The sequence below is a fragment of the Tatumella sp. JGM91 genome (assembly GCF_018257575.1).
GTDB classification, from domain to species: domain Bacteria; phylum Pseudomonadota; class Gammaproteobacteria; order Enterobacterales; family Enterobacteriaceae; genus Tatumella; species Tatumella punctata.
In genome coordinates this window covers 1-115343 of record NZ_JAERJP010000005.1, presented here as the reverse complement: position 1 = coordinate 115343, position 115343 = coordinate 1, and the positions used below count along the sequence as shown (strand labels likewise).

The window sequence follows — 115343 nt, the reverse complement described above, 5'->3', positions numbered from 1 at the left end:
TGCTGGACTACCAGGACTACCCGATCCCCGCAGCACAACGCGGGGCCATGGGACGCCGTACCCTGGGGATAGGTGTGATCAACTTTGCTTACTACCTGGCGAAACACGGTAAACGTTATTCCGATGGCAGTGCAAATAACCTGACGCATAAAACCTTTGAAGCGATTCAGTACTACCTGCTGAAAGCCTCAAATGAACTGGCTAAAGAACAGGGTGCGTGCCCGTGGTTTAATGAAACCACCTATGCCGCCGGAGTACTGCCGATCGACACTTATAAGGCTGACCTGAATGCGATCTGTGATGAGCCTCTGCATCTGGACTGGGAGTCCCTGCGCGAGTCGATCAAAACTCACGGTCTGCGTAACTCAACCCTGTCCGCGCTGATGCCGTCAGAAACCTCTTCGCAGATTTCTAACGCCACGAATGGTATTGAACCTCCGCGCGGTCATGTCAGTATTAAAGCGTCGAAAGACGGTATTCTGCGCCAGGTCGTACCGGACTATGAAACCCTGAAAGACAACTATGAACTGCTGTGGGAAATGCCATCTAATGACGGATATCTGCAGCTGGTCGGTGTGATGCAGAAATTTGTCGATCAGTCGATTTCTGCCAATACCAACTACGACCCTTCCCGTTTCGCTAACGGCAAGGTGCCGATGAAGCAGTTACTGAAAGATCTGCTGACCGCCTATAAATTTGGTGTAAAAACGCTTTACTACCAGAACACCCGTGACGGTGCCGAAGATGCTCAGGATGACCTGGCCCCGGCGGACGACGGCTGTGAAGGCGGCGCCTGCAAGATTTAACCCTTTCCGTCAGGAGCCGCCGCGGCGGCCCCTGACTTTAGCTTTTTAACCGCTGAAACGTCAGCCAGTATTTATCGGATGTTTCCTGATGGCCTACACTACATTCTCGCAAAACAAAAACGATCAGTTAAAAGAACCGATGTTCTTCGGACAGTCCGTCAACGTTGCCCGTTACGACCAGCAAAAATATGATATTTTTGAAAAGCTGATCGAAAAACAGCTCTCTTTTTTCTGGCGTCCGGAAGAAGTTGATGTTGCCCGTGACAGAATTGACTATCAGTCACTGCCTGAACACGAAAAACATATCTTTATCAGCAACCTGAAATATCAGACTCTGCTGGACTCTATCCAGGGCCGCAGTCCTAACGTTGCGTTGCTGCCGTTAGTCTCCATCCCTGAACTGGAAACCTGGATTGAAACCTGGGCATTTTCCGAAACGATCCACTCACGTTCTTACACCCATATTATCCGTAACATTGTCACAGACCCGGCACTGGTGTTTGATGATATCGTGACTAATGAACAAATCCTTAAGCGTGCTGAAGATATTACCGGCTATTATGACGATTTAATCGAAATGAGCAGCTACTGGCACTTACTGGGAGAAGGTACTCACCAGGTCGCCGGTAAAGAGGTCGTTGTCAGCCTGCGTAACCTGAAGAAACAGCTTTATCTGTGTCTGATGAGCGTAAATGCGCTCGAAGCTATCCGTTTTTATGTCAGCTTCGCCTGCTCTTTTGCTTTCGCCGAACGGGAACTGATGGAAGGTAATGCTAAAATTATCCGCCTGATTGCCCGCGATGAAGCCCTGCACCTGACAGGTACCCAGCATATGCTGAACCTGATGCGCAGCGGGGAAGATGACCCGGAAATGAAAGAGATCGCCGCGGAATGTCAGCAACAGTGTTATGAGCTGTTCAAAAAAGCCGCCATTCAGGAAAAAGAATGGGCAGAATATCTGTTCCGTGACGGTTCAATGATTGGTCTGAACAAAGATATCCTGTGCCAGTATATTGAATATATTACCAATATCCGTATGCAGGCTGTCGGGCTGGATCTGCCATTCCAGACCCGCTCCAACCCGATCCCATGGATTAACTCCTGGCTGGTATCAGATAACGTTCAGGTCGCTCCGCAGGAAGTGGAAGTCAGTTCTTATTTAGTCGGCCAAATCGACTCAGAAGTCGGTGCTGATGATTTTAACGACTTCCAGCTGTAACCATGCCGGATAAACCAGAGGTCATTACGCTCAGCCGTTCGGGGCGGCAGCTCGAATGTGCTAAGAATACCTACCCTGATTTGCTCACTGCCCTTGAGGCCCATCAGCTTCCGGTCGAGTATCAGTGTCGCGAAGGTTACTGTGGTTCCTGCAGGGTCAGACTGCGTAAGGGCCAGGTGTGCTACCGCAGTAAACCTCTGGCATTTGTCGGACAGGGTGAAATACTGCCCTGCTGCTGCCGTCCGGTCGGTGATATAGAGCTGGATCTGTAACCCGCGACGCTCCACAGCCAGTGACGCAGGCAAAGCTGCGAAGAAAATAGTCAGCAAAGACTCAGAGGCCCGCCGCACACGGCAGGCCTCTTTCAGCACAATCGCCCGCCGGCCTGCCCGGAAAATATCGTCACCGGTTCAGTACCTCAGTCACTTCCAGCCAGCTATAGCTTCCATGACTGTTTTTCCCCTGTAACCAGCGCAACAGCATATGCATGGCAACGGTACTGATCAGCTCCTGCCGGGCGGCCTGCGAATGACGCAGGGTAGTAAATGTCAGGGCCTGCGCCCGTATTTCCTGTGGTGTCACCAGACAGATGCCTAATGACTGGTCACTGAGTTCACTCACCCCGAGTGCCAGCGGCACCTGTTGAGACTCAGCCAGCAGTTGCAGCCGGTCTGCCAGCTGTCCTAAGCTTTCCCGGCCTGGCCGCGGAAGATCGCCGCCGCTGAGGGGAACATCCGCCGCCGCCAGCGACCAGTGCAGTAATCCGGCCGTAAAAACCTCACTTACAGCCAGCCGCAGATCACGACCCATAAGCTCACGGGCCAGTAATGCCGGCAACCCTTCAGTTCCTTCAAACAGCGTCCAGTCAGCCAGTTTCTGCCGGATAAGCTGCCAGCAGCTCTCCATCTGCTGACGTTCACTGGCGGGCCCCGTCAGCTTAATTTCGACAATCGGCATCGCGGCACGGTAGCCCAGGCTGACGCCCTCGGGCAACGGCAGGTGGTCAAACTCTTCGGCCAGTTCACTCTCTCCGCGACCGAACGTTGTCAGCCGCAGACAAACCGGGGCGGCAGGCAGGCTGTACTGCGCCGCCAGACGCGGCAGAATCTGCTCATTCACCATCACCTTAAACTCAGCAGGAACCCCCGGAGTAAAAAAAATACGACATTTATTCAGTGTTACTGCAAAACCACAGGCGGTACCGACCCGGTTATCAATAACCTCTGCATGACGGGGAATTTCTGCCTGTTTACGGTTAGACGCCGCCATCGGCCTGCCCCGTTGACGAAAAAAGGCTTCTATCTGTTGCAGCCACTGCTGATTCAGTTCAAGTTCAACCCCGCAGGCCATGGCTGCCGCCAGCGCACTTAAATCATCACTGGTCGGTCCCAGCCCGCCATTAACAATCAGAATATCCGCATACTGACTGCGCTGTTGCAATTCTTCCACCAGCGGCCCCAGTTGATCACCGACGGTCGAACGGTGGGTCATCACCAGTCCGTGCGTAAATAACCGGTCAGCCAGCCAGGCGGCATTGGTATCAATAATCTGTCCGTACAGTACTTCATCACCGGTCGACAACATTTCAATATTCAACGTGCAACTCCTGCGCATACAGCGGAAACAGGCCCGGACAGCCAGACACACTGACCGGAAAAGTAAACATAAATTCAGTCAGTTATTAAAGTCCTCTCCGCACGCTATTACAAGAACGATATTCAGTGACTGCCTTTCCGCCGATAAAATAACTGCCGCAACCCTGCGGAAAATGCATCGTTTCTCTGATTATTCTGATAAATTTCTGATTAATGAATTTTACCCGTGGCGATCTGTCGTAGTGAATGAACAACGTTTACTGGCATAATCTGCTGTGACAGGGTTACCGCAGCCACCATACACCTGAACAACCAAGGATAACGTTTTCGGTATGAATCGCAGAATGTTTATGAAAGGCTCGCTGGCGGTTTCCGCCCTCGGGACAATGACAGGGTTATCTTCACTGCTGGCAAATTCAGCCTGGGCTGCCGACGGTATCGCCGACGGAAATGCCAGAAAATTCGATTTCGCAAAACTTAAGCAGCAGGCCGCCGCACTGGCAAAACAGCCCTGGGCCGGGGCGCCGGGGCCGCTGCCTGAAACACTGGCAAACCTGACGCCACAGGACTATAACGCCATTCAGTATGATGCTAATCATTCACTGTGGAACAACATCCCTGACCGTCAGCTGGATGTGCAGTTTTTCCACACCGGTATGGGGTTTAAGCGACGGATCAGAATGTTCTCGGTTGACCCTGATAACCGTGAGGCACGGGAAGTCCATTTCCGGCCTGAATTGTTCAACTACAACGATGCCCATGTCGATGTAAAACAGCTGGCAGGTAAAACAGATCTCGGTTTTGCCGGATTCCGTGTCTTCAAAAAACCGGAACTGGCCCGCCGTGATATCGTTGCATTCCTCGGTGCCAGTTATTTCCGTGCGGTAGATGATACCTATCAGTACGGTTTGTCGGCCCGTGGTGTGGCGATTAATACTTTTACCAGCCATGAAGAGTTTCCGGATTTCACAGCATTCTGGTTCGAAACACCGAAGCCGGAAGATACCCGTTTTGTGGTATACGCCCTGCTGGATGGTGCCAGCATCACTGGTGCGTTTAAATTCACTATCGACTGTGAAGAAAAACGGGTGGTCATGACGGTCGAAAACAGTTTGTATACCCGTAAAGCGATAGAGCAATTAGGTATTGCGCCGATGACCAGCATGTTCAGTTGCGGCACTAATGACCGCCGGATGTGCAACACCTATCATCCGCAAATCCATGATTCGGATCGCCTCTCTATGTGGACCGGTAACGGTGAATGGATTGCGCGGCCGCTGAATAATCCTCAGCGCCTGACATTTAACAGTTTTACCGATGAAAACCCACGTGGCTTCGGACTGTTGCAGCTGGATCATGATTTTAACGATTATCAGGATGTTATTGGCTGGTATGACAAACGTCCGAGTCTGTGGGTTGAGCCCATCGGTAAATGGGGAAAAGGCGCCATCAATCTGATGGAAATCCCCACGACCGGGGAAACGCTGGATAATATCGTCTGCTTCTGGAGGCCGGAGGCCGCGGTCGATGCAGGCAGCGAACTCAGCTTTGAGTATAAATTATACTGGAGCGGACTGCCGCCGGTCGAAAGCTCACTGGCCCGGGTCGGGGCCACCCGCACCGGTATCGGCGGATTTCCTGAAGGCTGGGCCCCCGGGGAACATTTTCCTGAGTCCTGGTGTCGCCGTTTCGCTATCGACTTTGTCGGCGGTGACCTGAAAACTGCCGCCCCTAAAGGTATTGAGCCGGTAATCACTGTTTCTTCCGGTACCTTTAAACAGGTTGAGATCCTGTATGTAGAGCCGCTGAACGCCTACCGGATCCTGTTTGACTGGTATCCGGACAGTGATTCGACCGATCCGGTCAATATGCGTCTGTTCCTCAGAAGTCAGGGACAGACCCTCAGTGAAACCTGGATGTATCAGTATGTGCCGCCGGCACCAGACCAGCGTAAATATGTAGATGACCGGCAGATGACAGCCGGATAACCTCAGGGCGGCGGAGCGCTGCTTCGCCGCTACAGAGTATCTCCCGCCTGAAGCAGCATACCGATATGGTCAATCCCGTCTTCCTGATAAACCTCAGTGCAGGCGGCAAAACCCTGTGCCCTGTAAAACGACTGCAGATGGGCCTGGGCCGATAACCGGATTGTCCGTCGGGGATAATACTTCTGACAACTTTCCAGTACTTTCTCCAGTAAATGGTGGCCCAGCTTTCGTCCGCGGGCATACGGCGCCACAATCACCCGGCCGATGCTCAGCGGTTGCCGGTTGTCTGCCGGTACCAGCACCCGGGCACAGGCTGCCAGCTTATCGCCGTCAAATCCCAGTAAGTGGCGGTTATCTCCCTGCACATCTTCCCCGTCAATATCCTGATAGGGGCAGCATTGTTCGACAATAAACACCTGATTACGCAGCGCCAGTAGCTGATAAAGCGTCGCGACTGTCAGTTCACTGTGGTGCAGATCTTTCCAGATAATTTCAGACATAACGTTTCCCATCATCCCGCGCTGCCGGTCTTCACCGGCAGTTCTGATTAACAGTAAAAAAAAGACCATGCGATGCATGGCCTTTGTGGTTATTCCCTGCGGCTAAACAAGTCACTCACATCAGCGGCTGTGCCAGTTTTACCAGCGAAATCAGCGGCTGCGGGAAAATACCCAGTAACATCACCAGTATCCCGGACACCAGAATCACTACCCCGCCGGCAGTATAGCCCCAGCCATCAGTAGTATCCCGGTGATGTAACCCCGGAGCGCTCAGGAACAGACTGACAGTAACCCGCAGGTAGTAATACAGCCCGATAGCACTCCCCGCAACAACGGCTCCCGCCAGCCACCATAACTGGCCGTGTATCGCCGATGCCAGCACATAGAATTTACCAATAAAGCCAAGGGTCGACGGGATCCCTGCCAGAGACAGCATCATTACTGCCATCACGGCAGACAATGCCGGCCGGTGCCAGAATAACCCGCGATAAGAATACAGAGAGTCCGTATCTGTCTCCTGACCGGCTGCTGACATCAGGCTGACGACCCCGAAAGCGCCAAGGCTGCTGAACAGATACCCTGCCAGATAAACGCCGGTGGTTTCCAGAGATAATTGCTGTGATCCTGCGGCAATTAAGGCCACCAGCAAATATCCCAGATGTGCAATCGAAGAATACCCCAGCAGGCGTTTAATATTGCTCTGAGCAATAGCCATCAGGTTACCGAACAGAATAGACGCAAAGGCAATGAATCCCAGTGCCGTCCGCATACCTTCACTATGGGTTAATGGCGTTTCAAGGAACAAACGCATTATCACCGCAAAGATAGCAATTTTACTGCCGGTCGCCAGGAACGCAGAGACCGGAGCAGGGGCGCCCTGATAAACATCCGGCGTCCAGAGATGGAAAGGCACCAGTGACAGTTTGAAACCAATACCGATAACGATCATCCCGAATCCGGTCAGCATCAGAGGTGAATTCAGACCAGCCGCCAGCAGGTGACTTCCCAGCCCGGAAAAAGTTAAATCACCACTGCCGGCATACACCAGCGCAATACCGAATAGCAGAAAGGACGAAGCCGCTGCCGACAGAATCGTATATTTCAGTGCCGCTTCCAGTGACCGTTTATGACGGAAGGCATACCCCACCAGCCCGAACAACGGCAGGGAGAGCAACTCCACTCCGATAAACATTGACGCCAGATGATCTGCACTGGCCAGTACTATCCCGCCCAGAACCGCGATGCTCAGCAGCAGATAGAACTCATCGCTATTATCCCGGAAAGATTTCAGCCATGGAAACGCAAAGGTACAGGTGGCTAAGCCCGCCATCAGTACCAATGCGCTGTAGAACACCGAATAACCATCCACCCGTAACAGGGAGGTCACGTCCGTTGCTCCGTTATGGCCAACAAACCACAGAGATAACAACGCAAGGTTAAGACCAATGACTGTCAGTGTGGCGTTCACAACCGGGTTGCGTCGCCATGCAATGGACAGCATCACCACCACCACAGTTAATCCGGTGATTAACAGGGGGAGAAGCGCAATCAATTGTTCAGTAGTTATTGTCATGGCTAATCATGGCCTTGTTATTAAAGTTGAAGCGGTAAACCAGTGTTGAATATTACTCATGGCCGCACTTGAGGTATCGAGAATCGGTTGCGGATAAACCCCCAGCAGCACCAGCAATACCACCAGTACCAGAATCATCAGAAACTCACGGGCAGACATGCCCCGCAGCGGCGTCAGAGATTTGGGTGCACCGTAGTATGCCCGCTGCATCATAATTAATGAGTATACGGAAGCGAATACCAGACCAAAGGTGGCGATAATAATCACCACCGGCACTACCCGGAAACTGCCAGTCAGGATCATAAATTCACCGACAAAGTTACCGGTGCCCGGCATCCCGAGGTTAGCCGCCGCAAAAAACAACGACAGCCCCGGTAACCATTTAATTCTTGACCACAGTCCCCCCATCAGACGCATATCACGGGTATGTAACCGTTCATACAACTGACCACACAGAATAAACAGGGCTGCAGAAGATAACCCGTGAGCGATCATTTGTACCACGGCGCCCTGGAAAGCCAGCATACTGCCCGTATAAATCGCTATCAGCACAAACCCCATATGAGAAACAGAGCTGTAAGCAATCAGACGCTTAATATCCGTCTGGGCAAATGCCATCCAGGCACCGTAGAAAATCCCCAGTAAACCCAGCCCCATCGCGATGGGGGCAAATTCAGCTGATGCCTGAGGAAACAGCGGCAGACTGAAACGTAATAAGCCATAAGCGGCTGTTTTCAGCAGAATACCCGCCAGATCGACTGAGCCTGCTGTCGGGGCCTGGCTATGGGCATCCGGTAACCAGCCATGCAGCGGTACCACCGGCATTTTTACCGCAAATGCGATAAAGAAACCCAGCATCAGCAAATATTGCACAGGGTAAGACATCGGTGTGTTCAGTAGTTGTTCATAGCTGAACGTCAGCACTCCGGTTGCATCGAAATGTACGAACACTAAGCCAAGGATGGCAATCAGCATCACTAAACCCGACGCCTGGGTATAAATGAAAAATTTTGTGGCGGCTGAGATACGCGTTTTACCATCTGAGGCTTTATGTCCCCACAAAGCAATCAGGAAATACATCGGTACCAGCATCAGTTCCCAGAAGAAGAAGAACAGGAACATATCCATCGACAGGAAGACACCGACCACACCGCCCAGGATCCACATCAGATTCAGGTAAAAGAAACCCTGATATTTCTGAATTTCATTCCAGGAACAGAGCACTGCCATTGTCCCGAGTAACCCGGTCAGCACCACCATCAGCAGCGATAATCCGTCAATCGCCAGATGGAAACTGATACCCAGTGCCGGGATCCAGGGCACCGAAAATTCAGACTGCCACTGCGGGATACCCGCAGCCTGAGTTAATGAATACCCTCCCTGCGACCAGAGCAGCAGGGAAAGTGCCAGTGTTAACCCCATTGTTAACAGTGCTATCCAGCGTGGTGCTTTAACACCAAAACGTTCAGCCAGCCAGCAAAGGAAGCCGCCAACGAAGGGGATTATAATTAGCCAAGGTAGTAACACGGCGTTTGGTTCCCTTTTAGTGATCCGCGGGTGTCTGCGACCCGCGAAAATTTATCAAGCATGGAAGGAATGACATAATGTCCCTGCCAGCTCACCTCAAACCACCAGCATTAACGCCAGCACCACAACTGCACCGATGCCCATTGAAGCGACATACCAGCGCAGATAACCATTTTCGCTCACTACCAGACCTTTACTGGCCAGCCGCGAACCGCCTGCCAGCAAGCCAATCAGCGTATTTAACGGGTCCGATTTCAGTAACCAGGCAATGGCGCGATAAGGTCTGACAAATAACAGGTCATATAACCAGTCGAAACCCCAGGCAGCGAACCACCAGCGAGAGAGAATGCGTCCCGGTGCACTGGCTGCCACCGCTGACACCAGCCGGCGTTTACCCAGCCACAACAACCCGGCAATCACAAGACCGGCAACGGCAACAATCCCTGACGCGATTTCCAGGGCCATTTTCCCGCCATCAGCACCGTTACCCTGCGGCAGAACGTTAGCCAGCGGTGGTGTGATTAATGCGCCGACAAAAGTCGAAAGCACCAGTAATACCAGCAGCGGTAAACTGTGAGTGATCCCTTTTCCTGCATGAGCCTTAATTTTCTCTTCACCGTGGAACACAATAAAGATCATCCGGAAGGTGTACAGGGAGGTAAGGAAAGCCCCGGCCAGACCGGCTGCCAGTAAAGCATTGTGGCCGCTGCTCATTGCACCGTAGAGAATTTCATCTTTACTGTAGAAACCTGCGGTGATCACCGGTAACGCAGACAACGCGGCACCGCCTACCAGGAAACAGGCATAGACCAGCGGCAGGCTCTTACGTAATCCCCCCATCTTGAAAATGTTCTGTTCATGATGACAGGCAAGGATCACCGAACCGGAGGACAGGAACAACAGAGCCTTAAAGAACGCATGGGTCATCAGATGGAAAATGGCAGCATCCCAGGCCTGGACCCCCAGCGCCACGAACATATAACCAATCTGGCTCATGGTCGAATAGGCCAGTACCCGTTTGATATCGGTTTGTACCAGTGCCGCAAAGCCTGCCAGCACCAGGGTTATTGCGCCGATAATCCCCACCAGATGTAAAACGTCCGGTGTCAGCAGGAACAGGCCATGGGTGCGGGCAATCAGATAGACTCCGGCGGTGACCATAGTCGCCGCATGGATCAGTGCAGATACCGGCGTCGGTCCGGCCATTGCATCAGCCAGCCAGGTTTGTAACGGTAACTGGGCCGATTTCCCGACAGCCCCCCCCAGCAACATCAGGGTGGCGAATTGCAGCATATGATTATCCGCCGCAAAGTGCGCAGGTGCCAGTTCGACCATTTCACGGAAATTCAGCGTACCCAGCTCGTTGTAAAGAATAAACAACGCAATGGCGAGAAACACATCCCCGATACGGGTAATGATAAATGCTTTCATCGCGGCTTTGCCGTTATCCGGATTGGTATAATAGAAACCAATTAACAGATAAGAGCACAGCCCTACTCCTTCCCAGCCGAGGTACATCAGCATCAGGTTATCGGCAAGTACCAGCACCACCATACTGGCGATAAACAGGTTGGTATAAGCAAAAAACCGTGAATACCCTTCTTCACCGCGCATATACCATGAGGCAAACATATGGATCAGGAAACCCACACCGGTCACCACCGACAACATAGTCAGGGACAGGCCATCCAGCGTCAGGTTCACCTGAATATTAAATTGCCCGACCTGCATCCAGGTCCAGAGGGCCTGCTGATAGACAGCCTCGCCCCGGGCGAAGAAATCCATTCCGGCATACAGCGTAACCAGCGCAGCCAGCCCCACCGAGCCAATTCCCACGGTGGCGGAGACATTCTCCGACCAACGGCCACGGGAAAATGCCAGTAACAGAAAGCCGATCAGCGGCAATAAAATAGTTAAATAGAGAAGGTTCATCCGCGCATCTCGCTCACTGAATCAATATTCAGAGTCTGACGACGACGATGCAATTGCAGAAGTAAAGCCAGCCCGATACTGGCTTCTGCAGCCGCCAGACTGATCGCCAGAATATACATAACCTGACCATCCGCCTGCCCCCAGTAACTGCCGGCAACCACCAGTGCCAGTGCGGCCGCATTAATCATAATTTCCAGACCAATCAGCATAAACAGTAAATTACGGCGCAGCATCAGTGAGGTCAGCCCCATCACAAACAGAATTGCCGCAAGAATAAGTCCGTGTTGCAGAGGGATCATATCTGTTCCTCCTTGTTACCTTTGATTGTGTCGTCGGGCCGGTTACTGAGCACCTCACCCCGTCTGTCTTCACGGCCAATATGGTAAGCCACCACAACCCCCGCCAGCAGCAGCATCGACGCCAGTTCCACCGCCAGCACATAGGGGCCAAACAGGCTGATCCCTACGGCTTTAGCGCCCATCACCGTACCGTCGATCCCCTGATCGTTAATGCCGGAAATGGCATGAACCAGAGCAATCAGTAACAGTAATGAGATAGTCCCGGGTCCGAACCATAAACCCGGCTTCAGCCATTCACGTTCCTGTTGCTGCTGAACTTTGCCGAGATTCAGCATCATCACCACAAACACAAACAGCACCATAATTGCACCGGCATAGACGATAATTTCCAGTGCGCCGGCAAAATAGGCGCCGAGGGAGAAAAACACGCCTGCCACTGCCAGCAACGAAACAATCAGATACAGCAGGGCATGTACCGGGCTGGTGTGAGTAATCACCCTGAAGGTGGTTAACACCGCAATTGCCCCACAAAAATAAAATGCGAACTCCATTGCCGACTCCTTAGGGTAATAAGCCTTTAACGTCGATAGGTTTGGCTTCGTTTTCGGCAGAACCTTTATCCTTACCGTCGATAGCCATACCGGCCATACGGTAAAAATTATATTCCGGATATTTGCCGGGGCCTGAAATCAGCAGATCACCTTTTTCATACACCAAGTCCTGACGTTTAAATTCACCCAGTTCAAAATCAGGTGTCAGCTGAATCGCAGTAGTCGGGCAGGCTTCTTCACATAATCCGCAGAAAATACAACGCGAAAAATTGATGCGAAAAAACTCCGGATACCAGCGTCCGTCACTCATTTCCGCTTTTTGTAAAGAGATACACCCGACCGGACAGGCTACAGCACAGAGGTTACAGGCCACACAACGTTCCTGGCCGTCAGGGTCGCGGGTCAGCACAATCCGCCCGCGATAGCGCGGCGGCAGATAGACCGGCTCTTCCGGATACATCTGGGTTTCGCGCTTAGCAAAGGCGTGCATTCCGATCATCCAGATACTGCGCACCTGTGTCGCAAATCCCACCACAATATCTTTTAATGTCATGGTGTAGCTCCTTATTGCGCGTTGTACAGAATCACTGCTGCGGTAGCCAGCAGGTTCAACAGCGTCAACGGCAAACATACTTTCCAGCCGAACGACATCACCTGGTCATAACGCGGACGCGGCAGCGCAGCGCGGATCAGAATAAACATCATCATAAAAAATGCCGTTTTGAGGGCAAACCAGATAAATGGCGGTAACCAGGGACCTAACCAGCCGCCAAAGAACAGTGTGACAATCAGTGCCGATACTGTGGTAATAGCCACATATTCACCGACAAAGAACAGACCGAATTTCATCCCCGCATATTCAATGTGATAACCATCCGCCAGCTCCTGCTCAGCCTCTGGCTGGTCAAACGGATGACGGTGACAGACCGCAACGCCGGCAATACAGAAGGTCAAAAAGCCAAAGAATTGCGGAATGATATTCCACAGATGAGTCTGACTGACGATAATATCGGTCATATTGAACGAGCCCGCCTGCGCCACGACCCCCATCAGGGATAGCCCGAGGAAGACTTCATAACTGAGCGTCTGGGCCGAAGCACGCATCGCCCCCAGCAGTGAGTATTTGTTATTACTCGACCAGCCAGCAAACAACACCGCATACACCGCCAGCCCTGCCATCATCAGGAAAAACAACAATCCGATATTCAGATCGCTGACCATCCAGTCCGGAGAGACCGGGACAATGGCAAACGCCAGCAGTAAGGCGACAAAGGCAATGACCGGTGCAAGGGTAAAAATAGCCCGATCAGTAAAAGGCGGAACCCAGTCCTCTTTAAAGAACATTTTGATCATATCTGCAGCCAGCTGCAGTGAGCCCCCCCAGCCGACACGGTTTGGCCCGTAACGGTTCTGGAATAACCCCAGCAGGCGGCGTTCGGCAAAACTCATCAAGGCGCCACAGGCCACAACCACCAGCAGGATAACTATTGCCTTCACTATTTGGATCAGTACCGCGATGACTTCAGGAGTAAACCAACTCATTGTGCTGCCTCCTGCAGTTTTTCAATAGTGGCACCGGACAGGAACAGAGGAACCCCCGGCATTCCCAGCGGCAAGCCTGCCTGACCGGCAGGTAACGTCGCTGAAAAACGGACCGGCAGGCGGAGGGTTTCACCGGCGCATTGCAGTTCCAGCCATGTGCCGCGGGTGATACCCAGCTTTTCCGCCTCCCCCTGATTCAGAACCACACAGGCTTCAGTCATACGTTCACGGAACACCGCCGAGCGCTGTGACAGCTCTTCACTGCCAAATAAGCGATACAGAGGGGCTACCTGCCATTGACCACGGATCACCGGGGCTGGCAGCGGCGGCATAAACCACTCCAGTTGTCCGGCAGAAGGTTCGATTAACCGGACCCCGGGGTCGCCATGACGTAAATGCCCGCCGACCTCATCCTGGAATTTATTCCACGCCTGAGGTGAATTCCAGCCGGGTGCCCAGGCGAACGGCACCTGAGAACGCGGTGCGGAAGGCTGGTTATTCCCTTCCATGGAGAAGGCGAACATCGTATCAATATCCTGCGGCTGCCGCGGTTCATGCACACTGATATTGGCGCGCATGGCCGTACGCCCGCTATAACGATGAGGTGAGCGGGCCAGTTTCTGCCCGCGGATACGAAAGGCTGCGTCCGGAGCGGCATCTTTAATCGCCGCCAGCTGAGGCTGTGCAGCAATCACTGAGTCAATAACATGATCCAGCTGTGACCAGTCAATTTTCCGGCTTTCCAGCGCCACATGCAGCGAATGCAGCCAGCGCCAGCTTTCGGTAATTTGTACCGAATTATCGTAGAATGCAGGGTCAAATACCTGGAAGAAACGTTGTGCACGCCCTTCCTGGCTGACAACGGTCCCGTCAGCTTCGGCAAAAGTTGCCGCAGGCAGTACGAAACTGGCTTTATCCAGGGTTCTGGTCTGCTGGTGATCCGCCACTATGACCTGCTGGCAACGTGCCAGCGCCGCATCCACCAGTGATGCCGGAGCATGGCGATAGAGGTCATTCTCAAGGACTACAACCGTATCAGCGTCCCCCTGGTGCAGCCTATCCAGTACCGGCTCAAGCGGCTGACCACCGAGCATCGCCAGCCCGAGGCTGTTAGCCTGAGGCAACAGGAGAGTGATACCCACATCTGATCCGCGGTTTTTCAGTGCTCTGGCCACATTGGCCGCGGCATCGATTATTGCCTGGCTGCCGGAGTGAGTGCCGGAAATAATCAGCGGTTTCTTCGCACCACTCAGTGCCTGCACAATCACATCCAGTTTGCCCTCCAGAGAGGCGTCCATCTCTCCGGCCGCCGGTGCCGAGCTGTCGATGGCATGGGCAATCGCAAAGCCAAGCCGGGCCTGATCTTCCACCGCTGCCCGATAGCTCCAGGCAGCAATATCATCCAGCCGGGTTTCCTCGGTATGGGTTAAAAATAGCGGATGTTTCGCATGCTGGCCGATATTGAGGATCGCCGCAATCTGCCAGTCAGCCACTTTCTGGGCCGCTGCCATTTCACGCGCTTTTCCTTTCAGGGCCTGACGTACGGATAAGGCTACCCGCGCCCCTACCTGGGTCAGGTCTTCTCCCAGTACCAGTACGGCATCATAAGATTCGATATCCCGTAAGGACGGCGTGTTGATACCGCCATCACGCAGCACCTGCAGAACCCGCATCACATTATTATGTTCACTGCTGGCCATTCCGGTCGAAAAGTTTTCTGCTCCGACCAGTTGCTGTAACGCAAAGTTACTTTCTATACTGGCGCGTCCGGAGCCGATACCAATGACCTTTTTCCCCTGACGTATTATATCGGCAGCCGCATTAATCACCTGTTCTGAACTCAGGGTAACCCAGTCACTGCCGTGCCGCTGGCGAGGATGACGGGGACGGTCATCACGGTTTACATACCCGTAGCCAAACCGGCCACGGTCACACAGGAAATAGTGGTTAACACTGCCGTTAAAACGGTTTTCGATACGTCGCAATTCACCATAACGCTCACCGGGGCTGATATTACAGCCGACGCTGCACTGCTGACAGATGCTGGGAGCGAACTGCATATCCCATTTACGGTTGTAGCGTTCGGAATGAGTTTTGTCGGTAAACACGCCGGTCGGGCAGACTTCTGTCAGGTTACCTGAAAATTCGCTTTCGAGGGTGCCATCCTGCGGCCGGCCAAAGTAGACATTGTCGTGGGCACCATAGACCCCGAGGTCGGTACCACCCGCATAATCTTTGTAATAACGGACGCAACGATAGCAGGCAATACAGCGGTTCATCTCATGAGAGATAAAAGGCCCGAGATCCTGGTTACGATGGGTGCGTTTGGTGAAACGATAACGCCGGAAACTGTGTCCGGTCATCACCGTCATGTCCTGCAGATGACAATTCCCCCCTTCTTCACAGACAGGACAATCATGGGGATGATTGGTCATCAGCCATTCAACCACACTTTCACGAAACTCTTTCGCTTCGGCATCTTCCACCGAAATAAAAGTGCCGTCAGAGGCCGGGGTCATACAGGACATCACCAGACGTCCACGGGTATCTTCGGCATTCTGGTATTGCTTTACCGCACACTGACGGCAGGCACCTACACTGCCCAGCGCCGGATGCCAGCAAAAATAAGGAATATCCAGCCCGAGAGAAAGACAAGCCTGTAACAGATTGTCAGCCCCGTTTACTTCATATTCTTTACCGTCTACATGAATAGTAGCCATAGTGAACATGCTTCCGTAAGGCTCGTGCCGGCACGAGCGTTAAACATAATACTTATAATTTATCGTGGTGAATCAGGCGCCAGGCTCCCCTGACCGCGGGGAGGCTACCTGACTTACCATCGTGATTTCAGCAGGTTAGGCTGAATACCCTTCACAGGACGGATATTGCCGAATACCTGGGGTGCAATACCCGCTTCAAACTCATCACGGAAATATTTAATCGCACTCTGCAATGGCTCTACGGCACCAGGCGCATGGGCGCAGAACGTTTTGCCCGGGCCTAGCTGGCGACAGAGTTGTTGCAGCGTTTCAATATCCCCCGGCTGCCCTTTTCCCTGTTCCAGAGCGCGAAGAATTTTGACACTCCACGGCAGGCCATCACGGCACGGGGTACACCAGCCACAGGACTCGCGGGCAAAAAACTCTTCAAGATTACGGACCAGGGAAACCATATTAATTTCATGATCAACCGCCATCGCCAGCGCGGTCCCCAAACGGCTGCCGGCTTTACCAATACTGGCAAACTCCATCGGTAAATCGAGATGCGCATCAGTCAGAAAGTCGGTGCCTGCACCGCCGGGTTGCCAGGCTTTAAACTGCAGCCCGTCACGCATTCCTCCGGCATAGTCCTCAAGAATTTCACGGGCAGTAATCCCGAAAGGCAGTTCCCAGACACCGGGGTTTTTCACCCGTCCGGAAAACCCCATCATTTTGGTCCCGGCATCATCACTGCCGGAAATCCCTTTGTACCAGTCCACCCCGTTGGCAATAATGGCCGGCACATTTGACAGGGTTTCAACATTATTCACACAGGTCGGTTTACCCCACACACCAGCGGATGCCGGGAACGGTGGTTTGGAGCGCGGGTTAGCCCGGCGGCCTTCCAGTGAGTTAATCAGAGCGGTTTCTTCACCACAGATATAGCGCCCGGCGCCCGTATGAACGATCAATTCAAAGTTAAAACCGGTCCCAAGGATATTTTTTCCCAGCAGGCCCGCCGCGGTCGCTTCATCTATTGCCCGTCGCAGGTGCGCGGCCGCTTCAATATACTCACCGCGCAGGAAGATATAGCCGCGGTAGGCTTTCAGAGCAAATGCCCCAATCAGCATCCCTTCCACCAGCTGGTGTGGCATCTGTTCCATTAGCAGGCGGTCTTTATAGGTGCCGGGCTCCATCTCATCCGCATTGCATAACAGATAACGGATATTCATGGATTCATCTTTAGGCATCAGGCTCCATTTCAGGCCGGTGGAGAAACCAGCCCCGCCACGGCCTTTCAGCCCGGAGTCCTTGATTTGTGCCACAATGTCATCCGGCGACAAACTCTGAAGTGCTTTTACAGCACCGGCATAGCCATTTTTACTGCGGTACTCTTCCAGCCACACGGGTTGCTTATCATCCCGCATCCGCCAGGTCAGAGGATGGGTTTCCGCAGTACGAATGATTGTTTTAACGGTCATTGATACTGCTCCAGTAAAGTGGCAATTGCTTCCGGTGTCAGATGGACATGCGTCTGCTCGTTGACCATCATGACCGGCCCCTTATCACAGTTTCCCAGACAACAGGTAGGTAACAGCGTGAAGCGCCCGTCGGCGGTGGTCTGTCCCGGTTTAATATTCAGGGTGTGTTCCAGTGCCGTCTGTATCCCCTGGTAGCCGGTAATATGACAGACCACGCTGTCACAGTAGCGGATCACATACCGGCCGACCGGCTGGCGATAAATCTGGCTGTAAAAGGTGGCGACCCCTTCGACATCACTGGCCGGAATACCGAGCACACCGGCAATCGCATCAATCGCCCCGTCGGGAACCCAGCCGCGATGTTTCTGGACAATTTTCAGAGCTTCTATCGACGCGGCGCGGGCATCTTCGTAATGATGCTTTTCGTGTTCAATGGCCTGATGTTCTTCTGCGCTCAGCACAAAAGTTTCTGCAGGGTCTATCGTTTTAACGGCTATTTGCTGGTTATTCATCATTAGCGGTCCACGTCAGACATAACAAAATCAATACTGCCAAGATAGACAATCAGGTCTGATACCAGGCTGCCACGGATCACCGAAGGGATCTGCTGTAAATGCGGAAAGCTCGGCGTTCTGACCCTGGTCCGGTAACTCATGGTGCTGCCATCACTTGTCAGGTAATAACTGTTGATACCTTTGGTCGCTTCAATCATCTGGAACGATTCATTAGCAGGCATCACAGGACCCCAGGAAACCTGCAGGAAGTGGGTAATCAGCGTTTCGATATGCTGCAATGTGCGCTCTTTCGGCGGTGGTGTTGTCAGAGGATGATCCGCTTTAAACGGACCCGCCGGCATATTTTTCAGACATTGTTCAAGAATACGCAGTGACTGCCACATCTCTTCCATCTTCAGCATCACGCGGCTGTAAGCATCGCTGACGCCCCCGCCGACCGGAATGTCAAACTCAAAGTTTTCATAACCGGAATACGGGCGCCATTTACGGACATCAAAATCCAGCCCGGTGGCACGTAATGCGGCCCCGGTAGTTCCCCAGGCCAGGGCTTCCTGCTGGTTATAGGCGGCGACTCCCCGCGAGCGGCCAACCAGCACACTATTACGCAATGCGGCTTTGTCATATTCTTTGAGCCGTTTTGGCATCCAGTCGAGAAAGTCACGCAGTAACCGTTCCCAGCCGTTAGGAAGATCATGAGCAACGCCACCAATACGGAACCAGGCAGGATGCATCCGGAATCCGGTGATCGCTTCCACCACATCATAAATTTTTTGCCGGTCAGTGAAGGCAAAGAATACCGGGGTCATCGCCCCCACATCCTGAATAAACGTCGAGATATAAAGCAGATGGCTGTTGATACGGAACAGCTCAGAAAGCATCACACGGATCACATTGACCCGATCGGGAACAGTGATCCCCGCCAGCTTTTCGACAGCCAGTACATAAGGCATTTCATTAACACAGCCGCCGAGATACTCAATCCGGTCCGTGTAGGGAATATAGCTATGCCATGACTGGCGCTCTGCCATTTTTTCAGCACCACGATGGTGGTAACCAATGTCCGGCACACAATCGACAATTTCTTCACCATCCAGCTGCAGAATGATCCGGAAGGCACCATGGGCTGACGGATGGTTAGGGCCGAGGTTGAGGAACATAAAATCTTCACTGGCCGTACCGCGCTTCATGCCCCAGGCATCGGGATTAAATGCCAGAGCCTCCATTTCCAAATCTTCTTTCGCTTTGGTCAGGGAAAAAGGATCAAACTCCGTGGCACGGGCCGGATAGTCTTTACGTAACGGATGACCACTCCAGGTATCAGGCATCATGATACGGGTCAGGTGCGGGTGTCCGCGGAACGTAATGCCAAACATTTCCCAGGTTTCCCGTTCATACCAGTTGGCATTGGGAAAAATTGTGGTCAGAGTCGGCAAATACAGATCGCTTTCCGCTAACGCTACCTTGATCACAATATCGCGGTTACGATCAATCGATAACAGATGATAGAAAACAGAAAAGTCAGCAGCAGGCAGCCCCTGACGGTGGGTACGCAGCCGTTCATCTGTTCCATGCAAATCGTAAAGCATGACATAGGGTTTAGGCAGTGCGCGTAAGAAGGTGATTACTTCCGGTAACTGTTCACGCGGAACCCAGACCACCGGATGCCCGGTACGGGTTGGCTGAACAGTAAAGGCCTCAGGGCCAAAACGATTACGCAGTTCACCGATAACAGGATCATCAAGATGATCTCTGGTTTGCCAGGCGGGCAGAACGGAGTCTTGCGTGTTCAAATCAGTCATACGATATTCACCATTCCGGCCTGTATTCAGGCACTTATAAGATGACGTCAGGATGGCGGCCGGCGGGATGATGGTTCAGATGACGCCGGGATACACTCATCCCTGAATAACCGGCTTAGATTTCATCCGGGGTGCGTAAAGTTGTCACAGCAATACGTTCGCCACGTTTTCGTTCACGCTCTGAAGGCATATTGGCCCGGTAGACCCCCTGATCCCCGACCACCCAGGAGAGTGGCCGGCGTTCTTTACCGATCGATTCCTGCAACAACAACAGGGCCTGCATATAGGCTTCAGGACGAGGCGGGCAGCCGGGGATGTACACATCCACCGGCAGGAACTTATCAACGCCCTGCACAACAGAATAGATATCGTACATACCGCCAGAGTTGGCACAGGCTCCCATTGAGATAACCCATTTTGGCTCGAGCATCTGGTCATAGAGACGCTGTATTACCGGGGCCATTTTGGTAAACGGTGTCCCGGCAATCACCATAAAATCAGCCTGACGGGGAGAGGCACGCATCACTTCGGCGCCAAAACGTGCTACATCATGGACAGCAGTAAAAGAAGTGGTCATTTCAACATAGCAGCAGGAAAGACCGAAATTATAAGGCCATAGAGAGTTTTTTCTGCCCCAGTTAACCATGTCATGCAGCGCATGCTCCAGCTTGCCCATATACACACTGCGGTGTACATGCTGTTCCAGCGGATCGCTCACAATCTCCTGTTTTTGCAGGGGATAACGATCATTATTCCCGCTGCCTTCAGGGTCTATGCGGGTCAGCGTATAGTCCATTCTAATGCCTCACTGTTACTGCTTTTGAGAAGGGATATCACTACGTCCGGAATCTGTGGTGACGCGACGACGGGCAGGTGCCCAGTCCAGCGCACCGATACGTGCCAGATACACCAGACCCGCCAGTAATACCAAAATAAAGATCGCCGCTTCGGCAAAGCCTATCCAGCCGCTTTCGCGCACAGAAACTGACCATGCGTAAAGAAACAGCGCTTCAACATCGAAAATGACGAAGAACATCGCCACCAGGTAGAATTTTGCAGACAAGCGCAGCTGGGTATTACCGACCGCGTCGATACCCGACTCGAAAGGTGTATTTTTGTATCTTGCTTTTGCCCTGCCCCCGAGTAACCAGCCCCCGGTTAACATGAAAGCACAGAGCCCGAAAGCAATAATGACAAATACAACGAAAGCCCAATGATGTGCGATTACTTCAGTGGTTGTTGACATACTCATGCTTACTCATCAAACGTAGATCCGGAAGCCAGCTGACGCTTAACGCCCGTCACCACAATCATTCAAAGGAAGGGTTAACCTTATAAAAATCTGCTGCACCTATGGTACCCACAGTATAATTATGGTTTATCTACCCTCTACAGTAACCTTTTGTCAACACTGACAATTATAATTAAAGACTAATTCACAAAACACACATATTATTAACAAACAGTGCGACTTCGTCCAGCTAAATCGCTTCAGTCATGGTTGCTCATAGGGCGAACTGTTTAATTTAGCAACGATGTCCTTATAGTCTGGCAGGTCTTTTTCAATTTACCCCGGAAAGGATGAATTATTTTTTGATCGAGAGCAGAATTCAGAGAAGGATGAATAAAAAACAGCCAGATTGCGGGTTTTTATTCAAGTTTTTGCGGGTGACGGCAATAAAAAACCCGCCACAGAGATGACGGGTTTTAATAATCAGTAACGCTAACGGCTGTTCCGCTAGTGATCTTCACTATTTCCCGGGATGACATCCGTCAGATCTTCATCCTCTTCTGGCAGAGTCTCGTTATCTTCAGATAACGGATGTGACGGATCAGCCAGCGGCTGTAATACGGTAAAGACCGACCGCAACAGTTCGTTATCATTATCTTGCTGACGACACACCAGATACTGGGTATCCGGCAGAGCAGGCAGTCCTTCCGCATTGCCCAGCACTCTGACTTCCGGGCCGATCATTTCGGCCGGACGTGCTGTTGCTCCCAGGCCTGATTTTACCGCGACTTTCACCGCAGACAGAGAGGTCGCCACGTAGGAAATACGCCATGGCGTTCCATTACGATTAAGATTTTCGATGGCCATTTCACGATAAGGGTTAGACTCATCCTGTAAAACCAACGGCAAGGCTTCACCGTGCCGGAAAGCATAATCTGCGGCACAAAACCACAATGTCGGAGAAGTACGCAGTACCTGGCTGATAACGCCATCACCGGCTGAAGTGCTCAGCACGATATCAACCTCTTTTCTCTCCAGCAGCTCAAACACAGTGGCCGACGGGGTAATACGGATATCAATCGTCAGTTTCGGATATAACGTGGTAATACGGTTAAGCACATAAGGAAGCAAGGTCTCGGCCGTGTCCTCAGTCACACCGATAGTCAATACTCCCTGCACATTGCTGTACATCAGCGATGCACAGGCTTCATCGTTAAAACGTAAAATTTTACGGGCATAGCCAAGTAACTGAATACCGTGCTCTGTCAGTAATTTATTACGCCCGTGTCGTGCAAACAGTTCTTTTCCGACCAGTTGCTCAAGCCGCTGCATTTGCTGGCTGACAGCTGACTGAGTACGGCACACAGCCGCGGCGGCGGCGGCAAACGTATTCAGATCCGCTACTGCGACAAATGTTCTTAGCAGGTCGAGATCCAGATTCATAATTGGAGGATTAGTATTTGTCATATTTTTTAGTCACTTATAAGATTTTTATTACTTACTGCCCTGGTATTACTTCAAAACCTGCCTGCCGGCAGGATACAAATCGGGGTGAGTATTTCCAAAAAAGGGTCCATCGGCAATAAGCGCAGACAGAAAAGCGGCCCTGTTTCAGAAAGTTCTCATTAACACAATTATTTCTATGTTGCGTGAAAGAAGACATTTTCTCCGGAAATGTTTCACGCTTCTGCTGAATATTTATCCTGACCAGAAAATGGCAGGTCGTAAAATTTATTGCAGATTTTAATCGCATTAAATTTATTAATAATACTTAATCATTTTTAACCGGGAATTGGAATTTTTTTTATATAAAAGTACATAATTTTTGACCTGCTTCATATTCAGAGAGCGGTATTTACCACTGACATCATCCCGGCGAGAAAGATAACCGAAAATAGTTGAGCAAAAAACCCTATCCTGCTGTTTTTTATATGTAATATAACATCATCAATATAAATAAAATCAGGACAATCATTAAAATTTAACAGAATTATCTTAATTAACTATTGATTTGAAATGCTGTTTGCTAATTTTCTTATCTATACAATAAAAATGGAACCGATTACATAAATAAACAATTAATCTGTCCTTACTAATAATTTACAGTTTTATCTTTACCTTCGGTTAACTGTTCATCTTTTACACGGTAAATTTCAATCAGATAGCCTGAAAGCAACAACCAGAATAAAATTCTATGTTTATAGAGATTGCTGGTTAATTAATCTGGTTTTATTATATTTTACATTATATGATAATATTAAAATTACTGATGAGCTGAACAAATCCCCAAAAGATGCCTTTACCCTTCTTTTAGCACCATCAGAAGAGTACATTTATAGTGTTGACTCACAGGGCAGACACATGGACTCTGCCATCCAAGGCGATTGTAATGACTTATAAAATTGAAAAATCTGCGAAGCTTGAGAACGTTTGTTACGACATACGCGGCCCGGTACTGAAAGAGGCTAAACGCCTTGAGGAAGAAGGTAATAAAGTACTCAAACTCAACATCGGCAATCCGGCACCGTTCGGGTTTGAAGCGCCGGATGAAATTCTGGTGGATGTGATTAAACATCTGCCGACCTCCCAGGGATACTGTGATTCAAAAGGACTCTACTCCGCCCGCAAAGCCATTATGCAGCACTATCAGAAACGGGGTATGCGTGATGTCACTGTTGAAGATATCTATATCGGTAACGGTGTTTCAGAGCTGATCGTGCAATCTATGCAGGCGTTACTGAACACCGGTGACGAAATGCTGGTACCGGCACCTGACTACCCGCTATGGACAGCGTCGGTCTCCTTATCCAGCGGTAAAGCGGTACATTATCTCTGTGACGAATCTGCTGGCTGGTTCCCTGACCTGGACGACATTCGGGCCAGGATCACTCCGCGGACCCGCGGGATTGTTATTATTAACCCGAATAACCCGACAGGTGCGGTGTACAGCAAAGAACTATTGCTGGAAATTGTGGCTATCGCCCGTGAACATAACCTGATTATCTTTGCCGACGAGATTTACGATAAAATTCTTTATGATGAAGCCCGGCACCAGTCTATTGCCGCTCTGGCTCCGGACTTACTGACTGTCACCTTTAACGGATTGTCCAAAACTTACCGTGTGGCCGGTTTCAGACAAGGCTGGATGGTGCTGAATGGCCCGAAAAAACATGCCAAAGGCTATATCGAAGGCCTTGAAATGCTGGCCTCTATGCGTCTGTGTGCCAACGTACCGGCGCAACATGCGATCCAGACCGCATTAGGGGGTTATCAGAGTATCAGCGAGTTTATTACTCCCGGCGGGCGTCTTTACCAGCAACGGGACCGTGCCTGGGAACTGATTAACGAAATTCCCGGTGTCAGCTGTGTAAAACCACAGGGCGCATTATATATGTTCCCGCGTATCGACCCGAAAAAATTCAATCTGCACGATGACCAGAAAATGGTACTGGATTTTCTGTTACAGGAAAAAGTCCTGCTGGTTCAGGGCAGCGCGTTTAACTGGCCATGGCCTGACCATGTCAGGATTGTCACACTGCCACGTGTTGATGACCTCGAAATGGCTATCGGTAAATTCGGCCGGTTCCTGGAACACTACCACCAGTAATCAGCGGCATCCGACCTGCCCGGATCAGCAGATTCCGGGCATTTTTATTCTCCTGAATTCCGTATTTCACCCGCTCCGGTTTCCCGCCTGTCATTATCCGCTGCTATTATTGATGCCACTCACGACGAGAACGGCAGGTAAGGAGTTTGTGTATGAAGTTACAAAGTACGTTTATGGCATGGATCACCCGCATGCCACTGATCAAACGCTGGGCATTAATGCATTGTTTTCAGGAAGAGAATGTCGCTGAGCATAGTCATCAGGTAGCTGTGATTGCCCATTTACTGACTGTCATCGGTAATACCCGTTATGGAAATACTCTCAATCCTGATCGTGCTGCAGTCATCGCCTTATATCATGAAGTCTCCGAAACCAAGCTTCAGGATATCAACTCCAAGACCAAGTACCATAACCCCCGTTTCACGGAGGCATTTAAACAGCTGGAAACTCTGGCCGAGCAGGAGTGTATTGAGACCTTACCCGAAGACTTGCGGGCAAGTTTCTCGGGGCTGATCATTCAGAATGATGTCGATCCGCAATACAAAGCTATCGTCAAAGCGGCAGATATTTTATCCGCTTATATCAAAGCATTAAACGAGTTACGCTTTCATAACGATGAGTTTCAGCATGTCAAAGAAGGACTGGAAGAACGTATCGGCCAACTACGCCATGAGATGCCGGAAGTGAACGATTTTATGGCAGTATTCTGTGCCAGCTGTACCACTACCCTCGATAAAATCTCGGAGCACTATCGCTAGCCGATACCCCGGATATCATTTTGTCCCGCAGGGTTATTGCCTGCGGGCAGAGAGGAACAGGGTATCAGTCAGAGTTCATCAAGAAAGGTTTTATCCAGCTGGTTAAAAGCCCGCTTAAGCACATCCGCCAGAGACTGGTACGTCGGAGAACCTTCCGGCATAGCCGTTGCCTGGCCCGCATGGGCCAGTTTTTCCCGTAACGAATGATACCACTGTAATAATGACGGCGGCAGAGGCTTAACCGAGCGTTTGCCCATCCACCATAATCCCTGCAACGGCAGACTGCAGGCAAATAGCGCGCTGGCTACCGCAGGACCTAATTGTGCATGTAACGCAATTTGCCAGCACAGGGTGAATATCGCCAGCGGTGGCATAAACCGGATACCAAACCGTATCGCCTTACCGATGCGGTGTTCAGGGAATACCGGCCTCAGACGCTTATCATCAGGCCAGGTTTTCATATAGTGCTGACCGCGTTGTAATATACCAAACCAGCTTACATTGCCTGAATTACTCATCACGGAACCTCAACTATATCAATAAAACATCAAAAAAATTTTAAAACAGTCACTAATCAGGTGAAATTTAACATCGCTTTAAATACCATAGGCTTTTTTACAGCAGATCATCCCCGGTGCCGCTCGCAAAAAATCATCGCTGCACATTCAAAAAAAAATGCAGAAATTACAGTTTTTTTTGAGTATGGACAATATTTTGCTCCGGCCGGGTATTTATTCTAACCCCGTCAGCATTCATGGGTTACATTAACGTCTGATGGCGCTGTTCATCGCCACTTTAAACAAATAGGTGCTTCCATGTCGAGTAAGTTAGTCCTGGTCCTCAACTGCGGCAGTTCTTCCCTGAAGTTTGCTATCATAAACCCTGAAAACGGTGATGAATATCTTTCCGGACTGGCAGAATGCTTTAATTTGCCGGAAGCACGGATAAAATGGACTCAGGAAAGCGGTAAACAGGAAGCATCTCTTGGCGCTTATGCAGCCCACAGTCAGGCACTTGATTTTATCGTCAGTAATATCCTTCGCCAGCAACCGCTGCTGTCAGAACAGATTGTTGCTATCGGGCACCGGGTAGTACATGGTGGTGAGCGCCTGACCCAGTCAGTGATTATTGATCAACACGTGATTGCAGAAATCCGTAATGCGTCCGGCTTTGCGCCATTGCATAATCCGGCACATCTGATTGGCATCGAAGAAGCATTAAAAAACTTCCCGCATCTGTCGGACAAAAATGTCGCGGTATTTGATACAGCATTCCACCAGACTATGCCCGAAGAAGCTTATCTTTATGCCCTGCCTTACCCGTTATATACCCAACATGGGATACGTCGCTATGGTGCCCATGGCACCAGTCACTATTATGTATCACGTGAAGCCGCAAAGATCCTGGAAATCCCGGCAGAGTCGCTGAATGTTATTACCTGCCACCTGGGGAACGGGGCTTCAGTGGCGGCAATCCGTAATGGTGAATGCGTTGATACGTCCATGGGGTTAACGCCGCTGGAAGGACTGGTCATGGGAACCCGTAGTGGTGATCTTGACCCGGCAATTATCTTCTTCCTGCATGATAATCTGGGGATGACAACCGACCAGATTAACCACATGCTGACCAAAGAATCCGGGCTGCTGGGGCTGACGGAAGCCACTAATGATTTCCGTTATGTGGAAGAAAATTACCTGACGGAAGACAATGCGCGCCGGGCAATGGATGTGTTCTGTCATCGTCTGGCAAAATATATCGCCTCCTACACTTCATTAATGGATGGCCGGTTAGATGCCGTCGTCTTTACCGGAGGAATTGGTGAAAATGCCGCCAGAGTGCGTGAACTGACCCTGAAAAGACTGGCATTACTGAATCTGGATGTTGATCATGACAGCAACCTTGCTGCCCGTTTCGGACAATCCGGATTTATCAATAAACCCGGCACCCGGCCGGTGCTGGTGATCCCGACAAATGAAGAACTGGTGATTGCCCGGGATGCCGCAAGGCTCACCGCCTGAATTTATTATCTCACCGTCAGCTCAGGCTGACGGTGTTGTTTTTAAGACCCGACAAAATGAAGAGAGGTCGATAGTGTCCCGCACAATTATGCTTATCCCCACCGGCACCAGTGTCGGTCTGACCAGTGTCAGCCTTGGCGTACTTCGCGCTATGGAACGTAAAGGGATGCGCCTCAGCATCTTTAAACCTATCGCACAGCCCCGTTCAAATAGCGATGCGGAAGACCATACCACCGCAATTATCCGCCATAATTCAACCATCCCTGCCGCCGAACCGTTCCGCATGTCTTACGTGGAAAACCTGCTGGGCTCAAACCAGCAGGATGTGCTGATGGAAGAGATTATCGCCCGCTATCATGAGAACGCCGGTGATGCAGAGGTGGTACTGGTGGAAGGGCTGGTTCCGACCCGCAAGCACGAATTTGCCAATGCACTGAATTACGAAATTGCCCGTACTCTGAATGCTGAGATTATTTTCGTCATGTCACCCGGTAACGATTCAGCTGCGCAATTTAAAGAACGGATTGAGATCGTTCAGGGCAGTTTCGGCGGGAAAAAAAATAAAAATATTTCAGGCATCATTATCAATAAGCTGAATGCACCGATCGATGATCAGGGCCGGACACGTCCTGATCTGTCAGAAATTTTCGAAGATTCAACCGAAGCCGGCGTTGCCAGCCTGGAAGGCGAACAGTTTCGTGAAATCAGTCCGTTGCCGGTCTTAGGCTGTATTCCCTGGAGTTTTGACCTGATAGCGACCCGGGCTATCGATATGTGCCGTCATCTGAATGCGCGGATCGTCAATCAGGGTGACATCCGCACCCGGCGGATAAAATCAGTGACCTTCTGTGCCCGCAGTCTTCCGCATATGCTGGAACTGTTCCGGCCGGGATCTCTGCTGGTCACCTCAGCTGACCGGCCGGACGTACTGGTATCAGCATGTCTGGCTGCGATGAACGGTGTGGAAATTGGTGCCATTCTGCTGACCGGGGGATATGATATTGACCCGCCGATCCTCGATCTCTGTTCGCGGGCGATGCAAACCGGTCTGCCTGTGTTTACGGTCAACACCAACACCTGGCAGACATCGCTCAACCTGCAAAGTTTTAACCTGGAAGTGCCGGTGGATGATACCCAGCGTATCGAAAAAATACAGGAATATGTGGCCAGCCATATCAGCAGTCACTGGGTTGATTCACTGGGCGAAACATCGGTACGAAACCGCCTGCTCTCACCTCCTGCCTTCCGTTATCAGTTAACTGAACTGGCTCGTCAGGCGGCTAAACGTATTGTGCTGCCTGAGGGGGATGAGCCCAGAACGGTGAAGGCTGCTGCCATCTGTGCTGCCAGGGGTATCGCGACCTGTGTGCTGCTCGGTAATCCGGATGAAATACACCGTGTCGCCGCAGCCCAGGGCGTCAGCCTCGGTCAGGGTATCGAAGTGATCGATCCGCTACAGGTACGGGAAAAATATGTGCCGAGGCTGGTTGAGTTGCGCAGGAATAAAGGGATGACCGAAATTGTCGCCCGCGAGCAACTGGAAGATAATGTGGTCCTCGGAACCCTGATGCTGGAACAGAACGAAGTCGACGGGCTGGTTTCGGGGGCTGTTCATACCACCGCTAACACTATCCGTCCGCCATTACAGCTGATTAAAACAGCGCCTAACAGTTCACTGGTATCATCGGTGTTCTTTATGTTGCTACCGGAACAGGTACTGGTTTACGGTGACTGTGCGATTAACCCGGACCCGACGGCAGAGCAACTGGCAGAAATTGCGATTCAGTCAGCAGACTCAGCCCGTGCCTTTGGTATTGATCCGAAAGTCGCCATGATCTCTTACTCCACCGGAAATTCCGGGGCCGGCAGTGATGTGGAAAAAGTCAGGGAAGCTACTCGTCTGGCCAGAGAAAAACGGCCTGATTTAATTATCGACGGTCCTTTGCAATATGATGCCGCCATTATGGAAGATGTGGCGAAGTCCAAAGCCCCGGATTCCGTGGTCGCAGGCCGGGCAACGGTGTTTGTCTTCCCGGACCTGAATACAGGTAACACCACCTATAAAGCAGTACAGCGCTCTGCAAATCTGATCTCTATCGGGCCGATGTTACAAGGCATGCGTAAACCGGTGAATGACCTGTCACGCGGAGCACTGGTCGACGATATTGTCTACACCATTGCGTTAACCGCGATTCAGTCAAAACAGGCTGAAAATAATCACTAATCTCCGGACACAGACAGGCGGGCATTGATGCCCGCCTGTCTGTTATTTATGCCGGCTAAATACCATAAAGATTATGGCTGCAGCTCGTTAGAAGCGCGACGGCCTTCGTTATTACGGCTCATCCATAAAGATAACGCCTTCAGAGAATCATCGGTGAATTCGTCACAACGAACGGTAATTTCTTCAGGTGTCATCCAGAAAATTTCAGCCACTTCTGTTTCCTGCATGGCAAAAGGCCCGCGGCAAACACAACTGAATAATGATCCCCAGACACGGCAATGCTCATCTTCAAAGTAGAATTTACCGTGTTCGGCAAAAGGAACCGCCGCAATTCCCAGTTCTTCTTCAGCCTCGCGGCGCGCTGATGCCAGCACATCTTCTCCGGACTGAACGACACCACCGGCAGTCGCATCCAGCTTACCTGGCATAAAGTCTTTAATTTCGGTCCGGCGCTGAACCAGTATCCGCCCCATTCCGTCATGCACCACGATATAGGTTGCCCGGTGACGGAGACACTCGGCACGCATTTGCACGCGACTGGTTGTTGTGACAACGTTATCGTCTTCACTCACGATATCAACCTGCTCAATACCGTTTTCAGAAATTTGCTCCACCATCCGTAACCCTTTTATCCAGCTGATACTCACTGTACTAATATTATCAGACAATTATTACAATGAACCAAAAGTCAGTATGAAATATTACTCTGTCACGGCACGCTGGCTGATTTTTCCGCAACCTCACCGGAAAAACCGCACGTTCAGCCCCCTTTGCCGGTTGCCAGATACCCCGCCTCAGCCCGCAGGCCAGGCGGGACAGGATTATTTTAATGCACCGGAAAGGAATTGTTGCAGGCGCGGGCTTTTCGGCTGACTGAATACCGTCTGCGGATCACCCTGCTCTTCGATTTTCCCCTGATGCAGGAAAATAACATGATTTGAAACGTGACGGGCAAACTCCATTTCGTGGGTAACGACCACCATGGTTTTTCCCTCTTCCGCCAGCTGCTGCATAATACGCAGTACCTCACCCACCAGCTCCGGGTCCAGTGCTGATGTGGGTTCATCAAACAGTAACACTTCCGGTTCCATCGCCAGGGCTCTGGCAATCGATACCCGCTGTTGCTGTCCTCCCGACAGATGTACCGGGTATTTGGCACGGGCCCGTTCATCAATACCCACTTTATCCAGGTATTTAATCGCCCGTGCACGGGCCTCCTGTTTACTGACCCCCAGTACCTGCACCGGGGCTTCCATCACATTATCCAGCACCGTCATATGGCTCCACAGATTAAAGTGCTGAAACACCATCGTCAGCCGGGTACGTAATTTGCGCAGCTGTTCTTTATCAGCCACTTTCAGTTGCCCGTCGTTATCCCGTACCAGATGGATATTTTCATTATTCAGGGAAATAGAGCCTTCACTGGGTTTTTCAAGAAAATTGATACAACGTAAAAAGGTACTCTTACCGGAACCGGAAGATCCGATAATACTAATCACATCACCAGCCGCAGCCTGTAATGAAACGCCTTTGAGAACCTCATGCTCGCCATAACGTTTGTGGAGTTCTGTCACACTTAATTTTATATCAGCCATAATTTTACTCTGCGAAATCAGGAGGTAACGTGGGGCAGCCAGCGACGCTCAGCCATACGGAACAACGTAATCAGACAATAAGAAATAATCAGATAAATAACGGCAGCAATACCAAACGCAGTAAATGGCTGATAAGTAGCCGCATTAATATCTCTGGCTATTTTCAATACATCCGGTACGGTCGCGGTAAATGCCAGTGAGGTGGAGTGCAGCATCAGTATCACCTCATTGCTATAAGCTGGCAGCGCGATACGCAAAGCGGCAGGTAAGATGATACAGCGGTACATTTTAAAACGAGAGAACCCATAAGCCCTCGCTGCTTCAATCTCACCATAGGGCACCGAACGGATAGCCCCTGCAAATACCTCTGTCGTATAGGCACAGGTATTCAGCGTAAACGCCAGGATGGCACAATTCATGCCGCTACGGAAAAAAGCATTCAGCAGTTCGTTACCTTTCACTATTTCCAGGGTATACATCCCGGAATAAAATACCAGTAACTGAACATATAACGGCGTCCCGCGGAAAATATAGGTAAACAGCCAGACAGGGGTACTGATAAACCGGTTAGAAGAGACTCTGGCAATCGCCAGAAAAATGGCCATCACGCCACCAATAACCACAGAAATGATCAATAACCACAGCGTGATAGCAACCCCGGTAAAGCGATAGCCATCAGTCCATAACAATGACTTCCAATAGTCGTGAAGAATATCAATCATAATTCAGCCTTTTTCACCCCAACTGAATAACGGCGTTCCAGCAACCACAGCACCCCGTTAGACACCGTAGTAAAGAACAAATAAATTACCCCGGCAACGATGGCAAAATAGAACGGCTGCCAGGTACTCTTACCGGCCAGTTGCGTAGCTTTGATCACATCTTCCAGGCCGAGCAATGACACTAACGCAGTAGCTTTCAGGATCACCTGCCAGTTATTGCCAATAGCAGGTAATGCAAACCGCATCATCAGCGGAAAGGTGACTCGGCGGAAAATCTGAGCCCCTGACATACCATAGGCCGTCGCCGCTTCAATTTGTCCTTTAGGTACCGAGAGGAACGCTCCGCGAAATGTTTCGGTAAAATAAGCACCGTAGATAAAACCAATGGTAATGATACCGGCAACCATCGGGTCAATATCAATTTGATCCCAGCTCAGTGCGTCAGTCAGCTGATTGAGGACAATCTGTAAACCATAATAAATCAACAGCATCAGAACCAGGTCAGGAATACCGCGGATAATAGTGGTATACAGGCCGAAAATAGTCGATAAAAGGCGGCTTTTAGATAACTTCGCCGCGGCACCTGTCAGGCCCAGAATCACCGCCAGAACCACAGAGCTGATTGCCAGTTCAATTGTTACCAGCGCACCTTTCATAATGACGTCGGTATATCCATAGAGCATCAAAAAATTCCTGCAACAAAAGAAACAACAACTGCCCGCACACTAAAGCGGGCAGCTCGCGACGCACTAATCGCCGTAAATATTAAAGTCGAAATACTGTTTCGCCAGTTTTTGGTAAGTACCATCCTGCCGCATTGACTCGAAGGCTTTATCTATTGCGGTTTTCAGCTCATTATCACCTTTGCGCAGCCCCATTCCGGTACCGACACCAAAAATCTTATCATCTTTAACTGCCGGGCCAGAGAAGGCATAGGCTTTACCCACCGGACTTTTCAGGAAGCCTTCTTCGGCCTGTACTTCATCCTGGAAAGCCGCATCGATACGCCCGGCATTCAAATCCTGATACACCTGATCCTGTCCGGCATAAGAGACCACATTCACGCCTTTCGGACGCCAGTATTGGTTAGCATAAGTCTCCTGGGTCGTCCCCTGTTCAACACCGATGGATTTACCTTTCAGTGAAGCGATTGTTGGCTGTAAGACTGAACCTTTCTTCGCCACCAGCCGGGAGTTAGCCGCATACAGTTTCTCCGAGAACGCGATCTCACGTTCACGTTTTTCGGTAATCGACAATGAAGAGATAATTGCGTCTATTTTTTCCGCCTTCAGTGACGGAATCAGCCCGTCAAAATCACTTTCCACATAAGTACATTTGGTATGAATACGGGCACAAATTTCATTGGTTAAATCGATATCAAACCCCACCAGCTGGCCGTTGGCATTTTTTGATTCAAAGGGCGGATAGGTCGGATCAGTTCCGATACGAAGCGTTTTCGGGACTGCTGCAAAAACACTGCCGGCACTGGAGAATGCCAGCATCAGAGAAAGAGCTAATACTCGCTTTTTCATGGACTGCCCTCAGGTTAATTTTTATAGTGTTGAGTAATAAATGTTGTGTGCTCACTGATTCTTTAGCACATTTCATGCCAGGCAGTTATCTTCCCGCCAGCCCCTTCGTCCGGCACCGGATGTTATGTATGGCGCAGCCTGCCCCCCCGGCGTCGCACTGCCGGATGGCTTGCTATTTACACTCAGGCACCCTAATGGTGCAAAAAAGGCACTCTGATAGTGCCCCGGTATGTAATTGCTCTGTTTTGGTGCCCTGAGGGATCAGCTTTTGCCCTGCCAGCGGGCAAATAAATCTTTCGGTAATTCAATATCAAACTGATCAATAACACGGTTCACTGTCTGATCAACGATATCCATGACGTTCTGCGGGCGGTGATAAAATGCGGGGACCGGAGGCATAATAATGGCCCCCATTTCTGCGGCAGTGGTCATCATTCTTAAATGACCAAGGTGTAAAGGCGTTTCCCGTACCCCAAGCACCAGCCGACGCCGCTCTTTGAGTACCACATCGGCAGCGCGGATCAGTAAGTTATCACTGTAGCTGTGCACAATGCCGGACAGGGTTTTCATTGAGCAGGGTAATAAGGCCATTCCATCCGTTTTGTAGGAGCCGGAGGAAATACTGGCACCAATATCACGAATATCATGAACAACATCCGCCAGTTGCTGCACATCACGTACAGAGAAGTCACTTTCCAAAGCAAGTGTCTGACGCGCTGACTGACTCATGACCAGGTGAGTTTCAACCTGCGGTACCTCTTTCAGTACCTGTAAAAGACGAATACCGTAAATAACGCCGCTGGCACCTGACACCCCGACAATGAGTCTTTTCATAACCTGCTCCGGATAACACATTAAAGTGTGCATAATAACGTGTCACAGGCCATTGAGGCGAATAGATTTCCTGTAACACAACAGGGCGGAAATCCGCCCTGTTGTGTTTCCTGAGAATATCAAAGGGCTTACCCTTCGTTATGTAATTCCAGGTTTTCGACTTCCGTTTGTCTGGCAACAGCCTGCGCATCGTCATTACGCAAAGCCTGTAAATAATCCAGATATCCCTGATCCACGTCTTTGGTGACATAAATACCGTCAAACACAGAACAATCGAACTCGCTGATGTCCGGGTTTTCTTCGCGCACGGCAGCGATAAGGTCGCTCAGATCCTGGAAAATCAGGGCATCGGCTTTAATTAGCTGGCAAATTTCGTCAACTTCACGACCATGAGCAATCAACTCGGTGACGCTCGGCATATCAATACCATACACATTAGGGAAACGTACTTCCGGGGCCGCAGAGGCAAGATACACTTTCTTTGCCCCGGCTTCACGGGCCATCTCAATAATCTGCTCTGAGGTGGTACCACGTACAATCGAGTCATCCACCAGTAATACGTTTTTATCCCGGAATTCAGCACGGTTTGCGTTCAGTTTACGTCGTACAGCACTGCGACGCATTTGCTGGCCCGGCATAATAAAGGTACGCCCGACATAGCGGTTTTTCACAAATCCCTGCCGGTAAGGTTTATCCAGAATACGGGCAATCTCCAGAGCCACATCCGTCGATGTTTCCGGAATAGGGATAACCACATCAATATCCAGATCTTCCCACTCACGGGCAATTTTTTCACCCAGTTTAGTGCCCATCCGTACCCTCGCGCTGTAGACCGAAATCTTATCGAGGAATGAATCCGGGCGGGCGAAATAGACATACTCAAACAGACAGGGATGCGTTTTAGGGTTTTCGGCACACTGTCGGGTCGACAGTTCGCCTTTCTCGGTGATATAAACCGCTTCGCCCGGTGCCACATCACGGATAAATTCAAAACCTAATGTATCCAGTGCCACACTCTCAGAGGCGACCATATATTCTGTGCGCTGATCAGGTAATACCCGTTTACCCAGAACCAGAGGACGAATACCGTTAGGATCACGGAAAGCAACCATGCCATGGCCGATGATCATGGAGACGACGGCATAAGCACCACGTACCTGTTTATGCAGTGACTCTACCGCTGCAAAAATATTGTCTGCCGATAACGGATAGTCCTGGAAACGGTCCAGTTCCTGGGCAAAGACATTCAGTAAGACTTCAGAGTCTGAGGTGGTATTCACATGGCGGCGCCCGTGTTCAAACAACCGGGAACGCAATTCATGGGCGTTAGTCAGATTTCCGTTATGGGCCAGGGTGATGCCATAAGGAGAGTTTACGTAAAAAGGCTGGGCTTCCGAGGCACTAGAGCTTCCTGCTGTCGGGTAACGAACATGGCCAATCCCCATATTCCCCTGTAGGCGCTGCATATGACGTGCTTCAAACACATCGCTCACCAGTCCGTTTGCTTTTCGCAGGCGAAAGCAATTCATTGCATCAATGGTACAGATACCGGCAGCATCCTGACCGCGGTGCTGTAATACAGTTAATGCATCATAGATAGACTGGTTGACCGGCAGAAATCCGGTGATACCGACAATACCGCACATGTTGTCATTTCCTCATTAAGCCACATCCCCCCGCTGTTATGGCCGGGGTAAAAAACTCGACGTGCTCTGTAAATAGTCAAAAAACCATCTGATGATGTAGCTAAACTGCGGAACCAGCTGCGATTGTGTCCAGTCAGTACTTTTGGAAAAACCCGTGAATGTATCGAGGAAAAAAAGAATTGCCGATACAATCAGCACCCCTCTTAACGCGCCAAAACAGACACCCAGTACCCTGTCCGTGCCGGACAATCCGGTCTTTTCGACCAGAGATCCAATCACGTAATTCACTATAGCTCCGACAATCAGCGTCGCGATAAATAACGCGGCAATTGCTACACCATTACGAACCATGGGCTCTTCAAACCCGGTAAACCAGACCGCAAGATAGGAAAAATAATGGCTGGCAACAAAAAAAGCACATCCCCAGGTGACTAAAGATAAGGCTTCACGCACAAATCCTCTGATCAGGCTAACTAACGCTGAAAATCCGACTATCCCGATAATGACGTAATCAATCCAGTTCATGAGCTCTTCCGCTGCAACATTTATCCTTTCTGTAATCGGTTCGGGGCGCATTTTAACAGAAAAAGAAAACGTTTGCGTAGCGTTTTCCCCCGACGGCAGAGAAAAAGGGCAATGAAAATTTCGTTTCATTGCCCTGACAATAACAACTAACTAACCATATGTTTTATATGGAGATATACAAAAAACTGCCCATTTTACTGATCAGATACTGTCTGTCAGCGGGCAGAATAAGGCCTGACAACACCACTCAGACCGGTTTTGCTCTTCAGCGCTGCCAGCTGCGACTGCAGACGGCTTTTCGAACTGTCCGGCCCGACCAGAATACGGTTTAACTGGCCCTGTACCGGGGTCGCCGGCAGAGAGTAAGCGCGGAATCCGGCACTGCGCAGTTCGCTGACTATTTCACTGGTTCTGGCAGCATTTTTTAAGGCGCCCAGCTGAATAACATACGCCTGTCCTGCCGGCGTTTCTGCTGTATTACTGGTTCCGCTAACCGGTGCGGGTGCGGAAGACTGATCATTCAATGCCTGAAGTGCACGCTGGCGTTCCTGTTCAGCCCGCAGCTGCCGTGCTTTTTCTGCGGCATCACTGGCCTGACGCTGTGCCCTGGCCTGAGCCTTAGCTTCACTGGCTTCACGCTCTGCCTGCTGACGCACTAAACGATCCTGCTTCTGGCGTGCGGCCTCCTGCTGTTGCAGGGCAGCACTGGCAGCCTGCGAGCTTTGTATCTGAGCCGGGGCGGCAGGTACCGGAGCTGTAACCTGAGGCTGTGCTGCCACTGGCTGAGTGCCGGTTCCGCTGGCAGCAGTATTGCCGGACACCGGTGCCGGGGCCGGCTGTCCACTCAGAGGCTGAGTGACCGGAGGCACCAGATCATTGTCCTGCTGATCACCGGGCTTAGGCACCAGCGGAATTGAAGCAAATTCCTCTTTATAGTGCTTTTTCTTACCATCCAGCAGGCCCGGCAGGACTATCACTCCGACAGCCACCAGAATAATGGTGCCGACTAAACGATTCTGAAATTTACTCGCCACGTCCTCCCTCCCCTGAGACAGATATCACCTGTGCTACGGTGTGGAAAGAACCACAAACCAGAATAATATCTTCAGCCGCTGCCCGATCGCGGGCGGCATACCAGGCTTCCGCCACCGAAGAGAAGCTGGCTGCCTGAGGCAAATGCGAGACTAACTCTTCAGCACTGGCTCCACGCGGCCCTTCAAGAGGCGCACAATACCAGTAATCGACTTGCGGCGTCAGTTGTGCCAGTGTTCCGGCAATATCTTTATCATGCAGCATCCCGGCCACCGCATGCACCTTACCGGTAGCTCCTAAGGCGGCTAACCGCGATGCCAGGTACGCTGCCGCATGGGGATTGTGGGCTACATCCAGGATCACTCGCGGTGACTCGCTGATTGTCTGAAAACGTCCGGTTAACTCTGCGCTGGCGAGGTGCTCACGGATACAGGCTTCACTGACCTGTAACCCGGAAACCCGCAACGCCGCCAGCGCGGTAGCCGCATTCGGCAGAGGAACCCGCGGCAGCGGTAACTGGCGCAGCTCTCCCTGAATATCACGAAAATCCCAGCTGCCCTGCTGTTCGGTATAAGACCACTGCCGGTCACGTTGCAGTAAGATAGCTCCTTTATCCGCCGCGACGGTACCAATAGTGGCGGGCATATCCGGTTCACCCACCACTGCCGGTTTGCCGGTGCGGAAAATGCCGGCTTTTTCACGGCCGATACTCTCACGATCCGCGCCCAGCCAGTCCGTATGGTCGAGGGCAATACTGGTGACAACCGCCACATCGGCATCAACAATATTTGTCGCATCCATTCTGCCACCTAACCCGACTTCAAGGATCACCACATCCAGATCAGCCTGCCGGAACAGATACAGGGCCGACAACGTGCTGTACTCAAAATAGGTCAGGGAGGTGTCCCCTCTGCCCTGCTCGATCGCCGCAAAGCTTGCCGTATGCTCAGCCTCACTGAGTTCCTGAGACTGAATACGCACCCGTTCTGTATAACGGACCAGATGAGGAGAACTGTATACGCCAACCCGATATCCCGCCGCAATCAGCAAGGTTTCGAGGGTACGGCAGGTCGTGCCTTTGCCATTAGTGCCTGCCACAGTAAACACAAAAGGGGCAGGTTTTAGCAGGTTAAGCTGAGAGGCAACCAGACGCACACGCTCAAGACCTAAGTCAATCGCCTGGCTGTGCAGGTTTTCCAGATAAGTCAGCCACGTAGCAAGAGGAGACGTGGCCTGAGGTCGGTGAAGATTTTCCATGTGTCCCGTTGATGTTGTTGCGGTACATAAATAAAAGACGCTGTAAAAGCGTCTTTATCATTACTGTCAGGCCTCGTTATGGTCCGGTGTGGTCTCAACGTCAGATTCAACACCATCATGCAAAGGAGCTGGCAGGTTCATCATTTTCGCCAGCAGACTGGCCAGTTTGTAGCGCATTTCCGGCCGGCGGATGATCATATCGATCGCCCCTTTCTCGATCAGAAACTCACTGCGCTGGAAGCCCGGCGGCAGTTTTTCACGTACTGTTTGCTCAATAACCCGCGGACCGGCAAAACCAATCAGGGCTTTTGGCTCGGCAACGTTCAGATCACCCAGCATAGCAAAGCTGGCTGACACACCACCCATGGTCGGATCTGTCAGTACCGAAATATACGGCAGTCCGCGCTCACGCATTTTTGCCAGTGCAGCACTGGTTTTAGCCATCTGCATCAGTGACATTAATGCTTCCTGCATACGCGCGCCGCCACTGGCCGAGAAACAGATCAGCGGACAGTTATCTTCCAGCGCCTGTTCTGCAGCACGGATAAAACGGGCACCGACCACTGACCCCATTGACCCCCCCATAAAGGAGAATTCAAACGCGACAGCCACCACCGGGATACCGTGCAGTTCACCTTTCATCACCACCAGCGCGTCTTTCTCACCGGTACTTTTCTGTGCTGCCAGCAAACGGTCTTTGTATTTTTTCGAGTCACGGAACTTCAGAATATCTTTCGGTTCCAGCTCGCTGCCCAGTTCAACCATCGTGCCCTGGTCCATAAATGACGTCAGGCGGTCACGGGCATGCATCCGCATATGGTGATCACATTTCGGACAGACTTCGAGATTTCTTTCTAACTCCGCGCGATAGAGCACCTGGCCGCAGCTATCACATTTCGTCCAAACCCCTTCAGGAATACTCGCTTTACGCGCAGGGGTGACATTACTTTTATTAAGAATGCGTTCAATCCAGCTCATTGATGACCTTTCTGTTTGAACCTGGGTTATCCAGTTGTTTTATTTCTGCTGAATTTTTATCCAACAGCCGGTAAATGACGCCCATTAAACCACAACCTGTCCACGCTGTGGATAAAAATCTGGTTTAACGGTCAGGGGCCTGCGGGAAAAACTACGTTTTCCGGGTGGCCTGTCTGCGATGCCGCCAGACCTCGATAATGCCGGGCAATATCGAAATCACAATAATAGCAACAATCAGCAAATTGAGATTTTTCTGTACCACAGGTAAATCGCCAAACAGATACCCGGCATAGCTAAACAGCAATACCCAGGTAACTCCGCCGGCAATATTAAACAGCCCGAACTGACGGTAAGACATTTTACCCATTCCGGCGATAAACGGCGCAAAAGTACGAATTATCGGGATAAAACGGGCAAACACAATGGTTTTCCCGCCATGTTTTTCATAAAACTGATGGGTTTTTTCCAGATAACTGCGACGAAATATTTTTGAGTCCGGACGACTGAACAGTTTTTCACCGAATAAGCGTCCAATAGTATAATTGACTGCGTCACCGGCAATGGCGGCAATGACAATACAGAGTACCAGCAGATGAATATTCAGATCATTTCCCGGCAGCGCAGCCAGGGCACCGCCGACAAACAACAGGGAATCCCCCGGTAAAAAAGGCGTTACCACCAGCCCGGTTTCGCAAAAAACGATCAGGAACAGAATCGCGTAAATCCATACCCCGTAATCGGCAACCAGCCGCGCGAGGTGCACATCAATGTGCAGGATAAAATCAATAATGAAATGGACGTACTCCATGAATTTCTATCCTTTATTCTGTGAAAAAAAATCACTGACCAAAAATAACGGGCCCGGCTCCGGCTCCGGCAAACCAAAAACGGCCGGATAGTCGACAGCGACCAGATACAGCCCTTCAGCACGGGCCGTCGCTGATGCCAGCTTGCGATCTTTCGCAGCCAGCAGTTCCCCTATCCAGGACTCCGGCTGGTTACCGCATCCCACGTCCATAAGACTGCCGACAATATTACGTACCATATGGTGAACAAAAGCATTGGCTTTAATATCAACGATGACAAACGCCCCTTGCCGCCAGACATGGATATGACTGATATTCCGCCACGGCGTTTTAGACTGGCAATGTACAGCCCGGAAAGAGGTAAAATCGTTTTCCCCCAGCAGACTCTGGGCGGCCCGATGCATTGCGGCTTCATCCAGCGGGTGATAGAAATGGGTGATCCCCTGCCCTAAAATCGCCGGACGCAACCGCTGGTTGTAAATAATGTAACGGTAACGCCGGGCAGTCGCACTGAACCGCGCATGAAAATCGTCAGAGACCTCAGTGACCCAGCGGACCGCGATATCTTTTGGCAAGTTAGCATTCACACCCAGCGTCCAGGCACTGTCGGCCCGCTGCACCGTCGTTTCAAAGTGCACCACCTGACCTGTCCCATGCACTCCGGCATCCGTCCGGCCAGCACAAAACACACTGACTTCATGGTTCGCGACCTGCGACAGGGCTTTTTCCAGACAGCCCTGCACACTGCGCACTTCCGGCTGACGCTGCCAGCCGTAATAACGGCTGCCATCATATTCAATTCCCAGTGCCAGCTTGCGCGTCTTTACATCAGACATGTTTACAGATACTCCTGCACCAGCTGCTCGGCGACTTTAACCGCCATCAGTGCCCCGCCAAAGCGGATATTATCAGCCACTGACCAGAATTGCAGTTGCTCAGGAATACCATAGTCACTGTGTAACGAACCGATACACAATTGCCCGCTGCCAGTCGCATCACTGACCGGTGTCGGGAATTCACCTTCATCGCTCAGCAGAATATCACCCGACATCGCCAGGTCATTACGTGCTTCCCCGGCAGAATAAGGGCGCAGACACTCCAGTTGTACGCTCTGGGCATTACCGTAGAAGACCGGTGCCTGTACAGAACTGACGGAAACCGGCAGCCCTTCGTCCTGCAGAATTTTACGCACCTGATCCACCATCCGGCGGTTGGCCGCCACACTGCCCTGCTCATCAGGCAGTAAAGGCAACAGGTTAAATGCCAGCTGCCGGCCGAAATGATACTCTTCAACCGGCATACCGTTCAGCAAACGGGCACTTTCTCCGGCTAACCCGTCCACTGCGGATTTTCCATGGCTGGAGACCGACATCAGATTCGTCACCTGCAAACGTCCCAGCCCGGCATTATCTGCCAGCGGTTTCACTGCACACAGCAGCTGACTGACCAGACTGTCGGCGACACTGACAATATTGCGGTTACGGTAATCGGCTAACACTTGTGGGTTAACATCAGCGATAACCAGAGGCACGTCCGGCGACAACGCAAATAAAGGACTACTGTCAATCACCAGGCAACCGGCATTGGCCGCCTGCTCTGCGTAGCGGGCTGACGCTTCGGTCCCTGCCACAAAAAAGGCCAGCTGCGCCTGCGACCAGTCAAAGTCTTCAGCATTCAGCACCTGATGATTTTTACCCTCGACACGTACCGTTTCACCGGCACTGCTTTCACTGGCCAGTAAAAATAAATCACCAACCGGGAACTGACGCTCCGTCAATAACTCCAGTACAGCACTTCCCACTGCGCCAGTTGCCCCTAAAAGGGCGATATTCCAGCCGTCAGACATGTTGGTTTACTCCAGAAAAACAAAAAATAAAGCGGTGAGAGACACCGCCTGAACAGGATATGGTGATTGCCGACAGACTCAGCAATCACCGCTAAATTTTGCATCAAAACCCAGTTGCCGCAGTTTATCTGCTGTTGCCGCGTTATCACAATCAACCTGCAGCGAAGACCACTCACGTCGCTCCTGATATTGCTTACGCAGACGATCAAACTCACCCGGTTGTGACGCGACGGCACGTAACAGGGCATCATCGCGGCGCACATCATACACCAGATGTGCCAGACGTTTTAGCATTGCCTGATCACATTCCCCGTGCAGGGTAATCTGGCGGATATCCGGCACCGGCAGTAACTCGCTTAAAGCCACCTGACAAGGCTGCCCGACAAACGCCGACCAGGCTTCAAACACCTGGGTGGTGCCGCGGGCCTTACCCTCGAGGGTATAACCGGCGATATGCGCGGTAGCGATAGCCGTTTTTTCCAGTAACGGTAATGACAGTTCCGGTTCCGGCTCCCAGACATCCAGTACCACAGACAAATCACTGCGCTTTTCCAGCACCGCCAGTAATGCCTGGTTATCAACCACCGGACCGCGGCAGGCATTAATCAGGATGGCGCCGGGGACAAGTTTCTCCAGCAATGACTGGTCAGCAAGATGTAACGTCTTATAAGGGCCGTCTTTAAATAATGGCGTATGAAAGGTAATAATATCGGCTTTACGGACCAGAGTCTCCAGCGGATGGAATTCACCCTCATCCCCGCGGTCGGCCCGCGGTGGATCGCAAATCAGGGTTTTAATCCCTGCGGCTGCCAGCCGTTTCTGTAACCGGCCTCCGACATTACCGGCACCGACAATCCCGACGGTACGATCGGTCAGCAGAAAACCGTCGCGTTCAGCCAGTGCCAGTAACGCCGAAAACACATATTCCACGACGGCTATCGCATTGCAGCCCGGTGCAGCCGAAAACGCGATGCCGTCCGCCTGTAACTCGTCACTATTGACATGATCCTGACCGGCGGTGGCAGTACCGACAAAACGGACACGGCTGCCTGCCAGAAGCTGACGATTCACCCTGGTGACTGACCTGACCATCAGCCCGTCGGCACTGGCTAATTCCCCGGATGACAAGGTCCGCCCCGGTGCTGCCACAACCTCAGCCAGACGGCTGAATAACTCACGTGCATACGGCATATTTTCATCGACAACAATTTTCACTGGATTTGTCCTGTTGAACCGGAAATATCATAATATTCTGTCATAAAGCGGGGTAGAAAACATCCGGCGATTGCCGGCTGAATAGCTTGCCTTTGCCCCGTTTGTGCTTCATCTTATCAGCCGTTTATTATTGGTTCCTGAACCGCTAAAACCACAGAGAATACGCTGATATGATATGGAAGAACGGGCGATGAACTTTTTGTTTCCTCTGGGGGCTGTCCTGATTTGGGCGGTGAACTCGATTGTCAGTAAACTGTCGGTCGGGGTGATCACACCGGAAGCCATCTCTTTTTACCGCTGGATGCTCGCTCTGTTGGTGCTGACGCCTTTTGTATTACCGGGGGTGATCCGTCACCGCACAGCCCTGTCCCGGGAGTGGCTGAAACTACTGATACTTGGCGCATTGGGTATGGTGCTATACCAGAGCCTGGCCTATTATGCCGCCCGGACCGTCAGTGCATTATTTATCGGTATCCTGATCGCCAGCATTCCGCTACTGACGGTTATTTTTAGCCTGTTTATTCTGCGCCTGACACCGACACTCGGAATTGTACTCGGTGCTGTTATCTCTTTTGCCGGACTGGCATGGCTTATCAGTGACGGTCATCCGCAACAATTACTGTCACAGGGACTTGGCAGTGGTGAGCTGATGATGATAGTAGCAGCAGCGGCCTATGCCTTATACGGTGTGCTCACTAAACGCTGGTCAATGGATCTGCCGCGGTGGCAAAGCCTGTATATCCAAATCCTGTTTGCCGTTTTAATGTTGTTGCCCGGATTTTTAATCACCCCGTCAGTGGCCCTGACCGCTAAAAATATCCCGCTGGTACTCTATGCGGCAATTGCGGCTTCCATTATTGCGCCTTATTTATGGATCCAGGGGGTGATGCGGCTCGGAGCCAATACCGCCAGTATCTTTCTCAATCTTGCCCCGGTATTTACCGCAGTGATCGCAATCACCTGTCTGCATGAGAAAATGCATAGCTGGCACTGGATTGGCGGATCACTGACACTGGCTGGCGTCATTCTGGCGCAACGGTTGCGCATTCCTGTTGGCCGGCGTACAGGAAATAAGCCCCGCTAGGGATTATATGCACCGGCGCTGAACAATTCTTTCTGTATAGCTCTTTGGATTTTACAGGGAGGTTGTTATCATACCCGCCGTTACTCCGGCTTACCCCGGGCTGAATTCTCTCTACTAGCTGGAATGTTTGTCATGCAACCACTCCGCGGCCCTTCTGAGGTCACCGGTGACAGAACACCCTCTGCTCATCCAAAAGATACACATCCTGCAGTGTCGTCTGTTGCCCTGACCAGCGCGCAACGCACCACACTGGAACGAATTATTGTCAAAATTATGGCAATCAGCTCTCTGAAATCTGCGGAGCTATGGGCAGGGATCCGTCATCAGTCCGGGGTTAAGAGTGATAATGAGCTGTTATCCAGCCATTTCCCTGCTGCTGAAAAATGGCTGACTGATCGTCTGCTTCAGGAGCAAAATGCCCGTTCCGCACGAATTTTACTGCAGCAACTGACTGATCTGCTGCCGGTCGGTAATAACCGGCAGGCCGTCAGTAGCTTTATTCGCCAGAATTTCGGCCAGACCGTGCTCAGCTCCCTGACTCAGCAACAACTGCAGCAGGTACTGACTATGCTGAAAAACGGACAAATGGATATTCCGTCGCCACAGCAAATCCGTACCACGGATCGGACACTGTTGCCTGCCGAACATCAGAGTTTACAGCAGCAGGTTCTTAAACTGACAATTTCCGGCGGAGAGTCACCGTCCAGCGTATGGCAGAGTTTATTCAGCCTGCTATCGTTAAAAAATGGTGATCCGATCCCGTCGCGCTTCTACCCGCTGCTGACACAGTACCTGCAGGCGAAAATAACACTGCATACCCGGACACAGCCGGTGACGCTGGCGGAATTATTAAAATCGCTGAAACACCCGGCCTCTGACAGCGAAACCCGGCAACTGATCGGCTATTGTGAACAACAATTTCCGTCAGTTCAGGGGCAGCAACTGACCGACATTCAGGCACAGGATTTACTGCATAAACTGTTTCGTTTACGTGCAGAACAACTTATCCGTGCAAACAGAAAACAAATGGCTGTGCCTCCTCAGCCACTCACTACTCAGCTTCCGCCAGCAGCTGTCGTGCCGGGTAACACCGGTTTATCGCGGCTATGGCTGCTGGTGATTCCGTTGTTGATAATCATCGTGGTACTGTGGCTATTTTAACGGTCACAGTTATGGTGAAACAACGCAGCATTTCCGGTTAATTTTACCGCCGGTATCAGCGATTATAACCGGCGATAAAGCGCAGAGAGGGAATCTGGTCCTGCAATCGGCCGAAACCCGGGCGGCCTGTCAGCTACTGCGCCGTTTACCTGACTGAATAAGCAGCCTGAGAGTGATCACCAGCCCGCCAAACGCAGCACAGGCCCCGGCCAGATAAACCGAGCCATAACCAAAACCACTCGCCAGCAGGCCGGCAACCGGTCCGCTGACGCCGTAAGCAATATCCTGAAAAGCCGAGAAACAGCCTAACGCGGTTCCCCGGACTTTTGCTTCGACACTGCGTACCACCTCAACGCCCATCGCCGGAAAGACCAGTGAACATCCGCAGCCGGTCAGTGCCGCACCGGCAAATGCCATCCATTCCTGAGTGCCGGTGCACAATAACAGCAACCCCGCGGTTTCCACGCCCAGTGAAATCATTGCCACACGGATCCCGCCCATTTTGTCCGGCAATCCGCCAAAGAAAATACGCACCACAACATAAAAAAGCCCGAATGCAGTCAGGGTATAACCGGCATTTCCCCAATGCCGGTCAGCAAAATACAGTGATGTGAATGCGCCAATCACCGCAAAACCCACTCCCTGCAATGCCAGTACTGTGCCCGGGGTCAGGATCTGCCGGACAACGCTGAATAATGGCGGCCGCTTACCGGAGCTGACAGCGACCGGACGGATCCGAAAACAACAGGCCAGTGCCAGTAGCGGACACAGGGTTGCCACCGCGCTCACTCCGACAAAGCCATAATGGTTGTTGATCAACAAACCAAGTGGTGCACCCGCCGCCAGAGCCCCGTAGATAGCCATACCATTCCACGACATCACAATACCGGATCGTTTTGCGCCTATCAGTCCCAGTCCCCAGGTCAGATTGCCGGTAAACAACAGACTTTCGCCGAATCCGAGCAATAACCGGCCAAGAATTAACAGACCAAATTGTACCGCCAGCGATCCGCGGAAGAGTGCTGATCCAAGACAGGCAACACCGACAAAAATAATGACCATCATCCCCTGTAAGGTGGTCAGTCTGGCCCCCTTCTGGTCAGCCCGTTTACCGGCAAAGCCGCGTGTCATCAGGGTGGCAAAAAACTGAATACCGACAGCCAGACCGACCATCACATCGTTCATTCCCAGTTGCTGATGAACATATAGCGGGATCACCGGCAGCGCCAGGCCTGCTGTCAGGTAGGTAAGAAACACCGAAAAAGAAGTCACAGCCACCGGCAGAGATGATGCACTCTCTTGCTGAGGATCCTGCGGGGAAGTATCAGCCATAAACGAGAACGTCCTTATAAGGCTTGCAGGGGTGACGTCTTCAACAGAAAGTCCGCCGGAAGCCCCTGCAAAAGTAATAAGCAAACTAATAATAACCAGGATTTTGACAGAACTGTACCGGTTGTCAATTTATCGCCGTAACCCCGTCGTCTTTGCCCAATCTGCCTCCCTGTCCGATAAAGGTCAGTTCATAGAAGTGGATCGCATTCGCTTCCATTTCTGCCAGCAATATCCACTGATCCCGGGGCAGGTATTCATCGCGAACACGCAAACCGGGCCCCGTATGCCGGTTAAGATAATCAATAACTTCCTGAACCCGCCCATACTCAGTCTGAAATAGCTGAAACAGACTATATAAATCACCGTGTTGCTGGTCAAAAATCGCGCGGGTCAGCTGATACTGCCCGGCTTCTATTCCATTAATCACTATTTTTTTCTTCTTCCGTAAATTACGGATCACCGACTCCTGTACCGAAAGACGGGGATCAAAAATCGCAGCATTGGTCACAACCATCTGATAGCCGGTGGCTGTCTTTGTTAATATATAATCACCGTCCTGCGCAAGGATAATGCCGTGCATTCTTCTTATAAAACCAAGCACATAAAATACCGGCCGTTTCAGGCAACCGGTATAAAAAACCGCTATCCCCCGGGTATCAATACGTGACGGTAAGGTTTCTTTCAGAATTTCGGTATTTAACGCCAGCGAGACTCCGCAAACACTGGCCGGCAATTGTTGCAGAAAATTAAAGATAATTGCTGCGCGAAAAAAACTACCGTTGATATGACGAGTGTCCCCGGTCAGTGTGTTCCAGCGCATCAGAATAAGTGGTGCAAACAGCAACTCTTCCTGTAGCAACCGTGTCAGTTGCCGGACAAGCTCTCCGATATCCGTTGTATGCTGCTGCAGAGACCTGTTCCCCGCCCCGCTGTTTTGGCCGTTATCATTCTCAATATCACAACCAATAAACTCAATAAACGTCGACAGTGGCATTGCCCGCAGGTAAGAATACTCTGTCAGCCTGCCGTCACGAAAAAAACACATTCCGCCGGTTTTTACCCCATGACACAGGGACTTAATCGCCGAAAACAGGTCACAGAAAAACGGATTCCCTTCTGCCTGAAGCGTCTCATCTTCTGCCGGCACCGCAACGAAATGCCAGCGTGAAACGTATGTCCGGCCATATAACCGCAGACAATGCTGTAAGAAACCCATCATCTGGTGGATAAAAAGTTCTGACAGCGGCTCTGTTGCCGGCTGACGGAGCCTGATAAACAAAGGGATATTCAGCCGGTAAAGAAATGAAATCGCCGCATCGTGATCCGCATAGGCTGAATAGGTGTTTACCGGCTCGTCAGTGTGAAACCCGGGCCCTGTCGCTGTCACTGAAATCCCTGGTGACAGATCAACAAAATCGATAATACCTGCCTGTGATAGCAGACTAATTTGCTGTTGTACTTGCGTTTTTAACAGTTCGCTAAACTCACCGACGGTGATAATAATTGCTCTTTTCGCGGGCGTCAGTATCGCCGGCTGGCGGCTAATATCGACAGACGACTCTTCAATACCGGAAAACGCCTCATGATGCCCCTCACCCTGTGTCTGATTCAGCATATGGCTTAACAATGAAAGTACTCTTGCACTGCTGACCGGCTGGCAAAATTTATTTACTACACCAATACTCTCACGTATCTGCGGGGATGATCTGCTGCTATCGATCTGATAAGCGTTATCACGACGGAACTGGGACGGTGTTTTCTGATAATTTTTTCTGAACAAAGAAACAAACTGCCTGCTGTCAGAAAAACCATGATCCCGGGCAATCTGATAATTAGGTTTGTTACTGTTAAGCAGATCGATGATCGCCGATTCAAAACGCCGGTTATGTAAATAATCCCGGTAACTGACCCCTACTTCCTGTTTAAACAGCCGCGACAGATAACTTAATGACATCCCCTGTTTTTCTGCAATACGCTGTAAAGAGACGGGTGATGTATAATTATTATTTATATATTTTACGATTTCCTCGACCCTCCTGCTACGTCCTGATGTTTTTTTCACGCCGCCTTCTTTTCTCACCCTGAAATAAGCGATTAAAACCATCATGATCTTTGACAGGATACTGTTCGATTCCAAAAGAAAAATTTCATCATTACCTTTCAGAGGACAGATAAATAATCTGAATATTAAATCCCTCAGGTTATCTATATACCCCTCACGGTAACGCCCGTCTTCTCCGGGTAATACTACATAATTTTCAGAATAATATTTACGATAATAGCGAGATATAAAATGTCCGGATATTTCCAGAAGCAGAACAACATTATCCTGGTCACTGATAATACTGTAATCCTGTGACTGGTTAATCGTCATGATATCATTTTCGTCCAGCACAACCTGCCGGTTATCACTGATTACCCGTACACTTCCACTGATAACATAAATAAAGGTAATGCCGTTATATCCATAATTCTTACAATAACTTATAAAATAAGCCTGTAATCCATAATCAGGCGGTGGTTTTGCCAGCATATACAATCCCCCGAAGTAAAATAACTCATAGGGATTATTTTACCTGTTTACAAATAAGGGGATGATAATAGTCAAATAAACCCCCTTTTTAGTGCAAATACTTCTCTGTTTCTGTCCGGCATATCGTTCTAGTATTTATATACCCGTTATCTGCAAGAGGTCTTTATGAAAAATATTATTGATAGTATTACCAAAAGCGCTGATGAGTTTATCGCGATTCGCCGTCAGCTGCATCAGCATCCGGAAATCGGTTTTGAAGAACAGAGCACCAGTGATTTCATCGCGCAGTACCTGGAAAAACTGGGGTACAGTATTCACCGTGGCATGGCCACCACCGGTGTGGTTGCCACGTTACAACAAGGCGACGGGCCACAGCGCCTCGGTATCCGTGCTGATATAGATGCATTACCGATTCATGAAAAAAGCGGTAAAACCTGGAGCAGCCATAACGAAGGGAAGTTCCACGGCTGCGGTCATGACGGACATACGGCAATACTGCTATGTGCCGCTAAATACCTGGCAGAAACCCGTCATTTTAATGGTACGTTGCATCTTATTTTTCAGCCTGCAGAAGAGTTACTGTACGGCGGAAAAGTGATGCTTGATGACGGGCTTTTCGAAAAATTCCCCTGTGACAGTATTTTTGCCCTGCACAATATGCCGGGCATGAAAACCGGTGAGTTTTATTTTCGCCAGGGGGCACTGATGGCCTCATCAGATACCCTGCATATAGAAATTAACGGCATCGGTGCCCATGGTGCGATGCCGGAGAAAGGTGTGGATGCTACCCTGATCGCCTGCCAGATAGGCTGTGCGTTACAAAGTATTGTCTCCCGTAATATCGCGCCGGCTGAAGCCGCAGTGATCACCGTCGGCTGCATCCAGTCCGGAGACGCACCCAATGTGGTGAATGACTATGCACTGATGAAATTAACCGTCCGTGCCCTTAATCCCGTGGTCCGTGAACAACTGCTCCGGCGGATTAATGAACTGGTCACCGCCCAGGCACAGAGTTTTTCCGCTATCGCAAAAATTACGCACGTCAATGGCAGTCCGGTACTGGTAAATGATGCTCAGCAAACAGCATTTGCGGCGCAGGTCGCTACCGACCTCTTCGGCGCGCAGAAAGTCCATACCGGCACTCCCCCGCTGATGGGCAGTGAAGATTTCGCCTTTATGCTGGAGGCAAATCCGTGCGGCAGCTATTTTCTGATTGGTAATGGCGACCAGCCGGGATTCTGTAATGTTCATAACCCGGGATACGATTTTAACGATGATTTAATTATTCCGGCAGCCTCATGCTGGGCAGCGCTGGTTGAATCCCGGTTAAAATAACCACCGGATAAACCTGATATTGCCCGTCACCGGAAAATAAACATAGCCAAAGAAGGAAGTATTGATTCAGGAACTATTTATTAAAAAGGGAATTTATATGTCAAGTGATGAGAGTAAACGAGTCTCCACGGCAAATGATCCTGTATTGCCAGACCCGGTGCAACCGCCCGGCGACAGGTTTATTATAGGTATTGTCTTCGGAGTACTGACTTTCTGGCTATTCGCGCAGTCGATGTTTAATATCGCACCGGATATCCAAAAAGATATTAATATCAGTAATGAGTCCCTGAATCTGGCAATCAGCGCTACGGCGCTTTTTTCCGGCTGTTTTATTGTGGTTGCCGGGGGACTGGCTGATAAATTTGGCCTGATGCGGTTTACCTATCTTGGCTTTATCCTGAGTATTATCGGTTCTTTGCTGCTGATTATTGCCGACGGCAGTGCCATGCTGATCACCGGACGTATTATTCAGGGGCTTTCCGGGGCCTGTATTATGCCTGCCACCCTGGCGTTACTAAAAGTCTACTACCGCGGTGCACAGCGTCAGCGGGCTCTCAGTTTCTGGTCTATCGGATCCTGGGGCGGTTCAGGATTCTGTTCTCTGATGGGCGGCGCAATTGCTACCTGGTTTGGATGGCAATGGATATTTATTATTTCCATTATATTTTCCATCGCCGGGATGCTGCTGATGCGCGGTGTACCGGAGAAAAAAGCCCCGCGCACTACCGGTGAAACCCGTTTTGATAATCTGGGTGTGTTACTGTTTGTTATCTTCCTGCTCTGTCTGAACCTGGTTATCACCAAAGGCGCGGCATGGGGCTGGAGTGACATCATTACCCTGGGATTACTGGTGTTATGTGTCATTAGCGGGATTTTATTCTACCTCACTGAATCTGTGAAAAAATCGGCGGCATTTATCGACTTTTCACTGTTCAGAAATGCCCCTTACAGTGGCGCAACTTTCTCTAATTTTATGCTGAATGCCGTTGCCGGGACATTACTGGTTACCAATACCTATGTTCAGGAAGGACGCGGGTTCAGCCCCTTCCAGACGGGAATGCTGTCTATCGGTTACCTGATTGCTGTACTGGTGATGATCCGTGTCGGAGAAAAAATACTGCAATGGATTGGGGCAAAAAAACCGATGATTTTCGGTGCACTGATGACCGGTGCGGGTGTGGCGCTGATGTCTCTGACATTTCTGACTGACGGGGTATATATCAGTTCTGTGATGGCCGGATTTGTGCTATTTGGTTTAGGTCTGGGGTTTTATGCCACTCCGTCAACAGATACCGCCATATCTAATGCCCCGTCGGATAAAATAGGCACGGCTTCCGGCGTGTATAAAATGGCAAGTTCTCTCGGTGGTGCATTCGGGGTTGCTATTTCAGCCTCTATATATTCAGCCATGAAAGCATCGGGCATTTCGGTAGATATTTCTGCAATGACCGCCCTGCTGGTTAATGTCGGTTTCTGTATCCTGTCGGTACTGGCCGTCTGGGGTATGGTGCCTGCCAGTGCCGGTAAAACCGAACATTCACAGTAGTACAAATACCTGCCCGCACTGTCAGCGAAAAGGTATAAAAAAACCCGGCAATACACACTGCCGGGTTTTTCTTCGCCGTGACGATTATGCCTGATATTTACGCATCGTCAGTGTGGCGTTAGTACCACCGAAACCAAAGCTGTTAGACATAACTGTCGTCAGTTTTTTATCAGTAGCTTTGGTCACGATATTCAGACCATTTGCCGCTTCGTCCGGATCTTCAATATTGATACTTGGTGCAATAAACTCATGCTCCAGCATCAGCAGACTGTAAATCGCTTCCTGAACACCGGCAGCACCTAAGGAGTGACCAGTCATGGCTTTGGTTGCCGAAAGCGCCGGTGAGTTATCACCAAACACTTCACGGATAGCACCCAGTTCTTTTAAATCACCGACCGGCGTTGAAGTACCGTGGGTATTCAGATAATCAACCGGCGTGTCAACACCCTGCAATGCCATCTTCATACAACGTACTGCACCTTCACCAGACGGTGCAACCATGTCAGCACCATCAGATGTCGCACCATAACCCACGATTTCTGCATAAATGTGAGCACCACGGGCCAGTGCATGTTCCAGCTCTTCGACCACTACCATGCCACCGCCACCGGCAATAACGAAACCATCACGGTTTGCATCATAAGTACGTGATGCTTTTTCCGGGGTATCGTTGTATTTGGTTGACAGTGCGCCCATCGCATCAAACTCACAGGCCATTTCCCAGCTCAGTTCTTCTCCGCCGCCGGCAAATACCACGTCCTGTTTACCTAACTGAATCTGTTCCACCGCATTACCGATGCAGTGCGCAGAGGTTGCACAGGCAGAACTGATTGAGTAGTTAACACCGTGAATTTTGAATGGTGTTGCCAGGCAGGCAGAAACCCCGGAAGCCATTGCTTTGGTCACAACATAAGGGCCAACGGCTTTCAGGCCACGCGGGCTGCGCATTGCATCAGCACCAAAGACCTGAAAACGCGGAGAACCACCGCCGGAACCGGCAATCAGACCGACACGCGGGTTATTCTGGTACTGCTCAACGCTCAGGCCGGAATCTTTAACCGCCTGTTCCATTGACAGGTAAGCATAAATAGAGGCGTCGCTCATAAAACGCACAACTTTGCGATCAATAAGGCCGGTGGTATCAAGTTTTACGTTACCCCAGACATGGCTGCGCATGCCCGCTTCTTTCATTTCCTCTGAAAAGGTGATACCCGAACGACCTTCCCGCAGGGACGCCAGAACTTCCTGCTGATTATTACCAATGCTGGAAACAATCCCCAGGCCAGTGATCACTGCACGTTTCATTCAAAATTCCTCTTTCACATCTCTTCGGTTTACGGTGCACTTTAGCGTACACTTGTAAGCCGAACAAGTCCGATCAGCAAATTCCCGTGTAAATTTGCGTCACCGTAATGATATCGATAAAATTAGTCTATTGCCTGACCAATGAGCCTTACGCCGTGAAACCCTGCCGAATAGAACATGCCACCCTCCGCTGGAACGAACAGGGTACACCTGTTTCTGATTTTTTTGATGACGTCTATTTTTCTAACGATAATGGTCTCAACGAAACCCGTTACGTTTTTCTCGGCGGGAACCAGCTTCCGCAACGTTTTTCCAGCCATCAGTCCGGACTTTTTATTGCCGCAGAGACCGGATTTGGTACCGGGCTCAACTTTCTCACCCTTTGGCAGGCATTCGATCAGGCGGTACGGGAAAACCCGGACGGAAAACTCCGGCGTCTGCACTTTATCAGCTGTGAAAAATTTCTGCTGACACGCGACGATATTATTGCCGCCCACCGGCACTGGCCGGAACTGGCCGGGTATGCACAACAGTTACAACAACAATGGCCGGATGCCGTCGCAGGCTGCCAGCGGATGATATTTAACCAGGGGCAGATAACGCTTGATCTGTGGCTCGGGGATATTAATCAGTTGATTGATAGTTTCGACGACAGCCTTAACCATCAGGTTGATGCCTGGTTTCTGGACGGTTTTGCGCCGTCAAAAAACCCTGACATGTGGAACGAGCGTCTGTTCAGTGCCATGGTCCGGTTGTCACGTGCCGGAGGCACCTTTGCAACCTTTACTGCCGCAGGGTTTGTTCGCCGTGGACTTCAGCAGGCAGGGTTCAGTGTCGAAAGACGTAAAGGTTTCGCCCATAAACGGGAAATGCTGTGTGGTTATTTGCCACAGACAGAGGCTCTGCCCTGCCGCCGTCCGTGGTTCCGGCGGCCGGCGGCCCGTGGAAAAGATATCGCCATTACCGGCGGGGGGATCGCCAGCGCCTGCCTGGCGCTGGCATTACTGCGCCGGGGATACCAGGTCAGTTTATATTGTGCCGATAGCGTCCCCGCCGGTAACGCCTCAGGTAACCGTCAGGGCGCACTTTATCCGTTACTGAACAGCCATGACCCGGCACTGGCAACCTTTTTCCCTGCCGCCTTCGGCTTTGCACGGCGCTTTTATGACAGCCTGCCGTGTGAATTTGAACATCAATGGAGCGGAGTATTACAACTGGGCTGGGACGATAAAAGCCGGCATAAAATCCGGCAAATGCTGGACATGGCCCTGCCGGAGACCCTGGCAACCGGCGTCGATGCGTCACAGGCCAGCGATCTGGCGGGGCTGCCGCTGGCCTGCGGCGGCATTTGTTACCCGCAGGGTGGCTGGCTGAACCCTGGCCAATTAACCCGCGATATGTTCCGCCTTGCGCAACAGCAAGGCTTGCGCTGTTACTGGCAGCATGAACTGCAGCAGGCAGAACCACAGAACGATGGCTGGCAGCTTCATTTTCGTCAACAGCCTGCTCGCCATCATAGTGTACTGGTGATGGCGAACGGACACCGGATAAATCAGTTAACTCAGTCAGCCAGATTACCGGTTTACTCGGTATCAGGCCAGGTCAGCCATATACCGGCAGCTCCGCAGTTATCAGCGCTGAAAACCGTCCTTTGCTATGACGGCTATCTGACCCCTCTCAGCGCAGAGCATCAGACCCATTGTATTGGTGCCAGTTACCACCGTGCTGAAGACACTGCCAGCTATCGGGAAACAGACCAGCAGCAAAACCGTCAGCGGCTGATCAATTGCCTGCCGGAAAGCGACTGGACCAGAGAGGTCGATGTATCTCAGCAGCAGGCTCGTAACGGAGTTCGTTGCGCTATTCGCGACCATTTACCAATGGTCGGTGCAATGCCCGATTATCAGGCCACTCTCAGCCAGTATGCAGACTTAGATACCCGCTGCGGGCAACCGGAAACGGTGACTCCGGCACCGGTCTGGCCACAGTTATACCTGCTGGCGGCGCTGGGTTCCCGCGGGTTATGCAGCGCACCGTTAGCTGCAGAAGTACTGGCAGCACAGATCAGTGGCGAACCTCAGCCTGTGGATCAGGATACCCTCGATGCTTTACAACCGAACCGTTTCTGGATAAGAAAATTACTGAAGGGACGGCCCGTAACCTGAAAGATCGCGGGCCGCGACGGCTTACTGTTTTGCAGCGGCCTTAAGGTACAGGCGTTGCCATAAGTCCAGCACCAGCACCTGATCCGGCGGCGACAACTCCTGCTGACGGATCGCCGCCTGCAGGCTCTGTTCAACCTGCTGTTTCAGTGCCTGCGGGCTGTCTTCGCCCCGCAGTTCCAGTTCAGCAACCGACTGGGTCAGATGCCCGCGTAAATAGCCCCCGGCAAACAACTGATCATCGGAAGCGCTTTCCACCATCTCATCTATCATTGCCAGGATTTGCGCTTCAATTTCAAGCATCAATCGGGACCTCTCATTAAATTTAAGTTATCAGGATAACTCTTCCGGCCACGGAAACTGCTGCAGGCTCAATGGCGGGGTCGAATAAAAATGGTTTAGCGCCTGTATAAAACGCTGCGGACGTTGCGGAATCCCCTGTTCAAGATAACCGGCAACCCGCTGATGCACCTTACGCTGAAAAGCCACCCTGTCCGGCTCACAATCACCGTCAAGGTTGTCACAGCTGACATTAAACGGAAAACCGGCTGCGACGGAAAACATCCATTCCAGTGCCTGCGGGGTCACTTCTACGGCTTCAAATTGCTGCTGAGTCTGCTGATCCCGCCCGTCCGGACAATACCAGTAGCCAAAATCTACCTGCTGGCGGCGTGCCTCTCCGGCAACACACCAGTGAGAAATCTCATGCATGGCGCTGGCATAAAAACCGTGGGCAAAAATAACACGGTGGAAGTCACTGTGTTGATCAGCCGGTAAATACACCGGCTCATCATCACCTTTGATCAGCCGGGTATTAAAATCTTTATAAAAACACTGGTCAAAAATGACCATCAGATCCTGATAATTATGTGTTGTCATCGGGTTGCTCTTATTCAGTTAACATCTCTGCCAGGCCGCAGGATCCTGCGGCTGAACTCCCTGTACGGCAAGGCATTCAGTGCCCTAATGCCCGCAAAATAGTCTGCCCGTGACTGTCCCACAATAATTTCAGGCTCATCACTACCGACACTGTCACCACCATTGGCCGGATCAGCTGATGGCCGCGGGTCAGTACCAGCCTGGCGCCGAGCCGCGCACCGCAAAATGCCCCCAGCAGCATAACGGCCCCCAGGCCCCATACCACCTGACCACCAAACATAAAAAACAGCAGCCCGGCCAGATTAGACGTAAAATTCAGGACTTTGGCATGTGCGGTGGCCTTCGCCAGATTAAAACCACACAGGGTAACAAATGCCAGTGCATAAAATGATCCGGCACCGGGACCAAAGAATCCGTCATAGAAGCCAACACATCCCCCGCCAACGAATGCATAGGGTAATCCGGAGAGTCGTGACGCGCGGTCGGTTTCGCCCAGTTTCGGCATCAACAGAAACCAGAGACCGATACCTATTAACAAGACTGGCAGGATTTGGCGCAGCACATCAGCGCGCAGATGCTGAATGAGAATTGCCCCCAGCATGGCCCCGATAAATGTCATCGCAATATTTAACCGCTGTTCAGCCAGCCGCACCGCACCGCGACGCACAAAATACAGGCTGGCGGAAAAAGACCCGCCTACCGACTGTAATTTATTGGTTGCCAGCGCATGTGCCGGAGAGAGCCCGGCGGCAAGTAATGCAGGCACGGTGAGTAATCCGCCACCACCGGCAATGGAATCAATAAACGCGGCAGCAACTGCCACCAGAAATAATAATGCCACCATCCAGGGACTGACTAAAAACCACTCCATAGGGTTCCTTACAGTAAATGTTTATCGAGCAGTGCCTGACACCCGTCAGGCAGCGGCGGAGGCGTCCGTTTTAGCGGCGGACTACTGCCCGGTTTCGCTGGCAGGAACCAGCTGTGTAGTTCTGCTCCGCAGCCATCACCCGGCGGCGGTGGCGACTGATCCTGACATTCGGTACTGCCAGCCGGACAACTCAGCCGGACATGCATATGTGCGCGGTGTGCAAACCACGGACGGACTTTACGCAGCCAGCCACGGTCGCTGCCCGCCTGCAGACAAAGCTGTTGTTTAATTGCCGGATTGACAAAAATCCGCGACACCTGCGGATCTTCTGCCGCCAGCTTGATCATCTCTGCGACTGCAGGGGTCCAGTGGCGGGCAACAACCTGATTACCCTCTGCGGTGACCAGGTCAAGCGGTTGGGGGTGCAGCAGTTGCTGTGCACTCCAGCGCGATGCCGGCAGCTGTAACCAGATATCCACATCCAGCCCGGTCTGATGACTGGCATGTCCGCTACTGAAACGTCCTCCGGCGGCCATCCCCATATCACCGATCAGTACTTCCCCCAGCCGGTGTTGTGCCACCCGGCCAGAAAAACGCTGTATAAAACGGATAAGGTCCGGATGCCCAAAATAACGCCGCTGATCCTGACGCATCACCTGATAATGGTCTGCATTCAGGGGCAGACTCTGCGCTCCGATAATACAGCCATTAGCAAAACTGCCAATCGATTGTGGCGGGCCACTGACAGGATGCTGAATATTCTGCCAGGGAGTACCCGCAGCCAGCGCTCCGGCACTCAGTAATAACATCAGGACAGCCAGCGTATATTCTTTCATAGAATTACCAGCGGGGGACGGTAGTCACAACATCTGCACATTGGGCACGATGACGGAGCAGATGATCCATCAGGGTAATCGCCATCATCGCTTCGGCAATCGGTACCGCACGGATACCGACACAAGGATCATGACGCCCTTTGGTAATCATCTCCGTTTCTTCACCATCACGGGTAATGGTTTTTCCGGGCACCGTGATACTGGACGTCGGTTTCAGCGCCAGGGTTGCCCGAATGGTTTGCCCGCTGCTGATCCCGCCCAGAATACCGCCTGCATGATTACTCTGAAAACCATCACTGCGAATTTCATCACGATGCTGGCTGCCACGCTGGGTGACAACGTCAAAACCATCACCGATTTCGACACCTTTCACCGCATTAATACTCATCAGTGCATGGGCCAGATCGGCATCCAGCCGATCAAAAACCGGCTCTCCCAGTCCCGGCGGGACACCCTCGGCAACCACAGACACTTTGGCTCCGATGGAATCACCTTCTTTTTTCAGGCCTCGCAGCAATTCATCCAGCGCCGCCAGTGAGCTCTCATCCGGGGAAAAGAACGGATTCTGTTCAACCTGCTGCCAGTCGCGTAACTCGCAGTGTACATCCCCCATCTGGGCCAGATAGCCGCGCACCACAATACCGTGGGTCATCTGCAGATATTTCTTGGCTATCGCCCCTGCGGCGACCCGCATTGCCGTTTCACGGGCAGAAGAACGCCCGCCGCCGCGGTAATCGCGCAGACCGTATTTTTGTTCGTAGGTATAGTCAGCGTGTCCCGGACGGAACAGATCTTTAATTGCACCATAATCCTGTGAACGCTGATCCGTATTTTCGATCAACAGTCCAATAGAAGTGCCGGTGGTCACACCTTCAAACACACCGGACAAAATACGAACCTGATCAGGTTCACGCCGCTGGGTGGTATAACGTGACGTCCCCGGACGGCGACGGTCCAGATCGTGCTGAATATCTGCTTCCGTTAACGGGATTCCGGGAGGCACACCATCGACAATACAGCCTAATGCAATCCCGTGAGACTCACCAAAGGTGGTGACTTTAAAAAGTTGTCCGATACTGTTTCCGGCCATGGTGGTTCCTTGTTGCTGAATCACAGACCGGCAGGCCGCCGGTCCGCCCTGAAATTAAAACTGATACTGTCTGAAATAAGGTTGTGCTTCAATCAGTTGCTGACGGTCCAGCATAAACACCCCGTCGCCGCCGTTATCAAATTCCAGCCAGGTAAAGGGGACTTCCGGATATTGTTCAATCATATGCACCATGCTGTTGCCGACTTCACAAATCAGTACACCGTCATCAGTCAGATAATCGGCTGCATTTGCCAGAATACGCTGAACTAATACCAGCCCGTCAATACCCGCCGCCAGGCCCAGTTCCGGCTCATGACGATATTCATCCGGCAAATCACCCATATCTTCCGCATCCACATACGGAGGATTAGTGACAATCAGATCATATTTAATCGCCGGTAAATCGCGGAATAAGTCAGAACGTAATGGCGTAACCTGCTGGAGTAAACCATGAGTTTCAATATTTTGCTCGGTAACTGCCAGCGCATCGGCTGAAATATCCACCGCGTCCACTTCTGCTTCCGGAAACTCATAAGCACAGGCAATCGCAATACAGCCACTGCCGGTACACATATCCAGAATACGCTCCGGCGCGCTGTTAACCAGCCCGGAAAAACGCTGATTAATCAGTTCACCGATCGGTGAACGTGGGACCAGCACCCGTTCATCCACATAAAACTCATGCCCGCAGAACCAGGCTTTATGTGTCAGATAAGCGACCGGGACACGTTCATTTACCCGGCGCACTACCCGCTCAACTATCTGTTTTTTCTCACTGGTCGTCAGACGGGCATAATGCATATCTTCCGGAATTTCCGGTGGCAGACAGAGTGTTGGCAATACCAGCTGAACAGCTTCGTCCCAGGGATTATCTGTGCCATGCCCATACCAGATATCAGCCGCAGAAAAACGACTCACTGCCCAGCGCAGCATATCCTGAATTGTGTGCAGTTCATTGACTGCCTCATCGACGAAAATTTTGTCCACATTGCCCTCCGGGGACGATATCTGAATCCGGGCTGTAGTTTGCCATGAAGTGATTCAGAATTCAGCGCCGTAATGATAAAAAGGCGGCTTTTATCTGTTATCCTGAGGTTGTTTCACCAAACAGACAAAAAACACCGTCATCTTCGGCGGGCAGACAACCTCTCTGCGGCGAAGCCCCCGACGGTCCGGGGGCACTCAGAAAGGTATTTGCTTTTTGCAGAGAAGCCACGAAGAATAGCCGATTAACCGCCCAGATAAAGTCAGTGGTCATATGAACGATAAAAAACCCCCCTCTGAAGACCAGGCGCTGTTCCGGCAATTGATGTCAGATACCAGGCGCCTCAGGCAGGATACCGTTCTGCATAAACCGGTACGTACGAAAAGCAGTCATCTCCCGGAAAAACGAGCCCTGTCAGAACAGGCGGATCACAGTCATTACTTTTCCGATGAGTTCCAGCCCTTCTTATCCGAAGAAGGTCCGGTGCGTTACGTGCGGACTGACGTCAGCCACTATGAATTAAAGAAACTGCGCCGCGGGGACTATACTCCGGAGATTTTTCTGGATTTACATGGCCTGACCCAACAACAAGCGAAGCAGGAACTGGGGGCATTACTTGCCGCCTGTCGTCGCGAACACCTGTTTTGTGCCAGTGTTATGCACGGGCACGGTAAGCGGATACTTAAGCAACAAACGCCATTGTGGCTGGCACAGCACCCTTTTGTTATGGCATTTCATCAGGCACCGCGTATGTTCGGCGGGGATGCGGCATTGCTGGTATTAATTGAAACCGAAGAGTGGCTGCCGCCGGACTTACCCTGACCCACGGGGCATCTCAGCCCTGTGGTCCGGTGTCAGATAGCTTTATCGAGTTTTGAAGGGCTGGTTTGCCAGAGCAGTTCACCGTTGCCGGTATTTTCGTCATAACAGACACAGGCAATACCCGAGGTGGCAAACATTGGCGGTGCTTCCTGCGGACACAGGGCAGAAACCAGGTAACCTACCAGCGGCAAATGAGACACCACCAGTACGGCAGCCACCCCGTCTTTCGCTAACACCTGCAGATAGCTGGCAACCATTTCAGCATCTCCTGACGGGGTCAGCTCAGGCAATACTTCAAACTGCTGCGGAAGCTGCATACAGTCCCTGACTTCCGACAGTGTCTGTTCAGCCCGCAGATACGGGCTGACCAGCACCCTTTCAATACTGACCCTTTGTTTACCCAGCCAGCTGGCCATTTGTCGTGATTCGCTGCATCCGCAATGGGTTAAAGGTCTGGCTGAATCACAGTCCGCGTCGAGCGCCGCTTCACCGTGACGCATAATATAAACTTGCATATGGCACCGCTGTTAATAGAAAAAAGAACGGTTTCATCACCTGCAATAAGCTGCAACAAGTAATAAAGCAGGTGTTTTACCTAAAGCCCGTGCTCCAGTCAACCAATTGTTTATTTACTGAACAGGCAATTTTACCGCGGTTTGACCCTGCGCAAACCTTCACCGGTTAATGTCTGCCTGCGCGCTGTCGCGACAGGGAACTATAACTTTCGGCACTGTTTGCCGGGAAATCGGTGACAATGGTACAGATGACTAATCGGCAGGCGTACCTGAAAACTGAAGTTGTGGAAACAAATACAAAACAACAAACACAATCAGCAACAGAAAAGTGGCAACAGGAAAGAAAGAAAAACGGGGCCGGACACCGGCCCCTGCGGGAAATTAACGCAGCCCCAGCTGGAAAATCATATTCTCCGCCTGACAGCTGAAAATAAACTCAGCCTGCAAGCGAACGCCAGCAGGGTCGTCAGAAAAGGTTGCCTGAATCTCACAGGGTGAAGATTCCACCGCCCGTGCTTTTTCCGTCAGCGCTTTCAGGGCAGCATCTGCGGCAGCCCGATCCGCATAGCTGGCCGACCAGCTGGCGGTGCAGTCGCTGTTATCAATCATGGTGCCAACATCCACACAGCAACAGGCGGCCGTTTCGTTAGCACTACACTTTTTAATTGCATCAGTCATTTTGTGCTCCGGTGCGTTTATGAATCACTGAGCACAGTGTACGCCTCCCGCGGAGGACTGTGCCAGATGAAAGCATGCCTTCCGTACGGAGAACACCGAAAGCTTGATCCAAAGCAACAACCCCACTGTCAGCCAGAAACGTCATCCGTCATAAACAGCACGGGCCGGAAAAATCCGGCCCGTGGGGATCCCGCAGGGAGTGGTCAGCGGGGATCAGTCAGCATCAATTTCGCTTAAATCACCCTGAATAGCCTGAGCATTCGGGTTAACTTCCGGTTTTAATTTACCGCCACTGGCAAGGAAATCGTAGCGCTGGAAGTAAGCATTACGGATAAAGGCGTAAGGATCACTTTGCTGTTTCAGGATAGCATCCGAATCGAGCAATTCAGCCCGTGTCTCGATCCCCTGCAATGCCCATTTGCCGGCCGAAAGCCAGATTGTCAGCCAGCTTAATGGCGGATACAGGGTATCTACCGCATCTCCTCCGTCCTGACGTACGGTGAAACTGCCATATCCCGGTAATTCCACATAAGGACCATAGCCAACCCCATAATGCCCCAGGGTGCTGCCGAAGCCATAGGCATGTTCACGGGCCAGTGCCGGATTCGCTTTACCTGCTACGTCAATAAACCCGCCCAGCCCCAGAGTACTGTTCAGGAAAAAGCGGGTAAAGTGGATAGCAGCACGGCGCACATCCCCCTGTAACAGGTAGTTAACCATACTGGAAGGTTCATCCAGGTTACTCAGCGCATTACTCAGACCGTTCCTCGCCGGGACCGGCAGGTAATCCCGCCAGGCCACGGCTACCGGCCGAAGCACATAAGGGTCCAGCACGTTATAGTTAAAGTTAAACATCGTGCGGTTAAAACTTTCCAGCGGATCACTGCGTTGCCCTGAACCGGAGGCAGCGGCAGGCTGTGACTGCGGAACCGGAGTCTGCGCGGCAGCAGCCCTCCGTAGCTGCGACTCGGGTTTAACGGCCGGTGTGACATTGTCGGCTGCCGGTTTTGAACCGGCGCACCCCACCAGCAGTAAACTGGCCACCCCCAAACAGGTCAGGCGGTAATGCATGCTGAGCTCCCTGTGCAATAAACGATTTCTTAATTCAGGGCTGCTGCTGGTTGATATCAACAGCCACTGTCTGTTTACCAGTATAGTGGATTTTTCCGGTTTGCCCGTACCAGTCACCCGGCTGAGGGTTTGCGCTTCCGTTACGGGAGATTCGCACCCTGACCTGAAGAGTATGCTGTGCTGATAACAAACGTTCCGGCATCATGGCATTGCTGTCATCGAGGGTCAGAGTCAGCGGGAAATGGCTCAATGGCAGACGTTTTACCGCCACCGGCACCGGAGAAACACCATCAGTCACGGAAATATACAATATTCCGTCCGGTGTTAACATTTTTTCCGCCTGCGGGGTAATAGCAACCTGCAATGTCAGGCTGCTGGTTTGCTGCCCCGCATTGGTCCTGGCCTGCTCTATTCCTTTACGTACCGCGTCTGCTTCCTTCGAATCGGCCGGTAACAGGGTTAGCATTTTTTGCCAATAGCTGATGGCTTTATCGTAATTTTGTTCGGTAAAACTCACCGCCGCCAGCAGGCTCAGGATACGCAGATTCTGCGGCGCAGTGCGCAGCATATCCCCCAGCATAACTTCTGCCTGCCGGTTATCCTGTGGATCCGGCGAGCGTACCAGCACTTCAGCATAATCCAGTTTCAGATCACTGTTGTCCGGCGATAGCTTCAGTGCCCGCTGGAACGCCTGGCTGGAAAGAGGCACATTATTCAGCACCATGCCTAACCGGCCAAGCATCGCCCAGTCATTAATATTGTCCGGATCCGATAGCAGGGAGGTTCTCAGGCCGACTTCAAAATCCGCCAGTTCCTGCATATTCAGGTTTTTCCCCTGCGGATCCATCAGACGCTGGCGTAATGCCGGGTACTCATCACGGATTTGCGTCCACTGCATCACCTGCAACAAGCCACCGGTTTTCAGATACATGCCGAGGGTCACCAGCACTAACACCACCAGCCCGGGCCACAATACCCAGCGGCCACTGGTCCGGACCTGCTGAGCGGGTTGCTGTTCCGGAATATCAGTGAGTAATGTTTGCTGTAACTCAGCAATCATTTCCTGTTTCCCGGCCACCACGCCCTGCTCCTCATCGTCATCAAGTTCGTTCAGCCGCTGGCGATAAAAGGTTTTATTCAGCTGATCACGCTGATTACTGGTGTCCTTCCCCGAACGCCAGCCACTGGTCAGGATTAATGCACACGCCGCCAGCAATAAAATACAGATGCTTAACCAAAGGGCACTCATAGCGGTTTCCCGTCATTATCCAGTAACGCAGCCAGTCTTTGCTGTTCGCTGATATCCAGCTGGCTGCTTATTTTTTTTCTTCTGCTGCGTAAAATAATCAACGCAGCACCTGCAATCACAAATAAAGCCGGCCCGACCCATAAAATAAGGGTCGAGGGGGTTACCGGCGGCTCATAGGTCACAAAATTACCGTAGCGGCCCACCATATAATTAATAATCTGCTGCCGGCTCTGACCTTGCTGCATCAGCTCATACACTTTCTGCCGCATATCGGCAGCAATCATCGCCCCGGAATCAGCAATACTGTTATTCTGGCATTTAGGACAGCGCAGAGACTGGGTCAAATCACGGTACTGCTCTTCCTGTGCCAGTGACGTAAAGTGATAAGTATCAATAGCCGCCCACAGACTAAAGCTGGTCAGCATGGCAGCCACAAACAAAATCAGTTTTTTCATCCGCTCAGTTCCCCGCTAACTTACTGTATTTATTCCACAGCGGTTCAACCTGCTGCTGCCAGACACGGGCATTCATATCACCCGCATGGCGGTAACGGATAATGCCTTTACCATCAATCAGGAAAGTTTCAGGTGCACCATAGACACCTAAGTCCAGCCCCAGCATACCGTTACCGTCATACAGGCTCAGCGCATAAGGATTGCCCAGAGTATTCAGCCAGTTAACTGCTTTGACCCGATTATCTTTATAATTCAGCCCCACTACCCTGACTCCTTTCTCGGCCAGAGTATTCAGGTACTCATGTTCCGCACGGCAGGTAGGGCACCATGTCGCCCATACATTCAGCAGTACCGGTTTTCCATCCACCAGTGCACTCTGGTTGTAATATTTCCCCGGCGTCTGCAATGACTCGAGTTTAAATACCGGCACCGGTTTACCGACTAGCGCAGACTCCAGCAAGGTCGGGTCATCCCCCTCAGCATTACGGTTCAGTTGCCAGAGTAAGGCTGCCGCCAGCAGTAAAAATAACACTAACGGAATAAACAGGATTTTCTTGTTCATGACTGGGGCTCCTGCTGTGACTGCGCTTTTTTACGGGAGCGATATCGCGGATCCAGCAGACACAGAATACCGCCAACCGCCATAAAGACGCCGCCGAACCAAATCCAGCGCACAAAAGGTTTGTAATAGATACGCACCGCCCAGGAACCCTGGCCAATTTCTTCGCCCAGCGCAGCATACAGGTCACGGCTGAAACCACCACTGATCGCCGCTTCTGTCATCATGGTACGGGCTGCGGTGTAGAAACGTTTTTCGGCATGTAACACCGCTTCCTGTTTACCGTTACGGGTGACATCAATAATCGCCACCCCGCCTGTATAGTTCGGGCCTGTCAGGCGCTGAACATCGCGGAACAGAAAATGGTAATTATGAATATCGACCGTATCTCCGGCTTTCATCCGCACATCCCGTTCAACACTGTACTGGGTACTGAAAGCAATCCCGATCACTGTCACCGCGACACCCAGATGTCCCAGCACCATCCCCCAGTGACTGCGGGAAAGATGGGTCAGGCCACGCCAGAAGCTATGGCGATGAGTTGCACGCTCATGCAATTCCATCAGGGTCAGCAGAATAACCCATACAGACATCAGCAAACCGACCACGGTCATCGCTTCAATACGATCCTGCAGCAGCAATGGCAGAACAATTGACGCTATCAGCGTAACCACCGCCGCAATAATCAGCCGCTTATACAGCTTTTGCGGCTCATCACGACGCCAGCGAACCAGCGGTCCGATACCCAGCATCAGAGCAAACGGCGCCATAATCCAGGTAAACATGGTATTAAAGAACGGCGCGCCAATCGAAATACTGCCCAGCCCCAGCTCTTTATGTACCAGGGGTAATAAAGTGCCCAGTAATACCACCAGCATCGCAGCAATCAGCAAAACGTTGTTGCCCAGCAGGAATGATTCACGTGACCAGCCGTCATTTTGTACCCGGCTGCGTACTTTACCGCCACGCAATGCGTACAACAGTAATGAACTGCCGATAACAATCACCAGAAAGATAAGAATAAAGATCCCGCGGGACGGATCCGACGCGAAGGAGTGCACCGAGACCAGCACCCCGGAACGGACCAGGAAGGTGCCCAGCAGACTCAGTGAAAACGCCGTGATGGCCAGCAGGACGGTCCAGGATTTGAAAGAACCTCGCTTTTCGGTAACTGCCAGTGAATGGATCAATGCGGTGCCCGCCAGCCACGGCATCAGCGACGCGTTCTCGACCGGATCCCAGAACCACCAGCCTCCCCAGCCGAGTTCGTAATACGCCCAGGCAGAGCCTAAAACGATACCGATAGTCAGAAACACCCAGGCTGCCGTGGTCCACGGACGCGACCAGCGTGCCCATGCGGTATCCAGGCGTCCGGTCATCAGTGAGGCAATCGCAAAAGCAAAAGCCACCGAGAACCCGACATACCCCATATATAACAGCGGCGGATGGAAAATCAGTCCGATATCCTGCAACATCGGGTTAAGATCACTGCCATCGACCGGAAAGTCAGGCAGAGTACGGATAAACGGGTTAGATGTCAGCGTAATAAACAGCAAAAACCCGAGGTTAATCATCCCCATAACCGCCAGAACCCTGGCAATCGCGTCCTGAGGCATACTGCGGCTCAGCAACGCGACTGCCAGTGTCCAGCCGCTGAGCATCAGCAGCCACAACAGCAACGAGCCTTCATGCGCCCCCCAGGTGGCCGCAATCCGGTACCAGACCGGCAGCATACTGTTCGAGTTTTCAGCGACATAAGCCACAGTAAAGTCATTAACAATAAAAGCATGTACCAGAATCAGAAACGCACCGGCAATACAGGCAAATAACCCATAACTCAGAGGTCTGGCCAGTCCCATCAGCCGGTTATCCAGCCTTGCCGCACCCCATAACGGGTAAATACTTAATAACAATGCCAGGCCCAGCGCCAGACATAACAGAAAACTGCCTATTTCAGGGATCATGGTTGCTCACCTTGTCCGTTCTGGTAGCGATCGGCAGGCCCTTTATGGTTCTGTTTCATCGCATCCTCAATTTCCGGGGGAGTATATTTTTCATCATGCTTGGCCAGCACTTGCTGTGCTTTAATCAGGTTGCCGTCTTCCAGTACCCCCTGGGCGACAATCCCCTGCCCTTCACGGAACAGATCAGGAAGAATGCCGACATAGCTGACATCCACTACACCGTTAGCATCATAGAGCTTGAATTCCACCGCGAGACTGTCAGGGTCACGTTTTACGCTGCCTGGCATCACCATGCCGCCAATACGTAAATGCTGCCCGACATGGGGTTTTTCCAGATGCTGCGGACCACGCCCGTGAAGAACTTCACTGGGGGTGTAGAATAAATCAATGTTTGAACGCAGGGCATACATAACCAAACCGGTCGCCAGCCCGAGGCCGGCCAGTATTGCCACCACAACCTGTAAGCGGCGACGACGACGAATGTTCACAAGTGATCTCCTGCCTTGTTAGCGGCGGTTTTTTTCTGTTTTGCGGCGCTGATCCGGCGTTCACGGGATTCACGCTGTCTTATTTGTTTTAATAATTGTTTTCGTTGTAGCAGGGTATGGATGATCAGGCATCCGAAGGCCAGTAAGGTAAAACCAACAGATAACCAGACGTAAAAGGCATAGCCTCCCATCTGGAAAAAACTTGTCCACGAAGAAAATGCCGGAGTCATCATTTACGCCCCTTATTAGCAATGGCAGAAACCCAGGGACGGTTTCGTTCAGTAAACAGAATAAGGTTACGTAAACGCATCAGGGTAAGAGAGATGAAAACCAGCAGGTAACCGAGAATTGACCAGCGTAACGGGCTACGCATCGGCGGGGCGATATCCTGCTGAAGCAGTCCGGAAGACGCCTGGTGCAGGGTATTCCACCACTGTACCGAATAATGAATAATCGGCAGGTTTACCACACCAACCAGAATTAAGATGCCGGCAGCACGTCCGGCAACCCGGCGATCGTCGAAAGCATTATAGAGGGTAATGACCCCCATATAGATAAACAGTAACACCAGTTCCGATGTCAGACGCGCATCCCACACCCACCAGGTGCCCCACATGGGTTTACCCCATGCAGACCCGGTAATCAGAGCGATAAAAGTAAATACCGCCCCCACCGGAGCCATCGCCGCCGCAACCAGGTCTGACATTTTCATTTGCCAGACCAGCCCGATAAAAGCCGCAATCGCCATTGATGCATAGACGCCCATTGACCACATGGCTGCCGGCACATGAATATACATAATACGGTAACTGTCGCCCTGCTGGTAATCAGGGGGGGCAAAACCGAACCCCCAAATCCAGCCTGTCAGCAATGTGACTAATGCTGCCAGGCTTACCCACGGGATAAATTTACCGCAAACGTTATAAAGTCTCTCTGGCCTGGCCAGTTGGTGTAACCATTTCCACATTTTGTATTGCTCACTAATATTTACTAAAAGCAGCACAACACGCAGCTTATTGCAGGCTGATTCGCACCGCTGCGGCTGTGGCAAAAGGCGCCAGAGTAATACTGGCTGCCAGCATCGCACCTAATATTGCCAGGTAACCACTGATGGGTAATCCCTGGCTGGCAGCATCAATGGCTGCACTTGAAAAAATCAGTACCGGTACCGCCAGCGGCAGTACCAGCAAACTGAGCAGTACCCCGCCCCGCCGCAGTCCGACGGTCAGGCCCACGCCGATAGCCCCCAGAAAACTCAGTACCGGGGTACCGAGTAACAGGGTCAGCGCCAGTCCGCACCATCCCCGGAAATTGAGAGATAACAATAATGACGCCAGCGGAGATAGAATAATCAACGGCACGCCGGTGACCAGCCAGTGGGCAATCACTTTACCCAATACAGTCAGGGGTAAGGGAGCCGGTAATAACAACAGTTGCTCCAGAGAGCCGTCGCTAAAGTCATCACGAAATAACCGTTCGAGGGCCAGTAAAGAAGAAAGTAATGCCGCCACCCAGACAACCCCCGGGGCAACCCTGGCCAGCAATTGTGATTCAGGACCAATACCGAGCGGAAATAACGTAACCACTATCAGGAAAAACCACAGCGGATTAATAATTTCTGAACCACTACGGAAAGCTATTTTCAGCTCACGACGAATAACACTTACCAGCATGCTTCTGTTCCTTCCGCTGACAGACGTATTGTTCGTACTCTGTTTTGCTGATCCGGCAGATCCTGATGTGTTGTCAGAATAACCGATCCTCCCCGGCTGGCGTGTAATGCAAATTGTGACATTATTTTTTCTACCCCGGCTTTATCAATCGCCGTCAGGGGCTCATCCAGGATCCATAACCTGGCGCGGGTAAGCCATAGTCTGGCCAGTGCTACCCTGCGCTGCTGTCCGGCAGATAACTGGGCCACCACCGCATCTTCATACCCGGTCAGTTCCACTTCATCCAGTGCACGATATATTTCAGCATCACTTTGATCGGCATGAAAAAAACGCAAATTTTCCAGCGGGGATAATACTCCCTTAACGCCGGGTAAATGCCCGAGATACAACATCTGCTGATGCCAGATATCACGCTGCCTGGTAACCGGTGACTGGTTCCACAGAATAGTGCCCGACTCAGGCCGGCTCAATCCGGCCAGAAGACGTAACAGGGACGTTTTACCTGCACCATTAGGTCCTTCGATATGCACAATATCACCGGGCCGGACCGTAAATGAAAGCTGATTAAAAAGCACCCGTTCATCACGGATACAGGTAAGTTGTTGGGCTTCCAGCATGCAAAATATATTCACTATAACGTTACGAGGGCCGCACTATAGCATAAGGAAATCCCCTGCCGAATGCCGAAAATGGAACCGGTTACTTAAAATGCCTCTAACCGGTAATTTTTCGCCTGAAAAACGAACAATGCTAAAGCTTTGTTACGATTATTTTGACTTACCCACAGATAAGCACTCTGTTTACTGCCGGTATTTATCCGCAGGACGAGTTTATCAATGGCGGTCATGTTATCAGATGCAACACCAATCACTGTGCGGGTTTGTGCTTTCTTCACTGCTGATGCCCTGGTACAAATCGCATCAGTCAGCGTACTGTGATTCACAACTAAACCTCACACCAAACCCATAAAAACAACATCACAATAACAACCGGAGCTGCTGCTTTATTCATCACAAACCGTCCTGTGAAATCCCTTTCAGCCCGTGGATTTCTGTGTGCCGAAACAGCTATACGTGCATAAAGATCTCTGTACAGGATACAGAAGCCGGTGACCGGGAGAGCGACAACACTCAGAGATCTCAGCAGACTGATATGATTATTACTGAGCGGGTAAATCAGGCCCGTCACAGACAACAGTTCCGCTGCCCCTGACGGCTAGCCGGGCTAACCTGCAGAAATTTTTCGAAAAAAAGATATCTACGGAAAAAACAACTGTCATATAACGCTTTTAGTATCAAAAAGAATATGTAAATTATTTTTATGTGATAGTTTTTTTATCGTAGGTAAGTCTCTGTTAAATATAAGGTCAAATATAATAAAACAAATAAACACATAAATAACTATACTATTTAATCACCACTGTGATAGCGTGGATTTCTGACCTGCACATCAGCGAGGGCTAAAAATGAATGAAAGTAAATATATCGTTATTACCGGCGGAGCCAAAGGTGTTGGTATGGTTTATGCTTCACACCTGGCAAAAGACCCGGAAAATATAATAATAGTTACCGGACGCAGTAAAACCCCGCCAGACAGTATAATCCACCGGTTAAACTCAAAATTCCACTACCGTAGCCTTGATGTTTCAATAGAATCACAAATTATCCCTTTCTTTTCAGAGATAATAGAAAGCTTTGGACGGATTGATATTTTAATAAATAACGCCGGTATTTGGGGGCCTGTCGGGAAATTTAATACCAATGACCTCTCTGAATGGTTTGATACTATAAAAGTTAATCTGACCGGTGCTGTCAGTTGTACACATGCAGCAATGCAGTATATGGTTCCCCAAAAGAGCGGTATTATTATCAATATGGCCAGCAATGCAGGAGCTCACCGCTGGCCGAACTGCTCTGCCTATTCCGTTTCAAAAGCAGCTATTATGAAACTGACAGAGAATCTTGCTATAGAGTCAAAAAAAGATAACATTTCTCATTATGCCTTTCACCCCGGGCTTATTCACTCTACAGGCATGGCAATGGCGCTGACTGAAAATCCTCCGGAAGAGTACTGTGCGGTCAAAAGTGCATTAGACTGGATCCTTAAAGAAAAAGATCTCGGAAATACAGTCAGTGCTGAAGACAGCATTCCGCATATTGAAAAGTTATGCAGTGGTCATTATAAGCAGCTAAGTGGCCTGTATCTGAATGTAAAAGATAATCTGGATGAGATCCTGGATAATATCAGAGATGTAAGAAGACATAACAGTTATCAGCTGAAAGTGACTTCATAGTAATACGCACCGTGTCTTTACTTCCTGCCGGTGAATGACCATGAATATGATAATCAATTATTCCCGATAACCAATATCGGGGATACCTTTCCGGCAACGATAGCGTTAAGCTACTGGTGCTATTTAAGTTATTATTTTTTCTCCTCTGCGATTCCTGTAAGTATCCCTCACCCGCAGAATACAGATCTCCTGCTGGAAAAGACCCCCCGGATTGCAGCCTGTTATAAAAATCCACGCCGCACATATATCGCCGGAATCCTGCTAGTAGCATTATTACAGTGCCAGTCGTGATACTTTCAGCCGGCTAATTCCCCGGCCTGGCGGCTGATAATAATGACAGCGGGCGGCATACTGCCCGCTGTTTATTCATACTCTGTCAGTATAAAACCGTAATGCAGATTTTATGCCGGTTACTTCCGGAATAATATCCGGTGATATAACTGCCTTTATTCCTGAGCAATAGGAGTATCGCTGACAATGATCTTATCATTTCCCTGAATCTGCTTAACCCGTTTTTCGGTCTGCTGTACTGCCTTCGCATCTTTCAGTAATGAATAAGTCAATGTAAAATCAGTACTTTCACCAGCAGCCAGCTGTTTTACCCGGCCCTGCTGTTTCTCAATAGTCACCGGATAGGCATAATTTGTTCCGGGCTCAATACCGGTCACGTAGCCCTGTTTCAGGGTGTCAGTATTTTTCCACATGGTCAGCAGCGGAAGCTGGCGAGTATCAAATTCAATAGAAACCCCTTTATCGCCTTTACTATTGATCAGCGCCGCCAGTGTTTTTCCATTATCATCGGCTTTGGGGACCAGATTAAATACCATTTCATCAAAGTCGCGGGTCGGAGCAGCGTACTGATCCCAGTCTGCCATACCTTTTTTCGCATAATCGTTAAACGGTGAGACCGATTTCAGCGGCGCAATAAAGCGGGCATTTTTCTCCAGAATCGGCTGGCCGAAATTACTGTGATAAATAATTTCATAATCATGAGGATAATCCGCATTATTGGTCAGCACATCATGAATCGTAAAATGGTCTGATCCCGGAATATAACGCAGCTCGGTCTGGGTATCCAGTCTGGCCTTTTTAAAGGTATGCTCTTTCAGCAGGCCACGGATCCGGATTTCATGGGGAGCTTTGTCATCAACAATAACTTCCACCTTCGACGCCGGGGTATTGCCGGCCTTACCGTGCAGGGTATAGAGCATACCGTCCTGAGTAACCGGGTGGCCTGTCCATTCATAGCCACAACGTACCATCATCTCATTAAATCCTTCCAGCCAGCCTAATCCGTTGCGACTTTCCAGATTAATATAGGCCGGGTTCACAACCTCCCCGACGGGTGAGTCCCAGCCCAAACGGATACCATCACCTTTCGCATAAAGCAGATCCATTCCCCGGCCCGGGCTTAAAGCAATGGTCAGCCCGGGCGAACTGGTAATGGTCAGTACCTTTGACCCTTCCTGTTTACCGCCATGCAGAACTTTTTGCTGAATGCTGAAATCAGTACCCGCCAGTTTCAGCTGCTGGCTGGTTATCTGCCAGTCGCCTTTTTCTGTATTACTTTCTGTATCTGTCAGCAGCCAACTCTGCGCCGATGCCTGTCCACAGATACCACCAATAACCATCAATGCCAGGACACTTTTTTTCATTTTTCCACCCTTCCGGCTGAATTGATTTAGCTTCAGAGAGGAAAGATTACAAAGTCACGCACAATAAAAGTGTGACAGTTATCACTGCCAATGGTTTCCGGATGCAGTTATGTGAATTACGCCACAATAAAACATTAAGAATAATTACACTGATAAGCTGCCGGGAGCTATAGCCTGAGGGGCATTGTAAGCCCTCAGGCAGGATGGTCTCTGTTTCAGCCGGGCACCTGAGCCGACGGCTTCAAAAACGTATGTTAAATGATCGCTTCCGGCTTATAGAACTTCAACCAGTTCAAACTCTTCTGCTACAAGTTCCATATCTTCTGAGTAACACCCCATTTCGGTAAAAAATCGTTTATGTTCAGATCTCCAGTACTCAAGGCTCAAATCTCCTTCGCCTTCTTTCCTGGCAAACTCTTCAGTGACGTCAGAAAAACGAACCAGGGATAGAGATGTTATTCGAATCACACAGACAGGCTGATCCTGACCATTGAGAATAATATTACAACTGCCAATTCCAGGAGGAGATATTTCTTTTTTATATGAGGCGAACGAGCCGCAAGAAGCTGTTTTTATTCCATTCTTAACGAGCCCGGCTAGTTGGTCGGCAAGCTCAGCACTGTCTCCTATTGACCATGTTTGTGCTTCCGGGTATTTCGCTTTTAACGCTTCAATCTGGCTCATTATCTGACACCTTATAGAAAGCGATCGGCCAGCCAGCGCCCTCAGGTTTAACCTTCGGTTATCGTCCAAAAACGTTGTAGAACAGCATGATGGACGTCCCATCCGGAACCAGGTAATAGATCGCTTTATGTTAAATGGTTATCTGCACGATACGGTTATAGTCCTAGCTCTGATAGCTCAGGATGATCATCAGGACGCCTGCCAAGAGGCCAGTGAAATTTTCTCTCTGACTCTTTTATTGGCATATCGTTGATACATGCATAGCGGTTAGTCATTAAACCATTATTATCAAATTCCCAATTTTCATTACCATAAGAGCGAAACCAGTTACCCGAATCATCGTGCCATTCGTAGGCATATCGTACGGAAATACGATACTCATTAAATGCCCATAATTCCTTAATAAGTCGGTATTCCCGTTCTTTATTCCATTTTCCGGAAAGGAAACGCCTGGCTTCTTCACGATTACTTACGAACTCTGTCCGGTTTCGCCATTTAGTATTCAATGAATATGCTAAAGACACCTTTTCAGCATCACGACTATTCCATCCATCTTCAGCAAGACGTACTTTCTGAATTGCGGATTCGAGAGTAAATGGCGGTACCGGCGTTCGTTTTTCGTCCACATTATCAGGCAAAATAATGGTCTCCTGTTATCAACCGTCTGTGATCCTACCCACGTAATGTGGACACAGCCCTAAGCGAGGTTTTCGTTTTCAAATTGTTCCGGGCTGAGGCCACCACGGGCACTGTAGCGACACCAGCAATTATAATCACATTCAATATAATTAAATACCACTGCACGCATCTCTTCGTCCCGCTCCGCCGGCTGGCGCTTCAGGCGGGCATTTTCGGCAGCCAGTTCATTCTCCCGTTCGGAAGAGGTTTTCTGCTGCTATATTTTGCTGCGCCAGACATAAAGCTGAGACTCATAAAAACTAAGTTCACGGGCAGCGGCAGCAACGCCGATGCGCTCTGCAAGTTTAAGGGTTTCGCGGTGAAATTCAGGATAATGCTGTTTACGTGGTTGCTTACTTACGGTTACTGATTTAGTCATGTGAGTCACCTCTGTCTGAGAGTTTACTCACTTAATCGCGTGTCCACTAATGAGATCATCTCACGGTCGATACGATCAATTTCAGTTCTGAGCTCTGACATGTTTGTGCACTGAGCGGCTTTTCCCTCGCTACTTTTCTCAATCATGGTAGTCCTGTTGAAATTTAGCTTAACGAGACTGATAAGCTGACACAGAGGCTTCGGTCATTGTGCGCACAATAGGGCGTTATGGTAAATACCGGTTTACTACTTATTGGTTTAATTGTACATTGAGTTGTACAATTGCACCAATAGGAGCATATGACATGAGAGCTATTAGCTACAGTGAAGCGCGGCAGAATCTTTCTGCCACAATGGTTAAGACCGTCGAAGACAGAGCCCCTGTTTTGATTACCCGGCAGAACGGTGAGTCGTGTGTTTTGATGTCACTTGAGGAATACAATTCACTCGAAGAAACTGCTTATTTACTGCGATCCCCAAAAAATGCCCGTCGGCTAATGGATTCAGTCGACAGCCTGAAAAGCGGCAATGGTGTAGAAAGAGGCATCATTGAGTGAAGCTGACGTGGTCTGAAGAGGCGTGGGAAGATTACCTTTACTGGCAAGATACAGATAAAAAAACAGTCAAAAAGATCAATGAACTGATCAAGGATGCCAGTAGAACTCCGTTTGAGGGGAAGGGTAAACCAGAGCCACTAAAGCACCATCTTGCTGGGTTTTGGTCGCGCAGGATAACGTCAGAACATCGATTTGTTTACGCTGTAAGCGATGATTCTCTGTTGATTGCATCCTGCCGCTACCATTATTGACTAATTTTCGAATATCTTTTATTACGTTATTTTTATAGGAGCCGAGACTTCATACGCCAGTATTTGGAACCTGTCGGGGATACTTCCAGATACAAGCCGCCACCGTCAGAGAGTTTGTAACTTTTCTCTTTGGGTTTGGCTGTCTTACAGGTTTGTGCTGAGAGTTTGTCGCGGACGTTTCTATTCATTTTGGGGGCATATTTTACATCGAACCGGAAGTGCCCCGGATTATGCCCCATACATGCACTGGATTTCAATAGATGCAACTGGACGTCAGGATAACGAAAATCCTTTAATAATCATGGTTTGATGGGGTTTTGTAGACTAGGGGAGATGTAGCTGGATGTCGATATGGTGTCCCCTGCAGACGCCTCATTCATCTGTAAGTCCATGATTAAAAATCCAATAAATTAGTAGGTATAAATTTATGCCCGTATTTATACCCACAAACGCTGAAAGAAGTGGGTTTTATCCAACCCCTCTCGCTATATCTTTCACCATAAACGTCACGACCCCAATCACCCGCGTATCATCCAGCGCATCCCCCTCAATGATTCCACCGTCAGTAATGAACCGGCCAGCGCCGACTGTCGCAAACATCTTAGACTGACCGGCCAGATCGAGCAGAACCACTCTCCCCGCTTTTGCCGGTATGCCAGGCTCGACTACAGCGTAGCCCTCGTCGGTCGGGATGATGATTGACGATTCAGTGATGCCCATAACAAGGTTGGGTGTCAGTCGTGCCTCGATGTAGTCGTTTGCGGGGGATGGGAAGGCCATAAGTTGTCCTTAGCTGTTTCCAAGGCCAAATGCCGGAGATGAAGTTACTGGTATTAATAGTTTAGCCTGACTCTGAGAGCTTGGTTGTGATTCTGGAAGAAATGCGAACTGGCTGTCAACATAAGTATTGCTACCTCCGTCACTCGCTGACGGCATTGCCGTCGGAGCTAAACCATTAAAGTAAAGATTATTCTTCGTGAATACCGACAGTTTCTGTGAGTTAGCCACGCTTGCTGTATCCCAGGTCCTTGCATACTCACTCACGTTTGTATAATGAAATATGCTGTTATTTATTTTAGTACCCCATAACGGGTCTGTTGAGTTAATACCGGGGGAGCTGGCATTAACATTTATAATAATTGCTTTAGTGGACTGGGTATCTATGATAGTCATATTTTCTATCATGAAGTTATACACAATACCCTGCGTGGAAATTTTATATTTATCTATCCCGTCATTAAATGATGTGCAGTTTCTTATCGTGTTATTACCATTGCCGAACATTTTTTTGACATACCAGTCATCATCTGTTTCGGAATCAGGCTTGGCGGTGGTCTGTGATGCCCATGTAACGGCCATTACCGACCCGCCACCACATCCCGCTGAATAGCAATCTTCAACAAGGCAATTCCAGCTTCGAACGTCGAAGTCGAAAGGTTGTCTGTCAGTTTTGGATGGCCCTATTCCCACGACAGTGTTGTCATGAACATGTAACTGATGACAGCCCGACCACCAGAACGCCACGGAGTAGGTCATCTGGCCAGCCAGGGTAAGCCCGCTACCCCGGCAATTCCATATTCCAGACGTGTATTCATCCACCCCCTGATATTTGGGGTCCAGATTAGATGAAATACCTGACAGCACGCAGAAATCCATACCAATGCGTGTGAAGCTGCAATTCTTAGCCTGTACCCCTTTCGACTGGCCTGTAAAATCCTGAAGGCCGCCATTGCTTCCACCGCCCATCCCGAGGAGCCAGCACCCGCGAATTAAATTATCAAACCTTGCTCCATCCATGCCCCAGAAGTCACCCACAAGGTTCGTCGTTCCATCCTGTGGATTCTGCTGCATATACATGCAGTAGTCAGTTCCTGAGTCACTCCTGTAGCCGGGGATTGTTCCAGGCGATCCCATGACCAGTGATTTAAACCATACGTTAGCGCTTCTGTCTGTTGATGACAGACCGCAGGGAGCGATTCGTATCAGCTCTGACTTCTGGTCATGAAAAAAACATATATCATCTTCGACAGTTAAATTTCTCACTTTTCTGGTGCAGAATGACTGCTTTGTTGTGCTTTGTCTTGTAATTACAGGCATACCCAAAGAAGGGTCCCCATAAGATGTTATATATGACATATCATTTGTCTGGTTATAGAGAAGCTTACTTGTGTCTTCGAAATTTCCGACAAATACACTTCCGCGCTTAAGGTTTAAAGTCACAGGGTGAGAAACAGAGGATAAAGCAAAAAAATCACTCAGGCTTTGGAATGGTGCGGTAATGGAGCCATTGCCCGCAGCCTTTGAATTACTATCAATGTAATAATTATTCATTAATTAACCCCGTTCACATCAACCCATGAATAAGAAGGAATATCAATCAAAGTACCTTTTCCTCTTGTGGCGGATGAGCCTGATACTGTATAGGAGATTGCATAAACACTAATAGTTAAAGTGGCCCCTGACCCAGACACTTCAACAATCGCCAAATCATTTCCTGACTGGTCTTTCGGTGGGCGCACTTTCCAGCTATTCCATGCCGATGACATCCCGCTGATTTGGTAGGTGCCTGTACCTGTCCGAGTAATTCTTATTGTTTCATCAAATGCGCACCTCACTGTTCCATTACCCGCAGCGACATACCCGTCATAAAGAATGTCGGGGCGGGTGGAGGCCCATGCCGTATCATTAGATACTCTGGCGTGAATATCAGATGCAACAATGGAGCCATCATTAGAACGCCCGGAATTTGCACCATTCCACATCATGGAGTTTGACAACAATATTAATCCGGATGGAATCGTTGTAACTCTTGATGCTGAGTAATTGACGACCATTTTAGAAGAATTTCCGATAAATACCGGAGAAATATATATTCCCGACTGACTACCTGATGTTGGCAGTGTGAGGTACAGAGTTACAGTGCCCGCAGTTGAGTTATAACTAACACCCAAGCCTATAGCATCAAAATACGCACCATTTGAATCAACAGAGCGCAGCATATTATACGGACCATCAAAATAGCTCTCTATAATTCTCGACCAGTCAGCGGCGGTTAATACAGAGATTGTTTTCCCTGAAATCAGTTGCATATTTGCCCGGACCCTGAGGCTGGTTACCGCATATGTTGCTGTTTTCGATGTAGTGAGTAAAAGCTCAATATCACCACCCCACGGGGTTCCGCCTGACACGTCCCAGGTTACAAGTGGCATGTACTGAACTGTTGTTCCTTCATTTCTTGCTATCAGTTTTGGTTCATAGCTTCCGAATGCCGTGCTTCTCGCGTTGTCAGACCAGACAAGCTCCCGGTAAATAGACCCGATTCCTGATGATAATAATGACCCGTCATATCCAGCATCTGATTCCGGCCAGCCGTATTGACCATACTGACGAGGGTTGACAACAAATAATCTTGGAGAGCCATCAGTGTTATAAGAAAATATTACCGAAGGTGAGGTATTATCCGACTCAAGACCGTCTGAAGGTAATCGAAGCACTTTATCCGGGAATTTACCTTGCTGAGTGCCGTAGTTCTCTACCGTTGCGAACATCAGGCCGGAACCTGACTGGAGGCCACCCACACTCGATAAAGTTTTCAGCCTGCCTTTCTCGTCGATCAGCAGAGCGCCTCTGTTTTCTTCACCACCGAACGCTATTCCGGCTGTACCCCAGAGATTTAATGGCGAAGGAAGTATGTCGAACATGCTTCTTTGCAGTCCTATTTCCTGCGGGGTTTTCTTTTCTGTGGGGAATATTTCCTGCCTCAGTGCCGCATCACCCACCGCAACAAAGTTATCTTTGTCTGTTGCCCATGTGGCCACAGTATTACCGGTGGTGGTGTATGGAAGCGTAACTGAGGCTTTAGGCCGATAAAACTCTCCGTTGTACGCGGTTATCTGGTTACGCCGCGTGAAGGTGATAGGACCATCGACATAATCAGCCAACTGTTCGTAGCCAGAGTTGAGCAGGAATTGCTGGAAGCTGGCTTCTTGATCTGATAATGACTCATTGAATTTAGCTTCAATACCAGATGCTGTTAAGTGCCTCCTACCAAATCTGTCCGTGTACGTGAAATTATAAGAGGTGGCCCATTCATCAACCTTCGCACCGGCAAACACTACGTCACGGATATCAGCGCTTGGAACAGGTTTCTGTGTCGGGGTGGGAATTTTGTAATCTGCCATTTTGTCGCCTTTTAAATACGGCAAATCCTCAGAAGTTAATCTGATCGGTGGCCGCAGAAATAATTAATTAATTCTGATAGATATCGGGGGAGTATTCGGTAAGGGTCAGCGTCTGAGTATCATCACCATTAGGCTTAGCGCTATCTACACGCCACAGCGTTGCGTTCAGATCGGAATCAGAAGCAATAAAATATCTGGATGGTGACTGGATATATCTGCCATCGTAAATATTGAGTACGAACTGATCTGCGCTTGCACTGAATGCCTTTGGGTTTTCTTCAACTGGCAGGCACTGCCACCTGCCACGAAATGCCCCGTCACTGTCGGTCATAACAACAAACAACTGATCAGCAGAGAAATCTATCCTCTCAGAGGTATAGAAAGTGTCACCATTCCTGCCCTTCAGGTAGCCGGTCTGCTGTGCGTTATCATACATATCAGGACACTGAACCACTTTTCCCCTGACAACTTGAGTCTGTTCCAGCACCTTAACTGTCATCGTGAGCCTGGAATATAGTATCTTCCTGGCTTCGAGATACGCCCTGTCATATGCCTGAGTTTTGTTCCGACTGCCCGCCAGACTGATTTGGTTGGCATTATTCGTTGCATCACCCACCTCAGTGATTCCACTGTCATCAATCTGAAGGTAGATGTATGTCTTTTTATTGCTGGTCGGGTCCGTGTAGTCCAGCGTCACCCCATCAAATCCGCCAGGCAGAGACATTGTGTAAGCCACTTTGTAATCATCCCAGAACATATTTGAACGCGAGAATACAGTTTCAGGATAAGCAACAGCCTCATCCCGCCAGAACGTCAGCGTATCGCCGATCCAGTTCATCGATACCCTGGCTACATCACAGATTGTCTGAAGTCTTTCACCCAGCGGCTGAGCTGCATCTGAGAATGTGTAATCGAAATAGCCAAGTTGAGGGTCTGACAGGCTGTTAAATATTTCGTACAGTGTCGCAATATCAAGCCTGCTCGCATCCTGATTACCCGTCACAACCCATTCATGCAGAACAGCATCTGCGAATGACCGGGATGGCCTGAGCGTGTAGTCAATTCCTCCGGATGTCGTCCAGCTGATAACCATGCGCTCTGCCAGGCAGTTATATTTCCTGTCCTGTGTCGTGGTCGGTGTCTCAGTCTGCTGTACGGTGACTTTCACCAGCGTATCATCAGGATAGACAACATTAGTGCGCATAGTGACGGCATGAGCCGCAGAGATATACAGCACAGAATCTGACTGCGAGTTATTGGTACGGTAGAGGCTGAATGCATAGCGTCCCACACCTGCGGTAGGCGTTATCTTCTCAGTGACATAGATATAGTCCTGATCACTTCCTGAGTTGTGTACAGGAACATCCATACTTTCCTGCGTTCCGGCAATCTGGTTATTGTCATCATCCACCTGCCACCAGGTAATTTTAGCCGGTGCATCGTAACCGCCGCCCAGGTTGGCATAGAGGTGAATCCATAACTGCTGGGACTCAAGAGCCGCGAAGAACGGCCCTATCGTCGTGCCGACATACTCGGTAACTACCAGCTTTGTCAGATTCACTGTTGTATCGGACGGCAAAGAGAGGTAGTCAGAGCCGGATAGATTACTGAACCAGAAGTTGTAATACTGGTCAGGATTAATCAGCGCCCCGTCATCTGTAATGGTTGACTGGAATAATGTTCCCTGTACGCTCACATCTTTCGTTACCGAGCCGCTCGCCGTGTTATAGGTGACATTAACAATGACAGTGACATATACCGGCTTGGCCGAGTCATACAACGAATCGAATCCGGTTTCTTTGTTGATTCTGGCGTAGAACTGACCACCGCTGAATGTACCCTCAAGCAGAGTATCAGTAGTGCCCTGCTGCTTAATCTCCGAATCATCTTCATTCAGACCTGGCAACTCCTGCCCGTCCACATCATCGAATGAATAACCCTGAGCCATGTCACCGATTACGTCACCAGGGTTATAAATCTGGTAGCTGGCACCGGCCAGAGCTGTCAGAGATGATTCAGAATATCGCACAGAAGATATATCGTAATACCCGTAACCCACCTCCATCCACTCAGTGACGTACTTTTTGTTGTCGATATATTCAAATATCGACTCCTGAATCAGGTCAGGATATGCCCTCACCTGCCCGTAAATGTTGGGCCTTCCTTTGTATAACCTCGCCCGGTTGGTCTGTTGCGTCAGGTCATTGTTGGATGATTCACCTGTTGATACCGAAGGAATACCAGTTTTAGCCGAAAGGCCAAACAGTTTCATTACACCGGAAAGGACTTTAGTTACAGGCCGGAGCACGCTGGTGATAACTTTACCAACGCCGCCTTCAGGCTGGTCAAACACGCCGATCACATCATCTCTGGCAGGCACGTAATTGAGGTCAAAATCATCCTCAAGCGTCCGGCCATTCATCCTTATGACAACATTGCTGTGCAGGTTCTGCTGGTTAAGCCAGTCAACCAGGCGGGCGTTATTACTTATTTCTCCGCGCTCAAATGGCGACCCCGGTAGCCGCTGCAGTTCATATCTCGCCATATTTCAGATACTCCACCCTTTGATACACCTTCGTTAATGACAGCGGACTATCTATCCTGACAAAGCCCTGTTCACCCATGGAGTGAAGACACTTACCCGGTGAAATCATCACTCCGACATGAGATGGTTGCTTGCCGCGATAGAACACAGCCAGACAGCCTTGAACCGGTGTGCTCACCTCCTGCCAGTGTGTCCGCTCCTGCGTGTAACAAGTAACGAAATCAGACTCTGACTCGTAGCCCGGAATGTGATGCAATTCTTTATTCAGAACATGCCGGTAATAGAGAACAACAAGGCCCCAGCAATCCATCTGACTGAAACTACAGGCGCGGTTAGCCCACGGCCTGCCAATGACACGCCGTATAAATTCATCATTTGTCATAGGTTCAGAAGTCCGGGGTAGTCTTTGGTGGTGTAGATAATTGGGTTAGCAAGTGACAGCGGATTTGTCAGGCTTGCGGTGATGGTCACGTTATTGGCATCGAGTGACACATCTTTCACGTAAAGTGAATAGCTGTTTAGCGCCACTGAATCACCGATGCTATCCCACAGGCTGTAATTGCAGGAAATCGCCGTCATTCTCTGCGAACCCCGCCATGATTTAAGGGTGTTCCTGACATTTTCTGCACCGGCAACAAAGGTGATAGTCATGGATATTGTCGCTGTACCATCCTGTGCAGGCTCGGTAACGCTGAACCTTGCCGGGGCGTAACTATCGCCACCAAACTCTGCAGGTGAAAACAGGTTATTCACTGTCCGGTAATATCCAAATGATGGATGGTAAAAAGTGACAGTCTCTTTTAAATCGGATGCCGGCCGCCGCTCCTTCCATTCTTTCAGTGTCGTCATTACGCCTCCGGTAAAATTACTGTCACCAGCGGATCAAGCCAGTTCTCATAACCAGGCGGCGCCTCAACAATCCAGTCATCATAAGCACTGGTATCGTCATTCAGGCCATTACAGATAACCGTCGCAGTCCAGGTGACAGTGATACCATCCTTGCTGGTCTGAACCGGCATTCCGGTAAAGTGCAGGGTCTGAACCTGAGGCCCCTGGCTATCTCCAAGATCTATTGCCATTTCAAACCAGTTGCGGCCACTGTCACAGTACGTTGGTGAACGCAGCCACGACTTAAATATCTGCGCCTGCTGAAGCGTGAATATCCATGTCAGTGACCAGGTGGCTTTCAGGTCTGTAGTTATTGGGGTGAAAATTGCAGGGCCTATTGCTGGTTGAGTTGTTCTGAAGCCAGTATCCTGCGTCATGTTCTGGCTGGCACGTTGGGGTAACGGCAGCCTGTCGGGGTATTGAACGGTTGCCATTAATAATCTCCAGTTGCTTTACGTGACAGGCCAAATGTGGACTGCAACGTATTTGAGTAGGAACCGCCCTTTTCAGCATCTGATATAAGGAATTCCAGTATATAACTGCCATTATCCTGAGTCGCCCCAACATACTGAGGCGAAGCGTTTGATGCCTGGTTGTTGATGACCACCTGTACATTTAGACCGCTATTGCTTTCGGTTATATCCTTGTTACTCAGGACGCTACCATTATCTCCGGGTATCATGTACTGGCTCCCATTGCTGGCTTTATAGATTTCAGGCAGGCCGGATTCACCAACCTGATACATCCCTCCGGCAGAAACCGGACCGCCATTCTTACGCTTTCCAGTCAATGCCAGAATTCCCGCCATGGCACCCAGCCCTATAGCTACTGCACCGCCCCATGATGCAATTGATGACATAATGGCGGCAGGTTCCCATGCTGCAGTTGTGGCGACTGCTGCGGTGGTGCTTGCTGTGGTCTGGGTTGCAATCCCAGCGACTTGAGCTGTCGTAGTGGCCGCTATCGCTGACTGCTGAGCTGTTGCGCCCATAATCGCCGACTTAACCCATTGCATACCCATATCAACAAACGTCTGGATGACATCGTTAATTACCGTATTGCCGATATTCTGAAGTGCCGATGAGAGACTTTCAGAGCCGGTAACGACACCTGTTATGGCGCTACTTGCTGATTGACCGAAACCATCCACAGCAGCGCCAAGCGCTGCATAACCCTGTGATTGCTGTGTGAACAATTGCCACTGCGCGGCTGAGCGTTGCTGCTCATACTGGGTATTTTCAGCATTCATCAGCGCAAGGCCTTGCTGTTCAGTTAATACCTTCTGCTGCGTGAACTGCTGTATCAGGGCGAGCTTCTGTGCGTTTTCATTGGCAAGTTGCTGCACTGGGTCAACCTGAGCAGCCATAGTCTGCTGAGGGGTTACAACGTTCTGGCTGTTAATTTTATCCAGGTTAGCCATATGCTCTGCGGCCAGCTTTTCAGATGCCTGCTGATACTGCTGCTGACTGATAATCAGATTGCCCTGAGAATCTTTCTGTCCTTTCAGTAATTCAAGTTGAGCGGACTTGTTCTGATAATCATCATTTTCTGCCACTTCTGGTATCAGATTTCTGGCTTTGAGGGCTGCCGCCTGCTGCCAGATGGCTTCAGCGTATTTAGCAGCCTCTTCCCGCTGTGCAGCAGTGGCATTCTTCCCGAGAGACATTTCAGCGCGTAGCTTAGCCTGCTCCAGTGTCAGGTTTTGGGATGACACGGCGTTGAGGTCAGATTGCTGGCGAAGCTGCTCAAGTTTCTGAGTTACAGATTCTTCAGCTTTTGCCTGCTGATTGGCTGCTGCTGATCCTTTGTTTCGCTCATTGTTCAATTCCTTCTGTGCCTGCTGGGCGTTATAGGTAGCTACAGCGTTTGACATAATTTCTTTGGCCTGACCGCTATCAGGATTTAACTGCAAGTCCTGTACTTTGTACTTAGCTTGCAGTTTCGCTCTTTCAACACCCGTTGCTTTGGCTAAAGCTAATTCTCTTTCTGAACTTGTAACCGCCTGTTCTTGGGACTTAGTCAGTGTATCGTTAGCCGCCTTGGCTCTTTCCAGGTTTATTTCTGCCTGCGCGGCTGCTATGCCAAGCTTCGATACATTTACTGTTAAATCACCGAAAGCACTGGTAACTCCAGGTGTTGAACTATTCATCTGCTGCAACCATAGCGCCAGGCTTTGTAATTGTTCTGGGGATTTACTTTCTGCCACATCGTTAAGACGCTTAGTCAGTTCAAACGCCTGCTGAGTTGACAGTCCAAACTTGCTTGCCACAGTATCCACTGTATTCGCCAATAAGCTCAGCGCAGGGCTAACGCCACCTAGCGTTTGAGGTACCTGCTTAACAGCATCATTGTAATTAGATGTGGTTATATTTAGGTCTGACAGAACCTTACCTAATCCGCTTACGGATGGGATTGCCCCAGTAAATACACCACTCAGCTGATCGCCGATTGACAGAGCGTCACTTGATATACTCTGAATAGAGTCAGGGATTTTACTAAGTGCCTGATTGTATTCAATGATCGCCTGAGTTTTTAGAATCTGACCAAACTTAGCATTTGTACTGGCAAGTAAGGCATATTTGTCTGAAAGTGCAGCCACACCGCTCTGAGACACAGTGATGATACCGTCCAGAGCACTTGCAGCATCACCTAAGGTCTTTATGGTATCTGTAGCATTCCCCATACTTTTGACAAGCGTACCAACAATGACAGAACCCAGCGCAATCAACGCACCCACAACGGCACCTTGCGGACCAAATGCGCCAGCTAACTGAGAGCCCTGCTGGCTGAAAGCTACGATAGCCGACTGACCGCCCTGCACCTGGACAATGAAGTCCTGCACCTGGTAACCGGCCTGTTGCATGCTGTTTTTCCAGTTAACATGGCTTTTAGCTCCTGATTCGGTGCCGTTCTTCATGTCATAAAGCTGGCCGGTGAGTTCACCGATTTTTTCTTTTTCTGTATCAGTCGCGCCTGCACCCGCCCGGAGTTGTGCGGCCAGAATAGCGGCACTTCTTGCGCCGTTCTCCTGAGCCTCGTCGAGAATGGCGATCTGATTACCCAGGCCTTCGATGATTGATTCTGCCCGGCTAAATTCATTACTGGCTGTACTTGTGCTGGTTCCGGCCCCGCGCATTGCCTCTGCAATTGAATTGGCCGCACCAATGAGAGAGTTCATAGCACCATTCATTTGTGCCAGTGTCATACTCGCCGCCGCTGATGAGGCATTGGCCTGTTGAATAGCCTGAGCCATAGCACTAACTGTCGTGTTCAGCGTCTGCATTGAGCCATCAACTGATTTTGTGGATGCGGCGATCTGGTTTAATGACGAGGAAGCAGACTTGGTGTTTTTCCCCATACTATCCAGGCTTTTACCGGTTGATTGCGCCGATGACGCCATATTATCCAGTGTCGAATCAACCTGCCTGGCACTCGTAAGTAGTTTCGCAGTATCGATGTCTACATCAAAATGGATTGCACCTGCACTCTGACTGTCTGCCATTTAATTTTCTCCGGGCATAAAAAAACCCCGCCGGAGCGAGGTTTATTCGATAAGTTATGTTTAATTTAACAGACCAGACTTCGTTTCTGTTTTGGAATTAACCAGGGTGTAATTACTAACCACATCACCCTTGAAGAGAATAATTAGCTGTTTCATATCTGTGGTAGCACCATTATCAAACAACCCATAAAACGGGATAAAGGTTTTCCCAGAAATTTTCACATCAGCAAGCATATACTGCCACTGTTCTGAACCATCGCTAGTAAAGGTAACGCCAGTAGGATCGCCGAAGTAAGACTTAACTTCGTTTTTTGTTGTAACACCCTTGACTATCTTCTGCTGAATACTGACTTGTGTTTCATTTTGGATCGATTTATTTCCACTAGTCGCACAACCAGATAACGTCAACGCAATAATAAACGAGGCAATAATCTTCTTCACATCCCTATCCCCATTGGTAAAGTTAAGACCAATCCTAAAGCCAAACTTATGCAAAGGGAAGCAAGGAGAGGCATGGCGACATGAAAGAAAAAAGCCACCCGGAGGTGGCTTTATTCGGCAGGGTATAATCCTATGTCTTCGATGCTACATTCACCTCGACATAGTGAGTGGAATTTTCGGGAATCTATACCCGCTTGCTTAGCCATGGATTTTATCAAATCCCTTGAGAATGGCGCGTGATGCTTATCCACTGTAACAACATGCTTCGTGCTCTCGGTCTTCCTTATCCATTGCTCGTGAGATGTTCCGGTTTTAACCTTCATCTCAAAGCCAAGAATCTGAAGGCCCTTTACAACCTCAGTGTACTTTAGGGGGCTAAGCTTCCTGCCAAACATTCAAAGACCTCACGCATGAACTTTGCAAGGTTCGCTAAACAATGCCAGATTGGATTGTTTTTTGAACATCATTCTGAATGCGATGAGCCAGTACTTCACCCATAAGGTGAAGGGAGCTTTGCGGTTAAGCATCTGTTTGGCATACTCAGGCTCAGAGAAAACCTCCTCGAGATAATCGTGAACCTGCGACTCCAACTTATCAGTGGCTTCCTGCATTGAATCTGCCTGTGCTGCTAAAGACAAATCAAGGCAGACGGCAACAAAGACACCATCCTGTCGATAAGCCATGCAACGTAGGGTTTTCATTATAAAATCTCCGAAATTACCTGTCTGGTAATATACGACCCCAAAATCAATTGAGCGCTATGTTTGACTCATGAGTCAAACTGATTTCATCTTAGTGCCATTACCATTTTTGGGCAAGTGCCTGGTTGTACATTTACGAACCACCGCGAACCACAATGGCACAAAATGAGCCACACCATGTTACCCCTTCAGCCGCTTCTCTTTCATAGCAAAGTAATCATCAACCACCTTGTCATATTCTTCGCGGGTGAAGCCTTTTTGCTCTGGGTATTTGGCGTTCAGTAACAGGATAAACTCAGTCATTGTCAGACTTTCGGCTTCACTGCGGGCCATACCAAAATGATTTCTGGCAGCGTTAATGTATTCAACCGCCCGGAACTCTTTAACCGTTGATTTGGACTCATGCCGCTGTAACTGCCTGACCTTCGCTCTGCCGATGATGCCGTGAACAATCAGCTCAGAGGCAATCACTATCAGGTCATTAGCATCGAGCAGCCCTTTTCGCCAGACGAATGAACGCTTGCCTGTTCGTGACGGGACTATCTCGCCGGTCAGTGCCGCGGCATCCATATCACAACATGCATCCATGACAGCCACGGCGGCCACAAATGCCGCTTTACCCTCTGCAGAATTATTCAGATATCTCACAAACCATTCAGGCAGGCTGCGGAACACCGACAAAGCTCTGGCTATTAACTGACTCAGGTTGTCATTGTGCAGCGCGTAGAACGTCGAAACTATATCCTCCGGAGTGCCGATTTTAGTCATGTTAGAGAATGACGGTCGGAAAAAGTAATCCGTATCACCCACAGATATAACGCACTCCCCGATTTCCTTAATTGGTGTCATTGGTCAGCCTCATAATCAATATCAAGGGCAGTCGAAACCACCCTTTGGATTGGTTACGCTGCTGTAATTGTGATTGTGCAGGTAGCGGTTTTCGCACCGTCGGCAGTTGTAGAGGTGATAGTTGCAGTACCGGCTTTAACACCCGTAACCAGGCCACTGCCGCTTACGGTTGCTACCGTCGCATCAGAAGTTGACCAGGTTACTGCCTGATTGGTTGCATCAGTCGGTGCAACAGAGGCTGTCAGCTGGCGGGTTGCCCCAACAGCGATACTTGCAGTGGTCGGTGCCACAGTGACACCAGTAACGGCTACAGTATCATCAATGTCATCAATCGACACAGTCGATCCATCAGCAACTTTGAATTCTGTCGAGAATGTCACAATGTCATCGGTACCGCCATCATTACTCAGTGCAGTAATGACCATGTAGGCCTGAATCATGATCTGACCGAAGTACATCCGGACCCACAGTGTCGGCTGGCGGGCGGCATTCACTTCATTGACGTAATACTTAATGAATTTGTACACGCCGTACTGGTCGGATTTATCGTTAACCCGGACTTCACCTTCAAATGACAATGTCAGGTCATTCGAGGTGACAACGTTCTCTACCCAGCCTTTGGTATCATCGGCTGATGAGTTGGTGGTATTAGGGTTCATGTCGAAGGTTTTTGATGTGCCGGCCGCCAGGAGCATAAACTCCGATTCAGCAGGGATTGTGTCAGCGCAACCGTCAGCCACTTCAAGAATGACGGCACGGCCAAACAGCTTGGTATTATCAGTGGTACAATGAGCCATTTCTTAGCCTCTTTTGAGCATAAAAAAAGGCCGCCAAATAGCGACCTGTTCGGTTTTGTTCGGGTTATTCCCCATAGGTGCAGACAAACTGCAATCGCCACACAAGGCGGCCTTCTGTTGTCTGTACCGGTGAAGGAATACCACCCATGTTTGTTATCTGGCCCACACAGGAATCAGATAGCGGGTTTTGCTGGATATAGTCGATGATGGCCTGAACATCGGTTTCTGATTTGGCATAGTCGCCGGTGTTCTTACCGGTAATCACATCAACCATCACGTAATATTCAGCACCAAAATCACGGTCAATATTGCTGCCACCGTTTGGCCGGACCACAATGAACCTGTCGGTTAGTTTTCCGGAATCAGCCCATACCAGCGACTGGATGGTATATCCGGTAGTGAATCCGGCATCAACCAACAGGTTACGGACCCGTTTATGCATTGGGGGATTCATCGGGACATTTCCTTATGCACAACGGCAGCGACTGTTTCTTCTGTCCTCTCTGCCCCAACGGTTAAGAACCGGGGCTCCCCGTTGGTGTCCCAATAGTTTCCATCCCCTGACGATCTTGGCCTTCCTTTTAGTTTTCCAGGCGCGTTATGGACATAAACAGCGTAATTGGCAGAATATCCGACCCTCCCAGTAACCAATGTTCCGTTAACCATTACCTCCCTGAACTGGGAGTTAATGAGAGTAGAGGTCTCTACTGGGGTTATTGTCGCAGCCTCTAATCCGATAACATCCAGTGCAGCCATAGCAGCCCTTGGTGCCCTTCTGCCCTGAATATCATTAACCAGTGCATCAAGCCCCTTTTTTGATGCTTGTATGCCTCTTACCTTAATCCCCATATCAGACCCCCGTCAGAATGGCATAATCATCAGCAAGCCGGTCGAAAGTATCTGCATACCGGATGACCTGCATTACCTCATCGGCACCTGCGGCCACCGGATCAGACTCCGCAGACTGACCTATCAGGATGTAATCACCCTTGGATGCAGTGGCAAACTCTGACCAGAACGTGTTTTTAACGACCTGTTCCGTGCCAATGTCGCCAATCTTCGCGGACAACCCGCCCTGATAGTCGGCCATGATGATTTCAGGTGCGGAGAACCCCAGATAATCACCATATTCATCAAGCCCGAGATTACGCCAGATGGTACACGGGGCCGTGTATGACCAGTTTGACGCCTCGCTCATTCCCGCCACCTCACCACCTTTGCACCGGTTTCAGCAATCTTCCGGCAGAACAGGAACCAGTCTCCGACTGATTTCAGATAGGCCGTGGTTTTCCTGCCGGTGTCGGTTTCAACCCATACCCGCTCAAGCGGTTTTGGTAACCGGTCAGCGATATCATTCCAAATCATCAGCATCCCCCGACAACATCAAAGAATCCCACCTGGTTGCTGCTGAGTGGCAGGCCAGATAAACAGCCATTGGTATCCCACGCCCTGATTTGTTTCAACAGGTAATCAGTGCCGGCAGCATCATAAGTGAAAGACCGTGAAGCACCGGAAGGTGCAGATTGTGATGATATTTTACGGGCACCAGACAGGGCCGCGAGACGCAACACGGCGTAGATAAGCAGCAGTTTTTGCAGACTGTCTGAATATCCGGCCCCGTCCATACAGGCAGAGGATGCACTGACCTGTTCAAGCAACAGAGTCAGAACTGCATCCGGTACCGTGAAGCCCAATTCAGCCATCATCGGTTTTACGTCATCAAGCGTGATTTGGGCTGCCATGATTATTTACCTTTGGTTGCTTCGGCCAGCGCTGCTTCTGCGGTGTCAGCGCGGGTCTTTTCGGCTTCAAGTGCAGCAGCATGCTCAGTCTCTTTTGCTGCAGCGGCATCGGTCAGTTCACTAACCTGAGCCAGCGCAGCATCAAGTTTGGCCTGAATGGCTGAAGAGTCTGTTACGGTTGAGTTCGCCGGTGAAACAGTGGTCACCAGCTTGTCGCCTTTCTTCTCCGTCGATTTCTCAGCCTTGCCTGCCGCAATCCACTTATCGGCCAGTGAGTCATCAACATCATAGGTTTTGCCAGCTTCCAGTTTACGGAGGCTGGCACCGGCAAAGAGATTTGAAGCCAGAATCTTTACGAGTGCCATGATTTATCCTTAGCTGTGAGCGTAGACGACAGAGAAGTGACCCTGAATATCGGTTTTCACCATCAGGCCAGCAGCACCCCAGGTGCGCCAGACATAATCACTGTTATAGAACGGACGCGGGTCAGCAACGGTACCGAATGCCTGGCCGACGATCGGCGCGATAACACCGGACTGTAACGGGACAATCAGCAACTGGTTGCCGGTAAGCTGAGCATCAACTTTAATCGCAGCAATACCGGACAGTTTCAGCAGCTCTTCGTACAGTGTTGGTGCTGCATAATTGTCACTGAAATACTGCTCCAAGTTGGACATGATGTCCTGAGACACATACCAGGTCTGATTGCCGTATTGCAGGTTGGTTACGCGAACTACATCGCGCAATGCGATTGCCTGAGCACGGATGGCTTTCGGATCGGTGGCAGTTGCCAGGTTGGTAGTCAGCGTGACCTGAGCAACACGTTCATCGGCTTTCAGGCCCTTCCACGTTTTACCGTCGAACTGAACGTAGTTGCCTTCACTGTCACGGAAGCCATTGAAGATGTAATCCACAAAGGTCCGGCGAATCTGAGCCGTGGATTCTGCCTGAGCATCAGAAATCACATCGAATGCATCAGGGTTGTTCAGCCGGCCATCACGCCAGTTGAACTTAAAGCCGGTATCATGCACCGGGACCATGGTGCCATCGTAGGTGTACGCAGTGGCATCCAGCGCAGCACCAATCTGGCCGGACATTGAGGTATGCCCCCACATTTTACCGCCAGACTTCGCGTATTCGTACACGGTGGCATTAATGCGTACGGAGCGTGACAGCGGCGTCAGGTCATTCAGGAGTGTGAACTCGTCCTGATTGGTGAACTGTGCCAGCACGGTCTGATCGAACGTTTTATACAGATCGGCCGGAGAGCGTACGGCATTGATACCGTTCAGCTCTGAGGCAATATTCACGCGATTGGCAATTTCTTCCATCACGTTCACGCCCTGATGGTTCATTGCGGCGTGTCGCTCCTGGTTCAGTTGCGCGAACTGATAGCTGTTAACAGCCAGGTTATTGGTCTTTTCGCCAATAGACTTCGAGAATACAAACATTCAGTTATCCTTATTTGAATACTACGCGAACCAGATCACCCGCCACTGCTGTCAGCGCGGTATCTTCTTCGACATAAGCGAAAACAGTGTCAGCGGCCACTGCCGGAGTATCACCATCTGCAGGAGTTCCAGCGGAGGCTGCTTTAATCTGGCCATTAGCCACTGCGACAGCCTGACCTTTGGTGTACGTACCGGCCGCTGCAGGAATATTCAGGAACATGCCTGACTGCGGCTGAATAGCCACGACAAAGTCACCTGCAGCAATGGTGTCATCGACCGTTTTGCAGCGCAGGTAATCGAAGTTGGCAACGTACAAAATTGCCGATTCTTCACCCGCCACTGATGCAGTAAATTTACCGGCATCGAAATAACCAACAGTGCCAGGTTGTGTTGCGGCGGCTGCCGCACCTCCGCGGTGAAGCAGCGGATTAGCGAAAATGCCGCCAGCGTGAATTACGTGTTTACCGTCTTTAGCCATTTGTCATTACTCCGGCATTTCTGAGATTGATTTGGTGTCGGTTGAGTGGTTGAAAGCACCGATCAGGCCGTGTGAAGTGGCACATTGTGCGTACAGCTCTTTCAGTGGCTCACCGTCCAGCGCATTGACCGCAACGTCCGTCATGCCGAATTTGGCCTTAACCGCTGTGCGCATGGTGGTTTTTTCTGATTCCTGGCCGGCATTAACCTGAATGGTCAGAGATTCAACTTTTTCGGTCAGCGACTTAGCCCAGGCGGGAACTTCTTCGGTATTGGTCGCAGTACCCGTGGCTTTATCAGCTGCTGCTTTGTCGTCAGCCTCCTTCTTCAGACGGACCGCCTTTTCTTCCGGCGTTTCCTCCTTTTTGGCAGCATCATCGGTCATGGCCTTGTTGTACGCGTCCATCAGTTCAGCATCCGATTTACCTTCGGTTTCGATGCCTTTTGCTTTCAGCGCGTTGGTGATGAGTTCTTTCATCGGGTCGTTTCCTTCATCGGATTGTTTGCTGTTGGCGCTGAAAAACGCCTTTAGCTGGTTGAAAAATGATTTAACGGGGTCGTTTGGATCGGGAATGTCGGCATCTGACAGGTTCACAACTTCGATTTCCTGCTCGGTGCCGTCTGAGTTAACGAAGATTCCGACACCCTCTGCAGGAGTACCGGCACCAGGTTCATCGAGAAGCACGGCCACATGGTCAAAGTCCATGTTTGTCGCAATCTCGTTGTACTTTTTGCCCTTGGATTCGCCGTTGGCAGCGATTCCGGAGTACATCAGGCCGGTTGATATATGCACCGGCTCAGTATTTTTACCGGCAGCCATATCGTCCAGGCGTTCAAGCAGACGCTTGCCATGCTCAGAACCTTCGGCATAGCGGCGGTCAACGTACATATCGCCGGTTACCTTGCCGCCTGAGTGGTTCACGTTCTGCAGCCAGGCTCCGACATGGAACTGATTAACGGCCTGTACATCACGCGCTGAAATGTGCTTACCGTCGATTTTGGGATGACCGAGCGGCATCGGGTTTCGTTCGAGCGTTTTATAGCCCTTGCTTATTTCTGCTGCCGGGTACAACTTCCGGTTCATCACAATATCATCAACAACTGGCGTGATGCCGCGCACGATGATGTGATCGCGTCCGTTGATGGTTTCAGTTGAGATATTTGAAGCGGAGTTAATGACCGACAGCACGTTTACGCAGTTGCGTGACATGCTGAGTCCTCACTGGTGGTTACTTTTTGGGTTTATGGGAGACTGACTGCCACTGCTCCCGCTCTTTCGCCAGACGCTCGACCATGCCGGGGTTAACTATCTCCCCGTCATCATCCAGAATCACCGGTATCTGGCTGCAGTAGCAGTTATAGCGATTGCCGTTCTGCGAATACCACTCTTCGATTTCTTCCGGCGTATACGTGTGACCGTGGCGGGCAACATGCCATGCGCGGGACGTTGGCTTGAGTGCTGACAGGTGCAGCATTTTGGTATTCAGGCCGAGAGTATCGCGGGACCAGACTGTTTCTGTCCGCTGGGCGTTACGAAGTGCCCCGACCTGCTCCGTCTGAGCGATGTTCTTTGCACTGCTCATTGAAACGTCGAGCCGCTTGCTGACTATTTGAGCCGTTTCACGCGGATTGATGCCACGCGCCACAGCATCAGTTATGACACCGGACAAATCAGCGCGGGCTTTATCGCTGATGCCTTTCCAGTCGCTGTACGTAGATACCTGCGCACTGGCTATCTGGTTCAGCACACCAGGCGATGATAACCGGTCGGCCAGTGTTACCTGCTGCTCGTAAACGGCTGACTGTACCGACAGATTGCTGACGGCCATTTGCGTGCCGCGCTCATATTCATCCTGCACATAACCCATCGCCCATACGTTTTGCTCACCACCCTGTAGCAACCATTTATCCAGAATCGCCTGAGCGCTCTGTAACAGGCTTGCCAGCTTTGCGGCGGTCATGTCGTAGAGGTACTTTCCGATATTCACCTGAAACAGCGTGGCGGGTCCGTTTTCGTTGTTGCAGGCCAGATAACCCTGCAGGGAGTTGGTCTGTACTTCTGAGCCGGTAAGCTGCAGGTCAAACAGCGATTTGAGGTCAGTCTTAATGCCGAGGTAGCGCGTTTCGATGTCGTTAAACATCCGGCTGACCTGGCGTGATGATTGTGTCGGGTCAGCTTTATTACGTGGTATTACCGGCGTCCTGAGTATTGCTCTGGTCATCATTCAGCGGGTCCTTACTGGTTTGTTTAACGTTCAGGTCCGGCGGCGTCACTTCCGGTACCGGCTCAAGTCCTCCGGCAGCACGGATTTCATTCTCAGTGATAGATGACCGCCCCAGCGCCGCCTGTGATTTCTGAGCAACATCCGCAATGGTGGACATATTCGCCAGCTTTTCGGTATCGCCCGGCGCCAGTAAATCAGACCAGGTTATCGTCAATTCTCCGTTAGCCGGCGCATCGATAGCCCCTATAGTCCACAGTCGGGTGATTACCGCTGTTACAACATCAGACTGGAAGCCATTACGCCGTGAATTACAGCGTACAGCCCATGCTGATTTATCCTCAGTGGATGCCAGATTGCCGGTTTGCTTTCCGAACAGGATATTGAACGGACACTGAATCGTTGATGCGTAGCTGTTTGCTGACACCGTCCATGATGGCGTGGGGTCGGCTGCGGCCACTGACAGTACTGATGTGGTACCGGACTGAGTAACCAGTGCCGAGTCAGTACCGCGATTCAGTTTCATCATTTTGTCGTTCATGGCTTCGCCGAGGTCTTTATACCCGGCATCTTTTGCCATCTGACTAATGTTTGTCAGGTCTGTTTCCTTATCAAACGCTATACCCAACTGCCGGCTGGCGTTCTTCAGAAAACCTTCAGCACTACCGCCTTTGGTTTTCTCGATATCCAGCAGGTCATTGTAACCGGCCTCGTTCAGCGGGATGCCGGACAGGATATTTTCGTCTTCTGCACCTTCGGCGAGAATAATCACCCGATCCGGATGCACCGTAACGCTGCGTGTCGGACCGTAAGAGCCGTTATCGTCAATAGGCTGCTCATTAAACTGATACTCAGTCGGCTGTCCGTAGGTATCAGATAGCGTGTCAATGTCATAACTGACCGGTTTAATCTGCGACTCCCATGCGGGAATCATCCGGACAATCGCTTTATCACCCAGGCGACGGACAGCGTTCACGTCAACCGGCTTATACCACTCATTGCCGTCTTTAATCTGCAGAAGTAATGCAGAGTACCGACCAACGAGGTTACGCCGGTCAGCATCTTTGATTTTCGCCCAGAAGCGCTTCATTACCCGGGTAATCATGACTTCCCACGGCGTGTTTTGCGTCGCTTCGTCTGATTCCGGACCCTCGATAATGGTTGGCAAATCTATCCAGCAGGAATCCAGCGTTTTATGAATGCCGGAATATGCCGCAGAGTTACGCCGGTATGCACGATACAACAGGTCAAACGGGACGCTATCGGGATAACCGAATTCATCCCATAACTTTGTGCGTTTCGTATTCCCGTGGAACTGGCTGGCGTACAGCATTCGTTGCCGCCCGATTGACTCAGCAAGGGCGTTGACGAGGAATGCCACCTCACCTTTGTTTGGTTCGTTCACTGAGTTTATCCTTAGAAGAATATTGCGCCGATTTGTTTTCGGTTACGTTTGGTCACTGCGAAATAGCGAAAGGCATCAGAGCCGTGTGAAGTCCAGTCATGATACGGTTTATCTTTCCAGCACCCGCGCTTGTCGTCCCACTCTTTGCGGTAAGATTCCAGAGCGAGAATCCCATCCGCACACTTCACATCGTCGAAGACGCAATGCTTCAGGATTTCACGGGCCGACTCTATGCCTGTTGCTACGGACTCCTTCGGCACCACCTGGAACCGTATCGAGTATTTCTGCCCGTCGATCACATACCCTTCCCGCGCAATCTCTTTACGGGATTTGGCATCACTGCCAAATTCACGGTTATCGATATCGTGCGGACCCCAGTGTTCACCGTATTCATAACCGCGGTCTTTCAGCACCTTCATGTAATGCCGCAGACCTTCACCACTGTTTTCGTAGTAGTCGATGATGTGATATTCCTCACCGACTATCCGGACGAACCAGATAGACGTTGAATCACCGACACCAATATCCCAGAACGTGTGTACCGGCAGATGTGAGTTGTCAGGCAGCGAACAAATACGCCCCTGCTCGTACAGCCACCGGAATTGCTTAGCGTAATACGCGCCTTCGACCGACTGCTGGAATGCTTCGGCGGGGATGGTCGGGTATTCCCGTTTCATATCATCGCCGAGAGTTTTCTCTTTGGCGTAATACCAGGCTTTCTGCCGTCCGTTCAGCTCAATGCCGTGCTTTACCTCCATCTCAGCGAAATAATCGCTCAGGCGTTGCGGGATTGGCTCTACCGGGTCGATTGCATACAGGGGATTCTTCCACCATGAGAAGAAAAAGAATTTCCAGTCAAGGTTCGATAGCGGCTTACCCTGCATCAGGGATTTTTCAGCAGTCTGGCAGTAGTCGAAGAAGTAACCCGCGCGCCCTTCCGCTGTACTTTCGATTGTCGTGAAGCAATCAGTCGATACCGCCTCAAAGGCACCGGTAACAATCTCACGGGCTTTGTCCGGGAACTTGGCGCATATTTTGCCGAATTCAGAAACGTGCAGATAACGCAGCGTACCACCACGGAATGATGTGCTGATGTAGAGTGAACCACCTTTGCTGAATACCAACTCACCTGCAGCGTCATTGCTGGCCGGATTGCCTGAAGCTATAACTTTGGGGAGTTTGTCGTATGCGTACTTAACTTTCTCACGGAACAGACGCTTAGCATCGTTTAATGTGTGAGCTATCAACGCACATTTCGCATCTTCAAAAATAGCGGCATCAAGCTGCAGGATACATACCTCAGTCGTGAAACCTAACTGACGGGCTTTCAGAATAATGTTTCGGTGATGCATCCCGTCATAGTATTCGAGCTGCTCCCGTGTCATTCGGAACCTGACAGCATTACCCTTTTTGTCAGTTATCCAGTACAAAGAATTTATCCTTGCCAGGCGGTCAAGCCCCCTTATCGCCTCGTAGCTTCCTGACATGGCTCATTCCCTCATTGATGGATGCTATTAATTCTGCAAACTCATCAGGGACAGTGTGTTCAGTTTTGGTTTGCTCTTTGAATGCCTGCACATCGACATGCTTGCCGAGTAGCTCAAGGTTTTTAACCTTGTCTGGCCACTTAATCTTTTTGAGGATGTTCTCGATGGTCGTTTCATCGAAATTGGTAATACTGGTATTGATATCGAATCCACTGAGTGTAGTTCGCCATACCTTCGGCCATTCACTGATAGCCTTGATACCGCCATCATCATTCAAAATATCCAGCACATCCATCTGGTCTATCTCAACCAGGCGACGCAGCACATAAGCAGCATCGATATTCACCTGCTCGTTGCGCTCCGCCTTGAGTTCGGCGATTCTATTTTGGATGTCTGGTTTTGTGAGGTTCTCACTACCAATCTTACGGGCGGTATTATCGCTGTACCCCGCCCGAATGGCCGCTTGTGTGGCGTTCAAATCGATGAGGTACTCGCGACAGAACATTTCTTGTTTGTCGGTGAGTGCCATACTTAACCTACTAAGGGATTAATATGAATAGAGAAATATTTCAACAGCTTTTTGGCAGTGCTTCAGTAGCAAATGCGATTATTTCTTCATCTGCAAGCACTGATGACATCGGAGTCGTATTACGCATGCACTTAGTCACAGAGTCTTTTCTTGAGGCTTTTATATGCTCAGCCATTGGTAAATCAGAATTATTCTCAGTCGAGCCCGATGATAAAATAACACTTAAGCTAAATTACCACTCCAAACTTGGATTAGCCCAAAAGCTAGGGTTGCCCATTCCCGCATATCGCGCACTAGAAAAGCTTAATGGAATGAGGAACAAACTAGCTCACCGAATTGAGCAAGACTTTATTACTGACCCAATCCTTGATTCTCTTAAAACTCAGGTAAGCAAAATAGATACCTTTGCTACCAATGCCATTGAAGAGGAGAAGGCTGAGTACTTTTACCCAGACGAAGGCAGTAAAAGATCATACAGTCTGACCAGCGAAGAAACTCCAAAGCGGATAAAATTGATGATACTAGTTTTAGCGTTAATCCGAAGAGCAACGCACGTTACTGTTGGGAATTATGAATGAGATGTTAGGATTCGCTATGAGTTGCCGGCCATAGTTTGGGTCACTATAGCCTGAGCGGGCAGCAGCCTGTGTCGCATTGTTGTCTTTCAGCTACTCCGCAACAAACATCTGCTGCTTACTGGTCAGTTCATCACTTTCAGTCAGGGCTTCTGCGCACTCCAGCTTTAGCACTCTGCGCAGGTTTCTTTATGTATCGGCGAGCAGTTGCATAGTTCAGCCCCTGCGACTCACACCACTCTTTCGGTGATACGCCGGATTCGGCATGTTCGGACAGGAACCGATCTTGAAGCTCGCTCCAATCCGGCTTTGCCATTTCTGCTCCTCAATACTTGGCCTGGCAGCTAAGCGAATATTTAAATGTTGTTAAATTACAATTAATTGAGATTATTTAACCTCAAAAAATTGATATTTATCAATATTATGCTACCACCTGGTTTTATTGTGTTGATATTGGTTAAATATTCTAATATAAACATGCAACGAAAAATTTGTTTTAAGAACAAAATGAATAACTTAATGCTATTGCTGTCTGCTGCCATTCTGATCATCATCGCAATCTACTTCGGGTTTTCTGCCTTCCGGGATAAAAAGAGATATCGCAACGCCTTCAGGAGATAATTCTGAGCATTAGAGGGAGAAGACCTTCAAACTGGTTGCATGGTAATACAGGGGCTATACTCCCTCTAAACTGAGGAGGCTGATTTGATTAGATTTACTATTTTACTTTTAGTATCCGTATCTCTTACCGCATGTGCTCATGAGAAAAATCACGAGGAAACAACTCCAGAGTGTATGACTTACCAGCAGATGATGACCGCCCCCATGTCACCTGATGCAATGAAGAGCCTTCAAGACAAGTGTGTTGCGTCTCAGAAACGCACATAGCTCCCACACATGATATCGCCTTGAGAAAGGCGATTACCCATCTGCTTTACCACATAAATTCTCTTTAGTTTTTCTTATGAATGGTTGATATTAATCGTCGTCAAAAATTTGGACGGCTTCCGCCGATTTATTGCGATTTAGTTAAAAATAATCAAATAAGGTTAAGTAATGACAAAAAAGACAAAAAAGACAAAAAAGACAAACAACACAAACAACACAAACAACACAAACAAGACAAAAAAGACAACAATGACAAACAAGAATATCCTCCTAACATTAGTGACAATTGTTGTATTTTTCTTCGGACTTTGGGGGTTAAAGGTAAATACTTCGGTTACCAAAATCTTTGCCATCACATTAGCTATGTATGGAATACTTCAAGCAGCAATCGAGGCGGCGGATTTTGAAGAGCTCAAGCATAAAGATTACTTCGTCTTTTTCGCTAAATTTATTGGGGCCGTAGTAACTTGTTCAGCTGTTATTCTACCTCACCATAATTAAGCAATCATTACGGGGAATACTCTAAAGCTCGTCTTGTGATGCAGAGAGCCGTTGTGAAAGTGGCTCTCGGTTTAACCCGCAACTTTTCGCGGGTCACACAACTGCCTTATCCATCAAAGCAACCATGTCAGGGTCTATCTGGTCGATGAGGTTTTGACGGGCCTCATTCAGCAACGCCTTTCTTCCGCCTGATCCCCATTTCCCCATTTTTCTTGCACACTGGCTAATCTCTTTGGTTTCACCAGATATCAGATAATCCAGACGGTTAAGCTGGTTAAGTATGTCCAGTGCATTGGTTCTGCTTTCAATGAACGTGTTGTAGACGTCAATCTCAAACTCAGGCTTGATCCATGCTGCATACCGCACGGCAATCATCTCTACGCCCCAAATCCCTTTGTTAACGCCACCTTCAACTATCAAAACCACTTGACTTTTATCATGGGGACGTTTTTGTCCCCGCCTTTCAAGTGCGCGAATGAAACGCTGGACGGATGCACTTCGAATGAACTTACCGGGCTTCTGAGATTCAGTTGCCTCACCATTTTTAACGGCGGCGGCGTGCAAATCATTCAGGCAATATCGCCCGTCTTCATCTACACGTACTGAAATGCCATTCACTTTTACTGTTGGGTATTGCATAGCGTACATCCTTACTTTGAGATGAACCTTCGCCGCAATGGAAATCAGCCCACCGAAGGCTCGCCAGCACAAACTGACTTCCTCGAAGGTTCATTTCAAAGGGTTTGGATTCGGTGTGATAAACAGCGCATTGCGTTGCGCCAATAAAAAAGCCCACCGGTTAAAGTGGGCTTGGGGAGTGAAATTACTTGTCGGGTAATCACAATCGAGGCCACCGCAATGGCCTCTGTTCTGATTACTTCTTCACGCTGACAGCTTTAGCAAAGTCGATAGCCAGTTCTTTGTATTCAGCGCCGAATCGCTCAGTCAGTTCTTTGACGATGTCGTAGAACTGGCCGAGGTCACGCTCTACATTCTCCACAATTCCAGTATCAGTTGACGCTGGTTCAGTGGTGGCTGGCTGTACGGTATCTGCCACTGCTGGCTGTTCTGCTACGGTTGCGCTCGCTACTGGTTCGGTCATTTTCTCTTTCTCTCGGTTAAAAAGGCTGATTAGCCAGATGATGAATTTCATTTGATGATTTCCCTGATGTAAGCCTGCAGGCCGTTAATCTGTGCAGCGGCCTGATTCAGTTGGCTGCGGAGGGTGTAATAATCTTGTCGAGCGTCTGGACTGAGTTCGGCGCTGGTTGCATTAGAGCGGCTGGCGGTGCCGGTGGTTTTGGACACTCCGACCGGACATACTGCTTTGATGCGCAACCGGACAGCACCAGAGTCAACGCTGTTGCGCAGAGAACTGATTTCATCGTCTTTCGCCTTGATAGTTTTCTGGTACTGGTTGTCGATGTCAGAGACAGATTTCTGCTGCGCCTGCATCGTGATGATAGTTTTGAGCCGGGAATCTGCCAGAGATGATTGCTGCTGAGACATTGCTTTCCACTCATCCGCTGAATGCCGATAGTGATCCATCAGGATTACAACACTGAGCAGGATTCCGGCCAGTAAAGTGATCAGCACATAACGCCAGTTTGCGAGTAGCCAAATCATTGAGCACCCCACAGGCAGATTTCTTTCTCGATTTCCCGGCGGTTCATTAAGCCAGTGGATTTAGTCCGGCCGATGTACACCCACCGGGTGAGCGAGTTACAGGCCTCGGTATAATGACCGGCGTTGAGCTCACGCAGTAACGATGACCGGGAGAAATTACCGGCCCCCACGTTAAACACGAAACTGGTCAGAGCGGCTTCCTGCATTTCATTCATCGGGACTTTTACCTGGCGGGTGACCGACCGGTTAGCGATAGCAATGTCCGCAGACAGGAAAGCATTGCACTGAGCGTCCGTGTAGGTGCGTCCGGGAATGACATCAGGTCCGGTGTGTCCTTTGCAGACAGTCCAGACCCCGCCACCATCCCGGTACGGGATATGCTCTATCCCCTCCTGGCTGCTAACCAGAACCGATGCAATGGCAATAACACCTCCACCGGCGGCCGTAATCAGCTTCTTTCGGAGTGAAGGTGATATGGCCATGGTCAGTCACCTTCTGGCGGTGCGCTGGGGATTCCCCGGGCAATCGAGTCTTTATAGGCTTTCAGCGTCTGGCTTTTGTACCAGGCATTCACCAGTAGTGTTGCGACACCTACGATGATCCCGCTGATAACGGCTATCTTGTTCCAGTCGAGGTCATTGATCCATTGGGCCACGCTACCTCCGCAGACAAGTGTGCCGGACACGCAATAGCTTGCTGCCGATGCAATTTTGTCGGGCATGATATTTATCTTCATGGGTTCCACCTTTGCTTGAGAAAAGCTCGGTGCTGTGTGTAGGGGGATTCAGCCGTAAGGTCAGGCAAACGGCAAAATATTGCAGAAAAGAAAAAGGCACTTGCAGTCTCTAAAGCGTCCGAAAACACCCTGCAAATGCCTTTATGTTTTGCGCATAAAAAGTTACCAATTGGTAGCACTTAACGATTCATAAAAATTCCTCATTAGCCATAAATCATTCGGTCTGTATAATTGAATTGCCAAACAAAACAACTAAGGAATTTATCCATGAGAAATGGCCAAGATGAGAAATTTAGGGTTTTCACATCTAGCAGTGAAATCAGTATGGCGAAGTTACGGCAAGCATGCCTTACTGTGAGCAATGAGATGAATGAGAAGTTAATGAGCGCACCTAACGCGCGTCAATTATTTAACCCTATAAAGGTTTTACCGATCTCCTGGGTAGAGGATCAGCCATCTCCTGAATCCAACATTTGGGTTTCGGTCAACAGTACTATGGAGGCAGCTGAAATTGCGCGCTCAAAATTAGAACTTATGGGATACAAAACGGGCAATGTGCTTCACTAAAAATCCTTTGACCGAGAACAAAAAGCCTCGCGGTTAGGCGGGGCTTTTTGTCAGATAATCACGTTAATAACCAACGGATTTATAGTATTAGAGCGATGATATTCTAGTTTTCCGCATTTTGCAAGAAGCAAACGATACCGGAATTAAACTTTGCTCGTAACTTTCGACAAAATGTAATTCGCAGCTGATTCCTCTTTTTCAAGTTGGGCTATCAAAGACTCGTAAAAAGGTTTAACCGCTTTATCCCACACATCTGGTGATAGCGAATCAGTAAATTGCCTGATGGCACGAAAGCATATTGATGCCGGCAGACGTTCATATCCACGACCTGAACATTGCTTGCATGAGGACATTACAGGAACGCCCTGCCGTTCAGTTTCCTTTCTGTTTAACGCCACGCCGCGACCACGGCACTTAACACAGGATGTCGATATGACTCCTCGCCCGTTACATTTCTCGCACGTAACTTCTGCTTCCTCTTCAGCCAGTCGAGCCGGTATTTTTTTGCCACATCCAGGATGCTTTACAACGGTTCCTACTTTGCGGATTACCCCATTTCCATTACAACAGGAACACATCACTGCACTGGCTGCCGACCGGCAATAGTCCTGGTATGCGAAAGTTGCGAGAGTTTGCACCACTTTTCCCTTAAGCTTTGTTTCAAGCTTGCGTAAGGCTGCCACCTTGTCGCAGTGCTTTAATCCATGCTGTGTCAGTAACTGAATTGCCTTTCGCTTGTCGTTCTCACTCAGATCCATTTTGCCGCTGAAAGCTGTGAATCCGAGTTGAGAGCGACTCTGTGCCATCCCAAATGCGCCCATAACGTCAGTGCCGGTTAATGCCTCTGATGCGGTTGCCCGTGGGGAGTCGGTGAATTGCGGGGATTTCGGGCTGTGAAACTTAACTGTATTTTCGAGATTCATTCTTCCTCCGGGATGTGGCATCCCATGATTGCCAGTGAGCGGGTTTTACATCCGGAACTATCGGGGTGAAATGGCTGAGGAGTTTGGTTAGCCAGATCATGAATCCTCCCGCTGTTTAATCAGCTCTCTGGTTTTCTTCCTGTAACGCACCCTGAGCAATTCCAGTTCTTCCCTGGTGTATCGGTGTGGCTCGTTGTTGTTTTCGAGCGCCTCGACCCGCTCAGTGCCGATTTTGGCTATCAGATTGAGACGGTACGGACCGATATTTCCGGAGTGGTGGGTATTACAGGCTGAGCATTGGCTATTACAGTTGTCTTCGTTGAACCGAAGCTGACTTGCCTTGGCCGTAGTCCGGTAGTGCCCGGCGTGATAACTGACTGCCGACCGACTGCCGCAACTGATGCAAACCTCCCCGTCCCGCGCCCTTATGAAGTCGTTAAACGCCCGCTGGGTCATGTTCATCCAGTGGCTTAATGGCTTCAGGTCTGCTTTACGTTCCCGGTGCGCTTTCCGATCGGCAATAGCCTGCCGCTCAGCTTGTTTCGCTGATTGGTGCTTGCTGTATTGGATTGCGCAGGATGGTGAGCAGACTATCTGGGTGGTGGAGCGAGGAGAGTATTTCGATTTACAGTGGCGGCATGTTTTAGGTTTCGGCTTTTTCTGCCTGACCATCATCACCTCCATTTTCATCGCATTTGCAGACACTGCATTCTTGGTGGTAAGGGAATAAGTGATCCAGCTCCGAGAACCAGCTTTTGCACTCAGGGCAGTAAAGCGCTTCCCAGGGGACAGCGAACTCAGCTATCCAGCCTAGAACCCGCTTTGTCATTGGTATCGGTGGGATGCTCGACATGTCGTAGTTTCTGACCGATAACTCTTTCTGAGCCATGTCTAACCGATGGTTGGCTGACGAAAGGTGCTGACGGGCAATAAGCAATTCTCTTCTTAGCTGGTAATTGGCTTCGGTTAAATCATTAATTCTCTTCCCCGGATGAATTATTGTTTTCATCATCACCTCCCAGGTCGTAAAAGTTAGGGCTCTTTGCGCTGTAAAGCTCACCACAGGTATCACAGAGCTGGTTATCAGTGGCCGGGAAGCCACAGGCCGTGCAAGGCATCTCCGCCAGACTGTCGAGAAATGCCCCGATAAACTCAGCCGCTACTTGCGGGACGATGGCATTGCCGTAACCGCGCAGGCGTCCCACTCTGGCGGAAATCCCATTAGCCAGCGGGAATGTGCCGGGTTCAACTGGCCTAAAATATCCATCCCTGCCGCCGAGCCAATCAGGGTATGACCAGTTACCGCTATAATTCGGATAGGCTTGTCTATTAGTCGAGCAGCACCGCCAAGAGTTGTTCCTCGGCTCGTTCCTATAGTTTTGCCCTCCCCTCGAATCTGTGAATTGTCGATTGTTGTTGGTGTTGGCCACCCGGTTAAGGTCAGCTTTGCGACTTCTGAGCAACCCATTGAGGCCTTTTTCCCGTTGGGTAGTTTCCCTGTTGCAGTTACCCCCTTTCTCGGCCCCCTCCCGCCCGACGACTCTGCCGCAGTCGGGGTTGGCCATGCTGTTACAGAGACCGCTGTCTGAAGATTCATTCCTCCTTGGCGCCCTGACACCCCCAGCCCTGTGCCATTGTTCGCTGTTGGCGTTGGCCAGTTCCTTAATGGAGCCAAAGAAAATTCGATCCCTTTTGTGCGGGGCACCGATGCTACACGCTGGCAATACTGCCGCCCCGCAGGCGTAGCCTTGTCTTTCCAGCTCAGTGAATAAATCATCGAGCCAGTGTTTTCCAATCGCTGCCGCAACCTGCTCGCCAAAGAGGATTGGAGGCTGGCACTGCTCAACGAGCCGCATGAATGTCGGGGCAAGGTGTCTTTCATCGAGCTGCCCGAGATGTCTGCCGGCAACGCTGAAAGGCTGGCATGGTGGCGATCCTGTCCAGCACGGGTAGTCGTCGGGGATACCTGCAAGACGCAATGCATATGACCATCCACCAATTCCAGCGAAGAAGTGACATTGAGTGAATCCGGCAAGGTCTTCTGGTCTAACATTTGTGATACTCCTTTCATCAACCACGCCGTCAGCAATGTGGCCTTGTTTAATCAGTTCCCGAAGCCATGCGGCGGCCTTGGGGTCAAACTCGTTGTAATACGCTGTCATATGCGCCTCGTTCTCATGCAGTCATATTTCCTTTTGCGCAGCAGGTGTCCGGGGTCGTAGGTAGTGACCTCAGATGCTGACGGGATTGGTTTGGGTTTATTACGGGAGAGAGGCGTGGGACGGAATATCAGGTTATTAAGAGTTTTCAGTGTCGGGCTAGCCATGACACCCCCTGAGGTAACTATCCAGCAGTTTTACACGGCCAACAGATGGCATTGTGCTTTTCCGGTAAACATTGGCACACGCCCGTGCAGGATCGGTTTTGAACTGAATTTTGTCGTTATCAATCAACCACCGGAGGTCCTGGTTTACTTTGCTGGCATGAAACCCTGTTGCTGCGACTATTTCGCCGTTGGTTAACCAGCGGCCGTCCTCGAATAGGTCGAGTATCTTTTGTCGGTATGGTGTCATAAGACTTCCTCAGAAAAAGGCATACAGCCTGTTTAGGATGTTCGGGTCTTTGGTCCCCGAGAATATGTGTTTGATGGCGGCGTTAATCAGTGCGCTGTACACCCTCTCGAATTTCTCCTGGTCCATGCTGGCGAACGCCAGGCTTTTCGCTTCTGTCCGGACGTCACCGTTTAACCGGACTGTCTGGACATAGAAACCAGCCAGTATCGTCAGATCTTTCCGGAACCGGTCAAACTGACTGTGTTCGTCCATATGCTCCAGACCGGCACGATTGGCGCACCAGTGATCGAAGCAAAAGCCAAAGAAGGCCATTACCTTGCGGTGAAAAGCTGGATTACGGGTCAGTTTGATTTCGGCTGTGTAGGTTTCGCCGGTTTTGAAGCGCTGGAGTCGTTCGAGGTCGGTATCATTTGCTGGAGAAAATACGCCGCCTGGGTGTTTCACCAGATCGAATTGCAATGGTTAATCTCCTTTGATTTAAAGAGGCAGACTTGGTAGCTTTTTGAGTTAACCCTTAGCAAACAGGAATCTTCTATGAACAAAAAATACAAAATCATTCAGGGTAGTAATTGCTACGGCTACATTGAAAACGATATTTATTTCTCACATAGAGGCCAAACGTATGAGATAAAAGACAATAAATTTGAGTCTGACACTGCTGTCTTTCATATCAACTATCAAACTATGATTATGACTAGGGAAAGTGATGGTACTGAGTACACATTGAAAGAAGACAAATCATAATTTGATTAGTCTGTTAAATTTCGAATTAAATGCCGTTTCAGCTTCATGTTGGGATGGCTAAATATCCAAGTAGTAGGTTAGCTCAGAGCTTCACCACCCAGGGCACCTATCAGACTGCCAATGAGAACCGACATTTCACCGGCCATCAGGCAGAAATCAGCGTCAAATCTTGCCGCTACGTCTTCCCGGTCGATATCGTTGTTCTGCTCAACGAGGCTATCTGCTGGCTTGATGCGTTTCAGTTGCAGGCTGTCAGTGAGCGTAAACTGAATACGCTCCTGCCAGTCAATGCCTACGCTGGTAACGCGCTTACCGGCTTCGATATGGGTTGATACCTCATCGCTGACCAGAGCTTGTTTTTTACAGCGGACGATTCCGCCTTCTTCCAGTACCGCTTTCAGTTCGGCTTCGTCCAGTAGCGACATTCCTGCCGGTGTATTGCCGTCCCGCACCCACTCAGTCATCGTCAGTTCGACAGGGGTTTCCGTGGTCAGCGGCACGACCGGCAGTGAGCCGATTGATTTCCGCAGCAGCGCCAGGCAATCTTCGGCCCGTTTCGCACTGGAGGCGTCAACCACGATTAATTGAGCCTGGGTATCAATCCAGATACGCTCCTGCGTGTAGCGGCTGAATGCCCGCGGTAATAGCGAGTGAAGCACTTCGTCTTTCAGGCTGTCTTTCTCGGTCTTTTTCAGTTTGCGCTGCTGCTCGGTTTCCAGCTTGACGATCTTCGCTTCCAGGGCCTGCTTGATAACCGGCGCCGGGAGGATTTTCTCTTCGCGCTGAACGGTCAGCAGAACGTGGCCACCGGAGATATGGGCCAGCTGGTCGCTGAATGCTTCGCCCATTGGCGGTACCCAGCCAGACTTTGCCATGTCCTGAGAGCTACACGGCGTGAACTGGCAGTGCTCCAGTAAGTTTTCCAACTCGTCCAGGATAATGACGTCACGGGCCATACGGTAAATTGCCGCATTCTTGAAAAATTTCATCGGGTATTCCTTCGGGTTAGTTGTGGCGGGACTGTTTCATCATCTGCCGGATATTGGCGATGTGTGATTTTGCTGTTTGGGTAGTTGACGGTATGTGCAACTGCGGGATTTGCTTCCGGGGTTCGGGGATATCCTCTCCGGAAGTGATCCGGTCAGCCATGGATTTGAGCTGCTTACCGCACCGCTGACGCAGTTCTGATTCCGTCAGGTTGCCGGCCTGCATCTGGCTGTACAGGGTGGTGATCATCCAGTAATCCGCGTTGTTCTCCCAAGGGTAGTTCTCCGGGCACTCGTAAAATCCCCGCTGACCGCAATACTTCATCACCCGCCGGTACAGTTCGTCTGCGTCCGGCAACCCTGCTGCATGGCAGGCACCGGCCTTGCACTGTTCAATGAACTGGCCCGGTGACGGCATGAACGGAGTGTCTTTCGCCCTCGCCCACCGCATGCCGGCTGCCAACTGTTCGCGGGTGGTGATCCCGTTTTCGGCGAAAGCAGCAATCCACTGTTTTTTTGCGGCTGATTCGTCTGCTGGAGTGCGCAAATTTGTTGCGGATGCCGCCGGGAATACCTGCCGGAACTGTCGGAACAGTGCATCAACCAGGTGCTCTGCCTCGCTGTTGACCACGCTTTGTGATGGCTTATCAGGATAGTTACCGGCAATCTGCGATAACGCCTTGGCATCACGGTTGGCGACCGCCTGGAGTAATCGACTCATATAAATTCCTCCCATGATTCAGGGCTGTTCCAGTGGGGTACGTCCTGCTGGATGGCAGCCTGAGCGCTAACCTGTTGTTTGCTGCACTTAATCGCCAGTTGGTCCCACTTTTCCCTGAGCTTTCCAGGGCAAAGGACGTTGCCTTGCCAGAAGCTGTCCTGACAGGCCCACTTGAACAACTGGCAGATTTCTTTGTGGGTTCGGTTATCCCGTTCCCGCATGAGTCGGATGTCGTTAGCCCAGGCAACATAGTTCGGCTTCTTCGCAGAGGGTGATATTTCCTGCACCTTGCCAAAAAGCCATTCAGCAGCACGAAGGTCTTCGTCCGATCCCCACTTGTTTCCGCTTTGGATTGCAGCCCCGGGACGGAGAGCAGGAGGATTTTTATCGGGCCGGTCAGAGGATTCGTCAGAATTCTCGGACGTAAGGTTTTTATTATTGTTATTACATTGTTGTTCATGGTGCGCGGGGTAGTGCGCGGCACTATGCGCGGCATCACCCTCTGAGGCGTTGGTATCACTGAGTTTGTTATGCGCGGAGTAGTGCGCGATGTTATGCGCGGGTAAATCGGCCATTTTTTGGTTATATTCTGAGTAATTCAGGATGGTGATCACCGTCCCTTTTCGGTGCTCAGAATGGACAGTAATCATCCCTTCTTTTTCGAACACGGTGAGCATTCTTTTCACTGCATGACGACTTGTTGGATCCCCATCCCTGTTGCAGAGATTGGCCCCTAAATCGTCCAGTGTTGTGACCAGTTGTCCGGTATTAAGCTGCCAGTCATGACCTCTGAAACTTGCCTTCCGTGGCTCTTTCTGTGCAGCAAACAACAGGTCCTGCCACAGCGTTCTAAGATAAACGTCCTTCCTCCATGACTGCTTTAAAATACTCCGGTACATCGGCACAAAACCTGACTTCTGGTTTTCCATCCGATTGCTCCTGAGATTGCGAGCGGAGTTAAAATCATAAAGGGCTGCGGTTGCCATAGCGGCCCTCCTTACTGTTTACATATCCAGTTATGCCTGGCATAATTCCTCCTGTGAGTTGGTCCAAAAATTCGCTATCAGGCCTCAAAGAATTCGCCGTTCTTTGGGGTCTTTTCATTTGTGAGTAATACCCGAAGACGCTGAGCCAGATCGTTAATCTGTTCGTCATCCACGCCCCACTCCAGAACCGCCAGTAGCAGTGACATCTTCGGAATGAAGCTGGCTTTCCAGCGCGATACCTGTGATTTGTCAACGCCGATAGCCTTTGCTACGTTGCTCAGGCCAACTAAAGCAATTTTGTTCAATAACTTGCTTTCAATTGCGCGGGCCTTGTTGCGTGTAGTTGCTGTTTCCATTGCTTAATATCCTTGTGTGTGTAGTTGAGTGATCAGCAGGTGCTGTCACTTAGATTGGTTCCCCACATTTCGGCAGGGGCGCAGGTTATTAAAGAGCGGTTGGTGCTTATGCGGCCTTAGTTGGACGCGGGAACAGGTTTGGTAAATCAGGCCTAAATTCGTAGGCCGGTACTTTCCCTTCAGTTGCATCCACTAAGCTATGCACATGTTCTGGAGAGATTTTTTTCTTACCACTCAGCCAGTCGCTGATGGTTGATTGAGCTTTACCGCAACGTTTAGCTAAAGCCATTTGGCTGCCAGCAATCTCAATCGCTTTTTCAATAGCTAAATTCATAATAATCACCTTTTCGATTGATTGATTGCATTATAGCTATCGCCAAAGCGAAACACAATCGCCTATGCGATTTTTTGCCAATGTATCGCTTGAGCTATAAACTTGAGTTATTCAAATTCGAGGTGCTATATGACTTTTTCTGAGAGGCTTGCGTTGGCTATGTCAAACGCAGGAGTTACGCAAGGTGGATTGGCTAAGTCGGTAGGGATGGCTCAGTCCAGCGTAAATAAATTACTCAATGGAGCCAAAGGGTCTCGCAAGGCTGTTCAGATAGCAATGGCCCTCAATGTTAGTCCTGAATGGCTTTCTTCTGGCGATGGTGAGATGCATAGCTCCGATGGATCTATTTCCTCAGCATCAGCTCAAAGAGCGGACTTTTATCGAGTTGACGTTCTCGATATACAAGCCAGCGCCGGGCCAGGAACTTACCTGACTCATGACTTCGTAGAGAAGGTTCGGGCGATCGAATACACGTCGGAAGAGGCGAAAGCTCTTTTCAATGGCAGGAGCCTGGATAGCGTCAAGGTAATTAGCGCTAATGGTGACAGTATGTCTGGAACGATAGAGGCCGGTGATCTCCTGTTTGTGGACATCAGTATCAAGATGTTCGAAGGAGATGGGATATACACCTTCCTGTACGACGACACGGCCCACGTGAAGCGCCTGCAAAAGATGAAGGACAAGCTGCTGGTCATCTCAGACAACAAGAACTACACGCCATGGGACCCCATAGAGCGCGACGAAATGAATCGTGTGGTCATCTTCGGGAAGGTAATTGGAAGTATGCCGCAGGCTTACCGGAAGCATGGGTAATTGGCGTGGCCGTTGAGGCCAAGATGCGGTTTAAGTGATGGGGATGAGGTGCGGTTTTCTTAGCCTCTAAGCCTCCAGATTCCATACAAAATTACAGATAGATTGGTTATAGATACCACCAATGCAATGGTGGCAAAGATATCAGAATCGGTCATAGGATGGCTCCATGTTATATAGCGATACTGTTGCAACAATTGCAATGATTGTATCTATTACTGCGGTTCCTGCAAGTGGTTACCTCAGTTATATGTATGCTATCAAAGGAGAGAAAAGGAAGGAATTCAATGCAGTAGCTGATCTAATTAGACAGAAACTTAGAGAGCAGTTAGAACTTGTTGAACTGAATATTTTCCCATATAGCCAACAAGTTAATATCACAACAAGGGAGTTTAATGCACTGATTGACGTATCTCCGCGAGGAAATCAACAGAAGCTAAAGAAACTGATTAGTGAATATGAGTCTGTACGAACTCAAAGCATTGATTTCTCTGACCCTCTTGTAGATCCTGTATTCACTAATCCTGATGGGATGAAAGTGGCAATTCTCAAATTGACCCCCTATTGCAGTAGAAGGTAAAAAGACAGGCGCATTGATAAATAGATTCACTTCTCGCTTGCACCGCGCCGGTTTTTTTGTGCCTGTAAACCTCCGATCCCCCCTCCCCTCATAGCTGCATCTTCCGAAATCACAACCAGACCGAACCTCCGACACTATCCCGCCCTGCTCTGTGCGGGAATTTTTTCGTCTGTGGAAAAATAAATTACTTTAACAATCACCAGCTTATCACTTTAGCTATCAATATTATCGCCTTAACGATTGACCATCATTATCGCTTTAGCTATTATCAACCCATCAAAACGAAACATCGATGCGGTAAACGGATTACCTGCCGCGCCAGACATGAAGTCAGGCTGCTCATTAATAACTAGGTTGGTATGCCGAGAGGTGTACACCAAAACGCAGTTGGTTTTGGGATGTGACTGGGTGCGCGAGAAGAGAAGCAAGCTAAGCCACCTGAGTAGCGCTGCAAGTGCGCTTAATCAAGACGGATGCAAGCAAGACTCGCCAAGCCGCTTGAGCACGGGTAAGCAATATCCCAGCACATCACCAAAGCCAATTACGGAGGTAATCATGAACGCAAAACAACGCTGTAAGCTGCGCCGTATTGAGCGCCGCAAGTTAGAACGTGAACAATTAGCCGCTGAGAGCCGACTAGAGCAGCGTATCGAGGAGATACTTTCTGGCTGCCCCCAGCGGATAAGCCGGGCCGCATACGGAACGCTAAGCCTGAGAGACAGAGAGCCAAAGTCAGAGGCTATATGTATGCCAGATGTAGCCATTTATTCAGCCGGACACCGCACCAAGAGTGACCGGGTAACATGCACCGGCCGTCAGAAGTCGCGCGGTCGTTCGATTCCTTTAGTGTGAGGTGAAGTATGAATGCTTTAGATGTGCAGCGCGATGATCTTGGTTTTTGGACGCACCCTGATTTCTTTGAACCGGCTAACGGAAATGAATATGGCGCTCCGGGAGAGTTTGAGGCATGGCTAGCTAAAAATAAACTTGAGGTTTTCGTACTTGGGCTCGAATACGATCACAACGCATCAGAATTTGCAGAGAAATATGCTGATGGTGATCTAGATGCGAATATTTCAGGCTGGACTCCAACACGACCAGATGGCGAAGGGTGGTTCATTGGTTCGATTCATGACACTGAAGATGGCCCGTACTGCATATGGTTAAGAAGTAAGACAGGTCGCTAACGCGGCCTTTTTTATGGTTCATCGCGTTTTACCGGGGAACGCTGCTTTTATCTTCAGGAAGAAGTAGTCATTATCCCGGTATCCATATGCCA

122 protein-coding genes and 4 pseudogenes (1 of these 126 running past the window's edge) are annotated in these 115343 nt (G+C 50.2%); 24 read left to right on the top strand and 102 right to left on the bottom strand.

From position 1 onward, the window contains the following. The 3 genes from nrdA to yfaE form a co-directional block, all read left to right on the top strand. Window positions 1-806, top strand: partial view of a class 1a ribonucleoside-diphosphate reductase subunit alpha gene (gene nrdA, locus JK198_RS05240; RefSeq protein ID WP_212707206.1) — the 3' portion only. It extends 1474 nt beyond the left edge of the window; the window shows 806 of its 2280 coding nt (coding positions 1475-2280); its start codon lies beyond the left edge, outside the window; its stop codon occupies window positions 804-806. A gap of 88 nt (window positions 807-894) precedes the next feature. Next, a complete protein-coding gene (gene nrdB / locus JK198_RS05235; RefSeq protein WP_212707207.1) occupies window positions 895-2025 on the top strand; it encodes a class Ia ribonucleoside-diphosphate reductase subunit beta in 1131 nt (376 codons plus the stop codon). Window positions 2026-2027: 2 nt separating this feature from the next. After that, window positions 2028-2297 (top strand): class I ribonucleotide reductase maintenance protein YfaE, encoded by a 270-nt coding sequence (yfaE, locus tag JK198_RS05230; RefSeq protein ID WP_212707208.1) that lies wholly within the window; start codon window positions 2028-2030, stop codon window positions 2295-2297. 130 nt (window positions 2298-2427) lie between these two features. On the opposite strand, the gene JK198_RS05225 is transcribed toward yfaE, so the two are convergent. Next, entirely contained in the window at window positions 2428-3609 is a 1182-nt protein-coding gene (locus JK198_RS05225; protein WP_212707279.1) for a nicotinamide mononucleotide deamidase-related protein YfaY, read from the bottom strand. 343 nt (window positions 3610-3952) lie between these two features. On the opposite strand from JK198_RS05225, the gene JK198_RS05220 reads away from it, so the two are divergent. Beyond that, window positions 3953-5608, top strand: coding sequence for a glucan biosynthesis protein D (locus JK198_RS05220; RefSeq protein WP_212707209.1), 1656 nt, complete (start codon window positions 3953-3955; stop codon window positions 5606-5608). A 29-nt stretch (window positions 5609-5637) separates the two neighbouring features. Here JK198_RS05220 and JK198_RS05215 read toward each other — a convergent pair whose 3' ends face one another. The 15 genes from JK198_RS05215 to JK198_RS05145 form a co-directional block, all read right to left on the bottom strand. Then, window positions 5638-6108, bottom strand: a complete 471-nt coding sequence (locus JK198_RS05215; RefSeq protein ID WP_212707210.1) for a GNAT family N-acetyltransferase — start codon at window positions 6106-6108, stop codon at window positions 5638-5640. A 115-nt stretch (window positions 6109-6223) separates the two neighbouring features. Then, complete coding sequence (gene nuoN, locus JK198_RS05210) at window positions 6224-7681, bottom strand: NADH-quinone oxidoreductase subunit NuoN (protein ID WP_212707211.1); 1458 nt, start codon at window positions 7679-7681, stop codon at window positions 6224-6226. Between the two features lie 6 nt (window positions 7682-7687). Then, on the bottom strand, window positions 7688-9208 hold the full coding sequence (nuoM, locus tag JK198_RS05205) for an NADH-quinone oxidoreductase subunit M (RefSeq protein ID WP_212707212.1): 1521 nt from the start codon (window positions 9206-9208) through the stop codon (window positions 7688-7690). Between the two features lie 96 nt (window positions 9209-9304). Beyond that, window positions 9305-11140: an NADH-quinone oxidoreductase subunit L gene (gene nuoL, locus JK198_RS05200; RefSeq protein WP_212707213.1), complete on the bottom strand. Its 1836-nt coding sequence runs from the start codon at window positions 11138-11140 to the stop codon at window positions 9305-9307. Then, complete coding sequence (gene nuoK / locus JK198_RS05195) at window positions 11137-11439, bottom strand: NADH-quinone oxidoreductase subunit NuoK (protein ID WP_212707214.1); 303 nt, start codon at window positions 11437-11439, stop codon at window positions 11137-11139. The genes nuoL and nuoK overlap by 4 nt, the downstream gene beginning before the upstream one ends. After that, a complete protein-coding gene (gene nuoJ / locus JK198_RS05190; RefSeq protein ID WP_212707215.1) occupies window positions 11436-11990 on the bottom strand; it encodes an NADH-quinone oxidoreductase subunit J in 555 nt (184 codons plus the stop codon). The genes nuoK and nuoJ overlap by 4 nt, the downstream gene beginning before the upstream one ends. A 10-nt stretch (window positions 11991-12000) precedes the next feature. Next, complete coding sequence (gene nuoI / locus JK198_RS05185; protein ID WP_212707216.1) at window positions 12001-12543, bottom strand: NADH-quinone oxidoreductase subunit NuoI; 543 nt, start codon at window positions 12541-12543, stop codon at window positions 12001-12003. A gap of 11 nt (window positions 12544-12554) precedes the next feature. Next, window positions 12555-13532, bottom strand: coding sequence for an NADH-quinone oxidoreductase subunit NuoH (gene nuoH / locus JK198_RS05180; protein WP_212707217.1), 978 nt, complete (start codon window positions 13530-13532; stop codon window positions 12555-12557). Beyond that, entirely contained in the window at window positions 13529-16252 is a 2724-nt protein-coding gene (nuoG, locus tag JK198_RS05175) for an NADH-quinone oxidoreductase subunit NuoG (protein ID WP_212707218.1), read from the bottom strand. Before nuoG ends, nuoH begins: the two co-directional genes overlap by 4 nt. A 113-nt stretch (window positions 16253-16365) precedes the next feature. After that, entirely contained in the window at window positions 16366-17712 is a 1347-nt protein-coding gene (nuoF, locus tag JK198_RS05170) for an NADH-quinone oxidoreductase subunit NuoF (RefSeq protein ID WP_212707219.1), read from the bottom strand. Next, a complete protein-coding gene (gene nuoE, locus JK198_RS05165) occupies window positions 17709-18224 on the bottom strand; it encodes an NADH-quinone oxidoreductase subunit NuoE (protein ID WP_212707280.1) in 516 nt (171 codons plus the stop codon). Before nuoE ends, nuoF begins: the two co-directional genes overlap by 4 nt. Before the next feature lie 2 nt (window positions 18225-18226). After that, entirely contained in the window at window positions 18227-20026 is a 1800-nt protein-coding gene (nuoC, locus tag JK198_RS05160; protein ID WP_212709963.1) for an NADH-quinone oxidoreductase subunit C/D, read from the bottom strand. 115 nt (window positions 20027-20141) lie between these two features. Continuing rightward, window positions 20142-20822 (bottom strand): NADH-quinone oxidoreductase subunit B, encoded by a 681-nt coding sequence (locus tag JK198_RS05155; RefSeq protein WP_212707221.1) that lies wholly within the window; start codon window positions 20820-20822, stop codon window positions 20142-20144. 15 nt (window positions 20823-20837) lie between these two features. Next, entirely contained in the window at window positions 20838-21278 is a 441-nt protein-coding gene (locus JK198_RS05150; RefSeq protein WP_212707222.1) for an NADH-quinone oxidoreductase subunit A, read from the bottom strand. 486 nt (window positions 21279-21764) lie between these two features. Then, window positions 21765-22724 carry a LysR family transcriptional regulator gene (locus tag JK198_RS05145; protein WP_212707223.1) on the bottom strand — a complete coding sequence of 320 codons (960 nt, stop codon included), beginning with the start codon at window positions 22722-22724 and terminating at the stop codon, window positions 21765-21767. Window positions 22725-23646: 922 nt separating this feature from the next. Between JK198_RS05145 and JK198_RS05140 the strand changes: the two genes are divergently transcribed. Further along, entirely contained in the window at window positions 23647-24864 is a 1218-nt protein-coding gene (locus JK198_RS05140) for a pyridoxal phosphate-dependent aminotransferase (RefSeq protein WP_212707224.1), read from the top strand. 152 nt (window positions 24865-25016) lie between these two features. Beyond that, window positions 25017-25622, top strand: coding sequence for a 5'-deoxynucleotidase (gene yfbR / locus JK198_RS05135; RefSeq protein ID WP_212707225.1), 606 nt, complete (start codon window positions 25017-25019; stop codon window positions 25620-25622). 68 nt (window positions 25623-25690) lie between these two features. On the opposite strand, the gene yfbV is transcribed toward yfbR, so the two are convergent. Continuing rightward, the gene (gene yfbV, locus JK198_RS05130; RefSeq protein WP_212707226.1) at window positions 25691-26140 is read right to left on the bottom strand and encodes a terminus macrodomain insulation protein YfbV; all 450 of its coding nucleotides are present in this window, start codon (window positions 26138-26140) and stop codon (window positions 25691-25693) included. A gap of 297 nt (window positions 26141-26437) precedes the next feature. On the opposite strand from yfbV, the gene JK198_RS05125 reads away from it, so the two are divergent. Both JK198_RS05125 and pta read left to right on the top strand, forming a co-directional pair. Then, window positions 26438-27640, top strand: a complete 1203-nt coding sequence (locus JK198_RS05125; protein WP_212707227.1) for an acetate kinase — start codon at window positions 26438-26440, stop codon at window positions 27638-27640. A 73-nt stretch (window positions 27641-27713) separates the two neighbouring features. Then, complete coding sequence (pta, locus tag JK198_RS05120) at window positions 27714-29864, top strand: phosphate acetyltransferase (protein WP_212710019.1); 2151 nt, start codon at window positions 27714-27716, stop codon at window positions 29862-29864. Between the two features lie 71 nt (window positions 29865-29935). Here the strand turns inward: pta and yfcD are convergent, their stop codons facing one another. The 15 genes from yfcD to pdxB form a co-directional block, all read right to left on the bottom strand. Continuing rightward, window positions 29936-30481, bottom strand: a complete 546-nt coding sequence (yfcD, locus tag JK198_RS05115; RefSeq protein ID WP_212707229.1) for an NUDIX hydrolase YfcD — start codon at window positions 30479-30481, stop codon at window positions 29936-29938. 204 nt (window positions 30482-30685) lie between these two features. Further along, entirely contained in the window at window positions 30686-31459 is a 774-nt protein-coding gene (gene hisP, locus JK198_RS05110; protein ID WP_212707230.1) for a histidine ABC transporter ATP-binding protein HisP, read from the bottom strand. Between the two features lie 17 nt (window positions 31460-31476). Continuing rightward, on the bottom strand, window positions 31477-32181 hold the full coding sequence (locus JK198_RS05105; RefSeq protein ID WP_212709964.1) for an ABC transporter permease: 705 nt from the start codon (window positions 32179-32181) through the stop codon (window positions 31477-31479). After that, a complete protein-coding gene (gene hisQ, locus JK198_RS05100; protein WP_212707232.1) occupies window positions 32178-32864 on the bottom strand; it encodes a histidine ABC transporter permease HisQ in 687 nt (228 codons plus the stop codon). The genes JK198_RS05105 and hisQ overlap by 4 nt, the downstream gene beginning before the upstream one ends. 66 nt (window positions 32865-32930) lie before the next feature. Next, the gene (locus JK198_RS05095; protein WP_212707233.1) at window positions 32931-33713 is read right to left on the bottom strand and encodes a lysine/arginine/ornithine ABC transporter substrate-binding protein; all 783 of its coding nucleotides are present in this window, start codon (window positions 33711-33713) and stop codon (window positions 32931-32933) included. Between the two features lie 261 nt (window positions 33714-33974). Next, window positions 33975-34547: a UbiX family flavin prenyltransferase gene (locus JK198_RS05090; RefSeq protein WP_212707234.1), complete on the bottom strand. Its 573-nt coding sequence runs from the start codon at window positions 34545-34547 to the stop codon at window positions 33975-33977. Window positions 34548-34675: 128 nt separating this feature from the next. Then, window positions 34676-36193 carry an amidophosphoribosyltransferase gene (gene purF, locus JK198_RS05085; protein ID WP_212707235.1) on the bottom strand — a complete coding sequence of 506 codons (1518 nt, stop codon included), beginning with the start codon at window positions 36191-36193 and terminating at the stop codon, window positions 34676-34678. Between the two features lie 36 nt (window positions 36194-36229). Beyond that, window positions 36230-36718, bottom strand: a complete 489-nt coding sequence (gene cvpA / locus JK198_RS05080) for a colicin V production protein (RefSeq protein WP_212707236.1) — start codon at window positions 36716-36718, stop codon at window positions 36230-36232. A gap of 215 nt (window positions 36719-36933) precedes the next feature. Further along, a complete protein-coding gene (gene dedD, locus JK198_RS05075; protein ID WP_212709965.1) occupies window positions 36934-37752 on the bottom strand; it encodes a cell division protein DedD in 819 nt (272 codons plus the stop codon). Continuing rightward, entirely contained in the window at window positions 37742-39007 is a 1266-nt protein-coding gene (gene folC / locus JK198_RS05070) for a bifunctional tetrahydrofolate synthase/dihydrofolate synthase (protein ID WP_212707238.1), read from the bottom strand. Before folC ends, dedD begins: the two co-directional genes overlap by 11 nt. A gap of 66 nt (window positions 39008-39073) precedes the next feature. Beyond that, window positions 39074-39985, bottom strand: a complete 912-nt coding sequence (gene accD, locus JK198_RS05065) for an acetyl-CoA carboxylase, carboxyltransferase subunit beta (RefSeq protein ID WP_212707239.1) — start codon at window positions 39983-39985, stop codon at window positions 39074-39076. A 151-nt stretch (window positions 39986-40136) separates the two neighbouring features. Next, window positions 40137-40793, bottom strand: coding sequence for a DedA family protein (locus JK198_RS05060; protein ID WP_212709966.1), 657 nt, complete (start codon window positions 40791-40793; stop codon window positions 40137-40139). A gap of 6 nt (window positions 40794-40799) precedes the next feature. Continuing rightward, window positions 40800-41627 carry a tRNA pseudouridine(38-40) synthase TruA gene (truA, locus tag JK198_RS05055; RefSeq protein WP_212707241.1) on the bottom strand — a complete coding sequence of 276 codons (828 nt, stop codon included), beginning with the start codon at window positions 41625-41627 and terminating at the stop codon, window positions 40800-40802. A gap of 2 nt (window positions 41628-41629) precedes the next feature. Then, window positions 41630-42637 (bottom strand): aspartate-semialdehyde dehydrogenase, encoded by a 1008-nt coding sequence (locus JK198_RS05050; protein WP_212709967.1) that lies wholly within the window; start codon window positions 42635-42637, stop codon window positions 41630-41632. A 78-nt stretch (window positions 42638-42715) separates the two neighbouring features. Next, window positions 42716-43852 carry a 4-phosphoerythronate dehydrogenase PdxB gene (pdxB, locus tag JK198_RS05045; RefSeq protein WP_212707243.1) on the bottom strand — a complete coding sequence of 379 codons (1137 nt, stop codon included), beginning with the start codon at window positions 43850-43852 and terminating at the stop codon, window positions 42716-42718. Window positions 43853-44042: 190 nt separating this feature from the next. On the opposite strand from pdxB, the gene JK198_RS05040 reads away from it, so the two are divergent. Continuing rightward, window positions 44043-44936: a DMT family transporter gene (locus JK198_RS05040; RefSeq protein WP_212707244.1), complete on the top strand. Its 894-nt coding sequence runs from the start codon at window positions 44043-44045 to the stop codon at window positions 44934-44936. Window positions 44937-45068: 132 nt separating this feature from the next. Continuing rightward, complete coding sequence (flk, locus tag JK198_RS05035; RefSeq protein WP_212707245.1) at window positions 45069-46097, top strand: flagella biosynthesis regulator Flk; 1029 nt, start codon at window positions 45069-45071, stop codon at window positions 46095-46097. 129 nt (window positions 46098-46226) lie between these two features. Here the strand turns inward: flk and JK198_RS05030 are convergent, their stop codons facing one another. Further along, window positions 46227-47429: an arabinose transporter gene (locus JK198_RS05030; RefSeq protein WP_212707246.1), complete on the bottom strand. Its 1203-nt coding sequence runs from the start codon at window positions 47427-47429 to the stop codon at window positions 46227-46229. A 124-nt stretch (window positions 47430-47553) separates the two neighbouring features. Further along, window positions 47554-49962 (bottom strand): helix-turn-helix domain-containing protein, encoded by a 2409-nt coding sequence (locus JK198_RS05025; RefSeq protein WP_212707247.1) that lies wholly within the window; start codon window positions 49960-49962, stop codon window positions 47554-47556. 165 nt (window positions 49963-50127) lie between these two features. Here JK198_RS05025 and JK198_RS05020 point away from each other — a divergent pair, with 165 nt between their 5' ends. Both JK198_RS05020 and JK198_RS05015 read left to right on the top strand, forming a co-directional pair. Continuing rightward, a complete protein-coding gene (locus JK198_RS05020) occupies window positions 50128-51297 on the top strand; it encodes a M20 aminoacylase family protein (protein WP_212709968.1) in 1170 nt (389 codons plus the stop codon). Between the two features lie 97 nt (window positions 51298-51394). Continuing rightward, on the top strand, window positions 51395-52843 hold the full coding sequence (locus JK198_RS05015; RefSeq protein WP_212707249.1) for an MFS transporter: 1449 nt from the start codon (window positions 51395-51397) through the stop codon (window positions 52841-52843). 84 nt (window positions 52844-52927) lie between these two features. Here JK198_RS05015 and fabB read toward each other — a convergent pair whose 3' ends face one another. Further along, complete coding sequence (gene fabB, locus JK198_RS05010) at window positions 52928-54148, bottom strand: beta-ketoacyl-ACP synthase I (RefSeq protein ID WP_212707250.1); 1221 nt, start codon at window positions 54146-54148, stop codon at window positions 52928-52930. 155 nt (window positions 54149-54303) lie between these two features. Between fabB and mnmC the strand changes: the two genes are divergently transcribed. After that, a complete protein-coding gene (mnmC, locus tag JK198_RS05005) occupies window positions 54304-56313 on the top strand; it encodes a bifunctional tRNA (5-methylaminomethyl-2-thiouridine)(34)-methyltransferase MnmD/FAD-dependent 5-carboxymethylaminomethyl-2-thiouridine(34) oxidoreductase MnmC (RefSeq protein WP_212710020.1) in 2010 nt (669 codons plus the stop codon). A gap of 21 nt (window positions 56314-56334) precedes the next feature. Here the strand turns inward: mnmC and JK198_RS05000 are convergent, their stop codons facing one another. The 6 genes from JK198_RS05000 to prmB all read right to left on the bottom strand — a co-directional run bounded on the left by JK198_RS05000 (window position 56335) and on the right by prmB (window position 60973). After that, window positions 56335-56616, bottom strand: a complete 282-nt coding sequence (locus JK198_RS05000; protein WP_212707251.1) for a YfcL family protein — start codon at window positions 56614-56616, stop codon at window positions 56335-56337. A gap of 27 nt (window positions 56617-56643) precedes the next feature. Next, entirely contained in the window at window positions 56644-57189 is a 546-nt protein-coding gene (locus JK198_RS04995) for an elongation factor P hydroxylase (protein WP_212707252.1), read from the bottom strand. Between the two features lie 76 nt (window positions 57190-57265). Beyond that, window positions 57266-58060: a TSUP family transporter gene (locus JK198_RS04990; RefSeq protein WP_212707253.1), complete on the bottom strand. Its 795-nt coding sequence runs from the start codon at window positions 58058-58060 to the stop codon at window positions 57266-57268. A gap of 8 nt (window positions 58061-58068) precedes the next feature. Further along, a complete protein-coding gene (gene mepA, locus JK198_RS04985; RefSeq protein WP_212707254.1) occupies window positions 58069-58896 on the bottom strand; it encodes a penicillin-insensitive murein endopeptidase in 828 nt (275 codons plus the stop codon). A gap of 4 nt (window positions 58897-58900) precedes the next feature. Continuing rightward, window positions 58901-59986 (bottom strand): chorismate synthase, encoded by a 1086-nt coding sequence (gene aroC / locus JK198_RS04980; RefSeq protein WP_212707255.1) that lies wholly within the window; start codon window positions 59984-59986, stop codon window positions 58901-58903. Between the two features lie 54 nt (window positions 59987-60040). Next, complete coding sequence (gene prmB, locus JK198_RS04975; RefSeq protein WP_212707256.1) at window positions 60041-60973, bottom strand: 50S ribosomal protein L3 N(5)-glutamine methyltransferase; 933 nt, start codon at window positions 60971-60973, stop codon at window positions 60041-60043. Window positions 60974-61244: 271 nt separating this feature from the next. Here prmB and smrB point away from each other — a divergent pair, with 271 nt between their 5' ends. Next, entirely contained in the window at window positions 61245-61793 is a 549-nt protein-coding gene (smrB, locus tag JK198_RS04970) for an endonuclease SmrB (protein ID WP_212709969.1), read from the top strand. Window positions 61794-61825: 32 nt separating this feature from the next. On the opposite strand, the gene sixA is transcribed toward smrB, so the two are convergent. The 13 genes from sixA to JK198_RS04905 form a co-directional block, all read right to left on the bottom strand. Beyond that, window positions 61826-62308: a phosphohistidine phosphatase SixA gene (gene sixA, locus JK198_RS04965; RefSeq protein ID WP_212707258.1), complete on the bottom strand. Its 483-nt coding sequence runs from the start codon at window positions 62306-62308 to the stop codon at window positions 61826-61828. Between the two features lie 381 nt (window positions 62309-62689). Further along, on the bottom strand, window positions 62690-62986 hold the full coding sequence (locus JK198_RS04960; protein ID WP_212707259.1) for a DUF406 family protein: 297 nt from the start codon (window positions 62984-62986) through the stop codon (window positions 62690-62692). Window positions 62987-63199: 213 nt separating this feature from the next. After that, window positions 63200-64057, bottom strand: coding sequence for a phospholipid-binding lipoprotein MlaA (gene mlaA / locus JK198_RS04955; RefSeq protein WP_212707260.1), 858 nt, complete (start codon window positions 64055-64057; stop codon window positions 63200-63202). A gap of 34 nt (window positions 64058-64091) precedes the next feature. Further along, complete coding sequence (ccmI, locus tag JK198_RS04950) at window positions 64092-65306, bottom strand: c-type cytochrome biogenesis protein CcmI (RefSeq protein ID WP_212709970.1); 1215 nt, start codon at window positions 65304-65306, stop codon at window positions 64092-64094. Next, window positions 65303-65761: a cytochrome c-type biogenesis protein gene (locus JK198_RS04945; protein WP_212709971.1), complete on the bottom strand. Its 459-nt coding sequence runs from the start codon at window positions 65759-65761 to the stop codon at window positions 65303-65305. The genes ccmI and JK198_RS04945 overlap by 4 nt, the downstream gene beginning before the upstream one ends. A 4-nt stretch (window positions 65762-65765) precedes the next feature. Beyond that, the gene (locus JK198_RS04940; protein ID WP_212709972.1) at window positions 65766-66323 is read right to left on the bottom strand and encodes a DsbE family thiol:disulfide interchange protein; all 558 of its coding nucleotides are present in this window, start codon (window positions 66321-66323) and stop codon (window positions 65766-65768) included. After that, complete coding sequence (locus JK198_RS04935) at window positions 66320-68284, bottom strand: heme lyase CcmF/NrfE family subunit (protein WP_212707264.1); 1965 nt, start codon at window positions 68282-68284, stop codon at window positions 66320-66322. The genes JK198_RS04940 and JK198_RS04935 overlap by 4 nt, the downstream gene beginning before the upstream one ends. Next, window positions 68281-68772, bottom strand: a complete 492-nt coding sequence (gene ccmE / locus JK198_RS04930; protein WP_212707265.1) for a cytochrome c maturation protein CcmE — start codon at window positions 68770-68772, stop codon at window positions 68281-68283. The genes JK198_RS04935 and ccmE overlap by 4 nt, the downstream gene beginning before the upstream one ends. Then, the gene (gene ccmD, locus JK198_RS04925; RefSeq protein ID WP_212707282.1) at window positions 68769-69002 is read right to left on the bottom strand and encodes a heme exporter protein CcmD; all 234 of its coding nucleotides are present in this window, start codon (window positions 69000-69002) and stop codon (window positions 68769-68771) included. Before ccmD ends, ccmE begins: the two co-directional genes overlap by 4 nt. Further along, entirely contained in the window at window positions 69002-69739 is a 738-nt protein-coding gene (locus JK198_RS04920) for a heme ABC transporter permease (protein WP_212707266.1), read from the bottom strand. Before JK198_RS04920 ends, ccmD begins: the two co-directional genes overlap by 1 nt. 46 nt (window positions 69740-69785) lie before the next feature. Then, window positions 69786-70445, bottom strand: coding sequence for a heme exporter protein CcmB (gene ccmB / locus JK198_RS04915; protein WP_212707267.1), 660 nt, complete (start codon window positions 70443-70445; stop codon window positions 69786-69788). After that, window positions 70436-71062, bottom strand: coding sequence for a cytochrome c biogenesis heme-transporting ATPase CcmA (gene ccmA / locus JK198_RS04910; RefSeq protein ID WP_212707268.1), 627 nt, complete (start codon window positions 71060-71062; stop codon window positions 70436-70438). Before ccmA ends, ccmB begins: the two co-directional genes overlap by 10 nt. Window positions 71063-71148: 86 nt before the next feature. Next, on the bottom strand, window positions 71149-71388 hold the full coding sequence (locus tag JK198_RS04905) for a hypothetical protein (RefSeq protein ID WP_212707269.1): 240 nt from the start codon (window positions 71386-71388) through the stop codon (window positions 71149-71151). Between the two features lie 522 nt (window positions 71389-71910). On the opposite strand from JK198_RS04905, the gene JK198_RS04900 reads away from it, so the two are divergent. Continuing rightward, window positions 71911-72738 carry an SDR family oxidoreductase gene (locus JK198_RS04900; RefSeq protein WP_212709973.1) on the top strand — a complete coding sequence of 276 codons (828 nt, stop codon included), beginning with the start codon at window positions 71911-71913 and terminating at the stop codon, window positions 72736-72738. Between the two features lie 446 nt (window positions 72739-73184). On the opposite strand, the gene JK198_RS04895 is transcribed toward JK198_RS04900, so the two are convergent. The 4 genes and pseudogenes from JK198_RS04895 to JK198_RS04875 form a co-directional block, all read right to left on the bottom strand. Next, on the bottom strand, window positions 73185-74393 hold the full coding sequence (locus tag JK198_RS04895; protein WP_212709974.1) for an aldose 1-epimerase family protein: 1209 nt from the start codon (window positions 74391-74393) through the stop codon (window positions 73185-73187). A 273-nt stretch (window positions 74394-74666) separates the two neighbouring features. Beyond that, entirely contained in the window at window positions 74667-75077 is a 411-nt protein-coding gene (locus tag JK198_RS04890; protein WP_212709546.1) for an ASCH domain-containing protein, read from the bottom strand. Between the two features lie 155 nt (window positions 75078-75232). Further along, on the bottom strand, window positions 75233-75703 hold the full coding sequence (locus tag JK198_RS04885; protein WP_212710021.1) for a nuclear transport factor 2 family protein: 471 nt from the start codon (window positions 75701-75703) through the stop codon (window positions 75233-75235). 179 nt (window positions 75704-75882) lie between these two features. Beyond that, window positions 75883-76134: pseudogene (locus JK198_RS04875) on the bottom strand (transposase); the annotation flags it as partial. Between the two features lie 304 nt (window positions 76135-76438). On the opposite strand from JK198_RS04875, the gene yefM reads away from it, so the two are divergent. Continuing rightward, entirely contained in the window at window positions 76439-76690 is a 252-nt protein-coding gene (yefM, locus tag JK198_RS04870) for a YoeB-YefM toxin-antitoxin system antitoxin YefM (RefSeq protein WP_212709547.1), read from the top strand. Beyond that, the gene (locus tag JK198_RS04865) at window positions 76687-76941 is read left to right on the top strand and encodes a Txe/YoeB family addiction module toxin (RefSeq protein ID WP_212709548.1); all 255 of its coding nucleotides are present in this window, start codon (window positions 76687-76689) and stop codon (window positions 76939-76941) included. The genes yefM and JK198_RS04865 overlap by 4 nt, the downstream gene beginning before the upstream one ends. Window positions 76942-76982: 41 nt before the next feature. On the opposite strand, the pseudogene JK198_RS16775 reads toward JK198_RS04865, so the two are convergent. From JK198_RS16775 to JK198_RS04735, 27 genes and pseudogenes are all read right to left on the bottom strand, one after another. Beyond that, window positions 76983-77129 (bottom strand): annotated as a pseudogene (locus tag JK198_RS16775) (Arm DNA-binding domain-containing protein); the annotation flags it as partial. 280 nt (window positions 77130-77409) lie between these two features. Next, complete coding sequence (locus JK198_RS04860; protein ID WP_212709975.1) at window positions 77410-77721, bottom strand: hypothetical protein; 312 nt, start codon at window positions 77719-77721, stop codon at window positions 77410-77412. Between the two features lie 9 nt (window positions 77722-77730). Continuing rightward, complete coding sequence (locus JK198_RS04855) at window positions 77731-79272, bottom strand: hypothetical protein (RefSeq protein ID WP_212709976.1); 1542 nt, start codon at window positions 79270-79272, stop codon at window positions 77731-77733. Continuing rightward, window positions 79272-81122 (bottom strand): hypothetical protein, encoded by a 1851-nt coding sequence (locus JK198_RS04850; protein ID WP_212709977.1) that lies wholly within the window; start codon window positions 81120-81122, stop codon window positions 79272-79274. The genes JK198_RS04855 and JK198_RS04850 overlap by 1 nt, the downstream gene beginning before the upstream one ends. 67 nt (window positions 81123-81189) lie before the next feature. Next, on the bottom strand, window positions 81190-83667 hold the full coding sequence (locus tag JK198_RS04845) for a host specificity factor TipJ family phage tail protein (RefSeq protein ID WP_212709978.1): 2478 nt from the start codon (window positions 83665-83667) through the stop codon (window positions 81190-81192). Continuing rightward, window positions 83654-84049: an NlpC/P60 family protein gene (locus tag JK198_RS04840; RefSeq protein WP_212709979.1), complete on the bottom strand. Its 396-nt coding sequence runs from the start codon at window positions 84047-84049 to the stop codon at window positions 83654-83656. The genes JK198_RS04845 and JK198_RS04840 overlap by 14 nt, the downstream gene beginning before the upstream one ends. Then, window positions 84046-84516: a hypothetical protein gene (locus tag JK198_RS04835; protein ID WP_212709980.1), complete on the bottom strand. Its 471-nt coding sequence runs from the start codon at window positions 84514-84516 to the stop codon at window positions 84046-84048. The genes JK198_RS04840 and JK198_RS04835 overlap by 4 nt, the downstream gene beginning before the upstream one ends. Further along, window positions 84516-84989 (bottom strand): hypothetical protein, encoded by a 474-nt coding sequence (locus JK198_RS04830; protein WP_212709981.1) that lies wholly within the window; start codon window positions 84987-84989, stop codon window positions 84516-84518. The genes JK198_RS04835 and JK198_RS04830 overlap by 1 nt, the downstream gene beginning before the upstream one ends. After that, window positions 84989-88057 (bottom strand): tail protein (tape measure), encoded by a 3069-nt coding sequence (locus JK198_RS04825; protein ID WP_212709982.1) that lies wholly within the window; start codon window positions 88055-88057, stop codon window positions 84989-84991. The genes JK198_RS04830 and JK198_RS04825 overlap by 1 nt, the downstream gene beginning before the upstream one ends. A gap of 60 nt (window positions 88058-88117) precedes the next feature. Further along, window positions 88118-88498, bottom strand: coding sequence for a hypothetical protein (locus JK198_RS04820; protein ID WP_349290178.1), 381 nt, complete (start codon window positions 88496-88498; stop codon window positions 88118-88120). A gap of 110 nt (window positions 88499-88608) precedes the next feature. Further along, complete coding sequence (locus JK198_RS04815) at window positions 88609-88893, bottom strand: type II toxin-antitoxin system HicA family toxin (protein ID WP_212709983.1); 285 nt, start codon at window positions 88891-88893, stop codon at window positions 88609-88611. Between the two features lie 9 nt (window positions 88894-88902). Next, the gene (locus JK198_RS04810; protein ID WP_212709984.1) at window positions 88903-89199 is read right to left on the bottom strand and encodes a DUF1902 domain-containing protein; all 297 of its coding nucleotides are present in this window, start codon (window positions 89197-89199) and stop codon (window positions 88903-88905) included. Between the two features lie 180 nt (window positions 89200-89379). Continuing rightward, a complete protein-coding gene (locus JK198_RS04805) occupies window positions 89380-90048 on the bottom strand; it encodes a DUF6246 family protein (RefSeq protein WP_212709985.1) in 669 nt (222 codons plus the stop codon). 53 nt (window positions 90049-90101) lie between these two features. Then, a complete protein-coding gene (locus tag JK198_RS04800) occupies window positions 90102-90845 on the bottom strand; it encodes a phage tail protein (protein ID WP_212709986.1) in 744 nt (247 codons plus the stop codon). 64 nt (window positions 90846-90909) lie between these two features. Beyond that, on the bottom strand, window positions 90910-91299 hold the full coding sequence (locus JK198_RS04795; RefSeq protein ID WP_212709987.1) for a hypothetical protein: 390 nt from the start codon (window positions 91297-91299) through the stop codon (window positions 90910-90912). Next, on the bottom strand, window positions 91296-91694 hold the full coding sequence (locus JK198_RS04790; RefSeq protein WP_212709988.1) for an HK97 gp10 family phage protein: 399 nt from the start codon (window positions 91692-91694) through the stop codon (window positions 91296-91298). Before JK198_RS04790 ends, JK198_RS04795 begins: the two co-directional genes overlap by 4 nt. Window position 91695: 1 nt before the next feature. Continuing rightward, the gene (locus tag JK198_RS04785; protein WP_212709989.1) at window positions 91696-92043 is read right to left on the bottom strand and encodes a hypothetical protein; all 348 of its coding nucleotides are present in this window, start codon (window positions 92041-92043) and stop codon (window positions 91696-91698) included. Next, complete coding sequence (locus tag JK198_RS04780; RefSeq protein ID WP_212709990.1) at window positions 92040-92210, bottom strand: hypothetical protein; 171 nt, start codon at window positions 92208-92210, stop codon at window positions 92040-92042. Before JK198_RS04780 ends, JK198_RS04785 begins: the two co-directional genes overlap by 4 nt. Continuing rightward, window positions 92210-92587 carry a hypothetical protein gene (locus JK198_RS04775; RefSeq protein ID WP_212709991.1) on the bottom strand — a complete coding sequence of 126 codons (378 nt, stop codon included), beginning with the start codon at window positions 92585-92587 and terminating at the stop codon, window positions 92210-92212. The genes JK198_RS04780 and JK198_RS04775 overlap by 1 nt, the downstream gene beginning before the upstream one ends. Window positions 92588-92589: 2 nt before the next feature. After that, window positions 92590-92952, bottom strand: coding sequence for a hypothetical protein (locus JK198_RS04770; protein ID WP_212709992.1), 363 nt, complete (start codon window positions 92950-92952; stop codon window positions 92590-92592). Between the two features lie 9 nt (window positions 92953-92961). Next, complete coding sequence (locus tag JK198_RS04765; RefSeq protein ID WP_212709993.1) at window positions 92962-94038, bottom strand: major capsid protein; 1077 nt, start codon at window positions 94036-94038, stop codon at window positions 92962-92964. Between the two features lie 10 nt (window positions 94039-94048). Beyond that, window positions 94049-94516, bottom strand: coding sequence for a hypothetical protein (locus JK198_RS04760; protein ID WP_212709994.1), 468 nt, complete (start codon window positions 94514-94516; stop codon window positions 94049-94051). Window positions 94517-94522: 6 nt separating this feature from the next. Beyond that, window positions 94523-95725, bottom strand: a complete 1203-nt coding sequence (locus JK198_RS04755) for a DUF2213 domain-containing protein (protein ID WP_212709995.1) — start codon at window positions 95723-95725, stop codon at window positions 94523-94525. A 19-nt stretch (window positions 95726-95744) separates the two neighbouring features. After that, window positions 95745-96737, bottom strand: coding sequence for a phage minor head protein (locus JK198_RS04750; RefSeq protein ID WP_249213263.1), 993 nt, complete (start codon window positions 96735-96737; stop codon window positions 95745-95747). Then, window positions 96697-98142: a phage portal protein gene (locus JK198_RS04745; RefSeq protein ID WP_349290179.1), complete on the bottom strand. Its 1446-nt coding sequence runs from the start codon at window positions 98140-98142 to the stop codon at window positions 96697-96699. The genes JK198_RS04750 and JK198_RS04745 overlap by 41 nt, the downstream gene beginning before the upstream one ends. Window positions 98143-98153: 11 nt before the next feature. Continuing rightward, window positions 98154-99629, bottom strand: a complete 1476-nt coding sequence (locus JK198_RS04740; RefSeq protein ID WP_212709996.1) for a terminase — start codon at window positions 99627-99629, stop codon at window positions 98154-98156. Beyond that, window positions 99595-100158 carry a terminase small subunit gene (locus JK198_RS04735; protein ID WP_212709997.1) on the bottom strand — a complete coding sequence of 188 codons (564 nt, stop codon included), beginning with the start codon at window positions 100156-100158 and terminating at the stop codon, window positions 99595-99597. The genes JK198_RS04740 and JK198_RS04735 overlap by 35 nt, the downstream gene beginning before the upstream one ends. Before the next feature lie 23 nt (window positions 100159-100181). Between JK198_RS04735 and JK198_RS04730 the strand changes: the two genes are divergently transcribed. Beyond that, on the top strand, window positions 100182-100736 hold the full coding sequence (locus JK198_RS04730; RefSeq protein ID WP_212709998.1) for a hypothetical protein: 555 nt from the start codon (window positions 100182-100184) through the stop codon (window positions 100734-100736). On the opposite strand, the pseudogene JK198_RS16770 reads toward JK198_RS04730, so the two are convergent. Further along, window positions 100734-101049 (bottom strand): annotated as a pseudogene (locus tag JK198_RS16770) (terminase small subunit); the annotation flags it as partial. The gene JK198_RS04730 and the pseudogene JK198_RS16770 sit on opposite strands and share 3 nt — an antisense overlap. Window positions 101050-101789: 740 nt before the next feature. Here JK198_RS16770 and JK198_RS04725 point away from each other — a divergent pair. Then, a complete protein-coding gene (locus JK198_RS04725) occupies window positions 101790-102122 on the top strand; it encodes a hypothetical protein (RefSeq protein ID WP_212709999.1) in 333 nt (110 codons plus the stop codon). A gap of 93 nt (window positions 102123-102215) precedes the next feature. Here JK198_RS04725 and JK198_RS04720 read toward each other — a convergent pair whose 3' ends face one another. The 5 genes from JK198_RS04720 to JK198_RS04700 all read right to left on the bottom strand — a co-directional run bounded on the left by JK198_RS04720 (window position 102216) and on the right by JK198_RS04700 (window position 104484). Beyond that, window positions 102216-102761, bottom strand: coding sequence for a KilA-N domain-containing protein (locus tag JK198_RS04720; protein ID WP_212710000.1), 546 nt, complete (start codon window positions 102759-102761; stop codon window positions 102216-102218). A gap of 235 nt (window positions 102762-102996) precedes the next feature. Beyond that, complete coding sequence (locus JK198_RS04715; RefSeq protein ID WP_212710001.1) at window positions 102997-103275, bottom strand: hypothetical protein; 279 nt, start codon at window positions 103273-103275, stop codon at window positions 102997-102999. Then, a complete protein-coding gene (locus JK198_RS16970; protein WP_349290180.1) occupies window positions 103272-103748 on the bottom strand; it encodes a lysis protein in 477 nt (158 codons plus the stop codon). Before JK198_RS16970 ends, JK198_RS04715 begins: the two co-directional genes overlap by 4 nt. After that, window positions 103745-104224, bottom strand: coding sequence for a lysozyme (locus JK198_RS04705; RefSeq protein WP_212710031.1), 480 nt, complete (start codon window positions 104222-104224; stop codon window positions 103745-103747). The genes JK198_RS16970 and JK198_RS04705 overlap by 4 nt, the downstream gene beginning before the upstream one ends. Window positions 104225-104232: 8 nt before the next feature. After that, complete coding sequence (locus JK198_RS04700; RefSeq protein ID WP_087488942.1) at window positions 104233-104484, bottom strand: phage holin; 252 nt, start codon at window positions 104482-104484, stop codon at window positions 104233-104235. 267 nt (window positions 104485-104751) lie between these two features. Between JK198_RS04700 and JK198_RS04695 the strand changes: the two genes are divergently transcribed. Continuing rightward, window positions 104752-105051, top strand: coding sequence for a hypothetical protein (locus JK198_RS04695; protein ID WP_212710002.1), 300 nt, complete (start codon window positions 104752-104754; stop codon window positions 105049-105051). A 143-nt stretch (window positions 105052-105194) separates the two neighbouring features. Here the strand turns inward: JK198_RS04695 and JK198_RS04690 are convergent, their stop codons facing one another. The 6 genes from JK198_RS04690 to JK198_RS04665 form a co-directional block, all read right to left on the bottom strand. Next, a complete protein-coding gene (locus tag JK198_RS04690; protein WP_212710003.1) occupies window positions 105195-105974 on the bottom strand; it encodes an antitermination protein in 780 nt (259 codons plus the stop codon). 96 nt (window positions 105975-106070) lie between these two features. Next, window positions 106071-106664, bottom strand: a complete 594-nt coding sequence (locus tag JK198_RS04685; RefSeq protein WP_249213259.1) for a recombination protein NinG — start codon at window positions 106662-106664, stop codon at window positions 106071-106073. Next, window positions 106618-106986, bottom strand: coding sequence for a hypothetical protein (locus JK198_RS04680; RefSeq protein ID WP_212710004.1), 369 nt, complete (start codon window positions 106984-106986; stop codon window positions 106618-106620). The genes JK198_RS04685 and JK198_RS04680 overlap by 47 nt, the downstream gene beginning before the upstream one ends. Beyond that, window positions 106949-108136: a DNA cytosine methyltransferase gene (locus JK198_RS04675; protein WP_212710005.1), complete on the bottom strand. Its 1188-nt coding sequence runs from the start codon at window positions 108134-108136 to the stop codon at window positions 106949-106951. The genes JK198_RS04680 and JK198_RS04675 overlap by 38 nt, the downstream gene beginning before the upstream one ends. Before the next feature lie 156 nt (window positions 108137-108292). Next, window positions 108293-108547 carry a hypothetical protein gene (locus JK198_RS04670; protein ID WP_212710006.1) on the bottom strand — a complete coding sequence of 85 codons (255 nt, stop codon included), beginning with the start codon at window positions 108545-108547 and terminating at the stop codon, window positions 108293-108295. A gap of 9 nt (window positions 108548-108556) precedes the next feature. After that, a complete protein-coding gene (locus JK198_RS04665; RefSeq protein WP_212710007.1) occupies window positions 108557-109006 on the bottom strand; it encodes a DUF1367 family protein in 450 nt (149 codons plus the stop codon). Window positions 109007-109081: 75 nt separating this feature from the next. Here JK198_RS04665 and JK198_RS04660 point away from each other — a divergent pair, with 75 nt between their 5' ends. Beyond that, the gene (locus tag JK198_RS04660; RefSeq protein WP_212710008.1) at window positions 109082-109291 is read left to right on the top strand and encodes a hypothetical protein; all 210 of its coding nucleotides are present in this window, start codon (window positions 109082-109084) and stop codon (window positions 109289-109291) included. A gap of 77 nt (window positions 109292-109368) precedes the next feature. On the opposite strand, the gene rdgC is transcribed toward JK198_RS04660, so the two are convergent. From rdgC to JK198_RS04635, 5 genes are all read right to left on the bottom strand, one after another. Beyond that, window positions 109369-110280, bottom strand: a complete 912-nt coding sequence (gene rdgC / locus JK198_RS04655; protein WP_212710009.1) for a recombination-associated protein RdgC — start codon at window positions 110278-110280, stop codon at window positions 109369-109371. A 16-nt stretch (window positions 110281-110296) separates the two neighbouring features. Further along, window positions 110297-110998 carry a replication protein P gene (locus tag JK198_RS04650; protein ID WP_212710010.1) on the bottom strand — a complete coding sequence of 234 codons (702 nt, stop codon included), beginning with the start codon at window positions 110996-110998 and terminating at the stop codon, window positions 110297-110299. Continuing rightward, entirely contained in the window at window positions 110995-111984 is a 990-nt protein-coding gene (locus tag JK198_RS04645; RefSeq protein WP_249213258.1) for a replication protein, read from the bottom strand. The genes JK198_RS04650 and JK198_RS04645 overlap by 4 nt, the downstream gene beginning before the upstream one ends. A 77-nt stretch (window positions 111985-112061) precedes the next feature. After that, window positions 112062-112340: a CII family transcriptional regulator gene (locus tag JK198_RS04640; protein ID WP_212710011.1), complete on the bottom strand. Its 279-nt coding sequence runs from the start codon at window positions 112338-112340 to the stop codon at window positions 112062-112064. Between the two features lie 106 nt (window positions 112341-112446). After that, window positions 112447-112677: a helix-turn-helix domain-containing protein gene (locus JK198_RS04635; RefSeq protein WP_212710039.1), complete on the bottom strand. Its 231-nt coding sequence runs from the start codon at window positions 112675-112677 to the stop codon at window positions 112447-112449. Window positions 112678-112754: 77 nt separating this feature from the next. On the opposite strand from JK198_RS04635, the pseudogene JK198_RS04630 reads away from it, so the two are divergent. From JK198_RS04630 to JK198_RS04620, 3 genes and pseudogenes are all read left to right on the top strand, one after another. Beyond that, window positions 112755-113487 (top strand): annotated as a pseudogene (locus JK198_RS04630) (S24 family peptidase). Window positions 113488-113653: 166 nt separating this feature from the next. Beyond that, entirely contained in the window at window positions 113654-114064 is a 411-nt protein-coding gene (locus JK198_RS04625; RefSeq protein ID WP_212710013.1) for a hypothetical protein, read from the top strand. 860 nt (window positions 114065-114924) lie between these two features. Continuing rightward, window positions 114925-115251: a hypothetical protein gene (locus tag JK198_RS04620; protein ID WP_029687118.1), complete on the top strand. Its 327-nt coding sequence runs from the start codon at window positions 114925-114927 to the stop codon at window positions 115249-115251. Window positions 115252-115343: the final 92 nt, after the last annotated feature.

Bases quoted from the DNA above. Each gene is read 5' to 3' on its own strand.
- nrdB (WP_212707207.1), top strand. From the start codon at position 895: ATGGCCTACACTACATTCTCGCAAAACAAAAACGATCAGTTAAAAGAA.
- yfaE (WP_212707208.1), top strand. From the start codon at position 2,028: ATGCCGGATAAACCAGAGGTCATTACGCTCAGCCGTTCGGGGCGGCAG.
- JK198_RS05225 (WP_212707279.1), bottom strand. From the start codon at position 3,609: ATGTTGTCGACCGGTGATGAAGTACTGTACGGACAGATTATTGATACC.
- JK198_RS05220 (WP_212707209.1), top strand. From the start codon at position 3,953: ATGAATCGCAGAATGTTTATGAAAGGCTCGCTGGCGGTTTCCGCCCTC.
- JK198_RS05215 (WP_212707210.1), bottom strand. From the start codon at position 6,108: ATGTCTGAAATTATCTGGAAAGATCTGCACCACAGTGAACTGACAGTC.
- nuoN (WP_212707211.1), bottom strand. From the start codon at position 7,681: ATGACAATAACTACTGAACAATTGATTGCGCTTCTCCCCCTGTTAATC.
- nuoL (WP_212707213.1), bottom strand. From the start codon at position 11,140: ATGAACCTTCTCTATTTAACTATTTTATTGCCGCTGATCGGCTTTCTG.
- nuoK (WP_212707214.1), bottom strand. From the start codon at position 11,439: ATGATCCCTCTGCAACACGGACTTATTCTTGCGGCAATTCTGTTTGTG.
- nuoJ (WP_212707215.1), bottom strand. From the start codon at position 11,990: ATGGAGTTCGCATTTTATTTTTGTGGGGCAATTGCGGTGTTAACCACC.
- nuoI (WP_212707216.1), bottom strand. From the start codon at position 12,543: ATGACATTAAAAGATATTGTGGTGGGATTTGCGACACAGGTGCGCAGT.
- nuoH (WP_212707217.1), bottom strand. From the start codon at position 13,532: ATGAGTTGGTTTACTCCTGAAGTCATCGCGGTACTGATCCAAATAGTG.
- nuoG (WP_212707218.1), bottom strand. From the start codon at position 16,252: ATGGCTACTATTCATGTAGACGGTAAAGAATATGAAGTAAACGGGGCT.
- nuoF (WP_212707219.1), bottom strand. From the start codon at position 17,712: ATGACCGTTAAAACAATCATTCGTACTGCGGAAACCCATCCTCTGACC.
- nuoE (WP_212707280.1), bottom strand. From the start codon at position 18,224: ATGAATAACCAGCAAATAGCCGTTAAAACGATAGACCCTGCAGAAACT.
- nuoC (WP_212709963.1), bottom strand. From the start codon at position 20,026: ATGACTGATTTGAACACGCAAGACTCCGTTCTGCCCGCCTGGCAAACC.
- JK198_RS05155 (WP_212707221.1), bottom strand. From the start codon at position 20,822: ATGGACTATACGCTGACCCGCATAGACCCTGAAGGCAGCGGGAATAAT.
- JK198_RS05150 (WP_212707222.1), bottom strand. From the start codon at position 21,278: ATGAGTATGTCAACAACCACTGAAGTAATCGCACATCATTGGGCTTTC.
- JK198_RS05145 (WP_212707223.1), bottom strand. From the start codon at position 22,724: ATGACAAATACTAATCCTCCAATTATGAATCTGGATCTCGACCTGCTA.
- JK198_RS05140 (WP_212707224.1), top strand. From the start codon at position 23,647: ATGACTTATAAAATTGAAAAATCTGCGAAGCTTGAGAACGTTTGTTAC.
- yfbR (WP_212707225.1), top strand. From the start codon at position 25,017: ATGAAGTTACAAAGTACGTTTATGGCATGGATCACCCGCATGCCACTG.
- yfbV (WP_212707226.1), bottom strand. From the start codon at position 26,140: ATGAGTAATTCAGGCAATGTAAGCTGGTTTGGTATATTACAACGCGGT.
- JK198_RS05125 (WP_212707227.1), top strand. From the start codon at position 26,438: ATGTCGAGTAAGTTAGTCCTGGTCCTCAACTGCGGCAGTTCTTCCCTG.
- yfcD (WP_212707229.1), bottom strand. From the start codon at position 30,481: ATGGTGGAGCAAATTTCTGAAAACGGTATTGAGCAGGTTGATATCGTG.
- hisP (WP_212707230.1), bottom strand. From the start codon at position 31,459: ATGGCTGATATAAAATTAAGTGTGACAGAACTCCACAAACGTTATGGC.
- JK198_RS05105 (WP_212709964.1), bottom strand. From the start codon at position 32,181: ATGATTGATATTCTTCACGACTATTGGAAGTCATTGTTATGGACTGAT.
- hisQ (WP_212707232.1), bottom strand. From the start codon at position 32,864: ATGCTCTATGGATATACCGACGTCATTATGAAAGGTGCGCTGGTAACA.
- JK198_RS05095 (WP_212707233.1), bottom strand. From the start codon at position 33,713: ATGAAAAAGCGAGTATTAGCTCTTTCTCTGATGCTGGCATTCTCCAGT.
- JK198_RS05090 (WP_212707234.1), bottom strand. From the start codon at position 34,547: ATGAAAAGACTCATTGTCGGGGTGTCAGGTGCCAGCGGCGTTATTTAC.
- purF (WP_212707235.1), bottom strand. From the start codon at position 36,193: ATGTGCGGTATTGTCGGTATCACCGGATTTCTGCCGGTCAACCAGTCT.
- cvpA (WP_212707236.1), bottom strand. From the start codon at position 36,718: ATGAACTGGATTGATTACGTCATTATCGGGATAGTCGGATTTTCAGCG.
- folC (WP_212707238.1), bottom strand. From the start codon at position 39,007: ATGGAAAATCTTCACCGACCTCAGGCCACGTCTCCTCTTGCTACGTGG.
- accD (WP_212707239.1), bottom strand. From the start codon at position 39,985: ATGAGCTGGATTGAACGCATTCTTAATAAAAGTAATGTCACCCCTGCG.
- JK198_RS05060 (WP_212709966.1), bottom strand. From the start codon at position 40,793: ATGGAGTACGTCCATTTCATTATTGATTTTATCCTGCACATTGATGTG.
- truA (WP_212707241.1), bottom strand. From the start codon at position 41,627: ATGTCTGATGTAAAGACGCGCAAGCTGGCACTGGGAATTGAATATGAT.
- JK198_RS05050 (WP_212709967.1), bottom strand. From the start codon at position 42,637: ATGTCTGACGGCTGGAATATCGCCCTTTTAGGGGCAACTGGCGCAGTG.
- JK198_RS05040 (WP_212707244.1), top strand. From the start codon at position 44,043: ATGAACTTTTTGTTTCCTCTGGGGGCTGTCCTGATTTGGGCGGTGAAC.
- flk (WP_212707245.1), top strand. From the start codon at position 45,069: ATGCAACCACTCCGCGGCCCTTCTGAGGTCACCGGTGACAGAACACCC.
- JK198_RS05030 (WP_212707246.1), bottom strand. From the start codon at position 47,429: ATGGCTGATACTTCCCCGCAGGATCCTCAGCAAGAGAGTGCATCATCT.
- JK198_RS05025 (WP_212707247.1), bottom strand. From the start codon at position 49,962: ATGCTGGCAAAACCACCGCCTGATTATGGATTACAGGCTTATTTTATA.
- JK198_RS05020 (WP_212709968.1), top strand. From the start codon at position 50,128: ATGAAAAATATTATTGATAGTATTACCAAAAGCGCTGATGAGTTTATC.
- JK198_RS05015 (WP_212707249.1), top strand. From the start codon at position 51,395: ATGTCAAGTGATGAGAGTAAACGAGTCTCCACGGCAAATGATCCTGTA.
- fabB (WP_212707250.1), bottom strand. From the start codon at position 54,148: ATGAAACGTGCAGTGATCACTGGCCTGGGGATTGTTTCCAGCATTGGT.
- JK198_RS04995 (WP_212707252.1), bottom strand. From the start codon at position 57,189: ATGACAACACATAATTATCAGGATCTGATGGTCATTTTTGACCAGTGT.
- JK198_RS04990 (WP_212707253.1), bottom strand. From the start codon at position 58,060: ATGGAGTGGTTTTTAGTCAGTCCCTGGATGGTGGCATTATTATTTCTG.
- mepA (WP_212707254.1), bottom strand. From the start codon at position 58,896: ATGAAAGAATATACGCTGGCTGTCCTGATGTTATTACTGAGTGCCGGA.
- aroC (WP_212707255.1), bottom strand. From the start codon at position 59,986: ATGGCCGGAAACAGTATCGGACAACTTTTTAAAGTCACCACCTTTGGT.
- smrB (WP_212709969.1), top strand. From the start codon at position 61,245: ATGAACGATAAAAAACCCCCCTCTGAAGACCAGGCGCTGTTCCGGCAA.
- sixA (WP_212707258.1), bottom strand. From the start codon at position 62,308: ATGCAAGTTTATATTATGCGTCACGGTGAAGCGGCGCTCGACGCGGAC.
- JK198_RS04960 (WP_212707259.1), bottom strand. From the start codon at position 62,986: ATGACTGATGCAATTAAAAAGTGTAGTGCTAACGAAACGGCCGCCTGT.
- mlaA (WP_212707260.1), bottom strand. From the start codon at position 64,057: ATGCATTACCGCCTGACCTGTTTGGGGGTGGCCAGTTTACTGCTGGTG.
- ccmI (WP_212709970.1), bottom strand. From the start codon at position 65,306: ATGAGTGCCCTTTGGTTAAGCATCTGTATTTTATTGCTGGCGGCGTGT.
- JK198_RS04945 (WP_212709971.1), bottom strand. From the start codon at position 65,761: ATGAAAAAACTGATTTTGTTTGTGGCTGCCATGCTGACCAGCTTTAGT.
- JK198_RS04940 (WP_212709972.1), bottom strand. From the start codon at position 66,323: ATGAACAAGAAAATCCTGTTTATTCCGTTAGTGTTATTTTTACTGCTG.
- JK198_RS04935 (WP_212707264.1), bottom strand. From the start codon at position 68,284: ATGATCCCTGAAATAGGCAGTTTTCTGTTATGTCTGGCGCTGGGCCTG.
- ccmD (WP_212707282.1), bottom strand. From the start codon at position 69,002: ATGACTCCGGCATTTTCTTCGTGGACAAGTTTTTTCCAGATGGGAGGC.
- JK198_RS04920 (WP_212707266.1), bottom strand. From the start codon at position 69,739: ATGTGGAAATGGTTACACCAACTGGCCAGGCCAGAGAGACTTTATAAC.
- ccmB (WP_212707267.1), bottom strand. From the start codon at position 70,445: ATGCTGGTAAGTGTTATTCGTCGTGAGCTGAAAATAGCTTTCCGTAGT.
- ccmA (WP_212707268.1), bottom strand. From the start codon at position 71,062: ATGCTGGAAGCCCAACAACTTACCTGTATCCGTGATGAACGGGTGCTT.
- JK198_RS04900 (WP_212709973.1), top strand. From the start codon at position 71,911: ATGAATGAAAGTAAATATATCGTTATTACCGGCGGAGCCAAAGGTGTT.
- JK198_RS04895 (WP_212709974.1), bottom strand. From the start codon at position 74,393: ATGAAAAAAAGTGTCCTGGCATTGATGGTTATTGGTGGTATCTGTGGA.
- JK198_RS04890 (WP_212709546.1), bottom strand. From the start codon at position 75,077: ATGAGCCAGATTGAAGCGTTAAAAGCGAAATACCCGGAAGCACAAACA.
- yefM (WP_212709547.1), top strand. From the start codon at position 76,439: ATGAGAGCTATTAGCTACAGTGAAGCGCGGCAGAATCTTTCTGCCACA.
- JK198_RS04860 (WP_212709975.1), bottom strand. From the start codon at position 77,721: ATGGCCTTCCCATCCCCCGCAAACGACTACATCGAGGCACGACTGACA.
- JK198_RS04855 (WP_212709976.1), bottom strand. From the start codon at position 79,272: ATGAATAATTATTACATTGATAGTAATTCAAAGGCTGCGGGCAATGGC.
- JK198_RS04850 (WP_212709977.1), bottom strand. From the start codon at position 81,122: ATGGCAGATTACAAAATTCCCACCCCGACACAGAAACCTGTTCCAAGC.
- JK198_RS04845 (WP_212709978.1), bottom strand. From the start codon at position 83,667: ATGGCGAGATATGAACTGCAGCGGCTACCGGGGTCGCCATTTGAGCGC.
- JK198_RS04840 (WP_212709979.1), bottom strand. From the start codon at position 84,049: ATGACAAATGATGAATTTATACGGCGTGTCATTGGCAGGCCGTGGGCT.
- JK198_RS04835 (WP_212709980.1), bottom strand. From the start codon at position 84,516: ATGACGACACTGAAAGAATGGAAGGAGCGGCGGCCGGCATCCGATTTA.
- JK198_RS04830 (WP_212709981.1), bottom strand. From the start codon at position 84,989: ATGGCAACCGTTCAATACCCCGACAGGCTGCCGTTACCCCAACGTGCC.
- JK198_RS04825 (WP_212709982.1), bottom strand. From the start codon at position 88,057: ATGGCAGACAGTCAGAGTGCAGGTGCAATCCATTTTGATGTAGACATC.
- JK198_RS04815 (WP_212709983.1), bottom strand. From the start codon at position 88,893: ATGTTTGGCAGGAAGCTTAGCCCCCTAAAGTACACTGAGGTTGTAAAG.
- JK198_RS04810 (WP_212709984.1), bottom strand. From the start codon at position 89,199: ATGAAAACCCTACGTTGCATGGCTTATCGACAGGATGGTGTCTTTGTT.
- JK198_RS04805 (WP_212709985.1), bottom strand. From the start codon at position 90,048: ATGACACCAATTAAGGAAATCGGGGAGTGCGTTATATCTGTGGGTGAT.
- JK198_RS04800 (WP_212709986.1), bottom strand. From the start codon at position 90,845: ATGGCTCATTGTACCACTGATAATACCAAGCTGTTTGGCCGTGCCGTC.
- JK198_RS04795 (WP_212709987.1), bottom strand. From the start codon at position 91,299: ATGAATCCCCCAATGCATAAACGGGTCCGTAACCTGTTGGTTGATGCC.
- JK198_RS04790 (WP_212709988.1), bottom strand. From the start codon at position 91,694: ATGGGGATTAAGGTAAGAGGCATACAAGCATCAAAAAAGGGGCTTGAT.
- JK198_RS04785 (WP_212709989.1), bottom strand. From the start codon at position 92,043: ATGAGCGAGGCGTCAAACTGGTCATACACGGCCCCGTGTACCATCTGG.
- JK198_RS04780 (WP_212709990.1), bottom strand. From the start codon at position 92,210: ATGATTTGGAATGATATCGCTGACCGGTTACCAAAACCGCTTGAGCGG.
- JK198_RS04775 (WP_212709991.1), bottom strand. From the start codon at position 92,587: ATGGCAGCCCAAATCACGCTTGATGACGTAAAACCGATGATGGCTGAA.
- JK198_RS04770 (WP_212709992.1), bottom strand. From the start codon at position 92,952: ATGGCACTCGTAAAGATTCTGGCTTCAAATCTCTTTGCCGGTGCCAGC.
- JK198_RS04765 (WP_212709993.1), bottom strand. From the start codon at position 94,038: ATGTTTGTATTCTCGAAGTCTATTGGCGAAAAGACCAATAACCTGGCT.
- JK198_RS04760 (WP_212709994.1), bottom strand. From the start codon at position 94,516: ATGGCTAAAGACGGTAAACACGTAATTCACGCTGGCGGCATTTTCGCT.
- JK198_RS04755 (WP_212709995.1), bottom strand. From the start codon at position 95,725: ATGTCACGCAACTGCGTAAACGTGCTGTCGGTCATTAACTCCGCTTCA.
- JK198_RS04750 (WP_249213263.1), bottom strand. From the start codon at position 96,737: ATGACCAGAGCAATACTCAGGACGCCGGTAATACCACGTAATAAAGCT.
- JK198_RS04740 (WP_212709996.1), bottom strand. From the start codon at position 99,629: ATGTCAGGAAGCTACGAGGCGATAAGGGGGCTTGACCGCCTGGCAAGG.
- JK198_RS04735 (WP_212709997.1), bottom strand. From the start codon at position 100,158: ATGGCACTCACCGACAAACAAGAAATGTTCTGTCGCGAGTACCTCATC.
- JK198_RS04730 (WP_212709998.1), top strand. From the start codon at position 100,182: ATGAATAGAGAAATATTTCAACAGCTTTTTGGCAGTGCTTCAGTAGCA.
- JK198_RS04725 (WP_212709999.1), top strand. From the start codon at position 101,790: ATGACAAAAAAGACAAAAAAGACAAAAAAGACAAACAACACAAACAAC.
- JK198_RS04720 (WP_212710000.1), bottom strand. From the start codon at position 102,761: ATGCAATACCCAACAGTAAAAGTGAATGGCATTTCAGTACGTGTAGAT.
- JK198_RS04715 (WP_212710001.1), bottom strand. From the start codon at position 103,275: ATGAAATTCATCATCTGGCTAATCAGCCTTTTTAACCGAGAGAAAGAG.
- JK198_RS16970 (WP_349290180.1), bottom strand. From the start codon at position 103,748: ATGATTTGGCTACTCGCAAACTGGCGTTATGTGCTGATCACTTTACTG.
- JK198_RS04700 (WP_087488942.1), bottom strand. From the start codon at position 104,484: ATGAAGATAAATATCATGCCCGACAAAATTGCATCGGCAGCAAGCTAT.
- JK198_RS04695 (WP_212710002.1), top strand. From the start codon at position 104,752: ATGAGAAATGGCCAAGATGAGAAATTTAGGGTTTTCACATCTAGCAGT.
- JK198_RS04690 (WP_212710003.1), bottom strand. From the start codon at position 105,974: ATGAATCTCGAAAATACAGTTAAGTTTCACAGCCCGAAATCCCCGCAA.
- JK198_RS04685 (WP_249213259.1), bottom strand. From the start codon at position 106,664: ATGAAAATGGAGGTGATGATGGTCAGGCAGAAAAAGCCGAAACCTAAA.
- JK198_RS04680 (WP_212710004.1), bottom strand. From the start codon at position 106,986: ATGATGAAAACAATAATTCATCCGGGGAAGAGAATTAATGATTTAACC.
- JK198_RS04675 (WP_212710005.1), bottom strand. From the start codon at position 108,136: ATGACAGCGTATTACAACGAGTTTGACCCCAAGGCCGCCGCATGGCTT.
- JK198_RS04670 (WP_212710006.1), bottom strand. From the start codon at position 108,547: ATGACACCATACCGACAAAAGATACTCGACCTATTCGAGGACGGCCGC.
- JK198_RS04660 (WP_212710008.1), top strand. From the start codon at position 109,082: ATGAACAAAAAATACAAAATCATTCAGGGTAGTAATTGCTACGGCTAC.
- rdgC (WP_212710009.1), bottom strand. From the start codon at position 110,280: ATGAAATTTTTCAAGAATGCGGCAATTTACCGTATGGCCCGTGACGTC.
- JK198_RS04650 (WP_212710010.1), bottom strand. From the start codon at position 110,998: ATGAGTCGATTACTCCAGGCGGTCGCCAACCGTGATGCCAAGGCGTTA.
- JK198_RS04645 (WP_249213258.1), bottom strand. From the start codon at position 111,984: ATGGCAACCGCAGCCCTTTATGATTTTAACTCCGCTCGCAATCTCAGG.
- JK198_RS04640 (WP_212710011.1), bottom strand. From the start codon at position 112,340: ATGGAAACAGCAACTACACGCAACAAGGCCCGCGCAATTGAAAGCAAG.
- JK198_RS04625 (WP_212710013.1), top strand. From the start codon at position 113,654: ATGTTATATAGCGATACTGTTGCAACAATTGCAATGATTGTATCTATT.
- JK198_RS04620 (WP_029687118.1), top strand. From the start codon at position 114,925: ATGAATGCTTTAGATGTGCAGCGCGATGATCTTGGTTTTTGGACGCAC.